Origin of the sequence: Phycicoccus sp., from assembly GCF_035325325.1 — a bacterium.
Classification (GTDB): Bacteria; Actinomycetota; Actinomycetes; order Actinomycetales; family Dermatophilaceae; genus Phycicoccus.
This window is the reverse complement of the sequence record NZ_DAOLAC010000005.1, coordinates 1-93,626: the sequence shown is the minus strand read 5'-3', so window position 1 is coordinate 93,626 and position 93,626 is coordinate 1. Positions and strand designations below refer to the sequence as shown.

At 73.4% G+C, this 93,626-nt stretch carries 93 protein-coding genes and 1 tRNA gene; 54 read left to right on the top strand and 40 right to left on the bottom strand.

Annotation, left to right across the window (positions count from 1 at the left end; translation table 11 throughout):
* The first annotated feature begins 31 nt into the window (after nt 1-31).
* From PKA89_RS05565 to coaE, 5 genes are read left to right on the top strand one after another with little or no spacing between them, the layout of a single operon-like run.
* Nucleotides 32-715 (top strand): response regulator transcription factor, encoded by a 684-nt coding sequence (locus PKA89_RS05565; RefSeq protein ID WP_324417398.1) that lies wholly within the window; start codon nt 32-34, stop codon nt 713-715.
* Complete coding sequence (locus tag PKA89_RS05560) at nt 715-2,103, top strand: HAMP domain-containing sensor histidine kinase (protein ID WP_324417396.1); 1,389 nt, start codon at nt 715-717, stop codon at nt 2,101-2,103. Before PKA89_RS05565 ends, PKA89_RS05560 begins: the two co-directional genes overlap by 1 nt.
* A gap of 40 nt (nt 2,104-2,143) precedes the next feature.
* Nucleotides 2,144-2,689, top strand: coding sequence for a GerMN domain-containing protein (locus PKA89_RS05555; RefSeq protein ID WP_324417394.1), 546 nt, complete (start codon nt 2,144-2,146; stop codon nt 2,687-2,689).
* Nucleotides 2,690-2,693: 4 nt separating this feature from the next.
* On the top strand, nt 2,694-3,164 hold the full coding sequence (locus PKA89_RS05550) for a PPOX class F420-dependent oxidoreductase (protein WP_324417392.1): 471 nt from the start codon (nt 2,694-2,696) through the stop codon (nt 3,162-3,164).
* Between the two features lie 30 nt (nt 3,165-3,194).
* Nucleotides 3,195-4,400, top strand: coding sequence for a dephospho-CoA kinase (coaE, locus tag PKA89_RS05545; RefSeq protein WP_324417390.1), 1,206 nt, complete (start codon nt 3,195-3,197; stop codon nt 4,398-4,400).
* A 246-nt stretch (nt 4,401-4,646) separates the two neighbouring features.
* Here the strand turns inward: coaE and PKA89_RS05540 are convergent, their stop codons facing one another.
* Nucleotides 4,647-6,263: a N,N-dimethylformamidase beta subunit family domain-containing protein gene (locus PKA89_RS05540; protein ID WP_324417388.1), complete on the bottom strand. Its 1,617-nt coding sequence runs from the start codon at nt 6,261-6,263 to the stop codon at nt 4,647-4,649.
* A 166-nt stretch (nt 6,264-6,429) separates the two neighbouring features.
* Here PKA89_RS05540 and uvrB point away from each other — a divergent pair, with 166 nt between their 5' ends.
* The 4 genes from uvrB to PKA89_RS05520 all read left to right on the top strand — a co-directional run bounded on the left by uvrB (nt 6,430) and on the right by PKA89_RS05520 (nt 11,287).
* A complete protein-coding gene (gene uvrB / locus PKA89_RS05535) occupies nt 6,430-8,547 on the top strand; it encodes an excinuclease ABC subunit UvrB (protein WP_324417386.1) in 2,118 nt (705 codons plus the stop codon).
* 13 nt (nt 8,548-8,560) lie between these two features.
* Nucleotides 8,561-8,920 (top strand): MmcQ/YjbR family DNA-binding protein, encoded by a 360-nt coding sequence (locus tag PKA89_RS05530; protein ID WP_324417384.1) that lies wholly within the window; start codon nt 8,561-8,563, stop codon nt 8,918-8,920.
* Nucleotides 8,921-8,945: 25 nt separating this feature from the next.
* Complete coding sequence (locus PKA89_RS05525; RefSeq protein ID WP_324417382.1) at nt 8,946-9,512, top strand: dihydrofolate reductase family protein; 567 nt, start codon at nt 8,946-8,948, stop codon at nt 9,510-9,512.
* A gap of 122 nt (nt 9,513-9,634) precedes the next feature.
* Nucleotides 9,635-11,287: a hypothetical protein gene (locus tag PKA89_RS05520; RefSeq protein WP_324417380.1), complete on the top strand. Its 1,653-nt coding sequence runs from the start codon at nt 9,635-9,637 to the stop codon at nt 11,285-11,287.
* 91 nt (nt 11,288-11,378) lie between these two features.
* Here the strand turns inward: PKA89_RS05520 and PKA89_RS05515 are convergent, their stop codons facing one another.
* Both PKA89_RS05515 and PKA89_RS05510 read right to left on the bottom strand, forming a co-directional pair.
* Nucleotides 11,379-12,875, bottom strand: a complete 1,497-nt coding sequence (locus tag PKA89_RS05515) for a DUF222 domain-containing protein (RefSeq protein WP_324417378.1) — start codon at nt 12,873-12,875, stop codon at nt 11,379-11,381.
* 96 nt (nt 12,876-12,971) lie between these two features.
* Nucleotides 12,972-15,629: a phosphoenolpyruvate carboxylase gene (locus tag PKA89_RS05510; RefSeq protein WP_324417376.1), complete on the bottom strand. Its 2,658-nt coding sequence runs from the start codon at nt 15,627-15,629 to the stop codon at nt 12,972-12,974.
* Between the two features lie 65 nt (nt 15,630-15,694).
* Here PKA89_RS05510 and PKA89_RS05505 point away from each other — a divergent pair, with 65 nt between their 5' ends.
* Complete coding sequence (locus PKA89_RS05505) at nt 15,695-16,714, top strand: TerC family protein (RefSeq protein ID WP_324417374.1); 1,020 nt, start codon at nt 15,695-15,697, stop codon at nt 16,712-16,714.
* A 6-nt stretch (nt 16,715-16,720) separates the two neighbouring features.
* Here PKA89_RS05505 and PKA89_RS05500 read toward each other — a convergent pair whose 3' ends face one another.
* Genes PKA89_RS05500 through PKA89_RS05485 form a run of 4 tightly spaced genes read right to left on the bottom strand, consistent with a single transcriptional unit; the run spans nt 16,721 to nt 20,788 of the window.
* Nucleotides 16,721-17,605 carry an EamA family transporter gene (locus PKA89_RS05500; RefSeq protein ID WP_324417372.1) on the bottom strand — a complete coding sequence of 295 codons (885 nt, stop codon included), beginning with the start codon at nt 17,603-17,605 and terminating at the stop codon, nt 16,721-16,723.
* Nucleotides 17,606-17,621: 16 nt separating this feature from the next.
* The gene (locus PKA89_RS05495) at nt 17,622-18,284 is read right to left on the bottom strand and encodes an MBL fold metallo-hydrolase (RefSeq protein WP_324417559.1); all 663 of its coding nucleotides are present in this window, start codon (nt 18,282-18,284) and stop codon (nt 17,622-17,624) included.
* Between the two features lie 5 nt (nt 18,285-18,289).
* On the bottom strand, nt 18,290-18,985 hold the full coding sequence (locus tag PKA89_RS05490) for a maleylpyruvate isomerase family mycothiol-dependent enzyme (RefSeq protein ID WP_324417370.1): 696 nt from the start codon (nt 18,983-18,985) through the stop codon (nt 18,290-18,292).
* A gap of 9 nt (nt 18,986-18,994) precedes the next feature.
* A complete protein-coding gene (locus PKA89_RS05485) occupies nt 18,995-20,788 on the bottom strand; it encodes a glycoside hydrolase family 15 protein (protein ID WP_324417368.1) in 1,794 nt (597 codons plus the stop codon).
* A 92-nt stretch (nt 20,789-20,880) separates the two neighbouring features.
* Between PKA89_RS05485 and uvrA the strand changes: the two genes are divergently transcribed.
* Nucleotides 20,881-23,892: an excinuclease ABC subunit UvrA gene (gene uvrA, locus PKA89_RS05480; protein WP_324417366.1), complete on the top strand. Its 3,012-nt coding sequence runs from the start codon at nt 20,881-20,883 to the stop codon at nt 23,890-23,892.
* Between the two features lie 3 nt (nt 23,893-23,895).
* On the opposite strand, the gene PKA89_RS05475 is transcribed toward uvrA, so the two are convergent.
* On the bottom strand, nt 23,896-24,801 hold the full coding sequence (locus PKA89_RS05475) for a hypothetical protein (RefSeq protein WP_324417364.1): 906 nt from the start codon (nt 24,799-24,801) through the stop codon (nt 23,896-23,898).
* 135 nt (nt 24,802-24,936) lie between these two features.
* On the opposite strand from PKA89_RS05475, the gene PKA89_RS05470 reads away from it, so the two are divergent.
* From PKA89_RS05470 to PKA89_RS05420, 11 genes are all read left to right on the top strand, one after another.
* Nucleotides 24,937-25,398 (top strand): Rieske (2Fe-2S) protein, encoded by a 462-nt coding sequence (locus PKA89_RS05470; protein WP_324417362.1) that lies wholly within the window; start codon nt 24,937-24,939, stop codon nt 25,396-25,398.
* Nucleotides 25,395-26,597 carry a winged helix DNA-binding domain-containing protein gene (locus PKA89_RS05465; RefSeq protein WP_324417557.1) on the top strand — a complete coding sequence of 401 codons (1,203 nt, stop codon included), beginning with the start codon at nt 25,395-25,397 and terminating at the stop codon, nt 26,595-26,597. Before PKA89_RS05470 ends, PKA89_RS05465 begins: the two co-directional genes overlap by 4 nt.
* Nucleotides 26,598-26,638: 41 nt before the next feature.
* Complete coding sequence (gene uvrC / locus PKA89_RS05460) at nt 26,639-28,594, top strand: excinuclease ABC subunit UvrC (protein ID WP_324417360.1); 1,956 nt, start codon at nt 26,639-26,641, stop codon at nt 28,592-28,594.
* The gene (rapZ, locus tag PKA89_RS05455) at nt 28,587-29,486 is read left to right on the top strand and encodes an RNase adapter RapZ (RefSeq protein ID WP_324417358.1); all 900 of its coding nucleotides are present in this window, start codon (nt 28,587-28,589) and stop codon (nt 29,484-29,486) included. The genes uvrC and rapZ overlap by 8 nt, the downstream gene beginning before the upstream one ends.
* A complete protein-coding gene (gene yvcK, locus PKA89_RS05450) occupies nt 29,483-30,439 on the top strand; it encodes a uridine diphosphate-N-acetylglucosamine-binding protein YvcK (protein ID WP_324417356.1) in 957 nt (318 codons plus the stop codon). The genes rapZ and yvcK overlap by 4 nt, the downstream gene beginning before the upstream one ends.
* Nucleotides 30,440-30,460: 21 nt before the next feature.
* Nucleotides 30,461-31,441, top strand: coding sequence for a DNA-binding protein WhiA (gene whiA / locus PKA89_RS05445; protein WP_324417354.1), 981 nt, complete (start codon nt 30,461-30,463; stop codon nt 31,439-31,441).
* Nucleotides 31,442-31,604: 163 nt separating this feature from the next.
* Nucleotides 31,605-32,609 carry a type I glyceraldehyde-3-phosphate dehydrogenase gene (gap, locus tag PKA89_RS05440; RefSeq protein ID WP_324417352.1) on the top strand — a complete coding sequence of 335 codons (1,005 nt, stop codon included), beginning with the start codon at nt 31,605-31,607 and terminating at the stop codon, nt 32,607-32,609.
* A gap of 20 nt (nt 32,610-32,629) precedes the next feature.
* A complete protein-coding gene (locus tag PKA89_RS05435) occupies nt 32,630-33,835 on the top strand; it encodes a phosphoglycerate kinase (protein WP_324417350.1) in 1,206 nt (401 codons plus the stop codon).
* Nucleotides 33,836-34,633, top strand: coding sequence for a triose-phosphate isomerase (gene tpiA / locus PKA89_RS05430; protein ID WP_324417348.1), 798 nt, complete (start codon nt 33,836-33,838; stop codon nt 34,631-34,633).
* 105 nt (nt 34,634-34,738) lie between these two features.
* Nucleotides 34,739-34,981 carry a preprotein translocase subunit SecG gene (gene secG, locus PKA89_RS05425; RefSeq protein ID WP_324417346.1) on the top strand — a complete coding sequence of 81 codons (243 nt, stop codon included), beginning with the start codon at nt 34,739-34,741 and terminating at the stop codon, nt 34,979-34,981.
* A 13-nt stretch (nt 34,982-34,994) separates the two neighbouring features.
* Nucleotides 34,995-35,345, top strand: coding sequence for an RNA polymerase-binding protein RbpA (locus PKA89_RS05420; protein ID WP_324417344.1), 351 nt, complete (start codon nt 34,995-34,997; stop codon nt 35,343-35,345).
* A 20-nt stretch (nt 35,346-35,365) separates the two neighbouring features.
* On the opposite strand, the gene PKA89_RS05415 is transcribed toward PKA89_RS05420, so the two are convergent.
* Genes PKA89_RS05415 through tkt form a run of 7 tightly spaced genes read right to left on the bottom strand, consistent with a single transcriptional unit; the run spans nt 35,366 to nt 44,267 of the window.
* Entirely contained in the window at nt 35,366-35,836 is a 471-nt protein-coding gene (locus PKA89_RS05415; protein ID WP_324417342.1) for a hypothetical protein, read from the bottom strand.
* 6 nt (nt 35,837-35,842) lie between these two features.
* Nucleotides 35,843-36,571 (bottom strand): 6-phosphogluconolactonase, encoded by a 729-nt coding sequence (gene pgl / locus PKA89_RS05410; protein ID WP_324417341.1) that lies wholly within the window; start codon nt 36,569-36,571, stop codon nt 35,843-35,845.
* The gene (locus PKA89_RS05405; protein WP_324417340.1) at nt 36,568-37,704 is read right to left on the bottom strand and encodes a glucose-6-phosphate dehydrogenase assembly protein OpcA; all 1,137 of its coding nucleotides are present in this window, start codon (nt 37,702-37,704) and stop codon (nt 36,568-36,570) included. Before PKA89_RS05405 ends, pgl begins: the two co-directional genes overlap by 4 nt.
* Nucleotides 37,701-39,245 (bottom strand): glucose-6-phosphate dehydrogenase, encoded by a 1,545-nt coding sequence (gene zwf / locus PKA89_RS05400; protein WP_324417338.1) that lies wholly within the window; start codon nt 39,243-39,245, stop codon nt 37,701-37,703. Before zwf ends, PKA89_RS05405 begins: the two co-directional genes overlap by 4 nt.
* The gene (locus PKA89_RS05395) at nt 39,242-40,858 is read right to left on the bottom strand and encodes a glucose-6-phosphate isomerase (protein WP_324417336.1); all 1,617 of its coding nucleotides are present in this window, start codon (nt 40,856-40,858) and stop codon (nt 39,242-39,244) included. The genes zwf and PKA89_RS05395 overlap by 4 nt, the downstream gene beginning before the upstream one ends.
* Complete coding sequence (gene tal / locus PKA89_RS05390; protein ID WP_324417334.1) at nt 40,855-41,976, bottom strand: transaldolase; 1,122 nt, start codon at nt 41,974-41,976, stop codon at nt 40,855-40,857. Before tal ends, PKA89_RS05395 begins: the two co-directional genes overlap by 4 nt.
* Before the next feature lie 8 nt (nt 41,977-41,984).
* Complete coding sequence (gene tkt, locus PKA89_RS05385; RefSeq protein WP_324417332.1) at nt 41,985-44,267, bottom strand: transketolase; 2,283 nt, start codon at nt 44,265-44,267, stop codon at nt 41,985-41,987.
* Nucleotides 44,268-44,462: 195 nt separating this feature from the next.
* On the opposite strand from tkt, the gene PKA89_RS05380 reads away from it, so the two are divergent.
* A complete protein-coding gene (locus PKA89_RS05380; RefSeq protein WP_324417555.1) occupies nt 44,463-45,392 on the top strand; it encodes a heme o synthase in 930 nt (309 codons plus the stop codon).
* Between the two features lie 12 nt (nt 45,393-45,404).
* Here PKA89_RS05380 and PKA89_RS05375 read toward each other — a convergent pair whose 3' ends face one another.
* Both PKA89_RS05375 and PKA89_RS05370 read right to left on the bottom strand, forming a co-directional pair.
* Nucleotides 45,405-46,679, bottom strand: a complete 1,275-nt coding sequence (locus tag PKA89_RS05375) for an MFS transporter (RefSeq protein ID WP_324417330.1) — start codon at nt 46,677-46,679, stop codon at nt 45,405-45,407.
* A complete protein-coding gene (locus PKA89_RS05370; protein WP_324417328.1) occupies nt 46,676-47,248 on the bottom strand; it encodes a winged helix-turn-helix domain-containing protein in 573 nt (190 codons plus the stop codon). The genes PKA89_RS05375 and PKA89_RS05370 overlap by 4 nt, the downstream gene beginning before the upstream one ends.
* A 186-nt stretch (nt 47,249-47,434) precedes the next feature.
* Here PKA89_RS05370 and PKA89_RS05365 point away from each other — a divergent pair, with 186 nt between their 5' ends.
* From PKA89_RS05365 to PKA89_RS05355, 3 genes are all read left to right on the top strand, one after another.
* A complete protein-coding gene (locus PKA89_RS05365) occupies nt 47,435-47,632 on the top strand; it encodes a hypothetical protein (protein WP_324417326.1) in 198 nt (65 codons plus the stop codon).
* A 38-nt stretch (nt 47,633-47,670) separates the two neighbouring features.
* A complete protein-coding gene (locus tag PKA89_RS05360) occupies nt 47,671-50,532 on the top strand; it encodes an AAA family ATPase (RefSeq protein ID WP_324417324.1) in 2,862 nt (953 codons plus the stop codon).
* Nucleotides 50,533-50,631: 99 nt separating this feature from the next.
* Nucleotides 50,632-50,997, top strand: a complete 366-nt coding sequence (locus PKA89_RS05355; RefSeq protein WP_324417322.1) for a hypothetical protein — start codon at nt 50,632-50,634, stop codon at nt 50,995-50,997.
* A 44-nt stretch (nt 50,998-51,041) separates the two neighbouring features.
* Here the strand turns inward: PKA89_RS05355 and PKA89_RS05350 are convergent, their stop codons facing one another.
* Genes PKA89_RS05350 through PKA89_RS05340 form a run of 3 tightly spaced genes read right to left on the bottom strand, consistent with a single transcriptional unit; the run spans nt 51,042 to nt 53,456 of the window.
* Nucleotides 51,042-51,968, bottom strand: coding sequence for a COX15/CtaA family protein (locus PKA89_RS05350; RefSeq protein WP_324417320.1), 927 nt, complete (start codon nt 51,966-51,968; stop codon nt 51,042-51,044).
* Nucleotides 51,969-52,005: 37 nt separating this feature from the next.
* A complete protein-coding gene (locus PKA89_RS05345; RefSeq protein ID WP_324417318.1) occupies nt 52,006-52,749 on the bottom strand; it encodes an ABC transporter permease in 744 nt (247 codons plus the stop codon).
* Complete coding sequence (locus PKA89_RS05340) at nt 52,746-53,456, bottom strand: ABC transporter ATP-binding protein (RefSeq protein ID WP_324417316.1); 711 nt, start codon at nt 53,454-53,456, stop codon at nt 52,746-52,748. The genes PKA89_RS05345 and PKA89_RS05340 overlap by 4 nt, the downstream gene beginning before the upstream one ends.
* Before the next feature lie 100 nt (nt 53,457-53,556).
* Here PKA89_RS05340 and pssA point away from each other — a divergent pair, with 100 nt between their 5' ends.
* Genes pssA through PKA89_RS05290 form a run of 10 tightly spaced genes read left to right on the top strand, consistent with a single transcriptional unit; the run spans nt 53,557 to nt 61,554 of the window.
* Nucleotides 53,557-54,516, top strand: a complete 960-nt coding sequence (pssA, locus tag PKA89_RS05335; RefSeq protein ID WP_324417314.1) for a CDP-diacylglycerol--serine O-phosphatidyltransferase — start codon at nt 53,557-53,559, stop codon at nt 54,514-54,516.
* 47 nt (nt 54,517-54,563) lie between these two features.
* A complete protein-coding gene (locus tag PKA89_RS05330) occupies nt 54,564-55,256 on the top strand; it encodes a MarR family transcriptional regulator (RefSeq protein ID WP_324417312.1) in 693 nt (230 codons plus the stop codon).
* Complete coding sequence (gene sufB, locus PKA89_RS05325; RefSeq protein WP_324417310.1) at nt 55,253-56,674, top strand: Fe-S cluster assembly protein SufB; 1,422 nt, start codon at nt 55,253-55,255, stop codon at nt 56,672-56,674. Before PKA89_RS05330 ends, sufB begins: the two co-directional genes overlap by 4 nt.
* Nucleotides 56,674-57,855 (top strand): Fe-S cluster assembly protein SufD, encoded by a 1,182-nt coding sequence (gene sufD / locus PKA89_RS05320; RefSeq protein WP_324417308.1) that lies wholly within the window; start codon nt 56,674-56,676, stop codon nt 57,853-57,855. The genes sufB and sufD overlap by 1 nt, the downstream gene beginning before the upstream one ends.
* Nucleotides 57,852-58,193: a non-heme iron oxygenase ferredoxin subunit gene (locus PKA89_RS05315; protein ID WP_324417306.1), complete on the top strand. Its 342-nt coding sequence runs from the start codon at nt 57,852-57,854 to the stop codon at nt 58,191-58,193. The genes sufD and PKA89_RS05315 overlap by 4 nt, the downstream gene beginning before the upstream one ends.
* Nucleotides 58,194-58,200: 7 nt before the next feature.
* Complete coding sequence (gene sufC, locus PKA89_RS05310) at nt 58,201-58,965, top strand: Fe-S cluster assembly ATPase SufC (protein WP_324417304.1); 765 nt, start codon at nt 58,201-58,203, stop codon at nt 58,963-58,965.
* Nucleotide 58,966: 1 nt separating this feature from the next.
* Complete coding sequence (locus PKA89_RS05305) at nt 58,967-60,262, top strand: SufS family cysteine desulfurase (protein ID WP_324417302.1); 1,296 nt, start codon at nt 58,967-58,969, stop codon at nt 60,260-60,262.
* A complete protein-coding gene (gene sufU, locus PKA89_RS05300) occupies nt 60,262-60,708 on the top strand; it encodes a Fe-S cluster assembly sulfur transfer protein SufU (RefSeq protein WP_324417300.1) in 447 nt (148 codons plus the stop codon). The genes PKA89_RS05305 and sufU overlap by 1 nt, the downstream gene beginning before the upstream one ends.
* Nucleotides 60,705-61,031: a metal-sulfur cluster assembly factor gene (locus tag PKA89_RS05295; protein WP_324417298.1), complete on the top strand. Its 327-nt coding sequence runs from the start codon at nt 60,705-60,707 to the stop codon at nt 61,029-61,031. The genes sufU and PKA89_RS05295 overlap by 4 nt, the downstream gene beginning before the upstream one ends.
* Before the next feature lies 1 nt (nt 61,032).
* Nucleotides 61,033-61,554 (top strand): acVLRF1 family peptidyl-tRNA hydrolase, encoded by a 522-nt coding sequence (locus PKA89_RS05290; RefSeq protein WP_324417296.1) that lies wholly within the window; start codon nt 61,033-61,035, stop codon nt 61,552-61,554.
* A 13-nt stretch (nt 61,555-61,567) separates the two neighbouring features.
* Here PKA89_RS05290 and PKA89_RS05285 read toward each other — a convergent pair whose 3' ends face one another.
* The gene (locus PKA89_RS05285; RefSeq protein ID WP_324417294.1) at nt 61,568-61,921 is read right to left on the bottom strand and encodes a VOC family protein; all 354 of its coding nucleotides are present in this window, start codon (nt 61,919-61,921) and stop codon (nt 61,568-61,570) included.
* A 151-nt stretch (nt 61,922-62,072) separates the two neighbouring features.
* On the opposite strand from PKA89_RS05285, the gene PKA89_RS05280 reads away from it, so the two are divergent.
* A complete protein-coding gene (locus PKA89_RS05280) occupies nt 62,073-62,513 on the top strand; it encodes a hypothetical protein (protein WP_324417292.1) in 441 nt (146 codons plus the stop codon).
* Between the two features lie 24 nt (nt 62,514-62,537).
* Here PKA89_RS05280 and PKA89_RS05275 read toward each other — a convergent pair whose 3' ends face one another.
* Nucleotides 62,538-63,461, bottom strand: coding sequence for a neutral zinc metallopeptidase (locus PKA89_RS05275; RefSeq protein ID WP_324417290.1), 924 nt, complete (start codon nt 63,459-63,461; stop codon nt 62,538-62,540).
* 129 nt (nt 63,462-63,590) lie between these two features.
* Here PKA89_RS05275 and PKA89_RS05270 point away from each other — a divergent pair, with 129 nt between their 5' ends.
* Nucleotides 63,591-65,189, top strand: coding sequence for an ABC-F family ATP-binding cassette domain-containing protein (locus PKA89_RS05270; RefSeq protein WP_324417288.1), 1,599 nt, complete (start codon nt 63,591-63,593; stop codon nt 65,187-65,189).
* Here PKA89_RS05270 and PKA89_RS05265 read toward each other — a convergent pair.
* Together PKA89_RS05265 and PKA89_RS05260 are read right to left on the bottom strand one after the other, a co-directional pair.
* Complete coding sequence (locus tag PKA89_RS05265; protein ID WP_324417286.1) at nt 65,176-66,051, bottom strand: alpha/beta hydrolase; 876 nt, start codon at nt 66,049-66,051, stop codon at nt 65,176-65,178. The two genes, PKA89_RS05270 and PKA89_RS05265, sit on opposite strands and share 14 nt — an antisense overlap.
* 13 nt (nt 66,052-66,064) lie before the next feature.
* Complete coding sequence (locus tag PKA89_RS05260) at nt 66,065-67,450, bottom strand: TrpB-like pyridoxal phosphate-dependent enzyme (protein WP_324417284.1); 1,386 nt, start codon at nt 67,448-67,450, stop codon at nt 66,065-66,067.
* Nucleotides 67,451-67,600: 150 nt separating this feature from the next.
* Here PKA89_RS05260 and PKA89_RS05255 point away from each other — a divergent pair, with 150 nt between their 5' ends.
* Nucleotides 67,601-69,481 (top strand): ABC transporter ATP-binding protein, encoded by a 1,881-nt coding sequence (locus PKA89_RS05255; protein ID WP_324417282.1) that lies wholly within the window; start codon nt 67,601-67,603, stop codon nt 69,479-69,481.
* 15 nt (nt 69,482-69,496) lie between these two features.
* Here PKA89_RS05255 and PKA89_RS05250 read toward each other — a convergent pair whose 3' ends face one another.
* Complete coding sequence (locus tag PKA89_RS05250) at nt 69,497-70,285, bottom strand: SURF1 family protein (protein ID WP_324417280.1); 789 nt, start codon at nt 70,283-70,285, stop codon at nt 69,497-69,499.
* Between the two features lie 33 nt (nt 70,286-70,318).
* Between PKA89_RS05250 and moaA the strand changes: the two genes are divergently transcribed.
* Nucleotides 70,319-71,320: a GTP 3',8-cyclase MoaA gene (moaA, locus tag PKA89_RS05245; RefSeq protein ID WP_324417278.1), complete on the top strand. Its 1,002-nt coding sequence runs from the start codon at nt 70,319-70,321 to the stop codon at nt 71,318-71,320.
* Nucleotides 71,321-71,341: 21 nt separating this feature from the next.
* Here the strand turns inward: moaA and PKA89_RS05240 are convergent, their stop codons facing one another.
* On the bottom strand, nt 71,342-71,695 hold the full coding sequence (locus tag PKA89_RS05240; RefSeq protein ID WP_324417277.1) for a DUF3099 domain-containing protein: 354 nt from the start codon (nt 71,693-71,695) through the stop codon (nt 71,342-71,344).
* A gap of 61 nt (nt 71,696-71,756) precedes the next feature.
* On the opposite strand from PKA89_RS05240, the gene PKA89_RS05235 reads away from it, so the two are divergent.
* Both PKA89_RS05235 and fabI read left to right on the top strand, forming a co-directional pair.
* The gene (locus tag PKA89_RS05235; RefSeq protein WP_324417275.1) at nt 71,757-72,470 is read left to right on the top strand and encodes a beta-ketoacyl-ACP reductase; all 714 of its coding nucleotides are present in this window, start codon (nt 71,757-71,759) and stop codon (nt 72,468-72,470) included.
* 51 nt (nt 72,471-72,521) lie between these two features.
* A complete protein-coding gene (gene fabI, locus PKA89_RS05230; RefSeq protein WP_324417273.1) occupies nt 72,522-73,280 on the top strand; it encodes an enoyl-ACP reductase FabI in 759 nt (252 codons plus the stop codon).
* A gap of 3 nt (nt 73,281-73,283) precedes the next feature.
* Here the strand turns inward: fabI and serB are convergent, their stop codons facing one another.
* From serB to glgC, 4 genes are all read right to left on the bottom strand, one after another.
* Nucleotides 73,284-74,519: a phosphoserine phosphatase SerB gene (serB, locus tag PKA89_RS05225; protein WP_324417271.1), complete on the bottom strand. Its 1,236-nt coding sequence runs from the start codon at nt 74,517-74,519 to the stop codon at nt 73,284-73,286.
* A gap of 54 nt (nt 74,520-74,573) precedes the next feature.
* Nucleotides 74,574-75,005, bottom strand: a complete 432-nt coding sequence (locus tag PKA89_RS05220; protein WP_324417269.1) for a DUF308 domain-containing protein — start codon at nt 75,003-75,005, stop codon at nt 74,574-74,576.
* A 77-nt stretch (nt 75,006-75,082) separates the two neighbouring features.
* Nucleotides 75,083-75,922, bottom strand: a complete 840-nt coding sequence (locus tag PKA89_RS05215) for an LLM class F420-dependent oxidoreductase (RefSeq protein WP_324417267.1) — start codon at nt 75,920-75,922, stop codon at nt 75,083-75,085.
* Nucleotides 75,919-77,172: a glucose-1-phosphate adenylyltransferase gene (gene glgC, locus PKA89_RS05210; protein WP_324417265.1), complete on the bottom strand. Its 1,254-nt coding sequence runs from the start codon at nt 77,170-77,172 to the stop codon at nt 75,919-75,921. Before glgC ends, PKA89_RS05215 begins: the two co-directional genes overlap by 4 nt.
* Before the next feature lie 63 nt (nt 77,173-77,235).
* Between glgC and glgA the strand changes: the two genes are divergently transcribed.
* From glgA to PKA89_RS05185, 5 genes are all read left to right on the top strand, one after another.
* The gene (gene glgA / locus PKA89_RS05205) at nt 77,236-78,429 is read left to right on the top strand and encodes a glycogen synthase (RefSeq protein WP_324417263.1); all 1,194 of its coding nucleotides are present in this window, start codon (nt 77,236-77,238) and stop codon (nt 78,427-78,429) included.
* Nucleotides 78,426-78,911, top strand: coding sequence for an XdhC family protein (locus PKA89_RS05200; protein ID WP_324417261.1), 486 nt, complete (start codon nt 78,426-78,428; stop codon nt 78,909-78,911). The genes glgA and PKA89_RS05200 overlap by 4 nt, the downstream gene beginning before the upstream one ends.
* A 45-nt stretch (nt 78,912-78,956) precedes the next feature.
* On the top strand, nt 78,957-79,739 hold the full coding sequence (locus tag PKA89_RS05195) for an ABC transporter ATP-binding protein (RefSeq protein WP_324417260.1): 783 nt from the start codon (nt 78,957-78,959) through the stop codon (nt 79,737-79,739).
* Between the two features lie 66 nt (nt 79,740-79,805).
* Nucleotides 79,806-80,279 carry an NfeD family protein gene (locus tag PKA89_RS05190; protein ID WP_324417258.1) on the top strand — a complete coding sequence of 158 codons (474 nt, stop codon included), beginning with the start codon at nt 79,806-79,808 and terminating at the stop codon, nt 80,277-80,279.
* Between the two features lie 38 nt (nt 80,280-80,317).
* The gene (locus PKA89_RS05185; protein WP_324417256.1) at nt 80,318-81,508 is read left to right on the top strand and encodes an SPFH domain-containing protein; all 1,191 of its coding nucleotides are present in this window, start codon (nt 80,318-80,320) and stop codon (nt 81,506-81,508) included.
* A 63-nt stretch (nt 81,509-81,571) separates the two neighbouring features.
* On the opposite strand, the gene PKA89_RS05180 is transcribed toward PKA89_RS05185, so the two are convergent.
* Nucleotides 81,572-81,895 (bottom strand): helix-turn-helix domain-containing protein, encoded by a 324-nt coding sequence (locus PKA89_RS05180; RefSeq protein WP_324417254.1) that lies wholly within the window; start codon nt 81,893-81,895, stop codon nt 81,572-81,574.
* Nucleotides 81,896-81,978: 83 nt separating this feature from the next.
* On the opposite strand from PKA89_RS05180, the gene PKA89_RS05175 reads away from it, so the two are divergent.
* The 4 genes from PKA89_RS05175 to PKA89_RS05160 are packed head-to-tail and all read left to right on the top strand — an operon-like array spanning nt 81,979 to nt 85,498.
* Nucleotides 81,979-83,196, top strand: coding sequence for an MFS transporter (locus PKA89_RS05175; protein ID WP_324417252.1), 1,218 nt, complete (start codon nt 81,979-81,981; stop codon nt 83,194-83,196).
* A complete protein-coding gene (locus PKA89_RS05170) occupies nt 83,183-83,956 on the top strand; it encodes a sulfite exporter TauE/SafE family protein (RefSeq protein WP_324417250.1) in 774 nt (257 codons plus the stop codon). Before PKA89_RS05175 ends, PKA89_RS05170 begins: the two co-directional genes overlap by 14 nt.
* Nucleotides 83,956-84,672, top strand: coding sequence for a TSUP family transporter (locus tag PKA89_RS05165; RefSeq protein WP_324417249.1), 717 nt, complete (start codon nt 83,956-83,958; stop codon nt 84,670-84,672). The genes PKA89_RS05170 and PKA89_RS05165 overlap by 1 nt, the downstream gene beginning before the upstream one ends.
* 10 nt (nt 84,673-84,682) lie before the next feature.
* The gene (locus PKA89_RS05160; protein WP_324417248.1) at nt 84,683-85,498 is read left to right on the top strand and encodes an RNA methyltransferase; all 816 of its coding nucleotides are present in this window, start codon (nt 84,683-84,685) and stop codon (nt 85,496-85,498) included.
* On the opposite strand, the gene PKA89_RS05155 is transcribed toward PKA89_RS05160, so the two are convergent.
* Both PKA89_RS05155 and PKA89_RS05150 read right to left on the bottom strand, forming a co-directional pair.
* The gene (locus tag PKA89_RS05155) at nt 85,495-85,872 is read right to left on the bottom strand and encodes a DUF3037 domain-containing protein (RefSeq protein WP_324417246.1); all 378 of its coding nucleotides are present in this window, start codon (nt 85,870-85,872) and stop codon (nt 85,495-85,497) included. The genes PKA89_RS05160 and PKA89_RS05155 overlap by 4 nt on opposite strands.
* Nucleotides 85,869-86,633 (bottom strand): HipA family kinase, encoded by a 765-nt coding sequence (locus tag PKA89_RS05150; protein WP_324417244.1) that lies wholly within the window; start codon nt 86,631-86,633, stop codon nt 85,869-85,871. The genes PKA89_RS05155 and PKA89_RS05150 overlap by 4 nt, the downstream gene beginning before the upstream one ends.
* A gap of 36 nt (nt 86,634-86,669) precedes the next feature.
* Between PKA89_RS05150 and PKA89_RS05145 the strand changes: the two genes are divergently transcribed.
* The gene (locus tag PKA89_RS05145; RefSeq protein WP_324417242.1) at nt 86,670-88,160 is read left to right on the top strand and encodes a serine/threonine-protein kinase; all 1,491 of its coding nucleotides are present in this window, start codon (nt 86,670-86,672) and stop codon (nt 88,158-88,160) included.
* Nucleotides 88,161-88,226: 66 nt separating this feature from the next.
* On the opposite strand, the gene PKA89_RS05140 is transcribed toward PKA89_RS05145, so the two are convergent.
* Nucleotides 88,227-88,311 (bottom strand) — tRNA-Leu (locus PKA89_RS05140).
* 111 nt (nt 88,312-88,422) lie between these two features.
* Between PKA89_RS05140 and PKA89_RS05135 the strand changes: the two genes are divergently transcribed.
* Nucleotides 88,423-89,745, top strand: coding sequence for a M20/M25/M40 family metallo-hydrolase (locus PKA89_RS05135; RefSeq protein WP_324417240.1), 1,323 nt, complete (start codon nt 88,423-88,425; stop codon nt 89,743-89,745).
* 13 nt (nt 89,746-89,758) lie between these two features.
* Here PKA89_RS05135 and PKA89_RS05130 read toward each other — a convergent pair whose 3' ends face one another.
* Nucleotides 89,759-89,959 carry a DUF5703 family protein gene (locus PKA89_RS05130; RefSeq protein ID WP_324417238.1) on the bottom strand — a complete coding sequence of 67 codons (201 nt, stop codon included), beginning with the start codon at nt 89,957-89,959 and terminating at the stop codon, nt 89,759-89,761.
* Between the two features lie 37 nt (nt 89,960-89,996).
* Between PKA89_RS05130 and PKA89_RS05125 the strand changes: the two genes are divergently transcribed.
* Nucleotides 89,997-90,311 carry a primosomal protein gene (locus tag PKA89_RS05125; protein ID WP_324417236.1) on the top strand — a complete coding sequence of 105 codons (315 nt, stop codon included), beginning with the start codon at nt 89,997-89,999 and terminating at the stop codon, nt 90,309-90,311.
* Nucleotides 90,312-90,340: 29 nt separating this feature from the next.
* On the opposite strand, the gene PKA89_RS05120 is transcribed toward PKA89_RS05125, so the two are convergent.
* The 5 genes from PKA89_RS05120 to PKA89_RS05100 form a co-directional block, all read right to left on the bottom strand.
* Nucleotides 90,341-91,285 (bottom strand): aldo/keto reductase, encoded by a 945-nt coding sequence (locus PKA89_RS05120; protein WP_324417234.1) that lies wholly within the window; start codon nt 91,283-91,285, stop codon nt 90,341-90,343.
* Nucleotides 91,286-91,306: 21 nt separating this feature from the next.
* Nucleotides 91,307-92,053 carry a class I SAM-dependent methyltransferase gene (locus PKA89_RS05115; RefSeq protein ID WP_324417232.1) on the bottom strand — a complete coding sequence of 249 codons (747 nt, stop codon included), beginning with the start codon at nt 92,051-92,053 and terminating at the stop codon, nt 91,307-91,309.
* Between the two features lie 49 nt (nt 92,054-92,102).
* Nucleotides 92,103-92,486, bottom strand: coding sequence for a VOC family protein (locus tag PKA89_RS05110; protein ID WP_324417230.1), 384 nt, complete (start codon nt 92,484-92,486; stop codon nt 92,103-92,105).
* Complete coding sequence (locus tag PKA89_RS05105) at nt 92,479-93,279, bottom strand: MerR family DNA-binding transcriptional regulator (protein WP_324417228.1); 801 nt, start codon at nt 93,277-93,279, stop codon at nt 92,479-92,481. Before PKA89_RS05105 ends, PKA89_RS05110 begins: the two co-directional genes overlap by 8 nt.
* 39 nt (nt 93,280-93,318) lie before the next feature.
* On the bottom strand, nt 93,319-93,626 hold a 308-nt coding region (locus PKA89_RS05100), incomplete at its 5' end, for a hypothetical protein (RefSeq protein WP_324417227.1).

The following is a 93,626-nucleotide window of genomic DNA, read 5'->3' as shown; positions in this document are numbered from 1 at the left end:
GCGCACCCCGTGCCGGTGGCATGATGCGCCGGTGGCCAAGCGTGTGCTGCTCATCGAGGACGACGCCCGGGTGCGCCGGACGCTGCGCCTCGCCCTCCAGGACGAGGGGTACGAGGTGACCGAGGCCGCCGACGGCGAGCAGGGCCTCGAGGCGATGCACCGCGACGACCCCGACGTCGTGCTCCTCGACCTCAACCTGCCGGGGCTCGACGGCTTCTCGGTGTGCCGGCGGATCCGCCACGACAGCCGGGTGCCGGTCATCATGGTCACCGCGCGGACCGACAGCCACGACGTCGTCGCCGGGCTCGAGGCGGGGGCGGACGACTACGTCACCAAGCCGCTGGTCGCCAAGGAGCTGTCCGCGCGCATCCGGGCGCTGCTGCGCCGGGTCGAGCCGGCCGCCGACACCCATCCGCGCCGGGTCCAGGCGGGGGACCTCGCGATCGGTCTCGACGACGGCATCGTCACGCTCGGGGACCAGCCGGTCTCGTTGACCCGCACCGAGTTCCGGCTGCTCGTCGAGCTCGCGCTGGCCGAGGGGAAGATCTGCTCGCGGGAGGAGCTCCTCGAGCGGGTCTGGGGCTACGGCTACTTCGGCGACTCCCGCATCGTCGACGTGCACGTGCGCCGGCTGCGCACGAAGGTCGAGCGCGACCCGTCGAGCCCGCGGCACGTCGTCACGGTCCGCGGCCTCGGCTACCGGCTGGCCGGCTAGTGCTGCGCGCGCTCCTCGCCCGGTCGACCCGGTGGGTCGGCCGGTGGGGGATGCGGCGACGGGTCACCGTCGGCTTCGCCCTCGTCTCGCTCCTCCTCTCGCTCGTCCTCGCCTCGCTGGCCTGGGTGCTGGTCACCCAGGCGGTGGTCCGGGAGGCCCGGGCGACCGCCCTCGCGGCGACCTCGGTCGACGCGGGCCAGCTCGAGGCACGGATGGCCGCCCAGGGGAACGCCGCCGCCGTCTCGCTCGAGGACCTGCCGCGCACGCAGGCCGTGGCCGCCCTCGCCCTCGTCGCCGACCGCTGGTACGCCTCGGCGCCCACGCTCGGGCCGACGGTCCTGCCCGGCGAGCTGCGCCGGGCGGTGCTCGAGCAGCAGGTCGCGACCCAGCGGGTCGAGGTGGGGGACACCCTCTACCTCGTCGTCGGGATGCCGGTCCCGGGACGCGACGCCTCCTTCTTCGAGGTCTACCCGATGTCCGGGACGTCGCAGGCGGCGCGGGCGCTCTCGGCCGGGCTCGCCGCGGCCACGGTCGTCACCGTGCTGCTTGGTGTGGCGCTCGGCCGGGTGGCCGGGCGGGTGGCCCTCCGCCCGCTCGAGCGGCTCAACACGGCGGCGGCGGCGGTGGCCTCCGGACGGCTCGGGGTGCGGCTGGACGACGAGGACGACCCCGACCTCGCCCCCCTCACCGACTCCTTCAACCGCACCGCCGCCGACCTCGACCGGCGGGTCGTGGCCGACGCGCGCTTCGCCACCGACGTCAGCCACGAGCTGCGCACGCCGCTGACGACGATGCTCAACTCGATGCAGGTCATCCTCCACCGCGAGGACCGGCTCCCGGAGGACCTGCGCGAGCCGGTCGCGCTCCTCGCCGAGGAGCTGACCCGCTTCCGCCACCTCGTGACCGACCTGCTCGAGATCGCCCGCCACGAGGCCGGCGACCAGCTAGTCCTCGAGCCGGTGCGGCTCGCCGACCTCGTGCGCCGCGCCGCCGACGGCGAGGCCGGCCGGGCGGTGACCGAGGTCGACCCGGGGGCCGCGGAGGCCGTCCTCGAGGTCGACAAGCGGCGGCTCGAGCGGGTCGTCGCGAACCTCGTGCGCAACGCCGAGGGCCACGGCGGCGGCTGCACCGGGGTCCGGGTGGAGCGCGACGGCGACGTGCTGCGGGTCGTCGTCGAGGACGCCGGGCCCGGGGTGCCCGAGGAGCAGGCCCGCCGGATCTTCGACCGGTTCGCCCGTGGTCAGGGCACGACCTCCACCGGCGTCGGCCTCGGGCTGGCCATCGTCCAGCGGCACGTCGCCCTCCACGGCGGCACGGTCACCGTCGGCCCGCGCCCGGGAGGAGGTGCCCGCTTTGTCGTCGAGCTCCCGTTCGCGCCGGTCCGCTGAGCCCCGCGGCCGTCCCCTGGCGGCCGTCCTCCCGGCCCTCGTGGGGCTCCTCGTGCTGGCGGGCTGCGGGCTGGGCCCCGAGGCGCACCCGGTCGTCGTCGGGGCGGACGCCGGTGGCGGCGGGGCGCCGACCGCGCGCCCCGACCTGCGGGTCATCACGGTCGACGTCTTCCTCCTGCGCGGGGACCACCTCGTGCGGGTCACCCGGCCGGTGCGCTCCGCCGTCGGGATCCAGGCCTCGCTCGTCGCGCTGTCCCAGCCGCTGTCGAGCGCCGAGGCCGACCAGGGGTTGCGGACCGCGCTGCCGGCCGCCGCGTCGCCCCCGACCGGGTCGGTCGAGGGGTCCGTGGCCCGCGTGACGATGCCCAAGGGCTTCGACCGCCTGCCGCTGCACGACCAGGTCGGGGCCATGGCGCAGATCGTGTGGACGGTGACGACCCACACGAGCGCGGCCTCGGTGCGCCTCGTCCTCGACGGGCAGGACATCCCGGTGCCGGACGGGAGCGGGCAGCTGCTCGACCGTCCGATGGGCCGGACCGACTACGTCGCCTGGGCCCCGCTCGGCGTGCCGCTCGTGGAAGGGTGAGGGCATGGCCCGAACGATCGCCACGACCACGACCGTCGACCTCGAGGGGCTCCTCGAGTTCGTCCGCCCCCGCCACCACATGGTGCTGCTCACGACGCGCGGTTCGGACGGCCGTCCGCAGGCCTCGCCGGTCACCGGGGGCGTCGACGACTCCGGGCGGATCGTCGTCACCAGCTACCCGGAGCGCGCCAAGGTCCGCAACGCCCGCCGTGACCCGCACTGCAGCGTCCTCGTGCTCTCCGACGACTTCGGCGGCGCCTGGGTGCAGGTCGACGGCGAGGCCGACGTGGTCGACGCGGTCGACGACGTCGAGCCGTTCGTCGAGTACTTCCGGAACATCTCCGGCGAGCACCCCGACTGGGACGAGTACCGGCAGGCCATGGTCGACCAGGGCAAGTCGCTGCTGCGGATCACCCCGACCCGCTGGTCCCCGGTCGCCACCGGTGGCTTTCCCGCCCGCCTGGCCGACGGGTGAGCCGCCGGCCGGCTCAGTAGGGTCGGCGGCATGCTGCGCGTCGGCCTCACGGGGGGCATCGGGTCCGGGAAGTCCACCGCGGCAGCGACGCTGGCCGACCTCGGTGCCGTCGTCGTCGACGCCGACGCCGTGGCGCGGGAGGTCGTCCAGCCGGGTCGTCCGGCGCTGGCCGCCATCGCCGAGAGGTTCGGGGCCGACCTCGTCGGGGATGACGGTGCCCTCGACCGGGCGGCCCTCGGACGGGTCGTGTTCGCCGACCCCGCCGCGCTGCGCGACCTCGAGGCGATCACCCACCCCGCGATCTGGGAGCGCACCGCCGAGCTCGTCGCGGCCGCCCCGGAGGAGGCCGTCGTCGTCCACGACATGCCGCTCCTCGTCGAGAAGGGGATGACGGGGGAGTACCACCTCGTCCTCGTCGTCGGTGCCCCCGAGGAGGTTCGCCTCGAGCGGCTGGTCCACGACCGCGGGATGGGCGAGGACGACGCGCGGGCCCGGATCGCCGCCCAGGCCGACGACGCCGACCGCCGCGCCGCCGCCGACGTCTGGCTCGGCAACGAGGGCACGCGCGAGGCGCTCGCCACGGCGGTGCGGCGGCTCTGGCACGAGCGGCTCGAGCCCTTCGAGGCCAACCTGCGCACCGGGACCCGCAGCCGGCTCCCGGCCCTGGTCCTGAGCCCACCCGACCCCACGTGGCCGGCGCAGGCCGACCGCCTGCTCGCCCGCCTGCGCCACGCCCTCGGCGAGACCGCGGTGACCTTCGACCACGTGGGCTCGACCTCGGTGCCCGGCCTCCCCGCGAAGGACGTCGTCGACCTCCAGGTCGGGGTGCGTTCCTTGGCCGAGGCCGACGACCCGCGCGTCGTCGAGGTACTGGCCCGGGCGGGGTTCCCGCGGGTCGACGGGGTCACCGAGGACCACGGCAAGGACGGCTCCCCGTGGCCCAAGCGGTTCCACGGCAGCGCCGACCCCGGCCGGGTGGCTCACGTCCACGTCCGCGAGGTGGGTTCTCCCGGATGGGAGTTCGCCCTGCTGTTCCGCGACTGGCTTCGCGAGAGGGCCGAGGAGCGGGACGGGTACGCGGCCCTCAAGGCCGAGCTCGCGGCCCGGCTCGCCTCGACCGAGGAGTACGCCGACGCCAAGGAGCCCTGGTTCGACGACGCGTGGGGCCGCGCGCGCGACTGGGCCGGGCGCACCGGATGGCGCGCTCCCACGCCCCGGTCCGGCGGTGGTGGCTAGAGTCACGGCATGACCTCGGTGCGGGGCATCGGGCCGGACGGCGCGGTCACCGTGCACCCCGTCGACCGCCTGGTCGACCCTGCTCGACGGGGACGATGGTCCTCCTGCGCTGGGCCCGGCGGCAGGGTTGGTGGTGACGGCCCCGGCGCCGAGGCCCGGCTCCTCGCGACGGTGCCCGAGGCCGTCCGCCAGGCCGTCGACCACCCGGTGGGCCGGGCCGCGAGATCGTCCCGGACCGGGCCCCGCTCAGGCCACCAACGCCGACCCCGCGCGCAGGTGGTCGAGCGCGTGCAGCACGTTCGCCGTGATCGTGTCGAGGGCGCGGCGCACGGCCGGCGTGCGCGCCCCGTCGCTGCACGACCCGGTGATGGCGCACAACCACTCCGTGGTCCCGGCGTCGAAGACGCCCGCCCCTCCGACGTCCCGGTGGACCACCGTCGCGAGGGGGGCCACGGACCCTGATCGGGTGCGCGCGTCGGAGCGCAGGAGGACGACGTCGTCGCGCGGCACGTGGGCGTCGGACAGGGTGTCGCCCTCGTTGCCGTAGACCGACGCGAGCACCTGGCCCTGGTGGAGACCGGTCCCCGCCAGCACCGCCGTCCCTGCTCCGACGACGACACCGGAGCCGGTGATGCCGACCCCGCCCTTGCCGAGGCCGGTGAGGTCGGCGGGGTCGCGCAGCAGGGGCGCGTCCCGCCACTCGGACGTGGTGCTGGCTCGGTCGCGGACCGGGTCCAGGGCCGCCTCGCGGTAGACGACCATCTCGGAGACCGCCCCGGCGGCGTCCCGGAGCACCCGGGCCTGCCAGTAGATCTCGTTGCCCCCGAGGTTGGCCAGGTTGGTGCCGCTCCGCACGGCCGCGCGCAGCGCGTCGTAGGCCCGTCGCGTCCAGTACTCGCTGTGCCCCGGCAGGAGGACCGTGACTCGTCCGCGGAGCTGGGCCGGGTCGGCATCGAGCGAGGTGTCGGTCGTCCAGTCGGCGGTGACCCCGAGGTGCCCGAGCACGACCGCGAGCGGCACGTCCCGCGCGAGCAGCTGGGTGACACCGGCCCCGGCGAGCCCACGGTGCGGGGAGGCGAACCACCGCCGGGAGGCGACCTGCTGGCGGCCGGTCAGCCCCGGGCCGAGGTAGAGACTCGAGCCGCCGGCGTCGTCGTAGGCGAGCTGGGTCAGGTCCGACTCGACGGCGAGGTAGGTCGCCGGCGTGCCGCTCGAGAGGACGACGAGCGATTGGTAGGTCGTCGGGAGCCGCAACCCGCGGACCCCGACCTGTGGGTGGAGCTCGAGGAGGTAGAGACCGGGAGCCCACGCGCCGGTCGGGCGCAGGTCGACGGCGACCGGCCAGGCGTTGTCGACGGTCGCATGGGGGGTGGCGGGCAGCCTGGGCTGCTGGCGCACCAGGAGCCGGGGTGAGCGCCAGACGAGTCGCAGCGAGTGACCGCCGTAGGAGCCGACCCGCAGGGCCTCGACGACCACGGAGGTCGGGTGCGGCGCGGACAGGTGTAGGCCGATGCGCTCGCCACAGGCGGCGTAGCCTCGGTCCAGGTACCCCTGGACCCCGGCGAGGCGGCTGGCTCGGACGGCCCTCACGGTGTCGGGCAGGTCGGCGACGCCCGCGCGACGGGACTGCTCGGCGGCGAGCCACCCGGCGGGTGCGTTGACGCACCGGGGGGTGACGACGCCGGGCAGGGTCGGTGCGAACCCGAGGTCTCGTGGCGCCACCGGCTCGACGGCGCCGACACGGGTCCCCATCGTGGCGGAACCGCTGACCGGGATGGTCGGGGCGGAGCCGGTGCACGCCGTGAGGAGGACCACGAGGGAGAGGGCTGCTCCGATCCGGAGCGACGCGACGGGCAGTGCCACGGGTCCGATGTGACTCCCCGTTGCTCGACGCGCCCCGCGAGCGGCCTGCGAGTCTGCTGTGAGGTGGCCGGGAGCCGGGGGAGACGTCGGGGCGGGTGGTGGCCGCCAGCGCCTCGACCGGACCTCGGCGGGGCCCGGTGTCGGTGCCGCGGCATACCGTAGTGACATGCGCCCCACCACCGAGCTCCAGCGCCGCGTCGCGCCGTTCGAGGTCGTCTCCGAGTTCTCCCCGGCCGGCGACCAGCCGAAGGCCATCGAGGAGCTCGCGCGGCGGGTCAAGGCCGGCGAGCAGGACGTCGTCCTCCTCGGCGCCACCGGCACCGGCAAGTCGGCCACGACGGCCTGGCTCGTCGAGCAGGTGCAGCGCCCCACGCTCGTCATGGCCCCGAACAAGACGCTCGCCGCGCAGCTGGCCAACGAGTTCCGCGAGCTCCTCCCCAACAACGCGGTCGAGTACTTCGTCAGCTACTACGACTACTACCAGCCCGAGGCCTACGTCCCGCAGACGGACACTTACATCGAGAAGGACTCGTCGATCAACGACGAGGTCGAGCGGCTGCGGCACAGCGCGACCAACAGCCTGCTCACCCGGCGCGACGTCATCGTCGTCGCCTCCGTGTCGTGCATCTACGGCCTCGGCACCCCGCAGGAGTACGTCGACCGCATGGTGCCGCTCCGCGTCGGCGACGAGGTCAACCGCGACGACCTGCTGCGCAAGTTCGTCCAGATGCAGTACACCCGCAACGACCTCGCGTTCACCCGCGGCACCTTCCGCGTCCGCGGAGACACGGTCGAGATCATCCCGGTCTACGAGGAGCACGCGCTGCGCATCGAGTTCTTCGGCGACGAGGTCGAGCGGCTCTACACGCTGCACCCGGTCACCGGCGAGGTGGTCCGCGAGGAGGACGAGATGTACGTCTTCCCGGCCACGCACTACGTCGCCGGCCCGGCGCGGATGGAGCGGGCCATCGCCGGCATCGAGCACGAGCTCGAGGAGCAGCTCGCCCTGTTCGAGCGGCAGGGCAAGCTGCTCGAGGCGCAGCGCCTGCGGATGCGCACGACCTACGACATCGAGATGATGCGCCAGGTCGGGTCGTGCTCGGGCATCGAGAACTACTCGATGCACATCGACGGTCGCTCGCCCGGTTCGGCCCCGAACTGCCTCCTCGACTACTTCCCCGACGACTTCCTGCTCGTCATCGACGAGTCGCACCAGACGGTGCCGCAGATCGGTGCGATGTACGAGGGCGACATGTCGCGCAAACGCACGCTCGTCGAGCACGGGTTCCGGCTGCCGTCGGCGATGGACAACCGGCCGCTCAAGTGGGAGGAGTTCCTCGAGCGGATCGGCCAGACCGTCTACCTCTCGGCGACGCCCGGCGACTACGAGCTGGCCAAGAGCGACGGCTTCGTCGAGCAGGTCATCCGGCCCACCGGCCTCGTCGACCCCGAGGTCGTCATGAAGCCGACCAAGGGGCAGATCGACGACCTCCTCCACGAGATCAACGTCCGCACCGAGCGCAACGAGCGCGTCCTCGTCACGACGCTGACGAAGAAGATGGCCGAGGACCTCACCGACTACCTCCTCGACAAGGGCGTGCGGGTCCGCTACCTGCACTCCGACATCGACACCCTGCGCCGCGTCGAGCTGCTGCGCGAGCTGCGGCTGGGCGAGTACGACGTCCTCGTCGGCATCAACCTGCTCCGCGAGGGCCTCGACCTGCCCGAGGTCTCGCTCGTCGCCATCCTCGACGCCGACAAGGAGGGCTTCCTCCGCTCCGGGCGCAGCCTGATCCAGACCATCGGCCGTGCGGCGCGCAACGTCTCCGGCCAGGTGCACATGTACGCCGACAAGATCACCCCGTCGATGGCGCAGGCGATCGAGGAGACCCAGCGGCGCCGGGACAAGCAGATCGCGTACAACCGGGAGCACGGCGTCGACCCGCAGCCCCTGCGCAAGCGGATCGCCGACATCACCGACATGCTCCAGCGCGAGGACGCCGACACAGAGTCGCTGCTCGGCTCCGGGCGCGCACGCTCGCGCGGCAAGGCCGACGGCGGCCGGGGTGGCCGCGGCACGGTCGCGGCCGACGCGGACGCGGCGATGGGCACCCGGCGTGGTGAGAACCTGCCGGCGAGCGAGCTCGCCAACCTCATCCAGGAGCTCTCGACGCAGATGCACCAAGCCGCCGGGGACCTGCACTTCGAGCTCGCGGCCCGGCTCCGTGACGAGATCGGCGACCTCAAGAAGGAGCTGCGCCAGATGAGCGAGGCCACCCGGTGAACGGGGACGCGCGGTGAGCCCCGGCTCCGGTTCCGGCGGTTCGGTGGCGGAGCGCCTCGCGGCGCACGCCCTCGACAAGCCCGGCGCCTGGGCCGACCAGCCGTGGGACGGCGACCACGTCGCGAAGGTCGCCGACAAGATCTTCGCCTTCCTCGGGACGGGCTCTCTCGGCGTCAAGTGCGGCACCCGGGCCGAGGCCGACGAGTGGCTCGCCGAGTACCCGGACGACGCCTCGGTGATGCCCTACATCGGCCGCAACGGCTGGAACACCCTCGTCGTCGGCGGCGCGATCCCGGAGTCCGTCCTCGTCGAGGCGGTCGACACCTCCTACGACCTCGTCGTCGCCAAGCTGCCGAAGTCCCGCCGGCCGTAGGGCGGCTGCTCACCAGGAGGAACCCATGGGTCGGTTGGTCTACGCCGCGAACGTCTCGCTCGACGGCTTCCTCGAGGACGAGTCCGGTGCGTTCGACTGGTCCCAGCCGGACGAGTCAGTGCACGCGTTCTGGAACGAGCACGAGCGCCGCGTCGGGACGTCGCTCTACGGGCGACGCATGTACGAGACGATGCGCGTCTGGGAGGACGACGACTGGCTGGCCGACGAACCGCCGGTCGTGCGGGAGTACGCCGACATCTGGCGGGACACCGACAAGGTCGTCTACTCGACCACGCTCACCGAGGTCTCCACGGCCCGCACCCGGATCCAGCGGCGGTTCGACCCCGAGGAGGTCCGGCGGCTCAAGGAGTCCACCGACGCGGACCTGAGCATCGGCGGTGCGCTCATCGCCGCCGAGGCCTTCCGCCACGGGCTCGTCGACGAATGCGTGCTGCTGCTGTACCCCGTCGTCGTCGGCGGCGGGAAGCCGGCCCTGCCCCGGGGGGTGCGGCTCGACCTCGAGCTCCTCGACACCCACCGGTTCGACAGTGGTGTCGTCCACCTGCACCACGCAGTCCACCACCCCGCCTGACGCGTCCGACCCGTGCATCGGGGACCTGCGGAGGCACTGGGTCCGCCAACCCAACTAGTTGTAGGTGGACCCCTGTCGCGGTGCTTCCACTGACCCTAGGGTGTGGCGAGGAGGTGGTCCCTTTGGCCAAGCGACCAAGGATTAGAACCGGGTTCACGCTGGGTGGCGAACAGGCAGAGGCCGATCCGCTGGCGGAGGAGGCTTTCGTTGAGACGCCCCTTTACGAAGTTGTTGCTGACCAACGGGACATGCGCTGCTTTGTCATTGGAAGAACTGGTGCGGGCAAATCGGCCACACTTCAACACTTGGAAGAGGTCAACAGTGAACATGTGATCCGCATATCGCCTGAGGACTTGTCGCTACCATATATCACAGACTTGGATGTTATTCGCTATCTGGATTCGTTAGACGTCAAGTTGGACTTGTTCTGGATCGCGCTTTGGAAGCACGTACTGCTCGTGGAACTGCTCAAACACCGCTACGGTGTAAATTCCCCGGATGCAAAGCAGCGATTTATGTCGACGTTGCGCGAAAAGTTCGTGCGCGAACCCGCAAAGGCTGCCGCACTAGAATACCTGGAGGAATTTGAAGGGCGTTTCTGGTGCGATACCGACGAGAGAGTTCGACAAATAACCGACAAATTCACGGAGAGAATTGGCGAGAGTGCGTTCGTCAAGGCTGGCGCCGGGCCCCTGAGCGCGAACGTCGGCGGGCGCGCCGATAAGGAAGGGAGCGTGGAAACCCGCCGAGAGTTGGCGGACCGATTTCAGCGCATTGTCAATGAGACGCAGCTGGCAAAACTGAACAAGATGTTCTCCATCTTGGACGATGAAATCCTAGACGACGTCCATTTCACCTATGTACTCGTTGACGACCTAGATAGGGACTGGGTGGATGAGAGGGTGGCGAACGACTTAATCCGTTGCCTATTCCGGACCGTGTTGGATATGCAGCGCGTTCGCAATTTGAAGGTCTTGGTGGCTCTTAGGACGAACATATTTCAGGAGCTTGACTTCGGCGACCGAACGGGTGGACAAGAGGAGAAGTTCCGAGCGCTGGTACTTCAAGTGGAATGGAGCCGGGCGTCCCTGATTGAACTCCTCGATGCGAGAGTCGCTATCTCCGGCCACCGGGGTGGTCTGGAAGTTGACACAGTTTCTTCACTGTTGCCGCACGCGAATCGGGCGCGCGGGAACCCTGTTGATTATGTCCTGGACCGGACACTTCTGCGTCCCCGGGATGCCATCGCCTTCCTGAACGAGTGCCTTCTAAAAGGCGTAGGAAAAAGTCGATTGACTTGGGAGGACATTCAGGGGGCGGAGCGGGAATATTCGAGTAAGCGTCTCCTTGCCCTGCGAGATGAATGGAAGCCAACCTACCCAGGTATTGACCGCGTTTTCGAGAAGTTTCGCGGTGCACCTGCTCGCATGACTAAGCGGGAGTTCCAAGACAGGCTGGATGAATGCATGTTGCTTTTGTCGGACCCAGGGTTTCCCGGTGTGCGCTGGATGAGCGCGATGACCGCAACTATGTGGGAGAGCGGCCCCGATGCATCTTGGTTCTCGATGTACCAGCCCCTCGCCTCCACCCTCTACCGCCTCGGTGTGATTGGATGTGCGCAGCGCCCAAGTGCGGCGCCGACATTCTATGGGCAAGACCGGCTGTTGATGGACTCCGAGGCGGCTCTCCTGCGAACCGAGCATTTCCACGTCCACCGAATGTTGCACAAGGCCCTGGACATCCGATTGGCGGCCGAGGGTCATCCTTTGACTTGAGTTCACTACCCAACTCGTCGCTTGAGCCCGCGAAGGGAGCAGAGCGGATCGTTGAGGGGAGGGGGGCGCCTGACTCGGCGTGCGGCGACGGCTACCCCGAAGCTGGGAAGAACGCCGATGGCGCTCCGCGCGCGGCCCGCGACCAGTCCGGCAGGCGGTGCTGGGGTTCGGTGGTGCGGGTCGCGGCGTTCGGGCCGTGCCAGGTGACGGTGCCGTCGGGCTGCAGGACGGGTCGCCATCGGCCGGTCTGCTTGAACCGGTGGTGGTGGCGGCAGAGGGCTTCGAGCTCGGTGGGGGTGGTCTGGCCGTTGGGCCAGGGCCTGGCGTGGTCGAGGTCGCAGCGGTCGGCGGGTCGGGTGCAGCCCCACATCCGGCAGGTGCCGTCGCGGGTCCTGACGAAGTCGCTGATGGCCTTAGTGGGCCGGTAGGCGGCGGTGGTCAGGGAGGCCAGGGTGCCGGTCGGGGCGTCGAGGACGGCCCGGGCCACCTCCAGCGGGAGGGTCTTGAGCAGGTTGGCCATCGTCGCCGCGTCGACCCAGCCGACGCCGGGCAGCTGCGCTCCGGAGACCCAGGATCCCGGACCGAGCGGGGCCATGGTGGAGGTGAGGTCGCCGCTCAGCTCGGGCGGCTCCTCCCGCCAGGAGAGCTCCTCGCGGGAGGCGGGGTCGAGGTCGCCGTACCGGGTCTCGACGCCGGTGACGGCGTCGATGATGGTGTCCTCGTCGTCCCACTCGACCCGGAACCGCTCCCCGGTCACGGGTTCCGGAGTGGACTGGTCGGTGACGACCGGCACCCCGAGCGTCACCTGCGCCGAGACGGTGACGTTGCGCAGCACCAGGTCGGCCAGCGCATCCGCGCGGGACTCGGGAACCGACAGGTCGGTGTCGAGACCGCGGTACTCGCCGGCCAGCTCCTCCACGGCCGACCACATCGCCGCCGACGTGGCCGTCGGGAGCGACCCGAACCAGTCGGTCAACCCGTCGACCCCGGCCCGGACCTCCACACAGCGACCACGCTTGGTCTTCAAGGTGTGGGCGGCGACCTGGTCGGCGGCCACCCGGGCGGCGACCCGCCGCGCCTCGGACATCACCCGGGCAGGATCCATCGACCCCAAGCGTCCGGCCAGCTCGGCATCCACCCGCAGGCACGCCGCAACGTCGAGGCCGGCGCAGGCGTCGACGACCTTCTGCGCCGACACCGCCGTCACCGCGCCCTCGACCAGCAACATGCGCACCTGCGGGAAGCGTTCACCCAGGTCCGCCCCGAGCACCACCTTCCGACCCGCCACGCCCTCGGTCAGGCCGGCCTCGAGGCAGAACATCGTGGCCGACATCGGGTCGACGAACCCGACCGGGTGTACCCGCTGCACCGGACCCGGCCCGGACAGCCGCACCTCCACCCGAGCCCCCAACGACGCCGCCACCGCCACCACACCGTCCGCCGCGTTCGCCAGGTGCTGCGCCTCACCTGCCACCGCGAACGCATCCTCAGCAGCCAACCCCAGACAGCCCTCGGCCAGCTCACGACCCAGCGCCGCGCACTCCTCTCGGAGTGCCGCGATGCGGCTCGAGATCTGCCCCCTGTCCATGCCCTGAGTCTACCGGGGACCACCGACAGGCCACCCCGGACATCCACAGGCAACCGGCTGCCGCACAACGACATTGCGCCAGCCATCAGCGAGCTCTCACCCCGTGTTCTGCAGCCCCGCCGCGAGCCCGTTGACGGTGAGCAGCAGCGGCCGTTGCCACTCGGACCCGTCCTCCTCGCCGCTCGCCCGCAGCTCCGTCAGGCCCCGCAGCAACAGGTGGCTCAGCATGTCGACGAACGGCCGCCGGAGCCCGACCGCGGTGTGCAGGTGCGGCTTTCGCTCGAGCATCTCGGTCTGGTCCAGCAGCGACAGCACCATCCGCCGGGTCAGGGCCAGCTCCTCCAGCACCCGGGCTGCCAGCTCCGGACGCCCACCGAGGGCCAGGAACGCCGCCGCCAGCTCGTCCTCGGTCTTGGCCAGGCTCATCTCCGCCACGTCGACGAGCGACCCGAACACCGGCCACTCGCGGTACGCCTCGCGCGCCTCGTCGAGCGAGTCCAGCGCTGCCAGACCGCTGCCCAGCCCGTACCAGCCGGGCAGGTTGACCCGCGTCATCGACCACGCGAACACCCACGGGATGGCCCGCAGGTCGTCCAGGCTGCGCCCGGACTCCGACCCCGACCGCCGCGACGGACGCGACCCGAGCCGCAGGTCGGCGAGCAGGTCGAGCGGGCTCGACATCGCGAAGAAGTCGGCGAAACCCGGCTGCTCGACGAGCGCCCGGAACGCCTGCCGCGACGCGTCCGAGACAAGCGCTCCCATCGCCTCGAACCGACCGAGGGCCGAGTCCCGTGCGGTCGCGTGCGCCGGCGAGTCGGTGAGCAGCACCGCCGACGCCACCCGCTCGAGGTGTTGCTCGGCGATCCGCACGTCGGCGTAGCGCGCGAAGATCACCTCGCCCTGCTCGGTGACCTTGAACCGGCCGTCGACCGACCCCGTGGGCTGTGCGGCGATGGCCCGGTGCAGCGGTCCACCGCCACGCCCGAGCGACCCACCCCGGCCGTGGAACAGCGTCAGCTCGACCCCGTGCCGCCGTGCCCACGCGACGAGCCCGACCTGCGCCCGGTGCAGCGCGAGCGTCGCCGCGGCCGGCCCGACGTCCTTGGCCGAGTCCGAGTACCCGAGCATCACCTCGACCCGGTGCCCGACCCGCTCCAGCCAGGCCGCGGTGGACCCCAGCCCGACCCACGCCTCGAGGGTCCGGTCGGCGGCGTCGAGGTCGGCGCCGGTCTCGAACAGCGGCACCACGTCGAGCTCCAGCGGTCGAGACCCCACGGCCAGCCGCGCCAGCGCGCGGACCGCCACGAGGTCGGCCGCGGACTGGCTGAAGGAGACGATGTAGCGCCCGCAGCTGCGCCGCCCCCACCGCTGCTGCAGCCACGCCATGACCCGCACGGTGTCGAGCACCTCCCGCGTCCGCTCCCCGGGGGTGCCGACGAGCTCGGGCCAGCCCTCGACGGCCAGCCGGTCGAGCAGCCCGGCGTCGACGGCGGCCTCCTCCGGCGAGCCGGGCCGCGCGTCCTCCGGCAGCAGCCCGAGCACCTCGACCAGCGCGGCCCGGTGCACCGCGGAGTGCTGGCGCACCTCGAGCTCGGCGAGGTGGAAGCCGAACGTCTGCACCATCCACACGACGTCCTGGAGCTCGCCGTGCGCGGTGCGGGCGTCACCCGCCGCGATGAGCGACTCCTGGACCAGCGCGAGGTCGGCGAGCGCCTCCTCCGGGCCGGAGTACGCGGTGCCAGCCCGCTCCTCGCGGGTCGCCGCGAGCCGGGCCGCGACGACGAGCAGCTTCTGCCGGTGCGGCTCGTTGGGGGAGTCCTTCGTCACCTCGGCGAGCAGCCGCGGGTACGCCGCGGCGTCGTTGGCCAGGGCGTCGCGCAGCGCCGCGGTCGGCGGGGTGGACTCCTCGTCCACCGTGATCATCCGGGCGACGCGGTCGACGGCGTCGTGGAGGATCTCGAGCGCCTGGTCGGCGTGGGCCCGCACCGTCTCGCGGGTCACCTCCGCCGTGACGAACGGGTTGCCGTCACGGTCGCCGCCGACCCACGAGCCGAAGCGCACGATGGGCGGCAACGGTGCGTCTTCCGGCCGCAGGTCGCCCCCGAACGCGGCCTCGACCGCCCGCTGGAAGCGCGGCACCGCGTGGATGAGCGACTGCCGGAAGACGGTGAGGACGGTCTTCACCTCGTCGGCCGGGGTCGGGCGGGTGATCCGCAGCGTGGAGGTCCGCTGGAGGATGTCGATGTCCTCGAGCATCCGCCGGCGGGCCCGGGCCCGCTCGGACGGTCCCGACCCCGGGTCGTCGTGCACATCCAGGTGGTCGGCGATGCGACGCAGCGCCGACGCCACGGCCCGCCGCCGCGCCTCGGTCGGGTGCGCGGTGAACACGGGGTGGATGCGCATCCGCTCGATCCGCCGACGGGCGTCGGGACCGGCGGCCGCCACCGCCGGGCCGATGTCGCCGGTGTCGGCGCCGCCTCCGTACTCGCCGTCCTCGCGACGCAGCGACCGGGCCCGTTGCCGCTCCTCGGCGAGGTTGGTCAGGTGCAGGTGCACCGTGAGCAGCCGGGCGATGCGTGAGGTCGTCTCGGGGTCGAGCGCCGCGACGAGTGCCGCGGGGTCGCCCTCCTCCTCGCCCCGGCAGCGGCGCTCCAGGGCGTCGGTGATCTCCAGCAGGTCGGCCCGTCCCGACTCCTCGACGACCTGCCGGTGCAGGCCGGTGAGCAGGGAGAGGTCCTCGAGCATGCTCGCCATGCCGCCAGCGTAGGAGGGCGCGGACACCGAGCGCCCGGCTGTCCGCCCACCGTTAGGCTGACGCGGTGCTGCCGACACTGCTGCCCGCGGCCTCCGCCGACCTCGACCTCGCCGCCTGGGCCTGGTGGGCCACGATCGGCGTCGCGGCGGCGGTGCTCGCCTTCGACATCGTCGTCATCGCCCGGCGGCCGCACCGGCCCTCCACCCGCGAGCTCGTGGCCGCCCTCGTCGTCTACGTCGGTGCCGCCGTCGTGTTCGGGCTCGGGCTCTGGGCCCTCGCCGGCGGTCAGCTGGCGGGGGAGTTCTTCGCCGGCTGGCTCACCGAGTACTCGCTCTCGGTCGACAACCTCTTCATCTTCATCCTCATCATGGCCAGCTTCCGGGTGCCCGAGCGGTACCAGCAGTTCGCGCTGATGATCGGGATCGTCATCGCGATCATCCTCCGGGGACTCTTCATCGCCGTCGGCGCCGCGGCCATCAACGCGTTCTCCTGGATCTTCTACGTCTTCGGGGCCTTCCTCATCTACACCGCGTGGACCCTCGCCAAGGGTGGCGAGACCGACGACGACGAGTACGAGCAGAACCGGTTCATGCGGATGATGTCGGCGCGCTTCCCGGCCACCGAGGAGTACGACGGCACGAAGCTCTTCACGAGCTCGAGCGGCTCCCGGCTCGCCACGCCGCTGTTCTTCGTCATCCTCGCGCTCGGCACCACCGACCTGCTCTTCGCCCTCGACTCGATCCCGGCCATCTACGGTCTGACCGATGAGCCGTACCTCGTCCTCGTCGCGAACCTGTTCGCGCTCATGGGTCTTCGCCAGCTGTACTTCCTCATCGGCGGGTTGCTCAAGAAGCTCGTGTACCTCAGCTACGGGCTCGCGGTGCTCCTCGCGTTCATCGGCGTCAAGCTCGTGCTCCACGCCCTCCACGAGAACGAGCTGCCGTTCCTCAACGGCGGTCGGGGCGTGCCGGTCTGGGACATCCCGATCTCGGTGTCGCTCGGGGCGATCGTCGTCATCCTCGGCGTGACGACGGCGGCCAGCCTGTGGCGCACCCGGCGGAACCCGGAGCTCGTGCAGGACTGAACGGGTTCAGGTCGCGGCGGCCTCGGCCGGGTCGGCCGGCTCCCTCCGGGCCCCGAGCCCCAGGACGAGGGCGGACGCCCCGACGACCAGGGCCATCCCGACGAGCTGGCTGGGTGCCAGCCGCTGGCCGAGGACGACGAGCCCGGCGAGGGCGGCGGCCGCCGGCTCGAGGCTGAGCAGGATGCCGAACACCTGGGCCCGCAGCCGGCGCAGCGCGAGCAGCTCGAGCGAGTACGGCAGCACCGAGGACAGCACGGCGATGCCGAGGCCCTTGGCGAGGGTGGCGCCGGTCCACTGCGGCACGCTCGCGACGCCGAGCGGCAGGGTGACCACGGTCGCGACGACCATCGCCAGGGCCAGCCCCTCGAGCCGCGGGAACTCCGCGCCGGTGCGTCCGGACAGGACGATGTACGCGGCCCAGAACCCGCCGGCGGTCAGGGCGAGGAGGATGCCCACCCACTCGAGCTGCGCGAACGGCACCTCCAGGGCCTCCGAGATGAGGACGACCCCGCCGGCCGCGGCGAGCACGGCGAGGCCGTCGACGAGCCGACGGGAGAGGGCGGCGGCGAGCGAGAGCGGGCCGATGAACTCGATGGTCACCGCGACACCGATCGGCAGGTGCCCGAGCGAGCCGTAGAAGGTGTAGTTCATCATCCCGAGCGCGACGCCGAAGGCCGCGACGGTGGCCCAGGCCCGGCGGGAGTGGCCACGCCAGCGCGGTCGGACGAACGCGAGGAGGAGGACGGTCGCGAAGAGCAGCCGCATCACGACCGAGCCCCCGGCGCCGATGACCGGGACGAGGGTCTGCGCGAGGGCGCCGCCGAACTGGACCGAGACGATGCCGGCGAGGACGAGGAGCGGCGCGGGCACCCGGTCGGCGGCGGTCGTCACCGCGTCAGGCTAGCCATCACCAACCACGCTCGCGCCACTCGTCCAGGTGTGGCCGCTCGGCCCCGATCGTCGAGTCCCCGCCGTGGCCCGGGTAGAACCAGGTGTCGTCGTCGTACACGGCGAAGAGCCGCTCGGTGACGTCAGCGAAGAGCGCCTCGAAGCTCTGCTCCGGACGCTTCGTGTTGCCGACCCCGCCGGGGAAGAGCGTGTCGCCGGTGAAGAGGTGGGTGACGCCGTCGGGGTCGTGCCAGGCCAGCGCGACCGACCCGGGCGTGTGCCCGCGCAGGTGCACGACGTCGAGGACCAGCTCGCCGACCCGGACCGTGTCGCCCTGTCGCAGACGGACGTCCGGGTCGAGTGGCAGCGCGTCGGCGTCGTCGGCGCCGGCGTAGGTGCGGGCCCCGGTGGCGCGGGCGACGTCCTCCAGCGCCCGGACGTGGTCCCAGTGCTGGTGCGTCGTCACGAGGTGGTCGAGCCGGCCGGTGCCCTCCTCGACGAGGGCGAGGCAGCGCGCGGGGTCGTCGGCGGCGTCGACCATCAGCTGCTCACCGGTGGCCGTGCACGTCACGAGGTAGACGTTGTTGTGCATCTCGGACACGGCCATCTTGCGGATGGTCGCCCGCCCGAGCTCGCGGACGTCGCTCGGGCCGCCGGGGGAGACCTCGCCGGTGTAGGCCACCGTGGTCACCGCCCCTCGGGGAGGCGGGGGAGCAGCTCGCCCGTCACGCCGTCGGTCAGGCCGCGGGCCAGCCAGCCGAGGAGGGCGGCCCGGCTGCCGGTGACCGAGGTCGTGCCGACCCCGAGCGTCCACTCGTCGCCCTCGTCCGAGCGCAGCGTGAGGTCGGGCGGGGCGTCGACGCCGCGCAGCCGCTCGACCTCCTCGTCGAGGAAGGCCAGCTGCAGCTCGGGTTCGAGGTCGGCGAACCCGAACCCGGCGTCGAGGTCGACGTGGTGCCACGTGACCTCGCGCAGCCGCATCATCGGGATGTCGGCGGCGCTGCCCCGCACGTCGCCGGGCGTGCGCTCGAGGGCGTGGCCCGCGTGCTCGGGGCGCAGCCGCGGGAGCTCGTCGGCGAGGTCGGCGGCGGTGCGCTCGAGGTCGTCGGCGAGCTCGGCCGGGGTGCGCCCCGCGCCGGCGTCGATGTCGGCGTTGCGTCGGTCGCGGCTCGCGTACATCGTCTCCCGGGTGCCGTCGACGGCCGAGCGGACCAGCCGCACGAGGCCGTCGGCGTTGCGGGCGACGTGGCTCGCGACGTGGCCGCGCGACCATCCCTCGCAGAGCGACGGCCCGGACGCGTCGTCGAGGGCACGGGTCGTGGCGACGAGGCGGGCCGTGTGGGCGGCGAGGTACGGGACCGGGTCGAGGTCGGAGGCGGGCATGGGCCGACGCTACCCCCGGTCGGCGGCCGCGTCGGCGTCCGCGATCGCGCACGCGGCCTGGACGAGCGCCAGGTGCGAGAACGCCTGGGGGAAGTTGCCCAGCAGCCGCTCGGTCGCCGGGTCGTACTCCTCGGAGAGCAGCCCGAGGTCGTTGCGGACCGCGAGCAGGCGCCGCATCAGGGCGTGGGCGTCGTCGACCCGGCCCGTGCGCGCGTAGGCCTCCGCGAGCCAGAAGGAGCACGCGAGGAAGGGGTTCTCGTCCCCGGAGAGCCCGTCGACGCCGCTCTCGGTGCGGTAGCGCAGGAGGAACCCGTCGCGCAGGAGGTCCTCCTCGATGGCGGCGACGGTGCCGACGAAGCGCTCGTCGTCCGCGGGCAGGAAGCCGACCGTGGGGATGAGGAGCAGTGAGGCGTCGACCTCGCGGGTGTCGAAGTGCTGCGTGAAGGTGTTCCGGTCGGCGTCGTAGCCGCGCTCGCACACCTCGGCGTGGACCCGGTCGCGCAGCTCGCGCCACCGGTCGACGTCGCCCTCGTGGCCGTGCTCCTCGACCGCCCGGACCGCGCGGTCGAACGCCGCCCACACCATGACGCGGGAGTGCGTGAAGTGCTGCGCGGGGCCGCGGATCTCCCACAGCCCGTGGTCCTCGCGGTCCCAGTGCCCGCACAGCTCGTCGACCAGGGCTCGCTGCACCGCCCACGACTCGTCGGACTCGGTGACGCCGAGCCGGCGGGCCTCGGCGAGGGCGATCATCACCTCGCCGAGGACGTCGGCCTGCTGCTGGTCGACCGCGCCGTTGCCGATGCGGACGGGGCGCGAGCCGGCGTACCCGGGCAGGTGGTCGAGCTCGCGCTCGGGGAGCTCGCGCGAGCCGTCGACGGCGTACATGATCTGCAGGTCGGCGGGGTCGCCGGCGACGGCCCGGACGAGCCAGTTGCGCCACAACCGCGTCTCCTCGACGTAGCCGCACGCGAGGAGCGCCTCGAGGGTGAGCGAGGCGTCGCGGAGCCAGCAGTAGCGGTAGTCCCAGTTCCGCTCCCCGCCGACGTCCTCCGGCAGGCTCGTCGTCGGCGCCGCGACGATGCCGCCGCGCACCTCGTCGGTCAGTAGGCGCAGGACGAGGAGGGAGCGGGTCACGGCGTCCCGGTAGGGCCCCTGGTGCCGGTGGCGGTCGGCCCACTCGTCGAAGTGCCGCACCGTCTCCTCGACCCGGCTGCGGATGTCGAGGGCCCCGGGGACCTCGCTCCACGAGGGCACCCAGGTCATCGAGAACTCGAGCCGCTCGCCGGCGCGCACCGTGAACCGGTCGTGGTGGTGGTGGTCCTCGGGCTCGGGGAGGCGGTCGCCGCGCAGGACGAGCATGTCCGGGCCCGCGATCGCCCGGATCACGGTGTTCCCGTCGGCGTCGCGGACCCGCGAGACCCAGGGCAGCACCTTGCCGTAGCCGGTGCGCACGACCCACTCGTGGTCCATCTCGACCTCGCCGTCGAGGCCCTCGACGACCCGGAGCAGGTCGGCCCGCCCGTCGCCGAACGGCATGAGGTCGGTGACGCGGACCCGTCCGGTCGCCGTCTCGTGGACGGTGTCGAGGACGAAGCTGTGCTCGCGGTAGGAGCGGGTGGCGGTGGCCTCCTCCACGGGTCCGAGGAACCACCGGCCGTGGTCGTCGGTGCCGAGGAGCGAGGCGAAGCAGGCGGGGGAGTCGAAGCGCGGGAGGCACAGCCAGTCGACCGCGCCGTGCCGGCTGACCAGGGCCGCGCGCTCGGTGTCCCCGAGCAGGGCGTAGTCGTGGATGGGGGTGGTCACCCCTGCGACCCTAGACGCCCTCCCTGCACGCCGGCCGGACGGCGTCACCGCTGGTGGGGAGGGTGTCGGTGGCGCAACCTAGAGTGGCCGTCGTGACCCATGACCACCTCGTCGTCCGTGGCGCCCGCGAGCACAACCTCAAGGACGTCAGCATCGAGCTGCCCCGCGACGCCCTCGTCGTCTTCACCGGCCTGTCCGGCTCGGGCAAGTCCTCGCTCGCCTTCGACACGATCTTCGCCGAGGGCCAGCGGCGCTACGTCGAGTCCCTCTCGGCGTACGCCCGGCAGTTCCTCGGCCAGATGGACAAGCCCGACGTCGACTTCATCGAGGGGCTGTCCCCGGCGGTCTCCATCGACCAGAAGTCGACCAACCGCAACCCGCGCTCCACGGTCGGCACCATCACCGAGGTCTACGACTACCTGCGCCTGCTCTTCGCCCGCGCCGGTCGGCCGCACTGCCCGGTCTGCGGCGAGCCGATCACCCGGCAGAGCCCGCAGCAGATCGTCGACCGTCTCCTCGAGCTGCCCGAGAAGACCCGCTTCCAGCTCCTCGCGCCGGTGGTGCGGGCGCGCAAGGGCGAGTACGTCGACCTCTTCGCCGAGCTCCAGGCCAAGGGCTTCTCCCGCGCCCGCGTCGACGGCGAGGTGGTCACCCTCACCGAGCCGCCGAAGCTCGAGAAGCAGGTCAAGCACTCCATCGACGTCATCGTCGACCGTCTCGTCGCCAAGGGGTCCACCGACGCCTCGGCCAAGCGCCGGCTCACCGACTCCGTCGAGACCGCGCTCGGCCTGGCCGGCGGCGTGGTCGTCGTCGACTTCGTCGACCTCGAGGAGGGCCACCCCGATCGGGAGCGCCGCTATTCCGAGAAGATGGCCTGCCCCAACGACCACCCGCTGTCGATGGACGAGGTCGAGCCGCGCTCGTTCTCGTTCAACAGCCCCTTCGGCGCCTGCCCCGAGTGCACCGGTATCGGCACCGAGCTCGAGGTCGACCCCGAGCTCATCGTCCCCGACGACGACCTCACCCTCGCCGAGGGTGCCATCGCGCCGTGGGCGTCCGGCTCCGGTGCTGCCGACTACTTCCAGCGGGTCATGGGTGCCCTCGGCGACGAGCTCGGCTTCTCGATGGACGTCCCGTGGCGCGAGCTGCCGAAGAAGGCCCGCGACGCCCTCCTCACCGGGCGCAACCACAAGGTCCACGTCCGCTACCGCAACCGGTTCGGCCGCGAGCGGTCCTACTCCACCGGCTTCGAGGGCGCCATCCCGTTCGTCAAGCGACGGCACGCCGAGACCGACTCCGACTGGAGCCGCGAGCGGTACGAGGGGTACATGCGCGAGGTCCCGTGCCCGGTGTGCAAGGGCGCCCGGCTCAAGCCCGAGTCGCTCGCCGTGCTCGTCGGGGGCCGGTCCATCGCCGAGGTGTCCGCCCTGGCCATCGCCGACGCCGCGCGCTTCTTCGAGACCGTCGACTTCACGGTCCGCGAGCGGCAGATCGCCGAGCGGGTCATCAAGGAGATCAACGCCCGGCTCGGGTTCCTCCTCGACGTCGGCCTCGACTACCTCAGCCTCGACCGGCCGGCCGGCACGCTCTCCGGCGGTGAGGCGCAGCGCATCCGGCTCGCCACGCAGATCGGCTCCGGCCTCGTCGGCGTCCTCTACGTCCTCGACGAGCCGAGCATCGGGTTGCACCAGCGCGACAACCACCGGCTCATCGAGACCCTGACCCGGCTGCGCGACCTCGGCAACACGCTCATCGTCGTCGAGCACGACGAGGACACCATCGCCACCGCCGACTGGGTCGTCGACATCGGCCCGGGGGCGGGGGAGCACGGTGGCCAGGTGGTCCACTCCGGCACCGTCGCCGACCTGCTGACCCACCCTGACTCCATCACCGGCAAGTACCTCTCCGGGCGGCGCGAGATCCCGACGCCGTCGGTCCGCCGCCCGCAGGAGCGCGGCCGCGAGGTCGTCGTCGTCGGGGCCACCGAGCACAACCTCGACAAGGTCACCGTCGGGTTCCCGCTCGGCAACCTCGTCGCCGTCACCGGCGTCTCCGGGTCCGGCAAGAGCACGCTCGTCAACGACATCCTCTACAACGTCCTGGCCAACAAGCTCAACGGCGCCCGCCACGTCCCGGGCCGGCACAAGTCGGTCACCGGGCTCGACCACCTCGACAAGGTCGTCCACGTCGACCAGAGCCCGATCGGGCGCACACCGCGCTCGAACCCCGCGACGTACACCGGTGTCTTCGACCACATCCGCAAGCTCTTCGCCACGACCGAGGAGGCGAAGGTCCGCGGCTACCAGCCGGGCCGGTTCTCCTTCAACGTCAAGGGCGGACGCTGCGACGCGTGCTCCGGCGACGGCACGATCAAGATCGAGATGAACTTCCTGCCGGACGTCTACGTGCCGTGCGAGGTGTGCCACGGGGCGCGGTACAACCGCGAGACCCTCGAGGTGCACTTCAAGGGCAAGACGATCGCCGACGTCCTCGACATGCCGATCGAGGAGGCCGCCGACTTCTTCAAGGCGGTCCCGGCCATCGCCCGGCACATGACGACCCTCAACGAGGTCGGCCTCGGCTACGTCCGGCTCGGGCAGCCCGCCCCGACGCTCAGCGGTGGTGAGGCGCAGCGCGTCAAGCTCGCCTCGGAACTGCAGAAGCGCTCCACCGGTCGCACCGTCTACGTCCTCGACGAGCCGACGACCGGCCTGCACTTCGAGGACATCCGCAAGCTGCTCGGCGTGCTCCAGGGCCTCGTCGACAAGGGCAACACGGTCATCGTCATCGAGCACAACCTCGACGTCATCAAGAGCGCGGACTGGATCGTCGACCTCGGTCCCGAGGGCGGCAGCGGCGGCGGCCGGGTCATCGCCGAGGGCACGCCCGAGGAGGTCGCGGCGCTCGAGCACTCGCACACCGGCCGCTTCCTCGCGCCGGTGCTCGCGAAGACGGCGCGGACGACCACCCCGAAGCGCGGTGCGGCCACGACGACGAGGGCCAAGAAGACGACGGGGACCAAGAAGGCGGCGGCCAAGGGCACGTCGACGCGGCGCGACCCCACCCGCACGACGCGGAAGGCGACCACCCGCAAGGCGGGGTGAGCGTCAGCGACGGTCGGCCGTTCCCGGCAGCCAGCCGGTGACGATGACCCGCTTCGCGAACGGCCGGACGGCGGCGAGCAGCCCCTCGGCGTCGTCGACCCCGACCCAGGCCGAGGCCGACGCGTCGTCGGTGGCCGCCTCGAGGTCGTCGCGCAGCCGCCGGCCCTCGTCGCTGACGACGGGGCCACCGTTGTCGGCGGGCGCCGTGGTGAGCAGACCGGCGCCGCGCAGCGCCTCGGTGGCCGCGTCCCACTCCTCGTCGGACCACTTGCGGGTCGGCTGGAGGAACGGCCGACCGCGGGTGGCGCTCCCCGCCGGGTCGGTGGCCCGCACCCAGGCGTCGTAGAGCACGAGGGCCTCGAGCGGCCGCAGCCCGGACGCGGTGAGCGCCGCGACGTGGCCGTCGCCGCGCCACTCGCGCCACAGCGCGGACGCGTGCCAGAGGGCGAGGTGCGGCGCCTCCGGCCAGCCCTGCGCGGCGAACGCGGCGGCGAGCGGTCGGCCGCCGAGGTCGAGCGCGTCGAGCACCGGTCGCAGCCGGGCGACGAGGGCGGCGAGCGCGGGGGAGCCAACGGCGTCGCCGAGCGCCTCGCGCAGGCCGCGGTCGAGGCAGCGGGTGCGGACGTCGTCGAGCCCGGCCGGGGAGTGCCCCTCGAGGGCAAGCCCCCAGGCCTTGGTCACCGCCGCCGGCCGGAAGCCGAAGAAGGTCGCGGCCACGACCTCACCCGGCACCGTCCCCAGCGGCGCGGCCCGCATCCCCGTGTACGCCCCGAGCCATCCGATGCCGAGCTCCGTGCGCGTGGCGTCGACGTGCGGTCCGAAGTACGCCGCGAGGTGGTACGGCTCGAGGGTGCGGTAGGCGAGACGAGCGAGGCCGCGCACCGTCTCGTCGTGCCGGAAGGTGGTCATGCGGGCCACCCTAGGCGGCCCGGCGACCGGTCGTGGGGTGGACCGATGGCCGCTGTCCGAGGGTCCACAGGCGCCGTCCAGCGACGACGTGGATACTTCGAGGCGACCAGCCACCGGACCCAGAGGGAGCGCCCGATGAGCACCGACCACACCACCCCGTCCAGGCCCGAGTGCGGCTGCCTGAGCCGCCGCCAGACCTTCCGGGCGGCGGGTGTCGTCGGCGCGGCGGCCGTCGGCGTCGGCACGCTGTCGGCGTGCGGCTCCGCGCAGGACGCCGCGAACCAGGCCGCCGGCGCGGCGAGCTCGGCCGTCTCGCAGGTCATCAAGGCGGCCGAGATCCCGGTCGGGGGCGGGAAGGTCTTCGAGGCCATCTCGACCGTGGTCACCCAGCCGACCGCCGGGGAGTACAAGGCGTTCTCGTCGGTCTGCACCCACCAGGGCTGCCAGGTCGGGGGGGTCTCTAACGGCGTCATCACCTGCCCGTGCCACGGCAGCCAGTTCGACGCCGCGACGGGCGCGGTCAAGCAGGGTCCGGCCACGCAGCCGCTGCCCGAGAAGTCGGTCACCGTCAACGGGGACGGGATCACCGTCTCCTGACGCCGCCCCAGCCGCGGCCGGCCCGGCACGTCGACGACCTCGAGCGCCGGGCGAGGCTCGCGCGCCGGCACGGCCTGGCCCCCGGTTGCGGGTACCCCGACGAGGTCGCCGCCGCCCGGGGCATCGCGGCCCTCCACGCCACCGAGCCTGCGACGGTCCACCTCGCGCTGCGGGCGCGCGTCCCCACGACCACCGTGGCGGGCGTGGAGGACGCCCTCTACGGCGCGCGGAGCATCGTCAAGCAGACCGCGATGCGGCAGACCCTCTTCGGCGTGACGCGCGACGTGCTGCCGGCCGTGCTCGGCGGACCGTCCGCGCGGGTCGCCGACACGCTCCGCCGCCGGGTCGCCCAGGACCTCGAGCGGTCCGGGGTGACCCGGGACGGGCCGGCCTGGCTCGCGGCCGCCGGCGACGAGGTGCTCGAGGCCCTCGCGACGGCCGAGCCGACCGCCCCCGAGCTGCGCGCCGCGCTTCCCGGGCGGGACGTGACGATCGACCGGTCGCCGGGCAGCCGTTGGGGCGCGAGCGTGCCGGTGCTGCCGCAGGTGCTCTGGGTGCTCGCCGCGGAGGGCCGGGTCGTCCGCGCGCACAACGCCGGGCACTGGCGGCTCTCGAAGCCGAGGTGGACCACGGCGGAGCGATGGCTCGGCGAGGCGCCCGATCCGCTCCCCGCGCGCGAGGCCCACGCCGAGGTGGTCCGGCTCTGGCTGCGGGCGTTCGGGCCCGGAACCGAGGCCGACCTGCGCTGGTGGCTCGGCGGCACCCTCGGCGCGGTGCGCACCGCGCTCGCCGACCTCGGGGCGGTCCCGGTCTCGCTCGAGGGCACCGACGCCGTCGGCCGGCTGCTGCCCGACGACCTCGAGCCGGTCGAGCCGCCGGACCGGTGGGCCGCGCTCCTGCCGACCCTCGACCCCGCCGTCATGGGCTGGCGCGGGCGCACGTTCTACCTCGGCGGCCACGGCCCGGCCCTCGTCGACGCCGCGGGCAACGCGGGGACGACCGCGTGGTGGGACGGCCGGGTCGTCGGGTGCTGGGTGCAGGACGACGAGGCCCGGGTCCGGGTGGCGCTCCTCGAGGACGTCCCGGCCGCGGGCCGCCGGGCGCTCGACGCCGAGGCCGAGCGGCTGACCGGCTGGCTCGACGGCGTGCGCGTGACGACGATCTACTCCTCGCCCGCGATGCGTGAGGCCGCCGGGTGACCGCTGCCGCCGGTGTCGGGGCAGCGGCCTAGGGTTGACGGGTGGCCGACCCCTCGACGTACCGCCCCCGGCCGGGCGAGATCCCCACCGACCCCGGGGTGTACCGCTTCCGCGACACGGAGGGCCGGGTCATCTACGTCGGGAAGGCGAAGTCGCTGCGCCAGCGGCTCTCCTCCTACTTCCAGGACGTCGCCGCCCTCCACCCGCGCACGCAGACGATGGTGCGCACCGGCGCGAGCGTCGAGTGGACGGTCGTGACGACCGAGGTCGAGGCGCTCCAGCTCGAGTACGCGTGGATCAAGGAGTTCGACCCGCGCTTCAACGTCAAGTACCGCGACGACAAGTCCTACCCCTACCTCGCCGTGACGATGGGCGAGGAGTTCCCGCGGGCGATGGTCATGCGCGGCGCGAAGAAGAAGGGCACACGCTACTTCGGCCCGTACGCGCACGCCTGGGCCATCCGCGAGACCCTCGACCTCGCGATGCGGGTCTTCCCGATGCGCTCGTGCTCCGCCGGCGTCTTCAAGCGGGCCGCCCAGGTGGGTCGCCCGTGCCTCCTCGGCTACATCGACAAGTGCAGCGCCCCCTGCGTCGGCCGGGTCGACGCCGCGCACCACCGCGAGATCGCCGAGGACTTCTGCGACTTCATGGCCGGCAACTCCGGCCGCTTCCTCGGCCGGATGACCCGCGAGATGAAGGAGGCCGCCGCCGAGCTCGACTTCGAGCGGGCCGCCCGGCTGCGCGACGACATCGGCGCGCTCGAGCGCGTCCTCGAGAAGTCGGCCGTCGTCCTCCCGGACGCCACCGACGCCGACGTCTTCGGCCTGGCCGAGGACGAGCTCGAGGTCGCCGTCCAGCTCTTCCACGTCCGCGGGGGACGGGTGCGCGGCCAGCGCGGCTGGGTCGCCGAGCGGGACGCCGAGACGACCGCGGAGGTCGTCGAGCACCTGCTCCAGCAGGTCTACGGCGGCGAGTCCGGTGAGGGCGTGCCGCGCGAGGTCCTCGTGCCGGTGGTCCCCGACGACGCCGACGCCCTCGCCGAGTGGCTCGGTGGCCTGCGGGGCAGCCGCGTCGACCTGCGCGTCCCGCAGCGCGGCGACAAGCGCACCCTGATGGAGACGGTGGGCCGCAACGCGACCCAGAGCCTCGCCCGGCACAAGGTGACCCGCGCCGGCGACCTCACGACGCGCAGCCAGGCGCTCCAGCAGATCCAGGAGGCCCTCGACCTCGACGACGCCCCACTGCGCATCGAGTGCTTCGACATCAGCCACGTCCAGGGCACCCAGGTCGTCGGCTCGATGGTCGTCTTCGAGGACGGCCTGCCGCGCAAGTCCGAGTACCGGCGGTTCATCGTCCGTGGCGACGAGACCGGCGCCACCGACGACACCGCGGCGATGCACGAGGTGCTGACCCGCCGCTTCCGGCGCGGCCGCAAGGAGGCCGAGGAGCGCGAGCAGGAGGTCGCCGAGGGGCGCGAGCGGCCGGCCCGGTTCGCCTACACCCCGAACCTCGTCGTCGTCGACGGCGGCCTGCCCCAGGTCAACGCGGCCGCCCGCGCACTCCGGGAGGCCGGTGCGGTCGACGTCGCCGTCGTCGGCCTGGCGAAGCGGCTCGAGGAGGTCTGGGTGCCGGGCGAGGAGTTCCCCGTCGTCCTGCCACGCACGAGCGAGGGCCTCTACCTCCTCCAGCGGCTGCGCGACGAGGCGCACCGGTTCGCCATCACCTTCCACCGCCAGCGCCGGAGCAAGGCGATGACCCGCAGCGCCCTCGACTCGGTCCCCGGGCTGGGGGAGAAGCGGCGCAAGGCGCTGCTCAAGCGGTTCGGCTCGGTCAAGCGCATCCGGGCCGCCACTCTCGACGAGCTCGCCGACGTACCGGGCATCGGGCCTGCGCTCGCGGCGGTCGTTGCGGCAGAGTTGGGCACGGCGGACCAGATGCCGGCCATCGACCCGCTGACGGGCGAGGTCCTCGACGACGAAGGAGCAGGCGGTGACTGACGCGCTCGCGTCGCAACCGACGGACCGGGCCGACTTCCTCGTGGTCAGCGGGATGAGCGGAGCCGGTCGCTCGACGGCGGCCAACGTCCTCGAGGACCACGGCTGGTACGTCGTCGACAACCTTCCGCCGCAGCTGATCCCGGCGATGGCGGTGCTCGCCAAGCGCGCCCGTGACGAGGGTGCCGGCGACCTGCGCATCGCCGCGGTCGTCGACGTGCGGGCCCGCCCGTTCAGCGCCGAGCTGCGCGACGGCCTCGCAGCCGTGCGCGAGCACGGCTGGCACCCACAGCTGATGTTCCTCGACGCCACCGACGAGGCGCTGGTCCGCCGCTTCGAGAGCGTCCGCCGGCCGCACCCCCTGCAACGCGACGGGCGGCTGCTCGACGGCATCCAGGCCGAGCGCGAGCTGCTGCGCGACCTGCGGGCCGACGCGCACGTCGTCATCGACACCTCCGGACTCAACGTGCACCAGCTCGCCCGGAAGCTGACCCCCATCGTCGGGGTCACCGGCGGCCCGGCCCTGCGCCTCGCGGTGATGTCGTTCGGCTTCAAGTACGGCGTACCGCTCGACGCCGACTTCGTCTTCGACATGCGCTTCCTGCCCAACCCGTTCTGGGTCCCCGAGCTGCGCCCGCTCACCGGCGTCGACGCGCCCGTCTCCGAGTACGTCCTCTCCCAGGAGGGCGCCGGGTCCTTCATCGACCGGGTGGTCTCGCTCATGGAGCCGGTCACCGCCGGCTACCGCCGCGAGGGACGCCGCTATGCCACCCTCGCCGTCGGCTGCACCGGAGGCAAGCATCGCTCGGTCGCCGTCGCCGAGGCCCTCGCCGAGCGGCTCGCGGGCGGTGACGTCGCGTCCTTCGTCGTGCACCGCGACCTGGGGCGCGAGTGAGCGGCCCGGTCGTCACCGCGCTCGGCGGCGGGCACGGCCTCTCGGCGACCCTCACCGCGCTGCGGTTCGTCACCGACGACGTCACCGCCGTCGTCACCGTCGCCGACGACGGCGGCTCGAGCGGCCGGCTGCGCGACGAGTTCGGCGTCCTGCCGCCCGGCGACCTGCGGATGGCCCTCGCCGCGCTCTGCAGCGACACGGAGTGGGGCCACACCTGGCGCGACGTCCTCCAGCACCGGTTCGCCGGCGACGGCCCCCTCGGCGGGCACGCCCTGGGCAACCTGCTCATCGTCGCGCTCTGGGAGCTGCACGACGACCCCGTCGCGGGGCTCGACCTCGTCGGGCGCCTGCTCCAGGCCCACGGTCGGGTGCTGCCGATGGCCGCCGTCCCCCTCGCCATCGAGGCCGACGTCAGCGGGCTCGACCCCGCCGACCCGACCGCCCTGACGACGGTCCGCGGGCAGGCCCAGGTCGCGAGCACCCCCGGCAGCGTCGAGGGCGTCCGGCTCGTGCCCGCCGACCCGCCGGCCTACCCCGAGTCGGTCGCGGCGATCCGCGGCGCCGACTGGGTCGTCCTCGGCCCCGGCTCGTGGTTCACGAGCGTCATGACCCACCTCCTCGTGCCCGAGGTCAAGGAGGCCCTCGAGGTGACGCGCGCCCGGCGCATGCTCGTGCTCAACCTCGACCCGGGTGCCGGCGAGACGGCCGGCTTCCGGGCCGTGCACCACCTCGAGTCGCTGGCGTCGTTCGCGCCCGGGCTGCGGCTCGACGCGGTGCTCGCCGACCCCGCCGCCGTCGACGACCGGCCCGCCCTCGAGGAGCAGGCGGCCCGGATCGGCGCCCGCCTCCACGTCATGCCGGTGGCCCGCAGCACGCACCGCGGCGAGCACGACCCGCTGCGGTTCGCGGCGGCCCTGCGGGACATCCTGTACAGCCCGCGACCTCCGCGCTGACGCGTGGCAGGATGACCCCTTATGGCGATGACGGCGAAGGTGAAGGACGAGCTGAGCAGGCACGTCGTGACCAAGCCCTGTTGCCGCAAGGCCGAGGTCGCCGCGATGCTGCGGTTCGCCGGGGGGCTGCACATCATCGGCGGCCGGATCGTCGTCGAGGCCGAGCTCGACACCGCGAGCGCCGCGCGCCGGCTGCGGCGCGAGCTCGCCGAGGTGTACGGGCACACCCCCGAGGTCCTCGTCCTCGCGGCCGGGGGGCTGCGCAAGGGGAGCCGCTACGTGGTGCGGGTGGTCCAGGACGGTGAGGCGCTGGCCCGGCAGACCGGGCTCATCGACAGCCGCGGACGCCCGGTGCGTGGCCTGCCGGCCAAGGTGGTCAGCGGCTCGGTCTGCGACGCCGAGGCCGCGTGGCGCGGAGCGTTCCTCGCCCACGGGTCGCTCACCGAGCCCGGTCGCTCCTCGGCGCTCGAGGTCACCTGCCCCGGTCCGGAGGCCGCCCTCGCCCTCGTCGGCGCCGCGCGTCGGCTCGGCATCCAGTCCAAGGCCCGGGAGGTCCGCGGGGTCGACCGCGTCGTCATCCGCGACGGCGACGCCATCGGCGCGATGCTCACCCGGCTCGGCGCGCACGACGCGGTCCTCGCCTGGGAGGAGCGCCGCATCCGCCGGGAGGTGCGGGCCACCGCCAACCGGCTCGCGAACTTCGACGACGCCAACCTGCGCCGCTCCGCCCGGGCCGCCGTCGCCGCGGGCGCGCGGGTCGAACGCGCCCTGGAGATCCTCGGCGAGGAGGTGCCCGAGCACCTGCGCGAGGCGGGCGAGCTGCGCCTCACCCACAAGCAGGCGTCGCTCGAGGAGCTGGGTCAGCTCGCCGTGCCGCCGATGACCAAGGACGCCGTCGCCGGGCGGATCCGGCGGCTGCTCGCGATGGCCGACAAGAAGGCCCAGGACGACGGGATCCCGGACACCGAGGCCGTCCTCACCCCGGAGATGCTCGAGGGCTGAGACACCCTCCGACCGTCTCGGCGGAGCGCTCTGCGTAAACGGTTACTCGCCCGTACCCCGGACGCCTGCGTGACCGTTCCGGGCGGGGTCTAGGGTGGGGAGTGGACCACAGGGACGTGGGATCCGACCCACGTCACATCCCTCCCCTCGGAAGGCAACGCAAGTGACCGTTCGCGTAGGCATCAACGGCTTCGGCCGCATCGGGCGCAACTTCTTCCGCGCCGTGCAGGCGTCGGGCGCCGACATCGAGATCGTCGCCGCCAACGACCTCATGGACAACAAGACGATCGCGCACCTGCTGAAGTACGACTCCGTCCTCGGCGTGCTCGCCGACGACGTGTCGTACACCGACGACTCGATCACCGTCGGCGGCACGACGATCAAGATCTTCGCCGAGCGCAACCCCGCGGACATCGCCTGGGGCGACGCCGGGGCCGACGTCGTCATCGAGTCGACCGGCATCTTCACCGACGCCACCAAGGCGCACGCACACATCGACGGCGGCGCCAAGAAGGTCATCATCTCCGCGCCGGCCAAGAACGAGGACGGCACCTTCGTCATGGGTGTCAACCACGACGACTACGACCCCGAGACGATGCACGTCATCTCCAACGCCTCGTGCACGACGAACTGCCTCGCCCCGATGGCCAAGGCGCTCCACGACGAGCTCGGCATCGTCAAGGGCCTCATGACGACCGTCCACGCGTACACCTCGGACCAGAACCTCCTCGACGGCCCGCACCGCGACCTGCGGCGTGCCCGCGCCGCCGCGCTCTCCATCATCCCGACGAGCACCGGCGCCGCGAAGGCCATCGGCCTCGTCCTGCCCGACCTCAAGGGCAAGCTCGACGGCTACGCGCTGCGCGTCCCGACCCCGACCGGCTCCGCCACCGACCTCACCTTCGAGGCCGGCCGCGAGACCTCGGTCGAGGAGGTCAACGCCATCGTCAAGAAGGCCGCCGAGGGCGCGCTCAAGGGCTACCTCAAGTACACCGAGGACCCGATCGTCTCCGCCGACATCGTCACCGACCCGAGCTCGTGCATCTTCGACTCGGGCCTGACCAAGGTGATCGGCAACCAGGTCAAGGTCGTCGGCTGGTACGACAACGAGTGGGGCTACTCCAACCGCCTCGTCGACCTCGTCGTGCACGTCGGCGCGAGCCTCTGACCCGGGGGACCGACCGACCCATGGCTGACATCGCCTCGCTGGGCGACCTGCGCGGCAAGCGCGTCCTCGTCCGGTCCGACCTCAACGTGCCCCTCGACGGCACGACTATCACCGACGACGGCCGCATCCGGGCGTCGGTCCCGACCATCCGGCAGCTGTCCGAGGCGGGCGCACGCGTCGTCGTGTGCGCCCACCTCGGGCGGCCCAAGGGTGCCCCGGAGGAGAGGTACTCGCTGCGGCCCGTCGTCGGGCGGCTCTCCGAGCTGCTCGGGCGCGACGTCGTCTTCGCCACCGACACGGTCGGCGAGAGCGCGCGGGCGGCCGTGTCCGCGATGGCCGACGGTGACGTCGTCCTCCTCGAGAACCTCCGGTTCAACCCGGGCGAGACGGCCAAGGCCGACGAGGACCGGGCGGAGTTCGCCGACGCCCTCGCCGGGCTCGCCGACGCCTTCGTCTCCGACGGCTTCGGGGTCGTGCACCGCAAGCAGGCCTCCGTCTACGACGTCGCCACCCGGCTGCCGTCGGCGATGGGCGGGCTGGTCCACGACGAGGTCGAGGTGCTGCGCCGCCTCACCGAGTCCCCGGAGCGCCCGTACGCCGTCGTCCTCGGCGGGGCCAAGGTCGCCGACAAGCTCGCCGTCATCGACAACCTCATGGGCACCGCCGACCGGCTGCTCATCGGCGGCGGGATGCTCTTCACGTTCCTCGCCGCCCAGGGCCACGAGATCGGCACCAGCCTCTTCGACGCCGACAGCGTCGAGGCGTGCAAGGGCTACCTCGAGCGGGCCGAGCGCGAGGGCGTCGAGATCGTCCTGCCCGTCGACGTCGTCGTCGGGAAGGAGTTCTCCGCCGACACCGAGACCGACACCGTGGCCGCCGACGCCATCCCGGCCGACGCGATGGGCCTCGACATCGGTCCGGAGTCCTCGGGGCTGTACGCGGACAAGCTCGCCGACGCCCGCACGGTCTTCTGGAACGGCCCGATGGGTGCTTTCGAGATGGCCCCGTTCGCGGCCGGCACGAAGGCGGTGGCGCAGGCGCTCGTCGACGCCACCGCCGGTGGTGCGCTCACCGTCGTCGGTGGCGGCGACTCGGCGGCGGCGGTGCGGCAGCTCGGCTTCGCCGACGACCAGTTCGGCCACATCTCCACCGGGGGTGGCGCCTCCCTCGAGTACCTCGAGGGCAAGGAGCTGCCCGGCATCGCGATCCTCACGAAGGAGCACTGAATGGCCTCGGGCCGCACCCCGCTCATGGCGGGGAACTGGAAGATGAACCTGGACCACCTCCAGGCGACCCACCTCGTCCAGAAGCTCGACTGGACCCTGCGCGACGGCAAGCACGACTTCGCCGCCGTCGAGGTCGTCGTCCTGCCGCCGTTCACCGACATCCGCAGCGTCCAGACGCTGATCGACGGTGACCGGCTCGACCTGCGGCACGGCGCCCAGGACCTCTCGGTCCACGACTCCGGCGCCTACACGGGCGAGGTGAGCGGCGCGATGCTCGCCAAGCTCGGCTGCACCTACGTCGTCGTCGGGCACAGCGAGCGGCGCGAGTACCACGCCGAGACCGACGAGGTGGTCAACCTCAAGCTCAAGGCCGCCTTCAAGCACGGCCTCACGCCGATCTTCTGCGTCGGCGAGGGGCTCGAGGTCCGGCAGGCCGGCACGCACGTGGCACACGTCCTCGCCCAGGTCGAGGCCGGCCTCGACGGCATCCCCGCCGACCAGGCGCGCACCGTCGTCGTCGCCTACGAGCCGGTCTGGGCGATCGGCACCGGTGAGGTCGCCACCCCGGACGACGCGCAGGAGGTCTGCGCGGCGATCCGCACGAAGCTCGCCGAGCTGTACAGCGGCGACGTCGCCGACGGCATCCGCATCCTCTACGGCGGGTCGGTCAAGTCGGGCAACGTCGCGGCGATCATGGGCAAGGACGACGTCGACGGCGCGCTCGTCGGCGGTGCCTCGCTCGAGGCCGGCGAGTTCGCCGCGATCTGCCGCTTCCGCGACCACCTGACGACGAGCTGAGCGGTCCGCAGCTGCCGCGCGCCCCGGGGCTCGCGGCGGCCGCACCGGGCAACGGTTATCCTTGTCCGGTTCGTCCCCAGCCCCCCACAGCGAAGGATCCCTTTCGTGGACGCGGTTCGCATCGGCCTCCAGGTCCTCCTGGTCATCGGAGGCCTCTTCCTCACCCTCCTCATCCTGCTCCACAAGGGCAAGGGCGGCGGGCTGTCGGACATGTTCGGCGGCGGCATGTCGAGCTCGCTCGGCGGTTCGTCCGTGGCCGAGCGCAACCTCGACCGGATCACCGTCGGGGTGGCGATCGTCTGGTTCACCTGCGTCGTCGGTCTCGGCGTCCTCGAGCGGTTCGCCTGAGAGGGGACTGACCATGGCCGGAGGAAACGCGATCCGTGGCTCGCGCGTGGGCGCGGGCCCGATGGGTGAGGCCGAGCGCGGCGAGGCGGCCCCGCGCCGGTTCGTCTCGTTCTGGTGCTCCAACGGGCACGAGACGAAGCCGAGCTTCGCCGAGGAGCCGGGGCTCGTCGTCCCGGACCAGTGGGACTGCCCGCGCTGCGGGTTCCCCGCCGGGCAGGACCAGGACAACCCGCCGGCCCCGCCGAAGGTGGAGCCCTACAAGACCCATCTCGCCTACGTCAAGGAGCGCCGCTCCGACGAGGACGGCCAGGCCATCCTCGAGGAGGCCCTCGAGAGCCTGCGCGGACGCGGCCTCATCCAGTGAGCCGCTGACCCGCGCGGCCCTCAGCGGCGGCCGGCGGACGCCAGGTGGCCGACGACGTTCTCGACCCAGCCCTGCTCGCGCTTCATCCAGCGGACCGCGACGAGCGTGCGCAGCACGACGGGGACGCCGCGGCGTGGGGGCTCGACGGCGAGGTCCGTGCCGAACGGGTCGTTGGCGACGACCCAGCGGTAGCCGGCGGCGACGAGGTGGTCGCCGATGACCGTCGAGACGACGGTGACGACCTCGGAGGCCTCGGCCTCGTCGTCCCGCTCGACGGCGGCGTCGTAGGCGGCCGCCACGCTCACGAGGTCCGTGGGGTCGATGCCGTGGTCCGCGTACCGGAGCCGGTAGGCCTCGAGCCGGGCCTCCTCGTCCCCGGTCAGGGGACGGCTCGTCACCTCCTCCACCGGCTCGAGCAGGTCGTCCTGCGCCGGGTCCTCGGCGAGCACCGTCTCCGGCTCGCGGGAGCGCCAGCGGTCGAGGATGCCCACGGCGCCTCAGCCCAGCTCGCCCGCGGCGTCGGCGTCGACGAGCCAGAGCGTGCGCTCCTCGCCGTGGACGTGCGCGGCCGGGGTCTGCTCGAACGGCGACCCCTCGACCCCGCGGCGGACGGCGTCGGCCTTGTCCGCACCGGCGACGAGGAACCACACCTCGCGGGAGCGCTCGAGGCACTCGCGGGTCAGCGAGACGCGGTCCGGGGGCGGCTTGGGGGAGTCGTGCACCGCGACGGCGACGGCGTCGGTGGTGCCCGCCGCCGGGTGGTGCGGGAAGAGCGAGGCGACGTGCCCGTCCGGGCCGACACCGAGGACCATGACGTCGAACGCGCCGGACCCGTGCTCGCGGATGGCGGCCGCGTAGGCGTCGGCGGCCTCCTCGGCCGAGGCGGTGGCGTCGGGGCCCGGAACCCGGTGCACGTGCGCCGGGTCGAGCCCGAGCGTCGCGAGCCCGGCGTCGTCGTTCTGGGTGTCGTTGCGGTCGGGGTCACCGGCCGGCAGGTAGCGCTCGTCGCCCCACCAGACGTGGACCCGGCGCCAGTCGACGGCGGTCCGGGCCGGCTCGGCCGCGAGCGAGCGGACGATCTCCGAGCCCATCGATCCGCCGGTCAACGAGACGTGGGCGACCCCGCGGGCCCCGACGGCGTCGACGAGCGCGACGACGAGCCGGGCCGCCGCCGCATCGGCGAGGGCCTGCTTGGAGGGGTGGACGAGGACGGTGCTGCGGGTCACGAGCGGCGCTCCTTCACCTCGGCGAGCTTGGTGGCGGCCGCCTTGCGGACGTCCTCGCTCGAGGCGCCCTCCGCCGGCATCGGACGCTTCTCGACCATCGCGCTGCTGCCCGCGGCCCGGGCCGCGCGCCGCAGCCGCTTGGCGGTGCGCTCGGCCTCGGCGGGCGAGGGCGCCTCGCCCGTGCGGACCGCCTCGCTCGCGGTGCGCCGGCTGGTGCGCAGGGCCGGGAACCCCTTGGTCAGCGCCTCCTCGTAGACCTCGTCGGGGTCGAGCCGGCGCAGCTCGTCGGCGAGGCACTCGGCGTCCGAGCGGTGCGGCAGCGCGAGCGTGCGGTCCGGCTGGCCGGGCTGGCGCAGCATCGAGGTGTTGCCGTCCTCCGGGCGGACGAGGTCGACGGTGCCGCTCCGGCGCTCGAGGCGCACCGAGATGATGCCCGAGCCCTGCTTGGAGCGGGCCAGCGACACCGGGCAGCGCAGGCGGCTGGCGAGCCACCCGGCGAGCAGCTCCCCGGACGGGGAGTCCGGGGCCGCGACGACGAGCGCCTCGGTGACCGGCTCGTACGGCGGCTGGTCGAGGGCCGCGGCGAGCAGCCCGCGCCACAACGTGATCCGCGACCAGGCGAGGTCGCTGTCGCCGGGGGAGTAGGCCGCGGCGAGCCGCTTGAGGACGGTGCGCGGGGCTCCCGTCGTGTGCGCGGCGTCGGTGATCCGTCGCTGGCCCATCGCGCCGACGGGGTCGGCCGCGGGGTCCTTCGGCGCCTCCTGCGGCCACCACACGACGATGGGGGAGTCGGCGAGCAGGAGCGGCGTGACGACCGCGCGGCCGTGGCTCGCGAGCGGTCCGTAGAGCCGGAGCACGACGACCTCGGACGCGCCGGCGTCGCCACCGACCCGGATCTGGCCGTCGAGGCGGGCGACGCCACGGCGGTTGCCCGCGACGACGACGATGATCCGGCACGGGTGCTGCCGGCTCGCGTCGTTCGCGACCTCGATGGCCTGCTCGGCGTCGGCCTCGTCGACGGGGACGACGAGGGTCAGCACGCGCGAGAGGGCCATCGAGCCGGTGTCGGCCCGCAGCGCGACGAGCTTCTTCGAGACGGCCGCGGTCGAGGTGTTCGGGAGGTCGACGATCACGGGAGCCTCCACTCGCGTCCGTCACGGTGCATCAGGGCGTCCGCGGACTGCGGTCCCCAGCCGCCCGCGGCGTACTGCTGCGGGGCCCGGCCCTTGCCCGCCCAGAACTTCTCGATCGGGTCGAGGATCTGCCAGGAGAGCTCGACCTCCTCGTGCCGGGGGAAGAGCGGCGGCTCGCCGAGGAGCACGTCGAGGATGAGCCGCTCGTAGGCCTCCGGGGAGGACTCGGTGAAGGAGCGGCCGTAGCCGAAGTCCATCGTCACGTCGCGCACCTCCATCTGCGCCCCGGGGACCTTGGCGCCGAACCGGAGCGTGACGCCCTCGTCGGGCTGGACCCGGATGACGACCGCGTTCTGGCCGAGCTCCTCGGTCGCGGTGTGCGTGAAGGGCAGGTGCGGCGCCTGCTTGAAGACGACCGCGATCTCGGTGACCCGCTTGCCGAGGCGCTTGCCGGTGCGCAGGTAGAACGGCACGCCGGCCCAGCGCCGGGTGTCGATCTCGAGCCGCACGGCCGCGTAGGTCTCGGTCGTCGAGCCCGTCGCGACGCCGTCCTCCTCGAGGTAGCCGACGACCTCCTCGCCGCCCTGCCAGCCGCTGGCGTACTGCCCGCGCGCCGTGCCGGCCGCGAGGTCGTCGGGGATCCGGACCGCCGAGAGGACCTTCTCCTTCTCGAAGCGCAGCCCCTGGGCGTCGAACGAGACCGGCTCCTCCATGGCGGTGAGCGCGAGGAGCTGGAGGAGGTGGTTCTGGATGACGTCGCGGGCGGCGCCGATGCCGTCGTAGTAGCCGGCCCGGCCGCCGATGCCGATGTCCTCGGCCATCGTGATCTGCACGTGGTCGACGTAGTTCGCGTTCCAGACCGGCTCGAACATCTGGTTCGCGAAGCGCAGGGCCAGGAGGTTCTGGACGGTCTCCTTGCCGAGGTAGTGGTCGATCCGGAAGACGGAGTCCGCCGGGAAGACGTTCTCGACGATGGAGTTCAGCTCGCGGGCCGACGCCAGGTCGTGCCCGAACGGCTTCTCGATGACCACCCGCCGCCACGACCCGCTCTTCGGCGTGGAGAGCCCCGAGCGCTCGAGCTGCTGGCACACGGTCGCGAACGAGCCGGGCGGGATGGAGAGGTAGAACGCGTGGTTGCCGCCGGTGCCGCGCTGCTCGTCCAGCTCGGCGACGGTCTCGGCGAGCAGGTCGAAGGCGCTGTCGTCGTCGAAGCTGCCCGGCACGAACCGGATGCCCTCGGAGAGGGTGCGCCACACCTCCTCGCGGAACGGGGTGCGCGCCCGCTCCTTGACCGACTCGTAGACGATCTTCCCGAAGTCCTGGTCGGCCCAGTCCCGCCGGGCGAAGCCGACGAGCGAGAAGCCCGGTGGCAGCAGGCCTCGGTTGGCGAGGTCGTAGATCGCCGGCATGAGCTTCTTGCGGGCGAGGTCGCCGGTCACCCCGAAGAGGACGAGAGAGCACGGCCCGGCGATCCGCGGGAGGCGCTTGTCCCGGGGGTCGCGCAGCGGGTTGGACTCGGCGGTGACGCGGGCCGGGCTCATGCGCCGCCTCGGCCGAGGAGGGAGCGCACCTGGGCGAGGCCGGTGTCGTGGTCGGCGAGGTGGAGCCGGAGGACCGGTCGGCCGTGCTCGGCGAGCACCTGGGCGTCACCGGCGGCCTGGGCCGCGATGAACTGCCCGAAGGTGAAGTCGCGCCCCGGCACCGCCAAGTCCTCGGCCGGCGCGGTCGTCACCTGGAGGTAGACGCCGGTCGCCGGGCCGCCCTTGTGGTACTGCCCGGTGGAGTGGAGGAACCGGGGACCCCAGCCGAACGTGACCGGCCGGCCGGTGCGCGCCGCGAGGTCGTGCGCGACGTTCTCGAGGTCGGCGTCGGCCTCGCGGTCGAGGTAGGCCATCACGGCGACGTAGCCGCGCTCGGGGTCGAGCTGCGCGAGCAGGTCGTCGAGCGCGGTGTCGAGGGTTCGGGTGCCGGTCAGCCAGTCGCCGCCGAGGGTGCGGACCTCGACCGCGCCGTCGGTGAAGGCCGGCGCGTCCCCGCTGCCGATGCCCTTCCCGAGCAGGTCGCGGGCGGCGGCCTTCGCGCTCTCGACGTCGGGCTGGTCGAAGGGGTTGATGCCGAGCAGCCGGCCGGCCACGGCGGTCGCCGCCTCCCACAGGAGCATCTGCGCACCGAGCGGCCCGGCGACGGTCACGAGGGACGCGCCCTCGGTGGTGTCGTCGTCCGCGTCGGTCGCGACGAGCCGGACGACGGTGGCGTCCGGCCAGGGGTCGGTCGGGACCGACCCGACCGCGACGACCGGCAGGAGACCCGTGCCCTCCTTGCCCGTCGACTCCGCGATGAGCTGTTCGGCCCACGCGGGGAAGCCGACGTTCTCGGTGCCCGCGTCGACGAGGACGAGCTTGTCGCGCAGCGGCTCGGTGCCCGCCATCGCCGCGCCGAGCCGGAGGGCCGGGTTGGCCTCGTCGTCGGCGGCGAGGAGGTCGGCGACGGTCTCGGCGTCGTCGAGCAGCGCCTCGATGTCGGCGCCGGCCAGGCCGCTCGGGACGAGCCCGAACGCGGTGAGCGCCGAGTACCGACCTCCGACAGCCGGATCGGCGTTGACGACCCGGTAGCCGTCACCGCGGGCCTGCTGGTCGAGTGGGCTCCCCGGATCGGTGACCACGACCATCCGGGAGGTCGGGTCGAGCCCGGCGTCGCGGAAGGCCTGCTCGAAGGCGCGGCGCTGGCTGTCGGTCTCGACCGTCGACCCGGACTTGCTGGAGACGACGACGACGGTGCGCCCGAGGTCGGTCAGCGCGCCACGGACGACGTCCGGGTCGGACGAGTCAAGGACGACGATCGGCACCTCGGCGGTCGCACAGATGACCTCGGGGGCGAGCGACGAGCCGCCCATCCCGCAGAGGACGACGCGGTCGTAGCCGACCTCCTGCAGCACCGCCCGCAGGGCGGCGACCTCGCCGACGAGCGGGCGCGAGCTGCGGGGGAGACCGGTCCAGGACAGGCGCTTGGACGCCTCGTCCTCGGCGGCCTCACCCCACAGGGTGTGGTCCTGGGCGAACAGCCGGCTCGCCACCCGGTCGGCGACGAGGGTGGGCACGTGGGTGGCGACGGCCTCGGCCGCCGCCCCGGTGGCGGAGACGTCGAGCGTGCTCACGCGCTCGCCTTCTCCAGCTCGCGCGTGACGCCGTCGAGCAGCTCGGCCCAGCTCTTCTCGAACTTGTCGACGCCCTCGCGCTCGAGCTGGTCGACGACCTCGGAGTACGAGATCCCCAGCCGCTCGAGGGTGTCGAGCACCGCGGCCGCGTCGGCGTAGGCGCCGGTGACGGTGTCACCGGTGACCTCCGCGTGGTCGGCCGTGGCCTCGAGCGTCTTCTCCGGCATCGTGTTGACGGTGCCGGGGGCGACGAGCTCGGTGACGTACATCGTGTCCGGGTAGGCCTCGTCCTTGACTCCCGTCGATGCCCACAGCGGCCGCTGCGGGTGCGCCCCGGCCGCCTCGAGGGAGGCCCAGCGCGGCGTGGAAAAGACCTCCTCGTACGCCTGGTAGGCCAGCCGGGCGTTGGCGATGCCGGCCTTGCCGCGCACGCTCCTCGCCTCGTCGGAGCCGATGGCGTCGAGGCGCTTGTCGACCTCGGAGTCGACCCGGCTGACGAAGAACGACGCGACCGACCGGATGGTCGAGAGGTCGCGGCCCTGCTCACGGGCCTGCTCGAGACCGGTGAGGAAGGCGTTCATCACCGCGCGGTACCGGTCGAGGCTGAAGATCAGGGTGACGTTGACCGAGATGCCCTCGGCCAGCACCTGCGAGATGGCCGGCAACCCCTCGACCGTGGCCGGGATCTTGATGAAGACGTTCGGCTGGCCGACCTCGGCGGCCAGCGCCTTGGCCTCCTCGACCGTCTTCGCGGTGTCGTGCGCCGAGCGGGGGTCGACCTCGATGGAGACCCGGCCGTCTTGGCCGTCGGTGCGCTCCCAGACCGGCTTCATCACCTCGCACGCGTCGTGCACGTCGCGGGTGGTCAGGGCGAAGACGGCCTCGTCGACCGTCCTCCCGGCGCGGGAGAGCTCCTCGACCTGCTCGTCGTAGGCGTGGCCCTCGGCGAGCGCGGCCTGGAAGATCGACGGGTTGGTCGTCACGCCGACGACGCCCCGGGTGTCGATGAGCTCCTGGAGGTTGCCCGACGAGATCCGCTCGCGCGACAGGTCGTCGAGCCAGATCGACACGCCGTTCGCGGCGAGGTCCTGGAGGGGCTGGGGTGTGGTGGTGGTCATGGCGGTGGTCACTTCCCCCCCGGGGGCTTGGGGCTCGGGGGCTTCCTGTTCCCCCCGGCGCCGGGGGCCCTTGCCCCTGGGCGCGGGGCGGTCCCCGCAGGGGGACCGTGGGCGGTGCGAGCCGCCTTGAGCGAGTCCTTGGCCGCCTTGGCGACCGCCTCGGGCGTGAACCCGAACTCGCGGAAGAGCGTCTCGCCGTCCGCGCTGGCCCCGAAGTGCTCGAGGCTGACGCAGCGACCGGAGTCCCCGACGAGGTCGTGCCAGCCCATGGCCACACCCGCCTCGACGCTGACGCGGGCCGTCACCGCGGACGGCAGGACCTTCTCCTGGTAGGAGCGCGGCTGCTCCTCGAACCATTCCCGGCACGGCATCGAGACCACCCGGGTGCGCGTGCCGCTGCGCTCGAGCCGCTCGCGCGCGCCGAGGGCGACGGTGACCTCGGACCCGGTGGCGATGAGGATCACCTCGGGGGCCTCGTCGCCGTTCTTCCCGCCGTCGACGAGGACGTAGGCGCCCTTGCGGACGCCGCTGGCCTTCGCATGGGTGCGGCGGTCGACGGTGGGCAGCGCCTGGCGGGAGAGGGCGAGACCGGCGGTGCGCCGACGGCGCAGGATCTCCGCCCAGGCCTCGGCCGTCTCGTTGGCGTCCGCGGGCCGCACGACGTCGAGCTGCGGGATGGCCCGCAGCGACGCGAGGTGCTCGACCGGCTGGTGGGTCGGGCCGTCCTCACCGAGGCCGACCGAGTCGTGGGTCCAGACGAAGGTGACCGGCAGCTGCTGGAGGGCCGCGAGCCGGACGGCCGGACGCATGTAGTCCGAGAAGACGAGGAAGGTGCCGCCGTAGGGCCGGGTCATCCCCTCGAGCGCGATCCCGTTGAGGATCATGCCCATCCCGTTCTCGCGGATGCCGAAGTGGAGGGTCCGCCCGTACGGCCCGCCCTTCCACTCCTCGGTCTGCTTCCCGGTCGGGATGAACGACGGCTGGCCGGCCATCGTCGTGTTGTTCGACTCGGCGAGGTCGGCCGAGCCACCCCAGAGCTCGGGGACGACGTCGGCGAGGGCGCCGAGGACCTTGCCGGAGGCGGCGCGGGTCGCGATGCCCTTCGGGTCGGCGTCGAACGTCGGGAGGGCCTTCGCGAAGCCGTCGGGCAGCTCGCCGGCGACGAGCCGGTCGAGGAGGGCCGCGGACTCCGGGTTGCCCTTGCGCCAGGCCTTGTAGCCGGTGTCCCACTCGCGGTGGGCGGCCTTGCCGCGCTTCTTGACCTCACGTGCGTGGGCGAGGACCTCGCGCTCGACCTGGAAGGACTTCTTCGGGTCGAAGCCGAGCAGCTCCTTGGTCGCGGCGACCTCGTCGGCCCCGAGGGCGGACCCGTGCGCCTTGCCGGTGCCGCGGGCCGAGGGAGCGGGCCACGCGATGACGGTGTGCAGGCGCACGAGGGTGGGGCGCCGCCCGGGGCGGCGGCTCTTCTCGAGCGCCGCGAGCAGGGCGTCGACGTCCTCGGTGTAGTCGGGGCCGCCGGCGGGGTCGGTGGACTGCCGCCAGTCGACGTCGACGACGTCCCAGCCGTAGGCCTCGAAGCGCTTCGCGACGTCCTCGGAGAAGGAGATGTCGGTGTCGTCCTCGATGGAGATCTGGTTGGCGTCGTAGACCACGGTGAGGTTGCCGAGCTCCTGGTGGCCGGCGAGCGAGCAGGCCTCCGACGCGACGCCCTCCATCATGTCGCCGTCCGAGGCGAGGACCCAGACGTGGTGGTCGAAGGGGCTCTGGCCGGCCTTCGCGTCGGGGTCGAGCATCCCGCGCTGGCGGCGCTGGGCCATCGCCATGCCGACGGCGCTCGCGAGGCCCGAGCCGAGCGGACCGGTGGTGATCTCGACGCCCTTGGTGTGGTGGACCTCCGGGTGCCCCGGCGTCAGCGAGCCCCACGTGCGCAGCGCCTTGAGGTCGGACAGCTCGAGGCCGTAGCCGGAGAGGTAGAGCTGGATGTACTGGGTGAGCGAGGAGTGCCCGCAGGAGAGGACGAAGCGGTCGCGGCCGAGCCACGCGGGGTCGGCCGGGTCGTGGCGCATCACCTGCTGGTAGAGCAGGTACGCCACGGGCGCGAGGCTCATCGCGGTACCGGGGTGGCCGTTGCCCTTGTGCTGCACCGCATCTGCGGCGAGCACTCGCACCGTGTCGACGGCGCGGACGTCGAGGTCGGTCCACTTCGCCTTCTTCGCCAGCGGCTTCGAGAGCTTGGGGGAGCGGCCGGCGAGGGGGGAGGCGGCACGCTTGCGGGTGGTCGTGGTGGTCAAGGGATACCTCTCTCGCGGGGACGTTCGGAATCGACGTCGCCACCGGCGGTGAGGGCGCCGTGTGCGCAACTGCGACCCACCCTAGCCCCGCACGAGGGCCCACGGTCGGGGGCGTCGACGTCCACCCTGCGGTGGCGGATAGAATCGCTGGACACCGTTCCGGCCGACCCGAAGGACGACGTGGCCACCACTCCCGTGACGACCGCTCCCGCGGCTGCTGCCGCGCGTCGCGGGCGACGCCGGGTCGCCGCCTTCGTCGCGCTGACCAAGCCCCGCATCATCGAGCTGCTGCTCGTGACGACGGTGCCGGTCATGTTCCTCGCCGAGCGCGGCGTGCCCTCCCTCTGGCTGGTCGTGGCGACCCTGGTCGGCGGCATCCTCAGCGCCGGGGCCGCGAACACGTTCAACTCGGTCTACGACCGCGACATCGACCGCCTCATGCACCGCACGAGCACGCGGCCGATGGTCACCGGGGAGGTGACCGTCCGCGAGGCGCTGGTCTTCGGTGGCGCCCTCACCGTGGCCTCCACCGTGTGGTTCGCGCTCGTCGTCAACGTCCTGTCGGCCGCGCTGTCGCTGCTCGCGATCGCCCTCTACGCCGTCGGCTACACGATGCTCCTCAAGCGGCGCACGTCGCAGAACATCGTGTGGGGCGGCATCGCCGGGTGCATGCCGACGCTCATCGGCTGGTCGGCGGTCACCGGCTCGCTCGGCTGGCCGGCGGTCGTGCTCTTCCTCGTCATCTTCTTCTGGACCCCGCCGCACTACTGGCCGCTCTCGATGGCCTTCCGCGACGACTACGCCTCGGCCGAGGTGCCGATGCTGCCGGTCGAGCGTGGCCCGGTCGCCGTCGGCCGGCAGATCGTCGCGTACTCGTGGGTCATGGTGGCCACGTCGCTGGTGCTCGTCCCGGTCGCGCGGATGGGCTGGCTGTACACCGCCGTCGCCGTCGTCGCCGGCGCCCTGTTCGTCGCCGAGGCCCACCGGCTGCACACTGCGGCCCGTCGCGGGGCGACCGGCCTCGCGCTCAAGCCGATGCGGCTCTTCCACTACTCGATCACCTACGTCACGGTGGTCTTCCTCGCGGTGGCGCTCGACCCGCTGCTGCACCTCGCGCTGCGCTGAGCGCCCGACGGCTCAGTCGTCGAGCCGCCCCTCGGGCAGGTCGCGCCCGGTCCGGAACGGGCCGACGAGGACGACGAGCGAGGTCAGCGCGTGCAGGCCCGTCATGACGACGATCGTCGGGTGCACGCCGAGGGACGAGCCGAGCCAGCCGGCGACGACGCCGGCGACCGGCATCGTCCCGAAGTTGAGGACCGAGGACGCGGCCATCGTCCGGCCGAGGAGCGCCGGCGGGGTCCAGCGCTGCCGGAAGGCGCTGCGCACGACGTTCGCGCCGACGACCCCGACCCCGACGAGGGCAGCCCCGAGGGGGACGAGCGCCACGGCCGCGCCGGGCCCCGCGAGCGGGATGAGCAGTGCGGTGGGGCCGCCGAGCACCTGGAGCCAGCGCAGCGCCCGGGCCGTGCCGACCCGCCGGGCGAGCCGCGTGGCGACGGCGGCCCCGACGAGCCCGCCGACGCTGCCCGCCGAGAGGAGGAGGCCGACGGTCGCCGGACGGACGCCGAGGTCGCGCACGAGGAAGAGGACGAGGAGGGCGCCGTAGCCGGTCAGCGCGAAGTTCGAGGCCGCCCCCTGGAGCGAGAAGAAGCGCAGGTGGCGGTCGCGGGCCACGACCCCGACCCCGTCGGCGATCTCGCGTCGCAGCGTCGTGCGCTCGGCGCGCTCCGGTCGCGGTCGCAGGGTCCGTGGGTCGACCCGCCAGAGGCACACGGCGGAGACGAGGAAGCTCGCGACGTCGAGGACGAGCGCGAGGGCGCCGCCGAGGACCTGGACGGCGAGGCCGCCGACGCCGGGACCGGCGACCTGCATCGCCGACTCGGTGCCGTAGAGGCGGCCGTTGGCGGTCTCGAGGTCGCCCTCGCGGACGACCGACGGCACGAACGCGCCGTACGCCGTGCGGAAGAAGACCGAGCACGCGCCGCCGGCGAGGGTCGCGAGGAGGAGGTGCGGGAGGGTGAGCCGGTCGGTGGCCCAGGCGACCGGGACCGAGCCGACGGCGAGCGCCGCGACGAGGTCGGCGGCGATCATCACCCGGCGGGGGTCGAGCCGGTCGACCCAGGCCCCGGCGGGGAGCCCGACGAGCAGCCAGGGCAGCCAGGCCGCCGCCGTCAGCAGGCCCATCCACACCGGGCCGGCGTCGAAGGTGGTCACGGCGAGCAGCGGTACGACGACCGAGGTGGTCATCGCCCCGAGGACGCTCACCCCCTCGCCGAACCAGAGGAGGCGGAAGGACCGGTTGTCCCGCAACGGGGCCGGGCCGGGGGGCGCGGCCAGCGGCCGCCCGGTCACGGCTGGCACGGGAACCCCCGAGCGAAGACGAGCACCGGCTCGCGCTCGACGCCGTCGTCGGGGACCTCGCGGTCGGACCACCGGCGGTAGAGCGCGACGGTCTCCTCGGCCACCTGTCGGAGCTCGGCGGGGGAGAGGCGCATCCAGTTCTGGTTGGCGAAGGCGGCGTCGTCCCAGTCCGGGTCGGTGCCAGTGTTCGCCAGCCACGCGGTGACCCGCTCGACCTGGCGGCGCAGCTGCAGGGCCTCGGCCTCGTGCGCGGCGGCGGCCGCCGCGGGGTCGGCGGCGAGGTCGAGGCTGCTCCAGCGCGTGCCGGCGCTGACCAGCCGCCACCACCGTTCCCGGCGGTCACGGGCCAGCTCCGGGGCCTCCTCGACGAGCCCGGCCTCGGCGAGCACCTTGAGGTGGTGGCTCGCGTTGCCGACGGCCTGGCCGGTGCGGGCGGCGAGCATGGACGCCGTCGAGGGGCCGTCGACCTTGAGCGCATCCATCATCCGCGCGCGGAACGGGTGGGCGAGGGCGGCGAGGGGGGCGGCCTCGCGCAGCGTGCGGATCTCGGGTCGGGTCACGGCGTCGAGAGTAGACGCACAAGGTGTATTGCACAAGAATTATTGTGGAAGCGCGATGGGTGAGGTACCTCAGACGCGAACCGGGGAGGAGGACCGGGAGTTCGCCCCATGTGCCGCGCTGCCTCAGGCGGCGACCGTGGAGTGGTCGGCGGCACCGGGTCGTCGGCACCGACCGAGGAGCACACCATGAACGTCACCGTCACCGACCCGCTGTTCGTCCGCGCCGAGGTGGAGTACCGGCTCGAGCGCGCCGGGGTCGACACCCGCCACCCGCAGCACGGCGTCCGCCGTCGTCCCGGGCACGGCCCGTGGGTCCACCCGCTGGCCGCGGTCGTCGCGCGGCTCACCGGCCCCCGTCCGGCCGGCCGCCCGCGTCACCCGTGAGCACGACGGCGTCGGTGTCCTTTGCGATGATCGGCACCGTGCCACCCCGTGCCCGCTTCGAGCTCGTCGGACGAACCGACGAGCTCGAGCGCGTCTCGGACGCGCTCGGGGGCACCGACGGCGGGGGCGCGGTCCTCCTCGGTGGCGACGCCGGCATCGGCAAGTCGGCGCTCGTCGCGGGGCTCGTCGAGCGCGCCGGGGGCCAGCGCGTGCTCGTCGGCCACTGCGTGGGCGAGGTCGGCACGAGCCTGCCCTACCTGCCCTTCGTCGAGATGTTCGCGGGACTCGACGCCCGGGAGCGAGACCTCGTCGACGAGCTCGTCGCCAGCCGTCCGGGACTCGCACCGCTCGTCCCGCGGCTCGCCGGACGGGCCCGGGGCGACGCCGTACGGGCCGACCTCGTCGAGGCGGTGCACGCCGCACTCAGCGAGCTCGGCGCCCGGGGCCGCGTGCTCGTCGTCGTCGAGGACGTCCACTGGGCCGACGAGTCCACCCGCGAGCTGCTCACCCTGCTCTTCACCCGGGGCGCCCCCGACGGTGTCGGCCTCCTCGCCACCTGGCGCACCGACGACATCCACCGACGGCACCCCCTGGCCGGCGCCCTGGCCCTGTGGTCACGGCTGCCGGCGCTGACCCGCCTCGAGCTCGGGCCGCTGCCCGACGTCGACCTGCGCCACATCGTCCGGCGGGTGGGCGCCGACCTGCGGCCGCGGGTCGTCGACGAGGTGGCCCGCCGGGCCGAGGGCAACGCCTTCTTCGCCGAGGAGCTCGCCGCCGCGTGCCGGGCCGGCGGCGTCGACGCGGGTGACCTCAACCGGCTGCTCCTCGCCCGCGTCGACCAGCTCGACGACGAGGCCCAGTCCGTCGTGCGGGTCGCGGCGGTCATCGGCCGGCGGGTGCGCCACGCCCTCCTCGAGCGCGTCGCCGGCGAGGAGGCCGCCGTGCTGCGCCGCTCGCTGCGTGCCGCGCTCGAGCACCACGTCCTCGAGCCGTGGGGCGACCGCGGCTACGAGTTCCGGCACGCCCTCCTCGCCGAGGCGGTGAGCGACGACCTGCTGCCCCACGAGCGGGTCCAGCTGCACCGGGCCTGTGCCGACGCGCTCCTCGAGGACCCCTCGCTCGGGACCGCCGCCGACCTCGCCCGGCACGCGCTGGCCTCCGGTGACCGCGAGCTGGCCCTCACCGCCGCCGTCCGGGCCGGCGACTCCGCCCGGCGCATGGGCGGCCCGGCGGAGGCCCTCGCCCACTTCGAGACCGCCCTCGGCCTGCTCGACGTCCACGACCGCCAGTCCCACGCGGTCACCCTCCGGGCGGCGGCCGCCGCGAACGCCGCGGGCCGCCCCATGCGGGCGATGACGCACCTGCGGGCGCGGCTCGCCGGCCCGGCCCCGTCCCCCTCCGAGCGCGCCGAGCTGTTGGGGGCGCTGGCCTTCGCGTCCCGGATGACCGAGGAGAAGATCGACCGGCTGGCCATCACCGCCGAGGCCCTGGAGCTGCTCGACGACGACACCCCGACCCCGCTGCGGGTCGGGCTGCTGACCCGGCGGGCCGAGGCGCTCACCGACGCCGGGGCCACCGCGGAGGCGGTCGCGGTGGCCGACGAGGCGATGGCCCTCGCCGTCGAGCACGACCTCGCGGTCGACCGCGCCGACCTGTCCTCCGTCCTCGTCCGGCTCGGCGAGGCGGCGGGCGACCCGGGCGAGTCCGTGCGGCGCCTCGAGGCCGTCGTCGCCGAGTGGACCGACGCCCCCGACCTCGCCCTGCTGCGGGCGATGCACGTGCTCGCGAGCCTGCACCTGCGGCAGGGCGACTACCGAGCGGCCCTCGAGGGCTTCGAGCGCGAGCACGCCGAGGCCCGCCGGGCCGGGCTCGAGGCGTCCGTGTTCGGGGTCGACGGTCGCGCGTTCGCGGTCACGGCCGCGTACGAGATGGGTGACTGGGACCTCGCGACGCGGCTGGTCGCCGACGCCGCGGCGGCCGGCCTGCCCGCCGCGGGGTTCGCCGGTGTGGAGTCGGCCGCCTCCTACATCCCGGCCGCCCGCGGCGAGGCCGACCCCGAGCAGCTGCTCACGGCGTCCCGGCCGTGGTGGGCCGAGGACGGCCGGATCGCCGTACAGGCCGGCTCGGCGGCGATCGACGTCCTCGGTCGCGAGGGCCACGTCGACCGGATGCTCGAGGTGCACGCCGAGCTCGTCGCCTTCCTCCGCGACCTCTGGGAGGTCGAGCGCGTGCCGGTCGAGGTGCGGCTCGCCGCCACCGTCGTCGGCCACCTCGGGAGCGCACTGCGCGAGCGGACCGCCGACGAGCGGCGCCGGCTCCTCGAGGTCGCGCACGCCCTCGTCGCCGACGCCGCGAGCGTGTGGGGCGCCGGCTCGACGCTCCCGCCACCCTCGCTCGAGGGGGTCGCGTGGGTGGCGCGCGCCCGGGCGGAGGGGCTGCGGACCGACTGGCTCGCCGGGGCGGCGCCCGACCCTGCCGCGCTCGTCGCCGCCTGGCGGGAGACGGTCGCGCTCTTCGAGGAGCGCGCCGAGCCCTACGAGCTCGCCCGCTCGCGGGCCCGGCTCGCGGAGGTGCTCGCCGCGGTCGGCGAGCCCGGTGCCCGGGAGCAGGTGGATCTCGCTCGCCCGGTCGCCGAGCGGCTGCGGGCCAGGCCCCTCCTCGACGCCCTCGACCGCCTGTCCGTGCGGCCGGTCGCGTCCGTGCTCACCGCCCGGGAGCGCGAGGTGCTCGGGCTGCTGGCCCACGGGCGCTCCAACGGCCAGATCGGCCGCGAGCTGTTCATCAGCACGAAGACGGCGAGCGTCCACGTCTCCAACATCCTCGCCAAGCTCGGGGCGGGCAGCCGCGGCGAGGCGGTCGCCGTCGCCCGCGAGCGGGGGATGCTCGACCCGGTGGGGTGACCCCGCCGGGACGTTCGGCCCTGTCGTCGGTGGCCAGCGGCGACGAGAGTGGGGCCGGGCGGGCTCGTGGCCCGCCGGGGTCCCGGGCGAGGAGGAGCGATGGGCAGCAGCAGCGCAGGGCGGCGGGAGCTCGCGGAGCGGGCGATCCGGGGGCTGGGTGCCCACCGGTCCGAGCACCAGGTCGTGACGGTTCAGTGCCGGCACGCGCACCACGTCGCCGCGGTGTACGACACCGACGAGGGCCTCGTCGTCGTCTCGCGCACGGGCCCGCACGCCCACGGCTCCCGCGACTTCCTCGACCTGGGCCGCCGCGGGTCGCGCGGTGGCGCGGAGTACGCCGACCTGCTCGACGCGGGACCCGCCGACGGGCTGCCCGCATGGTGCGACTGCGGACCGCGCACGCTCTCCCGGGCCGAGCTGCGCCGGCTCGTCACCGAGCGGGTCGCCACCGCGCGCCTGGACTGACGGCACCCGGCCACCTCGCCGCCGACGTGCGCGCCGGGGACGGGTCAGGCGCCGACCGGCGTGGATCGCGGCGCGTCCGCCGTGGTCGCGGGCCGGCGGGACGTCCCCCGGGCCAGGAGGAGCACCCGGGTGGAGGCCGCGACGAGCGCGGCCGCCCCGAGCAGGTGCAGCGTGACGAGCGGGACCGGCAGGCCGGTCCAGTACTGGGCGAACCCGATCGCGCCCTGGGCGAGCTCGACCCCGAGCAGCGCCGTGACGGGCCCGTGCAGCGCCGTGCCGCGAGTGGTCCACCACACGACGACGGTGACGGCCACGAGCGCATAGACCCCCGCGGCGTGGACGTGGCTCCAGACCTGCGGGTCGAGGCCGTTGCGCGGCGCGCTGGCGTCACCGGCGTGCGGCCCGCTGCCGGTGACCACCGTGCCGAGGTAGACCACGACCCAGACCAGCAGCTGGAGGAGCACCGTGGCCCGGCGCACGCCGAGCGGCGCCGGCGCGCCCACCGCGTCGGTGACCGCGAGGAGGAACCACACCGACAGGGCGACGAGGGCCATCGACAGGACGAGGTGGAGGGCGACGACCCACGGGTTGAGGTGGGTGAGGACGGTGATCCCGCCGACGACTCCCTGGAGCGGGATGCCGAGGGCGATCGCCACCGCGCCCCGCCGCAGCGCGGGCGTCGAGCGCGCCCACCGCCAGACGGCGACGACGTTGAGGACGACGACGGCGACGAGGACGTAGGTGAGCATCCGGTTGCCGAACTCGATGACGCCGTGCACGCCGAGCTCGCGGTGCGGGACGAACGACTGGTCGGTGCACCGCGGCCACTCCGGGCACCCGAGCCCGGAGCCGGTGAGCCGGACCAGGCCACCGGTGAGGATGATGACCGTGTTGGCCACGAGGGTGGCCCAGGCCCAGCGCCGGACGCTGCGGGTGGACACCTCGCCCTGGACGAGGGGGATGCTGCTCACGCGACGATGCTACGACGTGGTGTCGTAGCGGCCGCGCTCACCCCGACCACCGGAACCACCGGACGGCGGCGGCCCCGGTGCCGAGCGTCCAGGCGAGGAGGACGGCCCACTGCGCCCACGGCCAGCCGCCCCCGGCGAGGGCGGTGCGGGCGGCGTCGCCAAGGGCCCCGCCGGGCAGCGCGGCGGCGACGGCAGCGAGGGGTCCGGGCAGCCGACCGGTCGGGACGAGGATCCCGAGCCCCAGGAACAGGACCCAGGCGAGGTTGGCGAGCGCGAGGACCGCTTCGGCCCGGACCGTCCCGGCGAGCAGGAGGGCAAGGGAGACGAACGCGGCGGTGCCGAGGAGCAGCGTGAGCAGGCCGGGCAGCAGGCCCCCGGCGGGGGGCCGCCAGCCGAGCGCCAGCCCCAGGCCGCCGAGGACGACGACCTGGACGCCCAGGACCGAGAGGACCGCGAGACCCTTGCCGAGGAGGAGCCCGTCCCGTCCGAGCGGGGTCGTGCCGAGCAGCCGGAGCACCCCGGAGCGCCGGTCGAACCCGGTGGCGATGGCCTGCCCGGTGAACGCGGTCGAGACGACCGCGAGGGCGAGCGCGCCGGCGGTCGCGAGGTCGACCCGCCGGCCCGGGCCGAGGTCGGGGACCGAGGCGAGGGCCAGCCCGAGGAGGGCCAGCGCCGGCAGGACGACGGAGACGAGCAGCTGCTCCCCGTTGGAGAGCAGCGTGCGGGTCTCGAAGCGGGCCTGGGCGAGGACGCGCCCCCGCGCGGCGGTGGGCGCGCTCACCGGACCTCCTTCCCGGTGAGACCGAAGTAGACGTCCTCGAGGCTGCGCGTGCCGCGCACCTCGGCGAGCGGGCCGGCGGCGACGACGCGTCCGGCGGACATGACGACGACGTCGTCGGCGAGCCGCTCGGCCTCCTCGAAGGAGTGGGTGGTCACGACGACGCAGACACCGCGCTCGGCCTCGGCGCGGACGAGGTCCCAGACCTCCAGCCGGGCGTGCGGGTCGAGACCGGCGGTGGGCTCGTCGAGGAAGAGCACCTCGGGCCGACCGACGAGGGCCGCGGCGAGGGCGACCCGCTGGCGCTGCCCCCCGGACATCCGGCGGACCGTCGTCGCGGCGAAGGCGTCGATGCCCAGCCGCGCCGCGAGGTCGTCGACCGGCCAGGGGTCGCGGTGGAAGGCGGCGAGATGGCGCAGCAGGGGGAGGGGGCGGACCGTGGTCGGGAGGCCGCCGTCCTGGAGCATCACCCCGACGGCGGCGCGGTGCGCGGGCGTCGCGCCCCACGGGTCGGTGCCGAGGACCCGCACCTCTCCGGCGTCGGGGCGCTGGAGGCCCTCGAGGCACTCGACCGTCGTCGTCTTGCCGGCCCCGTTGGGCCCGAGCAGCGCCGTGACCCGGCCGGCGCCGGCCGACCAGGTGGCCCCGTCGACCGCGGTCGTGGCCCCGAAGGCACGCCGCAGCTCGTGCACGAGGACCGCGGACACCATGCCGGCATCCTAGGGTGGGGGCCATGGCACCCATCGCCCCGGTCGGGCCCGCGACCGCCGACGTCACCGTCCGACGGGCGCCCGTCCCGGGGCCGGTCCGATGAGCGCCGACGAGGGGGGCAACGGCCGCCGCCGCATCCTCGACCGGTGGCGGCTCGTGTCGCCCACCGGCGCCCGTGTCGTGTCCCTGCGCCAGCTGCGCAAGCGCGAGCGGGCCCGGTTGCTCGCGCCGAGCGCCTTCACGACCGTCAACCTCATCAGCGGCTTCTCGTCGGTGCTCCTCGCCTTCCGCGGCCACTTCACCCTCGCCGCGGTGCTCATCGCGGTCGCCATCGTCATGGACATCGCCGACGGCTTCGTCGCCCGGCTCGTCGGGGCCACCTCGCCGTTCGGGCTCCAGCTCGACTCGCTCGCCGACCTCATCTCCTTCGGCGTCGCGCCCGCCGTCCTCGTGCACACCTGGGCGCTCGAGGAGTGGCCGGTCCTCGCGTGGCTCGTCGCCTTCCTCTGGATCTCCTGCGCGGCCTTCCGGCTGGCCCGGTTCAACGTGACCATCGACCCCGCCGCCGACAAGCGCTACTTCGTCGGGCTGCCCTCGCCGGGCGCCGCGAGCGTCGTCATCGCGACGATCTTCGCCCTCGACTCGCCGCACTGGGGGCCCGGGACCGGTCCGTGGCGGGCCTGGTTCCCGCTGCTCGTCAGCCTCGCACCGGCGCTGCTCATGGTGATGACGATCCGCTTCCGGTCGTTCCGCAACCTGCTCCAGCCGCGCACTCCGCGGGCCCGGGTCGGCACCGCGGTCGTGGGCCTCGTCATCCTCCTCGGGCTCGTCGTCGCCCCCGGGCTCACCGGCCTCGTCGTCGCCTACGGGTACGTCCTCACCGCACCGTTCGGGGTGCTCACCGCACCACTGCGCGAGCGTCTCCTCGGGACGGACTCGGTCGCGCCGCCGCGCCGCCGGATGCCCTCGGTGTTCCTGCCGATCGACGAGGACGACGACGTCGACGGCCCCGGCGCGGGGGACGGGCTGTACTGCGAGGAGCCCGAGCCGGCCGGTTAGGCGAGCCTTCCTTGGACGTCGTCGCCGCAATTACCTAACATGGGTGTGTGGTTAATACCGACGCCCGCACCGACGAGTCGCGCACCCGCGACCGGGTGCTGCGCGTCGTGAGCCAGGAGGGCCCGGTGAGCATCACCGTCCTCGTCGAGCGGCTCGGGCTCACCGCGACCGCCGTCCGCCGCCACGTCGACAACCTCCACGCCGACGGCCTCGTCGCCGCGCGCGACGCCGCGGGTCCCCGACGCCGCGGCCGCCCGGCCAAGGCGTGGGTCCTCACCGAGGCCGGCCACCGAGCCCTGGCCTCCGACTACGACGACCTCGCCGGGGAGGCGCTGCGCTTCCTGCGCCGCACCGGCGGCGAGCAGGCCGTCCAGGCCTTCGCCGAGCAGCGCGTCGCCCACCTCGAGGAGCGGCTGTCCCGCACCGTCGCGGCCGTGGGCACCGACCCGGGTGCCCGGGCCGACGCGCTCGTCGACGCCCTGACCACCGAGGGGTACGCCGCCTCGGCGCGCCCCGTGGGAACACCCGGCGGCCCCGCGGCGCTGACCGGTGTGCAGCTGTGCCAGGGTCACTGCCCGGTCCAGCACGTCGCGAGCGAGTTCCCCGAGCTGTGCGAGGCCGAGACCGAGGCGTTCTCCCGCCTGCTCGGCGTCCACGTCCAGCGCCTGGCGACCCTCGCCCACGGCGACCACGTCTGCACCACGTTCGTCCCGACCCCTACCGAGAGGCCATCGCGATGACGAGCCACATCGAAGAGCTCAACCCCGGTCTGAAGGACCTCGGCACCTACGAGTACGGCTGGGCCGACAGCGACGTCGCCGGGGCCAGCGCCCGCCGTGGCCTGTCCGAGGAGGTCGTCGCCGACATCTCCGCCCGGAAGAACGAGCCGCAGTGGATGACCGACCTGCGGATGAAGTCGCTGCGCCTGTTCGGGAAGAAGCCGATGCCCTCGTGGGGCAGCGACCTCACCGGCATCGACTTCCAGAACATCAAGTACTTCGTGAAGTCCACCGAGCAGCAGGCCGCCTCGTGGGAGGACCTGCCCGAGGACATCCGCAACACCTACGACCGGCTCGGCATCCCCGAGGCCGAGAAGCAGCGCCTCGTCGCCGGCGTCGCCGCGCAGTACGAGTCCGAGGTCGTCTACCACCAGATCCGCGAGGACCTCGAGGAGAAGGGGGTCATCTTCGTCGACACCGACACCGGGCTGCGCGAGCACGAGGACCTCTTCCGCGAGTACTTCGCCTCGGTCATCCCGGCCGGCGACAACAAGTTCGCCTCGCTCAACACCGCGGTGTGGTCGGGCGGCTCGTTCATCTACGTCCCGCCGGGCGTCCACGTCGACATCCCGCTGCAGGCGTACTTCCGGATCAACACCGAGAACATGGGCCAGTTCGAGCGCACCCTGATCATCGCCGACGAGGGCTCGTACGTGCACTACGTCGAGGGCTGCACCGCGCCGATCTACAAGTCCGACTCGCTGCACTCCGCCGTTGTCGAGATCGTCGTCAAGAAGAACGCCCGGGTGCGCTACACGACGATCCAGAACTGGTCGAACAACGTGTACAACCTCGTCACCAAGCGCGCCACGTGCGCCGAGGGCGCGACGATGGAGTGGATCGACGGCAACATCGGCTCCAAGGTGACGATGAAGTACCCGGCCGTCTTCCTCCTCGGCGAGCACGCCAAGGGCGAGACGCTGTCCATCGCCTTCGCCGGCGAGGGCCAGCACCAGGACGCCGGCTCGAAGATGGTCCACGCGGCCCCGAACACGAGCAGCTCGATCGTCTCCAAGTCGGTCGCCCGGGGCGGTGGTCGCACGAGCTACCGCGGCCTGGTCCAGGTGATGGAGGGCGCCCACGGCTCGAAGAGCTCCGTCGTCTGCGACGCGCTGCTCGTCGACACGATCAGCCGCTCGGACACCTACCCGTACGTCGACATCCGGGAGGACGACGTCCAGATGGGCCACGAGGCCACCGTCTCGAAGGTCTCCGAGGACCAGCTGTTCTACCTCATGTCCCGAGGCATGACCGAGGAGGAGGCGATGGCGATGATCGTCCGCGGCTTCGTGGAGCCCATCGCCAAGGAGCTCCCGATGGAGTACGCCCTCGAGCTGAACCGCCTCATCGAGCTGCAGATGGAAGGAGCAGTCGGCTGATGCCGTTGCTGAACCCCACGCGTCCCTCCGACGGCGCGCACACCGACAGCGCCGCGACGATGGTCCCCGACCGCTCGCGCGGAGAGCGCACGGCGTCCTTCGACCCGTCGGCGTTCCCGGTGCCCCACGGCCGTGAGGAGGAGTGGCGCTTCACCCCGGTCGACCGGCTCGGCCCGTTCTTCCGCGACAAGCCGACCGGTGCGGCGCTGACCCGCGAGGAGTCGCTGCCCGAGGGCGTCACCGTCTCGACCCTCCCGGTCGAGGAGTGGCGCGCCCTCGGCGTGCCGAAGCCCCAGGACCGCGCCGCCGCCGTCGCCGCGGCACAGAGCGGCGGCGTCACCGTCGTCGACGTGCCGGCCGAGGCCGAGCTCACCGAGCCGGTGCGGATCCGGCTCTCCGGCACCGGGTCCGACCTGGTCCGCGGTCACCTGCTCGTGCGCGTCGGCCGGTTCGCGAGGGCCACGGTCGTCCTCGAGCACACCGGCACCGCCGACTACGCCGAGGTCCTCACCGTCCTCGCCGGCGACGGCTCGGACGTCACGCTCGTCACCGTCCAGGAGTGGGACGACAGCGCCCACCACCTCGCCCAGCACGACGCCGTCGTCGGTCGCGACGCCCGCGTCCGGCACATCGCCGTCACCCTCGGCGGCGGCGTGGTCCGGCTGAACACGAACGCCTCGTACACCGGACCCGGCGGCTCGTTCGAGGGCCTGGGGGTGTACTTCGCCGACGCCGGCCAGCACCTCGAGCACCGGCTGTTCGTCGACCACGAGGCGCCGCACTGCCGCAGCAACGTCGAGTACAAGGGCGCGCTCCAGGGCGAGACCGCCCGCACGGTCTGGGTCGGCGACGTCCTCATCCGGGCGTCGGCGGAGGGCACCGACACCTACGAGCTGAACCGCAACCTCCTGCTCACCGACGGCGCCCGGGCCGACTCGGTCCCGAACCTCGAGATCGAGACCGGCGAGATCGAGGGAGCCGGCCACGCCTCGGCCACCGGCCGCTTCGACGACGAGCAGCTGTTCTACCTCCAGGCGCGGGGCATCCCCGAGGACGAGGCCCGCCGCCTCGTCGTCCGGGGGTTCTTCGCGAGCGTCGTCGCCCGGATCGGCGTCCCGGAGGTCCAGGAGCACCTCATGGCCGCCATCGAGCGCGAGCTGGCCGGAGGTGTCGCCGCGTGAGCGAGCAGCTGACCACGGAGGGCTTCACCTACGTCTGCCGGCTCGACGAGCTGCCCGAGGTGGGTGCCGCCCTCGCCGAGATCGAGGGCCGGCGGGTCACCATCGTGCGCACCGAGGACGGCGACGTGCACTGCGTCGACGACACCTGCAGCCACGCCAACGTGTCGCTGTCCGAGGGCGAGCTCGACGGCTGCACCCTCGAGTGCTGGCTGCACGGCTCGCGCTTCGACCTGCGCACCGGCGAGCCCACGGGGCCGCCGGCCGTCGTCCCCATCGCCGTCCACACCGTCCGCACCGAGGGCGACGAGGTCTTCGTCGCCCTCTCCGAGGAGAGCTGAGCACCGCATGTCCACCCTTGAGATCAAGGACCTCCACGTCACCGTCGAGACCGAGCAGGGCACCAAGGAGATCCTGCGCGGCGTCACGCTGACCATCGAGTCCGGCCAGACGCACGCGATCATGGGCCCCAACGGCTCGGGCAAGTCGACCCTCGCGTACTCCATCGCCGGCCACCCGAAGTACACCGTCACCTCCGGCACCGTCACCCTCGACGGCGAGGACGTGCTCGCGATGAGCGTCGACGAGCGCGCTCGCGCCGGTCTCTTCCTCGCGATGCAGTACCCCGTCGAGGTCCCCGGCGTCACCGTCTCCAACTTCCTGCGCACCGCCAAGACCGCCGTGTCGGGCGAGGCGCCGAAGCTGCGCACCTGGGTCAAGGACGTCAGGGGCGCCATGGAGAACCTCCGGATGGACGCCGCGTTCGCCGAGCGCAACGTCAACGAGGGCTTCTCCGGTGGCGAGAAGAAGCGCCACGAGATCCTCCAGATGGAGCTCCTACGGCCGAAGTTCGCCGTCCTCGACGAGACCGACTCCGGCCTCGACGTCGACGCCCTGCGCGTCGTCTCCGAGGGCGTCAACCGGGCCAAGGAGTCCACCGGCGCCGGCGTCCTGCTCATCACGCACTACACCCGGATCCTGCGCTACATCCAGCCGGACTTCGTCCACGTCTTCGTCGACGGCCGGATCGCCGAGGAGGGCGGCCCCGAGCTCGCCGAGCGCCTCGAGGCCGAGGGGTACGACCGCTTCCAGCCCGCCGTCACCGAGGCCTGAGATGTCCGCCGCCCCCTTCACCGACGAGGAGCTGGCCCGGCTGCGGGCCGACTTCCCGATCCTGTCGCGCACGGTGCGCGGGGGGCACCCGCTGGTCTACCTCGACTCCGGGGCCACCTCGCACAAGCCGACCGTCGTCCTCGACGCGGAGCGGCACTTCTACGAGCACACGAACGCCGCGGTGCACCGGGGCGCGCACCAGCTCTCCGAGGAGGGCACCGACGCCTACGAGTCGGCGCGCGCCACGATCGCCCGGTTCATCGGCGCGCAGCCGACCGAGGTCGTCTTCACCCGCAACGCCACCGAGGCGCTCAACCTCGTCGCGTACGCGTTCACCAACGGCACGCACGGTGGCGGTGGCGGTCGCGGAGACCGGTTCTCGCTGCGGCCCGGCGACGAGGTCCTCGTCACCGAGATGGAGCACCACGCCAACCTCATCCCGTGGCAGGAGGCCTGCCGCCGCACCGGCGCCACCCTGCGCTGGGTCCCGGTGACGGCCGACGGCAAGCTCGACCTCACCGACATCGACAGCCTGCTCACCGAGCGCACCAAGGTCTTCGCGTTCACCCACGTCTCGAACGTGCTCGGCACCCTCAACCCGGTGCGCGAGCTCGCCGAGAAGGCGCACGCCGTCGGGGCCCTCGCGGTCCTCGACGCGTGTCAGTCGGTGCCGCACCTGCCGGTCGACGTCACCGAGCTCGGGGTCGACCTCCTCGCGTACTCGGGGCACAAGATGTTCGGTCCGCTCGGGGTCGGCGTCCTCTGGGGCCGGGCCGAGCTCCTCGACGAGATGCCGGTCTTCCTCACCGGCGGCTCGATGATCGAGACGGTGACGATGGAGTCGGCCACCTACGCGCCGGTCCCGCAGAAGTTCGAGGCCGGCGTGCCGGTCGCGGCGCAGGCGGTCGGCCTGGCCGCCGCGTGCGACTACCTCACCGCGCTCGGGATGGACCGCGTCCACGCGCACGAGCAGGCCGTCACCGAGCGCCTGCTCCGCGGCCTCGCCGAGCGTCCGTTCGTCCACGTCCTCGGGCCCGCCGACCTGCGCGACCGTGGGGGAGCGGTGGCCTTCGCGGTCGACGGGGTCCACCCGCACGACGTCGGACAGGTGCTCGACGACCGCGGTGTCGAGGTGCGCGTCGGCCACCACTGCGCGTGGCCGCTGCACCGGGCCCTTCGCGTCCCGTCGAGCACCCGGGCCTCGTTCGCCGCGTACACGACCCCCGGCGAGGTCGACGCGCTCCTCGAGGCGCTCGACCGCGTCCCGGCCGTCTTCGGCACGGAGGTGCCCGCCTGATGGACCTCTACCAAGAGCTCATCCTCGACCACTCGAAGAACCCGGTGAACCACGGTCTCCGCGAGCCGTTCGAGGGCGAGAGCCACCAGGTCAACCCGACCTGCGGCGACGAGGTGACTCTCCGGGTCCACCTCTCCGGCACCGGTGCCGACGCCGTCGTCGAGGACGTCTCGTACGACTCGATGGGCTGCTCGATCAGCGTCGCCTCCGCCTCCATCCTCGCCGAGGAGGTCACCGGCGGCAGCGTCGAGCACGCGCGGGCGACCTACGAGGCGATGCGCTCGATGCTCACGAGCAAGGGCGAGGACCCCGGCGACGAGGACGTCATCGGTGACGGCGTCGCCCTCGCCGGTGTCGCGAAGTACCCGGCGCGCGTCAAGTGCGCCCTGTTGTCCTGGGCGGCGTTCACCGACGCCCTCTACAAGGCCGAAGGAGCCACGCAGTGACCGACACCGCCACCCCCGCGAACGTCGCGGACGTCGAGGAGGCCATGCGCGACGTCGTCGACCCCGAGCTCGGGATCAACGTCGTCGACCTCGGCCTCGTCTACGGCATCACCGTCGACCCGCAGAACCACGCCGTCATCGACATGACGCTCACGTCGGCGGCCTGCCCGCTGACCGACGTCATCGAGGACCAGACCGCCGCCTCCCTCGAGGGCCTCGTCGCGTCCTACCGGGTCAACTGGGTCTGGATGCCCCCGTGGGGCCCGGACAAGATCACCGACGACGGTCGCGAGCAGCTGCGCGCCCTCGGGTTCAACATCTGAGGTGAGCACCCGCGTCGTCGAGGTCGCGCCCGAGCGCTACGACCGCTGGCGGGCGCGCTTCGACGAGAACAACCCCGACGGCCCACAACGGGTCGTCGGGGTCTCGCGTCTCGAGGCCGACCCCCTGGCCCTGCTCCTCGTCCGCCGCGGCGGCTACGCCGTCGGAGTGGCGTCCGGACCCCGGCTGACCGCGCACAAGGTGGGTACCCGCTACGTCCAGTCGCGCACGGCCGCCGGAGGCTGGAGCCAGCAGCGCTTCGCCCGGCGCCGCGGCAACCAGGCCGACGAGCTGGTCGGGGTCGTCGCCGGCCACGCGGTCCGGCTGCTCACCGGTGCCGGGGCGCGGGGGCTCGTCCTCGGCGGCGACCGCGCTCTCGCCGAGTCCGTCCTCGACGACCCGCGGCTCGCCGCCCTGCGGGCCCTGCCCCGGCGCGAGCTCTACGACCTGCCCGACCCACGTCTCGCGGTGCTGGAGACCGCCCTCGAGCGGGCGCGCGCGGTCCGGGTCACCATCGAGGAGTGACCCGCCCGCCCCACTACTCGTGGTGCTGCGCGATGTTGACGACCGTGCCGCCCGGGGCGCGGACGAAGAACCGGCGGACCCCCCACTCCTCGGTGACCAGCGGGTGGACGACCTCGACCCCGGCCGCGACGGCCTCGGCCCAGGCGGCGTCCACGTCGTCGACCTTGACGGTGAGGGCGGAGTCCTCCGGCGCGGCGGCGTCGCCGGAGACCAGCTGGACGTGGACGCCGTTCTCCGGCGAGGTGTAGCGCGCCACCCAGCCGAGGTTCATCTCCTCGGTGGACAGGCCGAGCAGGTCCTGCCAGAACGGCCGCGCCTCCTCGATGTCCGGCACGGTGAGGTTCGGCGTGATGCCCATGACCCGCATCAGGTCCTCCTTGTCCGTGGGTCCCCTCCGTCGATCTTGCTGCCGCGCAGGCCGGTTGTCCACCACCGGGCCCGTCAGGAACGGAGAAGCGACCGGCCGGGCCGTGCGCCACGATGGGGCGACAGCCACCGCACGAGAGAAGGAGAGCACCGTGAGCGCAGCGAAGAAGACCGCCGCCAGCACCCTGAGCGACGTCGAGAAGGCCGCCCTCAAGGCGACCGTGGCCGAGCGCCGGGCCGCCGCGAAGGGGGCCAAGGCCGAGGACGACGTCAAGGCGGTCCTCGACGCCATCGCGAAGATGGACGACGCCGACCGGGCGCTGTGCGGCCGGCTCCACGAGATCATCACCGAGGCGGCGCCCGAGCTGGCCCCGCGCACCTGGTACGGCATGCCGGCCTACGCGAAGGACGGCAAGGTCCTCCTCGCCGTGAAGAACTCCGGCAAGTTCGGTCAGCGCTACACGAGCCTGGAGTTCCAGGACGTCGCGCAGCTCGACGGCGGCTCGATGTGGCCGGTCGCCTGGGCCGTCACGCAGCTGACGAAGGCCGGCGAGAAGGACGTCGCGGCCCTCGTCCGCAAGGCGGTCGGCTGAGCGGGACGCGCCCGGGGCCGGCGGTCACTCGACCGGCGCCCCGGTGAAGGTGTCGCACTGGTTGAGGTCGCCGGTCCGGTAGCCCTGGAGGAACCACTTCTGGCGGGCCGCCGACGACCCGTGCGTCCACGTCTCGGGGGTGACCCGGCCGGAGGTGGCCTGCTGGATGCGGTCGTCGCCGACCGCCGAGGCGGCCGAGAGGGCGGAGCGGATGTCGGCATCGGTCAACGGCTCGAGGTACGGGGTGCCGGTGTCCGAGTCCGGCACGGTCGTCGCGTGCTGCACCCACACGCCGGCGAGGCAGTCGGCCATCAGCTCGGTCTTCACCGACCCGGACTCCGCGCCCTGCGGGTCCTGCTGGGCCCTGCCGAGCAGCCCGAGCTGGTCCTGCAGCGCGTGCCCGTACTCGTGCGCGACGACGTACTCCTGGGCCAGCGCCCCGGAGTCCGCCCCGAACTGCTGGGTCAGCACCTGGAAGAAGCTCGCGTCGATGTAGACCTGCTTGTCGAGCGGGCAGTAGAACGGCCCGACCTGGTTGCTCGCGGTGCCGCACGCCGACTGCGTGGCGCCGTCGTAGAGGACGGTTTGCGTGGGCTGCCACCGACGCTTGTACCGGGTCAGCTCGCCCTCCCAGAACGCCTGGACGGCGTTGACCGTGCCGACGACCCGGCACACGTCGCTGCGGTTGGCATCCGCTCCGGTCCTGCACTCGGAGAACGCGTTCGGATCCTGGTCGCCGGCCGCCTGCACCTGGTTCGTGTCGAACGGGCTGGTGCCGCCGCCGGTGGGCAGCTGCGAGGGGTCGATGCCGAAGACGAGGCCGAGGATCAGCAGGATGATGCCGCCGATGCCGCCCCCGACGACGAGCCCGCCGGGAGCCCCGCGGCCACCCCCGCCGCCGGAGCGCACCTGCGAGGTGTCGAGCGTGACGTTCTCGTTGAAGCTCATCGGCTGCCTCCGTGCTCGGCCGGGTGCCGGGGCACCGCCCGGCGCGACCTAGACTAGACGGACGCCGGGCCCGCGTGCCGTCCTCGCCGCACCGTCCCCGCCGACCCCCGAGACCCGGAAGGCCCCACCGTGATCACCGCTGCGTCCGTCGAGCTGCGCGCGGGCTCCCGCCTGCTCCTCGACGGCGCGACCTTCCGGGTCGCGCCGGGTGACCGGATCGGCCTCGTCGGCCGCAACGGGGCCGGCAAGACCACGCTGACCAAGACCCTCGCCGGGGTGACCCAGCCGGCCGCCGGCACGGTCACCCGCTCCGGCGAGGTCGGCTACCTGCCGCAGGACCCGCGCACCGGCGACCTGCACGTCTCGGCGCGCGACCGCGTCCTGTCCGCCCGCGGCCTCGACACCATCGTGCGCGACCTGCGGGCCGCGGAGCACGCGATGGCCACCGAGACCGGCGAGAAGCAGGAGCGCGCGATGCGTCGCTACGCGCGGCTCGACGCCGAGTTCGGTGCGGCCGGCGGCTACGCGGCCGAGTCCGAGGCCGCCCGGATCGCGGCCGCGCTCGGTCTCGAGGAGCGGCTCCTCGACCAGGAGATCGGCACCCTGTCGGGTGGCCAGCGCCGCCGCGTCGAGCTGACCCGCATCCTGTTCAGCGGCGCCGAGACCCTCCTCCTCGACGAGCCGACCAACCACCTCGACGCCGACTCCATCGCATGGCTGCGCGACCACCTCAAGGGCTACCGCGGCGGCCTCGTCGTCATCAGCCACGACGTCGAGCTGCTCGACGTCGTCGTCAACAAGGTCTTCCACCTCGACGCCAACCGGGCCGAGCTCGACCAGTACAACCTCGGCTGGAAGGCCTACCTCCAGCAGCGCGAGACCGACGAGCGGCGGCGCAGGCGGGAGCGGGCCAACGCCGAGAAGAAGGCGTCGGCGCTCATGGCCCAGGCCGACAAGATGCGCGCCAAGGCGACGAAGACGGTCGCCGCGCAGAACATGCAGCGCCGGGCTGAGCGCCTCCTCGGGGGCCTCGAGGCCGAGCGGGCCCAGGACAAGGTCGCCCGGCTGCGCTTCCCGAAGCCCTCCCCGTGCGGTCGGACACCGTTGCGGGCCACCGGGCTCTCACGCTCGTACGGGTCGGCCGAGGTGTTCACCGACGTCGACCTCGCCATCGACCGCGGCTCGCGGGTCGTCGTCCTCGGGCTGAACGGTGCCGGCAAGACGACGCTGCTGCGGCTGCTCGCCGGGGTCGACCAGCCGGACACCGGGCAGGTCGAGCCGGGCCACGGCCTCAAGCTCGGCTACTACGCGCAGGAGCACGAGAACCTCGACGTCGGGCGCACCGTCCTGGAGAACATGAAGTCGGCCGCGCCCGACCTCGGCGAGACCGAGGTCCGCAAGGTGCTCGGCTCCTTCCTCTTCACCGGCGACGACGTCCTCAAGCCGGCCGGCGTCCTCTCCGGCGGCGAGAAGACCCGGCTGTCGCTGGCCCTGCTCGTCGTCTCGTCGGCCAACGTGCTGCTCCTCGACGAGCCGACGAACAACCTCGACCCGGCCTCCCGCGACGAGATCCTCGGCGCCCTGCGCACCTACGAGGGTGCCGTCGTCCTCGTCACGCACGACGAGGGCGCGGTCGACGCGCTCGAGCCCGAGCGCATCCTCCTGCTCCCCGACGGCGTCGAGGACCTCTTCAGCGCGGACTACCGCGAGCTGGTCACGCTGGCCTGAGCGTCCGCAGCACGTGCGCGACGACCGCGTCGCGGGCCCGCCGCCCCTCGGGTGTGGGCAGCAGCGGGTAGTCGTGCGGGGACCCCGGCTCGACGTGGAGGGCAAGGTCCGCCGTCGGGGGAGCCAGGGCGACGAGGCGCTCGCAGTCGGGGCGGCAGATGTCGTGCGAGCCCACGAACACCGCGGTGGGCGGGAGCCGGGAGAGCTCGCCGTACAGCGGGCTCACGGCCGGGTCGGTGAGGTCCGCTCCCGCCGCCCAGTGCTCGGCGATGGGTCGCATCCCGGCCCGGGTCAGCCAGGGGTCGCGGCGCTCGACGGCGTCGATGGCGGGGTTCCCCAGGGACAGGTCGAGCCACGGGGCGATGAGCGTCAGCCCGGCGACCGTGCCGTCACCCGCGTGCCGCTGGGCGTGGAGCAGGGCCAGGGTGCCGCCCGCCGAGTCGCCGAGCAGGTGGACCGGCCCGTCGGGCACGAGACGCTCGTGGAGGGCGGCGAGGAAGGTGCGCGCGTCGGAGACGACGTGTGCCGGCGCGAGCGGGTACCGGGCGACGTGGACCTCACGGCCGGTCGCGTCGGCGAGGTGGGCCACGAACGTCCAGTGCTGCGGCTGGATGCCGTTGACGAAGGCGCCGCCGTGCAGGTAGACGAGCGTCCCGGGGCCGCCGGCCGCGGCCGGACGCAGCGTCACCAGCTCGCCACCGGCCAGCGGCACGGTGGTCGCCCGCGACCGCAGCGCGTCCGGCAGCGGGGCTGCCGGCAGCGCGACGGCCAGGCTGCGCCGCCCGGCCTCGACGGTGCGGTATCGCTTCTTGCGGGTGGCGCGCAGGTAGGCCCGGACCGCGAGGGTCTGCCAGCTCGTCATCCGGTGCCGCCGCTCAGCCCGGGATCGCCGGGAGCCGCTCCAGTGCGGCGGCGACCGACTGCTGGAGCTCGGTGTCCTCCCACGTGTGGTCGACGAGGTCGCCGCGCAGGTAGGCGTCGTAGGCGGGCAGGTCGAGGTGGCCGTGGCCGCAGAGGGCCGTGAGGATGACCTTCTCCTCCCCGGTCTCGATGCACGCGATGGCCTCGTCGACGGCGGCCGCGACGGCGTGCGTCGGCTCGGGCGCCGGGACGATGCCCTCGGTCCGCGCGAAGAGGACGCCGGCGGCGAAGCAGTCCTTCTGGGTCTTGGCGACCGCCTCGATGAGACCCTCCTCGTAGAGGTGGCTGACCAGCGGGCTCATCCCGTGGTAGCGCAGGCCGCCGGCGTGGATCGGGTCGGGGATGAAGTCGTGGCCGAGGGTGTGCATCTTGAGCAGCGGCGTCATCCCCGCGACGTCGCCGAAGTCGTAGGCGTACGTGCCCTGGGTCAGCGAGGGGCAGGAGGCCGGCTCGACGGCGCGGACCACCGGACCGGCGCCGCCCGCGGCGAGCTTCTCCCGGAGGAAGGGGAAGGTGAGCCCGCCGAAGTTCGAGCCGCCACCGGTGCACCCGACGACGAGGTCGACCCGCTCGCCGACCTTGGCGAGCTGGAGCAGCGCCTCCTCACCGATCACCGTCTGGTGCAGCAGCACGTGGTTGAGGACCGACCCGAGCGCGTAGTTCGCCGTCGGGTCCTGCGCGGCGACCTCGACCGCCTCGCTGATCGCCACCCCGAGCGAGCCGGGGGAGTGCGGGTCCGCGGCGAGGATGGCGCGGCCGGCCTCGGTGAGGTCGGATGGGCTCGGGTGCACGACCCCGCCGAAGGTCTCGATCATCATCCTCCGGTACGGCTTGGCGTCGTACGAGGCGCGGACCTGCCACACCTCGCACTCGAGGCCGAACTGGGCGCAGGCGAAGGAGAGCGCCGTGCCCCACTGCCCCGCGCCGGTCTCGGTCGTCAGTTTCCGCACACCGGCCTTGGCGTTGTAGTACGCCTGCGGCACAGCAGTGTTCGGCTTGTGCGAACCGGCCGGTGACACGCCTTCGTACTTGTAGTAGATGCGCGCCGGCGTCCCGAGCGCCTTCTCGAGGCGGTGCGCCCGGTAGAGGGGCGAGGGCCGCCACAGCCGGTAGACGTCCTGGACCTCCTCCGGGATGTCGACGAAGCGCTCGGTCGTCACCTCCTGGGCGATGAGGTCCATCGGGAAGATCGCCGCGAGGTCGTCGGGTCCGACCGGCTGGCCGGTGCCCGGGTGCAGCGGCGGCGGAGGAGGCGTCGGCAGGTCGGCGAGGAGGTTGTACCAGCGGGTCGGCATCTCGTCCTCGTCGAGCAGGACCTTGTGGCGCAGCGGGTCGGGCACGGCATCCTCCGGGCGTCGTCGGTGACGGGGCGTGCGGTCATCGTCGGTGGTGCCCGGGAGCCGCACAAGGGGGTGACCACCGGGTGGGGGAACAGGTGTGGGCGCTCGGTGGTTGACTGGCGAGCACCGACACCGAGGAGACCGAGACCGATGAGCATGATGGGCTGGCAGGCGCTGCACAGCCTGAGCCGCGACTCGAGCGTGCGGGAGCGACGGCTGGCCCCCGGCACGACGCGCCGCGTGCTCGGCTACGCCCGCCCGTACCGGACGGCGATCGCCTGGTTCCTCGGCCTCGTCGTCGTCGAGTCCGTCCTCGTCGTCGCGACCCCCCTGCTCCTCAAGTCGATCATCGACGACGGCATCTACCCGAAGGACTCCGGCGTCGTCGTCCGGCTCTCCCTGCTCGTCGCCGCCCTGGCCGTCCTCGGCGGGGCACTGACCCTCGTCGAGCGGTGGTTCTCCGCCCGCATCGGCGAAGGCCTCATCTACGACCTGCGCACCCAGGTGTTCTCGCACGTGCTCCGGCAGCCGGTCGCGTTCTTCACCCGGGCCCAGACCGGTGCGCTCGTCACCCGTCTCGGCAACGACGTCATCGGGGCGCAGCAGGCGTTCACCTCGGTGCTCTCCAGTGTCGTGAGCAACGCGATCACCCTCGTCCTCATCGTCGGCGCGATGGCCCTGCTCTCCTGGCAGCTGACCCTCGCGGCCCTGTTCCTCGTCCCCTTCTTCCTCGTGCCCGCGCGCTTCATGGGTCGCCGCCTCGCGAGCCTCGCCCACGAGCAGATGGTCCAGAACGCCGACCTGGGCACCCGGATGACCGAGCGGTTCAACGTCGCGGGGGCCCTCCTCGTCAAGCTCTTCGGCCGGCCCGCCACCGAGGACGACGAGTACGCCGTCCGGGCGGCGCGGGTGCGCGACATCGGGGTGCGCATCGCGGTCAACCGGTCGGTCTTCTTCGTCGCGCTCACGCTCGTCGCCTCGCTCGCCACGGCGATGGTCTACGGGGTCGGTGGCGTCATGGCCGTCGGGGGGTCGCTGACGGTGGGCACGCTGATCGCGCTCACCGCCCTGCTCGCGCGCCTCTACGGCCCGCTGACGGCCATCTCCAACGTCCGCGTCGACATCATGACGGCGCTCGTCTCCTTCGAGCGCGTCTTCGAGGTCCTCGACCTCGAGCCGCTCGTCGCGGAGGCGCCCGACGCGCGGCCGGTGCCGCCGGGTCCGGTGCGCGTCGAGGTTGACGGCGTCGGGTTCTCCTACCCGTCCGCCGACGAGGTCTCGCTGTCCTCGCTCGAGGCCACCGCGACCGGGGACCGGCGGGGGAGCGGGCCGGTGCTGCGCGACGTCTCGTTCACCGTCGAGCCGGGCACTCTCGTCGCGCTCGTCGGTCCGAGCGGGGCGGGCAAGACGACGATCACCTCGCTCGTCGCGCGCCTGTACGACCCCACCGAGGGCGCGGTGCGCATCAACGGCCTCGACCTGCGGGAGGCGACGGGCGAGTCGCTGCACGCCGCCGTCGGCGTGGTCACCCAGGAGGCGCACCTCTTCCACGACACGATCCGGGCCAACCTCGCCTACGCCGCCCCGGACGCGACGGAGTCGCAGATGGTCGCGGCCCTGCGGGCGGCCCAGGTCTGGCCGCTCATCGACGCGCTGCCCTCCGGCCTCGACACCGTCGTCGGCGACCGCGGACACCGGCTCTCCGGTGGCGAGAAGCAACGCCTGGCCATCGCCCGGCTGCTCCTCAAGGGGCCCGGGCTCATCGTCCTCGACGAGGCGACGGCGCACCTCGACAGCGAGTCCGAGCAGGCCGTCCAGCGAGCCCTCGACGAGGCGCTGCGCGACCGCTCCGCCCTCGTCATCGCCCACCGGCTCTCCACGGTCCGGCACGCCGACGAGATCCTCGTCGTCGACGACGGCCGGATCGTCGAGCGAGGCACGCACGCCGAGCTCGTCCGGCGCGGCGGGCTCTACGCCGACCTCCACCGCACCCAGTTCGCCGAGCAGGACGACGCCGCGGTCACGGCCTGAGCCGCTGACACCCGGTCAGGCGTCCTCCTCGTCCCAGATCCGCACCTTCTTCGGCTTCGGCGGGTACTTCTCGGGGTGGGCCAGCCGCTCCTCGCGGCGCAGGCCGAAGCCGACGAGGACGAACCCGGCGATCGTGCCCATCCACCACTGGTAGGCGTAGGCGAGGTGCGGGCCGAGGCTGCGGTCCGGGGGAGCGAGCGGCTGCGGACGGGGCGGGGTCGCGCCGTCGGCGGTCCGCTCGGACTGGAGCAGCACGTACCCGGGCAGCACCGGGGTGCCGAGGGCGGTCGCGGCGTCGGGGACCGAGAGGGTCGCGATCTGGCCGCGGGCGGGCGGCCTGTCGGCGGACCGCTCGCCGATCCGCGCCCAGCCGACGACGGTGACCTCGCCGGCCGGCGCGGGCGCCACGTCCGGGAGCACGCTGGCGCCACGGTCCGAGAGCGGGACCCAGCCGCGGTCGACGAGCACGTCCGGGCCCCCGGTGGCCGGCCGCAGCGCCCACAGCACCTCGTAGCCGACCTCGCCGTCGTTCGGTCGGGCGCGGACGAAGACCGGTCCGGCGGCGTAGCTGCCGTCGACCGTGACGCGGGTCCACTCGGCGGCCGGCGCGAGACCGCGGGGGGTGAGCACGTCGGCGACGGGGACCGGGTCGGCGCGGTAGTGCGCGTCGAGCCGGGCGTTGCGCTCGACCTTCGCCTCGTGGCGGTGGTACTGCCACCAGCCGAGGTGGTACGCGGCGACGGCGAAGAGCGCGGCGAGGACGAGCGCGCCCAGCCAGCGAGGTGTGAGGAGCCGGCGCAGCACTCCGCCACGCTACGCGACGTACGCTGTCCCTCTATGACCGACCTCCCCGAGCCCCGCCTCCTCGACCGCTTCGGCCGCGTCGGGCGTGACCTGCGCGTCTCGGTCACGGACCGGTGCAACCTGCGGTGCACGTACTGCATGCCCGCCGAGGGCCTCGACTGGCTGCCCAAGCCCGAGATGCTCACCGACGACGAGCTCGTGCGGCTCGTGCGCGTCATGGTCGGGCTGGGCGTGACCAACGTCCGCCTCACCGGCGGTGAGCCGATGCTGCGCCGCAGCCTGGTCGACGTCGTCCGGGGCATCGCGGCGCTCGAGCCGCGTCCTCGGATCGCGATGACGACCAACGGCGTGGGCCTCGACCGGCTCGCCGCCCCCCTCGCCGCCGCGGGGCTCGACCGCGTCAACGTCAGCCTCGACACCGTCGACCAGCAGCAGTTCCTCGACCTCACCCGCCGCGACCGGCTCGCCGACGTCGAGGCTGGCCTCAAGGCGGCCGCCGACGCCGGGCTGGCCCCGGTCAAGGTGAACGCCGTCGCCATGCGCGGGGTCAACGACTCCGGCGTCGCCGACCTCCTGCAGTGGTGCCTCGACCGCGGCTACGCGCTGCGCTTCATCGAGCAGATGCCGCTGGACGCCCAGCACGCCTGGGACCGCAGCCGGATGGTCTCGCAGGCCGAGATCCTCGAGCGCCTCGGTGAGCGGTTCCGCCTCACCCCGGTGCAGGAGCGCGGCAGCGCCCCCGCCGAGCTGTTCCTCGTCGACGGCGGCCCGGAGACGGTCGGGGTCATCGCGAGCGTCTCGGCGCCCTTCTGTGCCGCGTGCGACCGGGTGCGGCTCACCGCGGACGGCCAGCTGCGCAACTGCCTCTTCGCCCGGAGCGAGGTCGACCTGCGCGGGCCGCTGCGCGAGGGTGCCTCCGACACCGAGCTGGCCGACCTCGTCGTCGCCGAGATGTGGGCCAAGAAGGCCGGGCACGGCATCGACCGCCCGGACTTCGAGCAGCCGGCCCGCCCGATGTCGGCGATCGGCGGCTGAGCCGCCGGCTCCGCCGCCGCTTCAGTCCCGGTCGTCGTCCTCGGGGTGACGCACGCTGCCGGGGACGTACGTGGCGGCGTGGTCCGTGATCCGCGGCGTGGGGTCGACGGCGGGGGTGACCGGGGCGCGGCGGCCGCGCACCCGCGGGGCGACCGCGTTCGCGGCGACGACGGCGACGAAGGGCAGGAAGACGGCCGCGGCGGCGAACACCCAGCGGTACCACTCGTCGACGACGATGGTGAGGACGAAGCACACGGTCCGGATCGACATGGTGACCAGGTACTGCTTCATCCGGTGCTTCTGGTCGGCCTCGCGCGACTCCGCAGCGGTCGTCACCGACTGGGCGGCGGGCTGCTGCTGGCGGGTCGTGGGCACCCGTCCACCATACGTCCGGCCGTGTCCGGCTACCGCCGGGTAGTCCACTAGGTTCGACAGCATGAGCGACCCCCGCACCGTGCTCGTCACCGGCGGCAACCGAGGCATCGGCCTGGCCATCGCGAGGTCCTTCGCCGAGGCCGGCGACCGCGTCGTCGTCACCCACCGCAGCGGCGAACCGCCCGAGGGGCTGCTCGGCGTGCGCTGCGACGTGACGGACACCGCGTCGGTCGACGCCGCGTTCACCGAGGCCGAGGAGAAGCTCGGCGGTCCGGTCGAGGTGCTCGTGGCGAACGCCGGCATCACCAAGGACGGCCTGCTGATGCGGATGGGCGACGAGGACTGGGACGCGGTCCTCGAGACCAACCTCACCGGCGCCTTCCGCTGCGTGCGCCGGGCCAGCAAGGGCATGATCCGGTTGCGGCGCGGGCGGATCATCCTCGTCTCGAGCGTGGTCGGCCTGTACGGGGGGCCGGGGCAGGCGAACTACGCCGCGAGCAAGGCCGGCCTCGTCGGCCTGGCCCGCTCGGTCACCCGCGAGCTCGGCGGCCGGGGGATCACCGCGAACGTCGTCGCGCCGGGCTTCATCGAGACCGACATGACCGCCGCGCTGCCCGAGGACACCCAGAAGACGTACAAGGCGGCCATCCCGGCCGGGCGGTTCGCGACGACCGACGAGGTCGCCGGCGTCGTCCGCTTCCTCGCGAGCCCCGAGGCGGCCTACGTCTCCGGCGCCGTCATCCCCGTCGACGGCGGCCTCGGCATGGGCCACTGACCCGCCGACCACCCGACCCCGACCTCCGACCTCCCACCCGAAAGGCCAGACATGCTGCTCGAGGGCAAGAAGCTGCTCGTCACCGGTGTCCTCATGGACTCCTCGATCGCCTTCCACGTCGCGCGGCTGGCGCAGGAGCAGGGCGCCGAGGTGGTGCTCACCTCCTTCGGCCGGACGACGAAGATCACGACGGCCATCGCGCGCCGCCTGCCGAAGCCGGCTCCGGTCGTCGAGCTCGACGTCGCGAGCGGCGACGACCTCGCGGCCCTCGCCGACCGCGTGCGCGAGCACGTCGACCACCTCGACGGCGTCGTGCACTCCATCGGCTTCGCCCCGCAGGGCGCCTTCACCTTCATGGACGCCACGTGGGAGGACGTCTCGACCGCCGTCCAGATCTCGGCGTTCTCGCTCCAGTCGCTGACCAAGGCGGCCCTGCCGCTGATGTCCGAGGGCGGTTCGGTCGTGGGTCTCACCTTCGACGCGAAGTACGCCTGGCCGGTCTACGACTGGATGGGGGTGGCCAAGGCCGCGTTCGAGTCGACGAACCGCTACCTCGCGCGTGACATGGGGCCGCGAGGCATCCGCTGCAACCTCGTCTCCGCCGGCCCGATCCGGACCACGGCCGCCAAGTCCATCCCGGGCTTCGAGCAGTTCGAGGAGGCCTGGGGCGGCCGGGCCCCGCTGGGCTGGGACGTCCGGGACGCCGAACCGGCCGCCCGCGCCTGCGTCGCCCTGCTCTCGGACTGGTTCCCGGCCACGACCGGCGAGATCGTCCACGTCGACGGCGGGTACCACGCGGTCGGCGCGTGAGCCTCAGCCCTCGCGCGGTTCCGCGGTCTCCGCGTCCTCGATCTCCTCGCGGCTGACGCCGAGGAGGAAGAGCACCGTGTCGAGGTAGGGCACGGTGACGGCCGTGTCGGCCTGCTCCCGGACGACCGGCTTGGCGTTGAAGGCCACCCCGAGGCCGGCGGCGCCGAGCATGTCGAGGTCGTTGGCGCCGTCCCCGATGGCCACCGTCCGGGCCAGGGGCAGCCCCTCGAGCGCGGCGAACTCGCGCAGGGCGGAGGCCTTCCCGGCACGGTCGACGACGTCGCCGACGACCCGCCCGGTCAGCCGGCCGTCGACCACCTCGAGGCGGTTGGCGCGGACGTGGTCGACCCTGAGCTCGGCCCCGATCGGCTCGACGACCTCGGCGAAGCCGCCGGACACGAGCGCGACCGTGAAGCCGAGGGACTTCAGGGTGCGCACGAGGGTGCGGGCGCCGGGCGTCAGCCGCACCGCCGCGCGCACGTCGTCGAGCACCCCGACGGGCAGCCCGGCGAGGGTGGCGACCCGCGCGTGGAGGCTCTCGGCGAAGTCGAGCTCGCCGCGCATCGCCCGCTCGGTGACCGCGGCGACCTCGTCCTCGGTGCCGGCGTGCCGCGCGATGAGCTCGATGACCTCGTCCTGGACGAGGGTCGAGTCGACGTCCATGACGACGAGCCGGCCACCACGCCGCGCCAGCCCCGCCGGCGCCACCGCGACGTCGCAACCGGACGACGCCGACACGAGGGCGAGGTCGCGCCGCAGCCGGGTGACGTCCGCGCCGGACACGTCGAGCTCCACCGTCGTCACCGGCCAGCGCGAGAGCCGGCGGATGCGGTCGATGTTGGCGCCGTGCGCCGCCACCGCCTCGGCCACCGCCGCGACGTGCCTCGTCTCCAGCGGCGCGGCCATGACGACGACCGCGGCCCGGCCGGTGCGCCGAGGGGCGTTGTCGCCCTGCCCGGCGGCGAGCTGGACGTGCATCCCCATGGCCTCGCCGGCGCGGGTCAGCCGGTCGGTGAGGACGTTCTCGTCCCGCCCCGGGGCGAGGAGGACCGAGAGGACGAGGTGACCGCGCACGACGATCTGCTCGAGGTCGAGCACGTCGGCACCCACCGTGGCCGCCGCCGCGAAGACGGTGCTCGTGACCCCCGGCCGGTCCGGACCGCTGAGCGAGACGAGGAGCGTCCGGGCGGCCGGGTCGGGCTGTGGCGGCGGGGGAGGGGTGCTCGCGGTCGGGCTCACCCGCACGACCCTACCGACGCGGGCGCACCGACAACGGGCCGTCCGGGACGCGGCTCAGGCCGGCATCGCGGGTGGCGCCGGGGGAGCGGGCGGCGTGCCGAGCGGACCCTGCGACGACCCCGGGAGCGCTCGGACCGCGAGCCCCGCGACGACGAGGGTGATGCCCGCGAGGAGGGCGAGGAGCCCCAGCCACACCGCGATGCCGAGGGCGGCCCGGCCGGGGTTGGCCATGAAGAGGATGCCGGCCACGACGAGGAAGACCGCGCCGAGGACGCGCAGCCAGCGTGGTGTGCCGCCGGTGACCGTGAGGGCCATCACGCCGTCGACGAGGGCGAAGACACCCCAGAGGACCACGAGGCTGAGACCGGTGCTCACCGGCCGCGCCATCGCGAGGACGCCGAAGAGGACCGCGACGACCCCTTGGACCACGAGGACCTGCCACCCGACGGCCCGCACGACGACCTCCCGGAGAGCGACGCCGGGCACGGTCGGCCCGGACGTGGACAGTCTCGCGCGCCGCCGGGCCCGGTGTCACGCGTCGCCGCGCCGGACCCGGTTGCGGCTCAGCCGCGCGGGTGGTGGCTGTCGCGCCAGTCGAGGAGGTCGCGGATCGGGCCGATGTCGTGGTCGGGGCCGTTGAGGCCGACGGTGAAGAGCCGCGTGCCGACGTCGTACAGCGCCTGCGCCCCGGCGGCGTAGTCGCCGACGTCCTCGGGGAAACGGCCCGGTCTGGGTGAGACACCGGCCGATCGCTCGATCTCGTCCGGGGAGCGGCCGACCCTCGCGCACCACTCGTCGAGGACGGCGTGCTTGCGCGCGACCGTCTCCGGGTCGCCGAACCCGTGCCAGATGTCGGCGTGCTCGGCGACGATGCGCAGCGTCTTCCGCTCGCCACCACCACCGATGAGGACCGGGATCTTCCGCGTCGGCGCCGGGTTGAGCTTCGCCCAGCGCTCCTCGATCAGCGGCAGGTCACGGGCGAGGGCGTCCAACCGCCCTCCCGCGGTGCCGAACTCGAACCCGTACTCGGTGTAGTCGCGCTCGAACCATCCCGATCCGATCCCGAGGATCAGCCGGCCCTCGCCGCCGTCACGCGCGCTCATGTGGTCGACGGTGCGCGCCATGTCGGCGAGCAGCTGGGGGTTGCGGTAGCTGTTGCACGTGACGAGGGCGCCGATCTCGACGCGCTCGGTGGCCTCGGCCCAGGCGCCGAGCATCGTCCAGCACTCGAAGTGCGCGCCGTCCGGGTCGCCGTAGAGAGGGTAGAAGTGGTCCCAGGTGAAGATGACGTCCACGCCCGCCTCCTCGAGCCGCGCGCACGCCCGCCGGATGTCGGCGTAGGAGGCGTGCTGCGGCTGGAGCTGGGCGCCGATCCGCACGGGGCGGTCGGCGGCGGTGCTCACTCGGTGATCTCCTGGCCCTTGCCGACGACGGTGAGCCCCGAGTCGGTGACGGTGAAGCCGCGGGCGAGGTCGGCCTCGCGGTCGAACCCGATCGAGGTGCCCTCGGGGACGACGACGTTCTTGTCGAGGATCGCCTTCCGGATCCGGCAGTGCCGGCCGACCTGGACCCCGTCGAGCAGGACGCTGTCGTCGACCTCCGTGTAACTGTGCACGTGGACGTCGGGGGAGATCACCGACCCGTTCACCCGCGCGCCCGAGATGACGACCCCGGGGGAGACCGCGGAGTTGAGCGCCTCCCCGAACCGGCCGTGGACGCCGTGGACGAACTTGGCCGGCGGGTACGGGCCGTAGGTCGTGTAGATCGGCCAGTCGTAGTTGTAGAGGTTGAAGACCGGGTGGATCGACACGAGGTCCATGTGCGCCTCGTAGTACGAGTCGAGGGTCCCGACGTCGCGCCAGTAGCCCATGTCGCGCTCGGTGCCACCGGGCACGACGTTGTTCTTGAAGTCGTAGACCGACGCCGCGCCCTGGTCGACCAGCGCCGGCACGATGTCGCCCCCCATGTCGTGCTTGCTGCCCTCGGTGGTGGAGTCGGCGGTCACGGCGTCGATGAGCGCGTCGGTGGAGAAGACGTAGTTGCCCATGCTCGCGAGCACCTCGTCGGGGGAGTCGGGCAGCCCCTCGGGGTCGCTCGGCTTCTCGAGGAAGGCCCGGATGCGGGAGGGGTCCTCGGGCTCGACGTCGATGACGCCGAACTGGTCGGCGGTCGACCTCGGCTGGCGGATGGCGGCCACCGTGACGCCGGACCCGCTCGTCAGGTGCTGGTCGACCATCTGCGAGAAGTCCATCCGGTACACGTGGTCGGCCCCCACGACGACGACGATGTCCGGGCGCTCGTCGGTGATGGTGTTGAGGCTCTGGAAGATCGCGTCGGCGCTGCCCTGGTACCACGCCTTGCCGATGCGCTGCTGGGCCGGGATGGGGGCGACGTAGTTGCCGAGCATCGTGCTCATCCGCCAGGTCTTGGTCACGTGCCGGTCGAGGCTGTGCGACTTGTACTGGGTGAGGACGACGACCTTGAGGTAGCCGGAGTTCACGACGTTGGACAGCGCGAAGTCGATGAGCCGGTAGATGCCGCCGAACGGGACCGCGGGCTTCGCCCGGTCGCGGGTCAGGGGCATGAGGCGCTTGCCCTCCCCACCAGCGAGGACGATGGCCAGGACCTTGGGACCTCCGCTGCGGTACGCCATGCCACCAACCTATTGGTTGGGCGACCTCCCCGGGAGTCCCGGTTCACCACTACGGTGAAAACCGTGCGCATCGACATCCTCAGCAAGGAGTACCCGCCGTCGATCTACGGGGGAGCCGGGGTGCACGTCGCCGAGCTGACCCGGGCGCTGCGGGCCCGCGGCGACACCGACGTCCGGGTCCACGCCTTCGGCGGCCCACGCGAGGAGGAGGGCACGACGAGCCACCCCGACCTCCCGGAGCTCGAGGGCACCAACGCCGCCCTCACCACCCTGGGTGTCGACCTGACGATGGCCGCGGCCTGCGCCGGTGCCGACCTCGTCCACTCGCACACCTGGTACGCGAACTTCGCCGGCCACGTCGCGGGCCTGCTCGAGGGGGTGCCGCACGTCCTGTCGGCGCACAGCCTCGAACCGATGCGCCCCTGGAAGGCCGAGCAGCTCGGTGGTGGCTACCGGCTGTCCTCGTGGGTGGAGCGCACCGCGTACGAGGGGGCCGCGGCGGTGGTCGCCGTGAGCGCCGGCATGCGCGAGGACATCCTGCGCTCCTACCCGTCCGTCGACCCGGCGAAGGTCCTCGTCGTGCACAACGGGATCGACGCCGAGCTGTGGCGGCCGAACCCCGCGCCCGACGTGGCCCGCGAGCTCGGCATCGACCCCGACCGCCCGGCCGTCGTCTTCGTCGGCCGGATCACCCGGCAGAAGGGGCTGCCCTACCTCCTGCGCGCCGCCGCCGAGCTGCCGCCCGAGGTGCAGCTCGTCCTCCTCGCCGGCGCCCCGGACACCCCGGAGATCAAGGCCGAGGTCGAGGGCCTCGTCGACGACCTGCGCGCGCACCGCGACGGGGTCGTCTGGATCTCCGAGATGCTGCCGCGCGACCGGGTGACCGCGGTGCTCAGCGCCTCGTCGGTGTTCGTGTGCCCGTCGGTCTACGAGCCGCTCGGCATCGTCAACCTCGAGGCGATGGCCTGCGAGCTGCCGGTCGTCGCCACCGCCACGGGCGGCATCCCGGAGGTCGTCGTCGACGGCGAGACCGGCTGGCTGGTCCCCATCGAGCAGGTCCAGGACGGCACGGGCACCCCGGTCGACGAGGACCGCTTCGTCGCCGACCTCGCCGCCGCCCTCACCGAGGCCGTGGGCGACCTCGACCGCGCGCGTCGGTTCGGCGTGGCGGGACGGCAGCGCGCCGTCGACGCGTTCTCCTGGGACACGATCGCCGAGCGCACCATGGAGGTCTACCGCGGGGTCCTCGCCGGATGAGCGACTCCCGGCACGACCCCGTCCTCGGCAGCGGCGCCACCCCCACCGACGGGCCGCTCGGGCGGCTGGTCGTCGTCTTCGACAACCGGATCGCGCAGACGCTCACCGAGATCGCCCGCAGCACGGGGTGGGAGGTGACGGTGCTCGAGGCGGCGCCGGCGGTCGAGGACGCGGACGGGCTCGGCCACGTCGACGCGCTCGTCGTGTGCAACCACGACGGCGACGGCGCCTACGACCTGGTCCGCGGGGCGGTCCGGGCCGGCGTCCGGTACGTCGCGATGATGGCCAGCCGGCACCGGTCCGCCGCGCTGCTCGAGGCCCTGCGGGCGGAGGGCTTCACCGACGCCGAGCTGGCGCGGCTGCACGTGCCGGCCGGTCTCTCCATCGGTGGCAGCTCGCCCGGCGAGATCGCGCTCTCGGTGATGGCCGAGGTCGTCGCCGACGCGCACGGCCGCCCCGGTGGCCCGATGCGCGCGCCCTGAGGCGTGCCGCCGGACGCCGGGGGAGCGGTCGACTAGGGTCGGGGCATGAGCGACGTCCTGGCCCTCGCCGGTGTGGGCGTGGTGCGGGGCGACACGACGATCCTCGACGACGTCTCGTGGGAGGTCGAGGAGGGGCAGCGCTGGGTCGTGCTCGGCCCCAACGGCGCCGGCAAGACCACCCTGCTCCAGATCGCCGCCGGCCGGATGCACCCGACGACCGGTGTCGCCGGCGTCCTCGGCGAGGTGCTCGGTGCGGTCGACGTCTTCGAGCTGCGCCCGCGGATCGGCCTCTCCAGCGCCTCGCTCGCGGAGCGCATCCCGGCGCGCGAGCGGGTGCGTGACGTCGTCGTCACCGCCTCCTACGGCGTCGTCGGACGCTGGCGCGAGGCCTACGACCGGATGGACGAGGGCCGTGCCGCCGACCTCCTCGAGGCCCTCGGCGCGAGCCACCTCGCGGACCGGCGCTACGGCACGCTCTCCGAGGGCGAGCGCAAGCGGGTGCAGATCGCCCGCGCCCTGATGACCGACCCCGAGCTCATGCTCCTCGACGAGCCGGCCGCCGGCCTCGACCTCGGGGGCCGCGAGGACCTCGTGCGCCGGCTCGGCCAGCTGGCCGCCGACCTCTCCGCGCCGGCCCTCGTGCTCGTGACCCACCACGTCGAGGAGATCCCGCCGCACTTCACCGACGTGCTGCTGCTGCGCGAGGGGCGGATCGTCGCGCAGGGCCCGGTGGAGATCACCCTGACCGCCGAGAACCTCGAGCGCACCTTCGGGATGCCGCTCGAGCTCGAGGTGAGAGGCAACCGCTATGCCGCCCGCGCCCGCTGAGCGCGGAGGGAACCCGGGGCGCCAGCCCCACGTCCGAGCGACGACACCGGAGGGAAGGGGACGCCGATGGACTGGCTGACCGACAACGCCTGGCTCGGCTGGGTGGGCATCGCGCTCGTGCTGGCGGCGATCGAGGCGGCCACCGTCGACTTCGTCTTCATCATGTTCGCCGGCGGCGCGCTGGCCGGTGCCGTGGCCGCCGCCCTGGGCGCACCGTTCTTCTTCCAGATGGTCGTCGCGGTCGTCTTCGCCCTCCTCCTGCTGCTCGTCGTGCGCCCGATGCTCAAGAACAAGTTCACCGACACCCTCACCGACCACCACATCGGCGCCGCCGGCCTCGTCGGCCGGGAGGCGTGGGTGCTCCAGGCCGTCACCGAGACCGACGGCCGCGTCAAGCTCGCCGGCGAGACGTGGTCGGCGCGGCTGGCCGAGGGCGGCAGCCCCGCCGGCCCGGGCGACCAGGTCCGCGTCATCGCGATCCACGGGGCGACGGCGATCGTCGTCCCGCTGCCGCAGCCCCCGACCACCCCCACCACCTGACCCCGCGCCCCACCGGGCGCCGACGGAAGGCTCCACCCATGGACGGAATCGGTCCGCTCATCGTCCTGCTGCTGCTCGCGCTCTTCGTGATCATCGTGCTCGTCCGCACGGTGCGCGTCGTGCCGCAGCAGACGGCCCTGATCATCGAACGGCTCGGCCGCTACTCGCGCACCCTCGAGGGGGGCCTGCACTTCCTCGTCCCGTTCGTCGACATCGTCCGGGCCAACATCGACCAGCGCGAGCAGGTCGTCTCGTTCCCGCCACAGCCGGTCATCACGAGCGACAACCTCGTCGTCTCCATCGACACGGTCATCTACTACCAGGTGATCGACCCCAAGTCGGCCGTCTACGAGATCGCCAACTTCATCGCCGGCATCGAGCAGCTGACCGTCACCACGCTGCGCAACGTCATCGGCTCGCTCGACCTCGAGCAGACCCTGACCAGCCGCGACCAGATCAACGGCCAGCTGCGCGGCGTCCTCGACGAGGCGACCGGCAAGTGGGGCATCCGCGTCAACCGCGTCGAGCTCAAGGCCATCGACCCGCCGGCCTCCATCCAGGAGTCGATGGAGAAGCAGATGAAGGCCGAGCGCGACCGCCGCGCCGCCATCCTCAACGCCGAGGGCACCAAGGCCAGCCAGATCCTCACCGCCGAGGGCGAGAAGCAGAGCCAGATCCTGCGTGCCGAGGGCTCGGCGCAGGCCCGCATCCTCGAGGCCCAGGGCCAGGCGCGCGCCATCCAGCAGGTCTTCGACGCGATCCACCGCGGCAAGCCGACCCAGAAGCTGCTCGCCTACCAGTACCTCCAGGTGCTGCCGCAGATCGCGCGCGGCGACTCCAACAAGATGTGGATCATCCCGAGCGAGCTGACCGACGCCCTCCGCGGCATCGGCGGAGCGCTCGGCGCGACCCAGGGCGGACCGTCCGACGGCGGCGACGACGAGTGGGTCGACCCGGGTGAGATGGTCGGCAACGCCTTCGAGGAGACGACGCTCGAGGACCCGAAGGCCGCCCTCGAGCGGGCCCGCGGTCAGGCGGCGCAGTCGAGCAAGGAGGCCGAGGAGCACGCCCAGCCGGCCTCGCGCGTCCAGCCGCCGATCACGCCGGGTGCCGACGTCGTGCCGCCGCGGCAGACGCCGCCCCCGGCCGCGCCCGAGACGCCGGCGGTGCCGCCGGTGGCGCCGCCCGCCCCGCCCACGGAGCCGCCGCCCCCGACGGCGCAGCCGTGAGCGTCGCGTGGCACCTGGAGCGCCCGGACCCCGTGGAGGGTCCGGGCGCTCCCGCGTGCGGCGTCAGTCGCGCAGCACGGCGTCGAGCAGGCCGGGGAAGCGCCCCTCGAGCTCGTCGCGGCGGAGCGTGACGATCCGGTGGCGACCCGCGGGCTCGTTGCGGATGAGCCCGGCCTCGCGCAGCGTGCGCAGGTGGTGGGAGAAGGTCGACTTCGGGACGTCCGGGTCGGTCTCGCGGCAGGCCTCGACGGTGCGCGGGCCCTCGACGGCGAGCTCGCGGACGAGGGCGAGCCGCGAGGCGTCGCTCAGCGCGAAGAGGACGGTGGGCAGCTCGACCTGCTCGAGGTCCGGGTGCTCCATGAGGCGGGGGGACCGCTCGCGCGACATCTGTTCGACTCCAGTGGAATAGTTGCTCGGTTCGGTCGGTTCAACCGCATCGTACGGTTCGACCATTCCCGAACGGAGAACCCATGGTCCCGCGCCTCACCCCACCCGCGGCCTTCGTCGTCGTCGCCACCACGGTGGCGACCTTCCTCGCCGCCTCGAGCGCGCCGAGCCCGCTGTACCCCGTCTACGAGCACGCCTTCGGCTTCTCGGCGCCGGTGCTGACCGTCGTCTTCGCGGTGTACGTCGTCGCGCTGCTCGCGGCCCTGCTCGTCGCGGGGCGGCTGTCGGACCACGTGGGCCGCCGTCCGGTCCTCGCCGCCGCGCTCGTCGTCGAGCTCGCCAGCCTCCTGCTCTTCCTCACCGCGCAGGACACCCCCGCACTCGTCCTGGCCCGGGTCGTCCAGGGCCTCGCGACGGGGACCGCGATGGGCGTGATGGGCGCCTACCTGCTGGACCTCCAGCGGTACGGCACCCAGCGCGGTGCGCTCGTCAACAGCGTCGCCCCGACGGCCGGGCTGGCCGTCGGCGGCATCCTCGCGGGGGCCCTCGCGCAGTACGCTCCCGCCCCGCTGCACCTCGTCTACGCCGTGCTCGCGGTCCTCGTCGCCGGCCTCCTGCTCACCGTCCCCTCGCTGCCGGAGACCGCCCCGCGACGGGCCGGCGCCCTCGCCTCGATGCGTCCCGTCGTCGCCGTCCCGGCCCGGGCGCGGTCCGCCTTCGTCGCCGGTGTCCCCGTCATGGCCTCGACGTGGTCGCTCGGCGGGCTGATGCTCTCGGTGAGCGGGAGCGTCCTCGCGGTCCGCCTCGGGGTGACCAACCACGCCGTGTCCGGAGCGGTCATCGGGGCCTTCACCGGCGCCGGCGCCCTCGCCTCGTTCCTCGCGCGTGACCAGTCGGCGCAGCGGCTCACCCGGGGCGGCCTCGTGGCGCTCGTCGCCGGTCTCGCCGGATTCGTCACCGCCCTGCTCACCGGCTCCCTCCCGGTCCTCGTCACGGCGGTCACCGTGGCCGGCGCCGGCTTCGGGACCTCGTTCCTCGGCACGCTGCGCACCCTGACCGCGCTGGCCGAGCCGGAGGAGCGGTCCGCCCTGATGTCGGCCGTCTTCACGGTGAGCTACCTCGCGTTCTCGGTCCCGGCCCTCGCGGCCGGCGTGCTCGTCCTCGTGGTCGGCCTCGACACGACGGCCCTCGGGTACGCCGCGCTCGTCGGCGTCGTCGCCGCGGCCGCACTGGCGGCCGACCTGCTCGTCGGTCGGGCCGGGCGACCCGGCGCACTAGGGTGGCCGGGTGTCCCTCGGTGAAGCGCTGCTCGTCGTGCTCGCCGGGATCGGGGCCGGCACGATCAACACGATCGTCGGCTCGGGCACGCTCATCACCTTCCCGACCCTCCTGCTGCTGGGGATCCCGCCGGTCACGGCGAACGTCTCGAACAACCTGGGGCTGGTGCCCGGCAGCCTCACCGGCGCGATCGGCTACCGCCGCGAGCTGACCGGGCTGCGCGCGGAACTGCTGCGCCTGGTCCCGGTGTCGTTCGCCGGGGGAGCGCTCGGCGCGGTCCTGCTGCTCGTCCTCGACCCGGACCTCTTCCGCGCCATCGTGCCCGTCCTCATCGTCGTCGGGGTCGGGCTCGTCGTCGCCGGACCGCGGCTCAACGCGTGGACCGCGCGCCGGCGCTCGGCGAGCGGAGACGTGCCGGCCGGGCACCGGGGTCTCCTGCGGGGCGGGGTGTTCGGTGCGGGCGTCTACGGCGGCTACTTCGGTGCGGCGCAGGGGATCATCCTCATGGGCATCATGGGAGCCCTGTCCGACGAGCCGCTGCAGCGCCTCAACGGCGTCAAGAACGTCCTCGCCACCGTCGTCAACGCCGTCGCCGCCGTCGTCTTCGTCCTCGTCGCCCGCGACCGCATCGACTGGCTCGTCGTGCTCCTCATCGCGCTCGGCTCCACCCTCGGCGGCGTCCTCGGCTCGACCGTCGGCCGGCGCCTGCCCAGCCCGGTCCTGCGGGGGGCCATCGTCGTCGTCGGCGTCGTCGCGGTCACCAAGCTCGTGTTCCTCCCCTGATGGACCCCGCCGTCGCCGCCCTCGGGCTGGCCGTCCTCGCCGGGGCGGTCGTCCAGTCGGTCGTGGGCTTCGGGATGTCCGTCGTGGCCGCGCCGTTCGTCGTCCTCCTCGCCCCGGACCTCATGCCGGTCGCCTTGCTCGTCCCGAGCGTCACCCTGCCGGTGCTCCAGCTCTCGCACGGGGTGCGCGACCTCGCGTGGCGCTCCCTCGGACTGGCCCTGACCGCACGGCTGGTCCTCACCCCGGTCGGCGTGGCCGTCGTCGCCGTCCTCGCGCCCCGGGCCATCGCGGCCCTCGTCGGGGTCCTCATCCTGGTCACCGTCGCCCTCTCGGTGCGCACCATCGACCTGCGACCCACCCGGACCAACGCCCTCGTCGCCGGGGCGGTGTCCGGCGTCTCGGGGACGGCGGCCGCGATCGGCGGCCCGTTCCTCGCCCTCGTGCTCCAGCACGAGCGGCCGGAACGGGTGCGCTCCACCCTGGCCGCCTTCTTCCTCGTCGGCTCCGGGCTGGCCCTCGGTGGGCTCGCGCTCGGGGGCGAGGTCTCGGGCCGGCAGCTGCTCGCCGGACTGGCCTGGGCCCCCTGCGCGCTGCTCGGCTACGCCGTCGCCGCCCCGGTCCGGGCCCGCGTCGACGCCGCCCGCTTCCGCCGGTACGTCCTCGGCTTCTGCGTCGTGGCGAGCCTCACCGTCATCGTGCGTGCCGCGCTGTCCTAGCCTCTCCCGCGTGCCCCTTCGCATCGACGACCCCGCCGACCCCCGGCTGGCCGACTACGTCTCGCTGACCGACGTGGCGCTGCGCCGCCGGCTCGAGCCCGCGGGCGGCCTGTACGTCGCCGAGTCCGAGAAGGTGATCCGCCGGGCCCTCGCGGCAGGGCACCGTCCGCGCTCCCTGCTCATGGCCGAGCGGTGGCTCACCGACCTCGCCGACGTCGTCGCCGATGCCGAGCGCGACGGCGTGCCGGTCTTCATCGGCGAGCACGACGTCATCGAGCGCCTCACCGGCTTCCACCTCCACCGCGGTGCGCTCGCGGCGATGCACCGCCCCGCCCTGCCGACCCTCGCCACCGTGCTCGACGGTGCCCGTCGGGTGCTCGTGCTCGAGGACGTCGTCGACCACACGAACGTCGGGGCGGTCTTCCGCTCGGCGGCGGCGCTCGGGGTGGACGCCGTCCTCGTGACGCCCCGGTGCGCGGACCCGCTCTACCGCCGCTCGATCCGGGTGTCGATGGGGACGGTCTTCCAGGTGCCGTGGACCCGGGTCGACCCCTGGCCGGGGGGAGTGTCCGCGCTGCAGGACCTCGGCTTCACCGTGGCCGCGCTCGCCCTCGCGGACGGCTCGGTCTCGCTGGACGAGCTGGCGGCGCACCCGCCGGAGCGCCTCGCCCTCGTCCTCGGCACCGAGGGCGACGGCCTCGCCCGACGGACCCTCGCGGCCGTCGACACCGTGGTGCGGATCCCGATGGCCGGCGGCGTGGACTCGCTCAACGTCGCCGCCGCGGGTGCCGTCGCGGCCTGGGCGCTGCGCGTCGACGGGGCCTAGCGGACCAGCCGGTCGAGCAGGCGCTCGACCTCGGCCTCCGGGTCGGGCGCCGAGCCGCCGTGCACGGGTCCCGGCTGGACGACCGTCGAGCGGGGGGCGCTGAGCCACCCGAACCGCTTGCCCTGCGTCGTCAGGGTCGCGTCGACCCCGGTCGGGGGGCGGTCACACATCGTGCCGACGGCGTCGAGGGCGGCGCGCAGGGCGTCGAGGTCGGCGTCGGGGGCGACGGCGCGGATGCGCTCCTCGTCGACGTGCCATGCGCAGCGCAGGACCCCGGCGGACTGGGAGTGGAGGACCAGGCCGACGTTGAGGCACTCGCCGCGGTCGACGCGGGGGACGAACCGGAGGACGACGTACTGGTACGGATGGCTCATGCGACACCTCCGAGCCAGGCGGCCGGGGTGGCCAGCCGCTGCTGGAGGTGCTCGAGGTAGGCCGCCCGCACGGTGTCGAGGTCGGGCAGGCTGGCCGTCGTCTCCAGCCACTCCTCCGGCACCTCGGCGACGACCTCGCGCAGCACCTCCTCGGTGAGCAGCGGGGCGAGCCGCTCGTGCGCCTGCGCGAGCGGCCCGGCGACCGGGGCGAGGACGTGCCCGCTCGGGTCGAACGGCTGGGCGACGAACCGCGCCACGTCCGGGGGGCGGCTCGGCCAGCCGTGGTGGAACCACAGCGCGGCCCCGTGGTCGATGGCCCACGCACGCCCGTGCCAGACCAGGAGGTTGGGGTTGGCCCACGTGCGGTCGACGTTGGCCGTGTAGGCGTCGAGCCACAGGATCGCCGCGGCGTCCTCGGCCGACGGGGGTCGGGACCCGTCGTACCCGAAGGCGCCCGGCAGGAAGTCGACGCCGAGGTTGCGGCCGGGACTCGCGGTGAGGAGGTCCTGGACCTCCTCGTCCGCCTCGTAGCGGGCGATGGCGCTCGGCAGGTCGACGACGGCGAGCCGCGGCGTGGGGATGCCGACCCGGCGGGCCACCTCACCGACGAGGACCTCGGCGACGAGGACCTTGCGGCCCTGGCCGGCGCCGGTGAACTTCACGACGTAGGTGCCGAGGTCGTCGGCCTCGACGAGACCGGGCAGCGAACCGCCCTCGCGGAGCGGGACGACGTACCGGACGGCGGTCACGGACTCGAGCACCGAACAACCCTACGGCAGGGCACTAGGGTTGCTGCGATGACGACGCAGGAGCGACGACTCGCGGGCCGCTACGTCCTCGACGCGCCGATCGGGCGAGGTGGGATGGGCGAGGTGTGGCGCGCCACCGACACCGTGCTCGGCCGCCAGGTGGCCGTCAAGACGATCGACCTCGGCCGCGTCCCCGACGAGGCGGGCGCCGTACGGTTCGAGCGCGAGGCCCGGGCCACCGCCGGGCTGAGCCACCCGAACGTCGTCACGGTCCACGACACCGGCGTCGAGGGGGACACCGCCTACCTCGTCATGGAGCTCCTCCCCGGGCCGAGCCTCGCGGACCGGCTGCGCGAGGGACGGCTCCCGGTCGGTGAGGTCGTCGACGTCGCCCGGCAGGTGGCCGCGGCGCTGCAGGCGGCCCACGCCGGCGGACTGGTCCACCGTGACATCAAGCCGGCGAACGTCGTCAGGGCGGCCGACGGGCGCCTGCGCGTCCTCGACTTCGGCATCACCCAGCTCGGTGACGCCGCAGGCAGCCAGGCGCTGACCGCCACGCACACCGTCATGGGGACGGCCGAGTACCTGTCGCCCGAGCAGGCCAGGGGCGGCCGGGTCGATGGGCGCGCAGACCTCTACGCGCTCGGGTGCGTCCTCTTCGCGCTGCTCACCGGCAGGCCGCCGTTCTCCGGGCCGACCCCGGTCGCCACGATGCTCCAGCACACCAACGACCCGGTCCCGGACGTCACGGAGCTGCGTCCGGACACCCCGCCGTGGCTGGCGGCGCTCGTCACCTCGCTCCTCGCCAAGGACCCCGCGGACCGGCCGGCCGACGCCGGTGCCGTGCTCGCGGCGCTCGACGAGCGGCGGGCTCCGGCGGCCGGGACGAGCACCACCGTGCTGCCGGCCTCCGGCGCCGACCCCACCCGGCGGCTCGCCACGACGCCGGCGCCCCCGGTGGCCCCGCCCCCACCCGTGACGACCGCACGGCCGCTGCCGCCCGGTCGACCGGAGCGCCGGGGCGGCTCCTCGGTCGCCCTGTGGCTGCTCGTCGTCGTGGCCCTCGTCGCCCTCGGCCTCCTCGTGTGGAAGCTCGTCGGGCAGGGCGCCGGCTCACCGACCCGGTCCTCGTCGCCGACCGTCTCGGGCACCAGCGCGAGTCCGCAGCCCACGACCTCGGCACCCGCCCCGACGACCGCCGCGCCGACCCCGAGCGAGACGCCGACGCCCACTCCGACGGCCGACCCGGGGGCCGACGTCACGGCCGCCTACGCGTCGCTCCAGGACGCCGTCGCGCAGGCCGAGGGGGACGGGCAGGTCGACAAGAAGTTCTCGAAGAGCGTCGACCAGCACGCCCGGGAGACCGAGAAGGCGCTGCGCGACGGCGACGCCACGAAGGTCGCCCGGGAGGCCCAGGCCCTGTCCGACGACTACCAGAAGGCGGTCCAGGACGGCACCGTCTCACCGGACGCCACCGGGACGCTGGACCCGCTGGTCCAGGACGTCGTCGACGCCGCGAACGCCTACCAGCCGGCCTGAGCGGCGGACCGGGCCCACGCACGGCGAAGGCCCCGAACCGCAGTGGTTCGGGGCCTTCGTGACCGGTGTCCGAGGGGGGACTTGAACCCCCATGCCCTATACGGGCACTAGCACCTCAAGCTAGCGCGTCTGCCAATTCCGCCACCCGGACGAGTGGTGCCGGAGCGGCCCGGGGAGGCCGTCCAACAGCCGGGAACGATACACGGTCACCGGCCCGGAACCGAAATCGCCCGGGGCCGGGCGCGCCTCCTAGGGTGGGGGGATGACCGACACGACGCGCCCCGAGGACGAGGTCGTCCGGATCTGCCAGGAGCTGATCCGGATCGACACGAGCAACTACGGCGACGGGAGCGGTCCCGGCGAGGCCGAGGCGGCCGCGTACGTCGTCGAGCAGCTGCGCGAGGTCGGCCTCGAGCCGCAGACCTACGAGTCCGACCCGGGTCGGGTGACGGTCGCCGTGCGCATCCCCGGCGCCGACCGGGAGCGCGGGGCGCTGTGCGTCCACGGGCACCTCGACGTCGTGCCGGCCAACGCCGAGGACTGGTCGGTCGACCCGTTCGCGGGGGAGGAGCGCGACGGCTGCGTGTGGGGCCGCGGCGCGGTCGACATGAAGGACATGGACGCGATGATGCTGGCCTGCGTGCGCGACCTCGCGCGCCGCGGCGTCACCCCACCGCGCGACCTCGTCGTCGTCTTCTTCGCCGACGAGGAGGCCGGGGGTGTCAAGGGCTCGCACTTCATGGTCGAGCAGCACCCGGAGGTCTTCGAGGGGGTCACCGAGGCGATCAGCGAGGTCGGTGGCTACAGCGTCACGGTGACCGACCGCGACGGCCGGGAGCGACGCACGTACCTGCTGCAGACCGCCGAGAAGGGCATCGCGTGGCTGCGCCTCAACGCCTCCGGCCGGGCCGGCCACGGCTCGGTCCCCAACGACGAGAACGCGATCGTCCGGCTCGCCGAGGCCATCGCCCGGATCGCGGCGCACAAGTGGCCGCGCGAGTACATCCCGTCGGTGCGCACCCTCCTCGACGGCCTGGCCGAGCTGACCGGCACCGGCTGGTCGGACGAGGACCTCGAGGAGCTGCTCGACCACCTGGGCGGCGCGCAGGGGTTCGTCCGCGGCACCCTCCAGGACACGAGCAACGTCACGATGCTCGAGGCCGGGTACAAGCACAACGTCATCCCGCAGCACGCGTCGGCGAACGTCGACTGCCGCTTCCTGCCGGGCCACGAGGACGACCTGATGGCGACGATCCGCGAGCTGGCCGGCGAGCACGTCGAGGTCGAGGTGCTGCACCGCGACATCGCCCTCGACGCGCCGTTCGAGGGCGAGCTCGTCGAGCGGATGGTCGAGGCGCTGCGCACCGAGGACCCGGACGCCGAGGTCCTGCCCTACTGCCTCTCCGGCGGCACCGACAACAAGGCCCTGTCGCTGCTCGGCATCACCGGGTACGGCTTCGCCCCGCTCCGGCTGCCCGCCGACCTCGACTTCGCGCCGATGTTCCACGGCATCGACGAGCGGGTGCCCACGGAGTCGCTGCGGTTCGGCACCCGGGTGCTGGGCCGGCTGCTGGAGAGCTGCTGAGGTTTGCCGGCGCTCACCAGCCGGTGATGACGGTGCTGCGGCGGGCCCGGATGATCCGGCGGCGCAGCCAGGTCTTGGTCCGCCCACCCACGTAGGTGCGGGTGCGGGCGAGCTCCCAGTGCCCGTACTCGGCGTGCTCGGTGAGCGTGCGGCGGATGTCGTTGCGCTCCACCTCGCGCCCGAAGCTCAGGACGAGGTACTCGTAGTCGGCCACTGCCACATTCTGCGCCAGGACCGGTACCGTTCGAGCCATGACCGCAGACCCGCGCGCGGCGCTGGCCAGGCTCGTCTCCGCCTTCGAGCGCCACCTCGAGGCGGCGAGCACGCGGCGGGGCGACGACGACCCGACCGTCATCGCCGCGTACGAGGACCTCGCGGACGCGTTCGAGGAGTACGACGGCGCGCTCTACGACGCGTACGGCGAGATGACTCCGCTGGACCTCTACACCGGCGACGACGACGATGACGAGGAGCCGGTCGACGACCACGACGACGAGGACGGCGACCGGGCGCGCATCTACTCGGGCCTCGACGACGACTTCGACGAGGACGACGAGGACGACTGAGGCGCACCGGCGTTCGGCGGCGACTCGCCTCAGGTGTGGTCCGCCGACACCTCGTCGAGGGCGTCGACGATCTGGTCCGGGAGCTCGACGTCCTCGCTCTGCAGCAGGGCGGCGAGCTGCTGCGGTGTGCGCGGCCCCACCACCGGTGCGGTGACGCCCGGGCGGTCGCGCACCCAGGCGAGGGCCACGGCTGCGGGGGCCACCCCCAGGCCCTCGGCGGCCGTGCGCACCGCCTCGACCACCCCGCGGGTGTGGTCACCGACGTGCCGTCCGGTGAAGCGGGAGAACTCCTCCGAGGCGAGCCGCGAGTCGGCGGGGACCCCGCCGCGGTAGCGCCCGGTGAGGACGCCGCGCCCGAGGGGTGACCACGGGAGCAGCCCGAAGCCGAGCGCCGCCGCGGCCCCGGCGAGCTCGCGCTCGGCCCGCCGCTCGACGAGCGAGTACTCCACCGAGTCGGCGGCCAGCGGCACCCCCGCCGCCTGGAGCAGCGACATCGTCCGGGCCGCCTGCCAGCCGACGTGGTTCGAGACCCCGACGTAGCGCGCCCGGCCGGTCTGCCACGCGTGGACGAGCGCGCCCACGGTCTCCTCGAGCGGGGTCTCGTCGTCCCAGGTGTGGGCGAGCCAGACGTCGACGTGGTCGGTCCGCATCCGGCGCAGCGACAGGTCGAGCTGGTGGAGCATGGCGCGCCGGGAGCAGTCGACGACGCGCTCGCCGGTGGCGCGGCTGATGCCGGACTTCGTGACGAGAACGACCTCGTCGCGGTCCGGGCCGTCGAGGAGGTCCCCGAGGATGTCCTCGGCCATCCCGCCGGCGTAGCCGTGGGCGGTGTCGACGAGGGTTCCGCCGGCGGCCCGGAAGGTGGTCAGGAGGTCGCGGGCGTCCTCGGGGGAGGTGCGGGTGCCCCAGGCCATCGTGCCGAGGCCGAGCCGCGACACGGTGAGCCCGGTGGCCCCGAGGCGGCGGGTCTGCATGGTCCGACCCTACCGGCGCCCTCAGCCGCGGGCCGGCCTGCGCCACACCGAGACGTGGCCCTCGCTGTCGCCGGTGAAGGGGGTGCCCTGCCAGTCGGCGGTGCGCCGCTCGAGCTCCATCCCGGCGAGCCGCGCCATGAGGTCGAGCTCGGCCGGCCACGCGTAGCGGAAGTTGCTCGTGCCGTACCGGAGCGAGCCGTCGGGGTCGTGCGTGTAGTGGTGGGAGGTGCCCTGCTGGGTCGCCATGTCGTAGGTGTCGAAGCCGACGTGGCCGGCACTGACGTCGAAGGGCACGGCGGCCTGTCCGGGTGGGAAGCGCCGGATGCCCGGCACCCAGAGCTCGACGACGAAGCGGCCGCCGGGGGCGAGGTGGCGCGCGGCGTTGCGGAAGACCTCGACCTGCTCGTCCTGGGTGCGCACGTTGCCGAAGCTGTTCCACACGACGTAGACGAGGGTGAAGGTGCCCGGCTCACCGGCGGTGGCGCTCGCCATGTCGCCGACCGTGACCGGCAGGTCGGGTCGCTTGCGGTGCAGGACGTCGGTCATCGGCTGCGAGAGCTCGATGCCGTGCACGTCGAGGCCGCGGTCGGCGAGGGGGAGGGCCACCCGGCCGGTGCCGATCGCCAGCTCGAGCACCGGTCCGGGGCCGGCCAGGGCCGCGAGCGCGTCGACCGCCGGATCGAGGACCTCGGGGGCGAACATCGCGGCCGATGCCGTCTCGAAGCGCTCCGCCGTCTCCCGGTCCCACAGGTCGCTGCTGCTCGCCATCGCCCCACCGTGCCGGACCGAACCAGCCACGCGCCAACCGTTTACGGTGTCAGACGATCGGGCTGTCGACCATCCACCGGTGCCCGAACGGGTCGGTGAAGACCGCGATGCGACCATGCGGTGTCTCCTCGGGTCCCCGGGTGAGCGGTGTCCCGGAGTCGACCACCCGACGGGTCAGGCCGTCGACGTCCGGGGTCGAGAGGTGGAGCGTCACGGCGGCGCCACGGTGTGGCGCGGGGGCGGCGACACCGGCGGAGTCGAACTCGTCGCTCATCATCCAGTGGGCGCCGTCGAGGTCGAGCTCGACGTGACCCACTGCTCCGCCGTCCATGACGATCGGGCCGACGACGACGGTCGCGCCGAGGACGTCCGTGTACCAGGTGATGGCGGCGCGGGCGTCGGCGACGCAGATGTAGGGGGTGAGCTCACTCATGGGTCTGCTCCTCGAGGGGGTGCTGGAAGGACCAGAGGTGGCCCTCCGGGTCCCGGGCTCCGTACTCGCGGTACCCGTACGGCTGGTCGGTGGGGGCGTACTCGACGTTCGCACCGGCGGCGACGACGAGGTCGTGGTGGGCGTCGACGTCCTCGACGTGCACGGCGAGCGAGGCGGTGGTCGAACCGTCCGTGGTCAGCGGCGAGACGAGTCGGGCTCCCGGGTGCTCCTCGTGCAGCCAGACCTCCCCGTCTCCGGCGTGCACGACCCCGAGGTGCGCGTGGCCGTCGGCCGTCCGGTGCAGGGGACCGGCCCCGAGCCCGAACACCTCGACGAGCCACGCGTGGGCGGCGGCCACGTCGCGGTAGGCGAGAAGGGACACCCGGCGCACCACCGCCGGCTGCTCGTGGGCGAGTCCGCCGAGGAGCCCGAGCAGCTCCTCGGCGCGGGGCGTGTGCCCGGTGGCGAGGCGGTCCTCGACGGCACGGACCCTCTCGCGCTGCCGGACCAGCGCCCTGACCCGATGGTCGAGGTCGACCAGGTGGCGCGACACGAGGTCGGCGAGGTCGGCCCCCGCGGGGTCGACGGCCGCCAGCGGCGTGCCGAGGGCGCGCTGCACGAGGACGCGGTAGAGGGCGTCGAGGGTGGTGGCATCGTAGCGACGCCGCCCGCCGGCGTCCCGGCGCGGGACCAACAGCCCGAGCTCCTCGTAGTACCTCAGGGCCCGTTCGGTGAGACCGGTTCGTGCGGCCACCTCTCCGATGCCGAGCCCGCTCTGCTCCCGTGTCCCCATGGCCTCGACGCTACGACCTCACGCCACGTGAGGAGCAAGTCAGAAGGGCGGGTCGCCGGGGGAGGAGCGAGGGGTGGGTCGACGTGGGCGGTGGTGGCCGGACACGTCGACCGGGACCCGGCCCGGCGGCGGTCGGTGGACCTCGATGCGGCAGGTGGTTCGGGACCAGTCGGCCCCGCCTCGGTGCTCGAGGCAGTGCTCGAGGACCGAGTGGGGTCCGTCGGGCACTACCAGGGCGGGGGCGTTGGGCGGGTCGATCTTGTCAGTTCCGTTGTCGGGCAGGGTGAGTGGGCGGTGGTCGACGGGGTCGGTGGTGCGGACCCGTCCGGTGGGGTCGGTCCAGGTCA

Coding starts and splice junctions, on each gene's coding strand:
- PKA89_RS05550 (WP_324417392.1), top strand. CDS start 2,694: ATGGCCCGAACGATCGCCACGACCACGACCGTCGACCTCGAGGGGCTC.
- coaE (WP_324417390.1), top strand. CDS start 3,195: ATGCTGCGCGTCGGCCTCACGGGGGGCATCGGGTCCGGGAAGTCCACC.
- uvrB (WP_324417386.1), top strand. CDS start 6,430: ATGCGCCCCACCACCGAGCTCCAGCGCCGCGTCGCGCCGTTCGAGGTC.
- PKA89_RS05525 (WP_324417382.1), top strand. CDS start 8,946: ATGGGTCGGTTGGTCTACGCCGCGAACGTCTCGCTCGACGGCTTCCTC.
- PKA89_RS05515 (WP_324417378.1), bottom strand. CDS start 12,875: ATGGACAGGGGGCAGATCTCGAGCCGCATCGCGGCACTCCGAGAGGAG.
- PKA89_RS05510 (WP_324417376.1), bottom strand. CDS start 15,629: ATGGCGAGCATGCTCGAGGACCTCTCCCTGCTCACCGGCCTGCACCGG.
- PKA89_RS05490 (WP_324417370.1), bottom strand. CDS start 18,985: ATGCCCGCCTCCGACCTCGACCCGGTCCCGTACCTCGCCGCCCACACG.
- PKA89_RS05475 (WP_324417364.1), bottom strand. CDS start 24,801: ATGACCACCTTCCGGCACGACGAGACGGTGCGCGGCCTCGCTCGTCTC.
- PKA89_RS05470 (WP_324417362.1), top strand. CDS start 24,937: ATGAGCACCGACCACACCACCCCGTCCAGGCCCGAGTGCGGCTGCCTG.
- whiA (WP_324417354.1), top strand. CDS start 30,461: ATGGCGATGACGGCGAAGGTGAAGGACGAGCTGAGCAGGCACGTCGTG.
- PKA89_RS05435 (WP_324417350.1), top strand. CDS start 32,630: ATGGCTGACATCGCCTCGCTGGGCGACCTGCGCGGCAAGCGCGTCCTC.
- tpiA (WP_324417348.1), top strand. CDS start 33,836: ATGGCCTCGGGCCGCACCCCGCTCATGGCGGGGAACTGGAAGATGAAC.
- PKA89_RS05420 (WP_324417344.1), top strand. CDS start 34,995: ATGGCCGGAGGAAACGCGATCCGTGGCTCGCGCGTGGGCGCGGGCCCG.
- zwf (WP_324417338.1), bottom strand. CDS start 39,245: ATGAGCCCGGCCCGCGTCACCGCCGAGTCCAACCCGCTGCGCGACCCC.
- tal (WP_324417334.1), bottom strand. CDS start 41,976: ATGACCACCACCACACCCCAGCCCCTCCAGGACCTCGCCGCGAACGGC.
- PKA89_RS05365 (WP_324417326.1), top strand. CDS start 47,435: ATGAACGTCACCGTCACCGACCCGCTGTTCGTCCGCGCCGAGGTGGAG.
- PKA89_RS05355 (WP_324417322.1), top strand. CDS start 50,632: ATGGGCAGCAGCAGCGCAGGGCGGCGGGAGCTCGCGGAGCGGGCGATC.
- PKA89_RS05340 (WP_324417316.1), bottom strand. CDS start 53,456: ATGGTGTCCGCGGTCCTCGTGCACGAGCTGCGGCGTGCCTTCGGGGCC.
- pssA (WP_324417314.1), top strand. CDS start 53,557: ATGAGCGCCGACGAGGGGGGCAACGGCCGCCGCCGCATCCTCGACCGG.
- sufB (WP_324417310.1), top strand. CDS start 55,253: ATGACGAGCCACATCGAAGAGCTCAACCCCGGTCTGAAGGACCTCGGC.
- sufD (WP_324417308.1), top strand. CDS start 56,674: ATGCCGTTGCTGAACCCCACGCGTCCCTCCGACGGCGCGCACACCGAC.
- sufC (WP_324417304.1), top strand. CDS start 58,201: ATGTCCACCCTTGAGATCAAGGACCTCCACGTCACCGTCGAGACCGAG.
- PKA89_RS05305 (WP_324417302.1), top strand. CDS start 58,967: ATGTCCGCCGCCCCCTTCACCGACGAGGAGCTGGCCCGGCTGCGGGCC.
- sufU (WP_324417300.1), top strand. CDS start 60,262: ATGGACCTCTACCAAGAGCTCATCCTCGACCACTCGAAGAACCCGGTG.
- PKA89_RS05285 (WP_324417294.1), bottom strand. CDS start 61,921: ATGCGGGTCATGGGCATCACGCCGAACCTCACCGTGCCGGACATCGAG.
- PKA89_RS05275 (WP_324417290.1), bottom strand. CDS start 63,461: ATGAGCTTCAACGAGAACGTCACGCTCGACACCTCGCAGGTGCGCTCC.
- PKA89_RS05265 (WP_324417286.1), bottom strand. CDS start 66,051: ATGACGAGCTGGCAGACCCTCGCGGTCCGGGCCTACCTGCGCGCCACC.
- PKA89_RS05255 (WP_324417282.1), top strand. CDS start 67,601: ATGAGCATGATGGGCTGGCAGGCGCTGCACAGCCTGAGCCGCGACTCG.
- moaA (WP_324417278.1), top strand. CDS start 70,319: ATGACCGACCTCCCCGAGCCCCGCCTCCTCGACCGCTTCGGCCGCGTC.
- PKA89_RS05235 (WP_324417275.1), top strand. CDS start 71,757: ATGAGCGACCCCCGCACCGTGCTCGTCACCGGCGGCAACCGAGGCATC.
- fabI (WP_324417273.1), top strand. CDS start 72,522: ATGCTGCTCGAGGGCAAGAAGCTGCTCGTCACCGGTGTCCTCATGGAC.
- glgC (WP_324417265.1), bottom strand. CDS start 77,172: ATGGCGTACCGCAGCGGAGGTCCCAAGGTCCTGGCCATCGTCCTCGCT.
- PKA89_RS05200 (WP_324417261.1), top strand. CDS start 78,426: ATGAGCGACTCCCGGCACGACCCCGTCCTCGGCAGCGGCGCCACCCCC.
- PKA89_RS05195 (WP_324417260.1), top strand. CDS start 78,957: ATGAGCGACGTCCTGGCCCTCGCCGGTGTGGGCGTGGTGCGGGGCGAC.
- PKA89_RS05190 (WP_324417258.1), top strand. CDS start 79,806: ATGGACTGGCTGACCGACAACGCCTGGCTCGGCTGGGTGGGCATCGCG.
- PKA89_RS05185 (WP_324417256.1), top strand. CDS start 80,318: ATGGACGGAATCGGTCCGCTCATCGTCCTGCTGCTGCTCGCGCTCTTC.
- PKA89_RS05180 (WP_324417254.1), bottom strand. CDS start 81,895: ATGTCGCGCGAGCGGTCCCCCCGCCTCATGGAGCACCCGGACCTCGAG.
- PKA89_RS05175 (WP_324417252.1), top strand. CDS start 81,979: ATGGTCCCGCGCCTCACCCCACCCGCGGCCTTCGTCGTCGTCGCCACC.
- PKA89_RS05165 (WP_324417249.1), top strand. CDS start 83,956: ATGGACCCCGCCGTCGCCGCCCTCGGGCTGGCCGTCCTCGCCGGGGCG.
- PKA89_RS05155 (WP_324417246.1), bottom strand. CDS start 85,872: ATGAGCCATCCGTACCAGTACGTCGTCCTCCGGTTCGTCCCCCGCGTC.
- PKA89_RS05145 (WP_324417242.1), top strand. CDS start 86,670: ATGACGACGCAGGAGCGACGACTCGCGGGCCGCTACGTCCTCGACGCG.
- PKA89_RS05135 (WP_324417240.1), top strand. CDS start 88,423: ATGACCGACACGACGCGCCCCGAGGACGAGGTCGTCCGGATCTGCCAG.
- PKA89_RS05125 (WP_324417236.1), top strand. CDS start 89,997: ATGACCGCAGACCCGCGCGCGGCGCTGGCCAGGCTCGTCTCCGCCTTC.
- PKA89_RS05120 (WP_324417234.1), bottom strand. CDS start 91,285: ATGCAGACCCGCCGCCTCGGGGCCACCGGGCTCACCGTGTCGCGGCTC.
- PKA89_RS05115 (WP_324417232.1), bottom strand. CDS start 92,053: ATGGCGAGCAGCAGCGACCTGTGGGACCGGGAGACGGCGGAGCGCTTC.
- PKA89_RS05110 (WP_324417230.1), bottom strand. CDS start 92,486: ATGAGTGAGCTCACCCCCTACATCTGCGTCGCCGACGCCCGCGCCGCC.
- PKA89_RS05105 (WP_324417228.1), bottom strand. CDS start 93,279: ATGGGGACACGGGAGCAGAGCGGGCTCGGCATCGGAGAGGTGGCCGCA.